The organism is Arthrobacter koreensis, from assembly GCF_009193255.1.
GTDB lineage: Bacteria > Actinomycetota > Actinomycetes > Actinomycetales > Micrococcaceae > Arthrobacter_B > Arthrobacter_B koreensis.
On sequence record NZ_WACG01000006.1, the window covers coordinates 171,909 to 284,731 of the forward strand.

A 112,823-nucleotide genomic window follows, 5' to 3' on the forward strand; every position below is an offset into this window, starting at 1 on the left:
CACATGGTGGACTCCTACTCTGGGAACCGCTTCTGCGGGTAGAAGGTCTCACGGCGGCTGAGCATGTCCACGAAGCGGGCGATGTTCCGCTCCCGGGCTGCCGCCGTCTTGAGCTGCCCCAGCCGGTAGGCCAGGGCGAAGCGGTTCTGCGAACTGAGCACATTGAACATCGCCTGGGCACTCCCGTTGGCGGCAATCGCGTCCAGCAGATCCTGCGGCACCTCAGCCGTCGCCGGGCCGGCGTATGCCGCATCCCAGCGGCCGTCGGCCTTGGCTGACTCCACGGCGTCCCGCCCGGAGGGGTGCAGCCGCCCGGCGGCTTCGAGCCGGGCGATGTGCCCCACGTTGCGCAGCGACCAGGCACTCCGCGGGCCCCGCCGGGTGTAGCGCTGCAGGTAGGTTTCCTCATCCCGCCGTGCCGCCTGGCCGTCAATCCAGCCGAAGCAGAGGGCCTCGTCCAGGGCAGACTGCCGGGTCAGCGCCGTCGTGCTTCCGCCCTGCTTTCCGATCACCAGCCAGACCCCGGCGGAGCGCAGATGGTGCTCGTCCAGCCAGGCCCGCCAGGCGTCCGCGTCCGGGAGCAGCAGCTCCGAAAGCTCGGTCTCCATGCGCCCAATCGTAGGCTTCCGCCGGGCGCCCTGATAGAGCCGGATGCAGTTCAGCCCTTGGCCGAAGCGGAGCGCGCCGTATGACTAGGCGTCCGGCTTTGGGGTAGAACACTGCTATGAACGTTCGCACTCCTGACCCGTATCCCGGCTGGCTTTCGGAAGAGGACCTGCATGAAGCACGGCAGCGTCTTCCCATGGTCTACGTTGAAGCCGTTCCGGTGCGGTGTGACCCGCTGGGGTACGTCACCGAGGTGGGCCTGCTGCTGCAGGCAACTCCCGAGGGCAAGATGGTGCGGACCTTCGTTTCCGGCAGGGTGATGTACCGAGAGACCATCCGTGCCGCCCTGCTGCGCCACCTCGAGAAGGACCTCGGGCCCATGGCGCTGCCGCAGCTGCCGCCCAGCCTCGCGCCGTTCGCCGTCGCGGAGTACTTCCCGTCGCCGTCGCAGACCGGCCTCACTGACGAGCGCCAGCACGCCGTCGCGCTGGCCTACCTGATTCCGGTGACGGGCGAGTGTGATCCGCGGCAGGACGCACTGGAACTCTCCTGGCTCACGCCCGAAGAAGCCCTCAGCCCTGCCATCTATTCCGAATTCTCCGGCGGCCGCGGCGATCTGCTCCGCCAGGCGCTGGCATCAGCAGGCTGGGGCCGGTAGGCGCTAACCTACGTTTGTAAACTGGGGCCGAGGTTCGAGCGCTAAGGAAAAGCCATGTCTATGAGTGTGCCGGATAAGTATGCCTTCCGGGTCAATGCCGAGCTGCTTGTGCCGGGCCAGAAAGTCGTCCTGGACGAGAAGACCCTGGCACCCCTGGCTGCCGTGCACATCGAGGAGGACGACCTGGGGAACCCAGCCCTGGTCATCGCCGACCTGGAGGACGGCCAAACCCTGCGGATTGCCTACGGTGCCGCCGTGCGGGTGGCCGCTCCGGCACCGGAGACAAACGCTGCCGAGGCAGTGCGCAGCATCCCCACAGAGGAAGAGACGTACGCTGCCGTCCTGGCTGCGGCCGAAGCCGCCCACCCGGAGGACCGCGCGGTCAAGGAACTCGTGACCCGGCTCAGCCGGGGCCTGAATGTCAAGGCAGGAAGCAACCTCCAGGATGTTCGCGACCTCGCCCACACGCTCTACGTGGACCTGGGGGACTCGGAGAACGCCCTGGCTGTCTGTTCCCTGATCACCGGGTTGGGCTTCGACGGCAATTACGGCCGCTGGAACTGGATCCAGGGAGCGCTGGCACTGGCCGCGCAGATCACCCATGAGTCCGGAGACATCGAGGCTTCGGCGGCGTTTGCCCAGGCAGTCCGGGCGGGCGACGACGCCGAGTCGGATCCGCTCAAGGCCAAGCTTTCCGCCGAGCTGCTGCAGCGCCAGCTGAACGAACCGAACCTGTATGACCGTGAGGTCCAGCGCGCCGCCGAGGCGGGAGACGAGCTCAGCGAACGGGACTGGCGGATCCTGCGCCTGAACACGCTGCTGTACCTGCGCGCCCACGGCGGGTCCCTCACCTATTCCGACGCCGAACTCCAGCGCCGCATCCGCACCGAACTCAGCGCCGTCCGCGGGCTGAACATGGACCTCTAGGCCGCGTTCCGGCCCTTCCTGTCCGTGGCCCGGTTGGCCCGGACCTGCAGGAGCAGCACGAGTGCCATGCCCACCACGGCTCCGATGACCGTCTCGACTGCCCGGTCCTGGATCAGTGTGGCGGGGTTGCTCGCGTGGGCGAGCTCCGTGCTGAGCAGGGCCAGAGGCGTGATGACAACCTGGGCCAGCGCATAGTTCCGGGCAATGAAGAGTTCAGCACCGCACTGCAGCAGCGCGATGACCAGGACAAGCTGCCAGGCCTGCAGGCCCGCAAAGAGGATCACCGCTGTGACTGCGAGTCCGCCGAACGTTCCCAGGATCCGGTAAACGCCGCGCTGGATGCGGTGGCGGAAAGTTGCTCCCACCAGCGGAACGGTGGCGGCAACCATGGCCCAGTAGTTGTGCCCGATTCCGAGCGTGGTGGCCACGGTTCCGGCAGCGGCAGCCGCAACGGCGTACAGGCCTCCGTCAGCCCAGATCGCTTTCTGCTTGTCCACGCTGAAGCGCGGCCGCAGGGTCTTGTCCCAAGGTGTCCGGTACCTGGCGGTCAGCATTCCGGAAAGCCCGAGGAGGATGGCGAACACAATGGTGGTTCCCGCTGCCAGCATGCCCTGCCACAGGGGAGGATGAGCAGGAACGGAGGCGATGGCCGCGTAGGCGAAGATGTGGAACAGGGACCCGGCTGGACGAAGCCGCCAGTATCCGGTGGCCACGGTTCCCAGCCCGGCTACTAGCGTGGTTCCGAGGACGATTCCCCAGGCATCCAGTCCAAGGCGTGATGAGAATGCACCGGCCAGGATCACCATGAACATCAGGGCTCCCGCACGCGCCTGGTGCCCAAGCCGCTGGCGGTGCGGTTCGTTGCGTCCGTAGATGCTGGTGAAGGCACCGAAGGCCACGAAGATCGCCAGGTCGATCCTGCCGATAGCCAGCAGTACGGCGAGCGGAACACCGATGCCGACGCCGCAGCGGATCGCCACGCGGTGGTCATTTTGGGCAGGAGCAAGGGCGAGCATTTCGCGCAGGTGGTTCAAGGGGAGCTCAGTGGCCTTTCATGCGTTCACGGTCGGCGGGAGCGCTTCACGTGCCGGAGAGTCCGCCTTTCTCACCATACGCCCGGCGCCTCCGGCTGCCGGAGTTATGTGTGCCGGCTCTCTCGGTTCCCTCCCGCGGGGCGCCGGGACGGGGCACTGCTGCCGGCGCCGGAAGGAGCCCGCTGGATGTAGGGCAAAATGGAGGGGTGTCCAGCTCCGGTTTTTCCTTTGCCCTTGGTAAGCGCCTGCGCGAAACCACTCCCGACTCTGCTTCCCGCGTCAAGGAGAACGGCGGTGAGTTCCAAGGCCGTACCGGTGTCATCAGCACCCCGCACGGCGAGATCCAGACTCCCGCGTTCATCGCCGTCGGTACCAAGGCCACGGTCAAGGCCGTGCTGCCTGAGTCGGTAGCCCAGCTCGGGGCCCAGGCCGTACTGGCCAACGCGTACCACCTGTACCTGCAGCCCGGAGCGGACATCCTTGACGAGGCCGGCGGGTTGGGCAAATTCATGAACTGGCCCGGCCCCACTTTCACCGATTCTGGCGGATTCCAGGTCATGAGCCTGGGCGCGGGGTTCAAGAAGGTCATCAACATGAACGCGGACGGCACCACGCACGCCACCGGGGCGGACGACGACGTCGCACCCGGCAAGGAGCGCCTGGCCCACATTGACGACGACGGCGTCTGGTTCAAGTCGCACCTCAACGGGGACAAGCACCGCTTCACCCCGGAAATCTCCATGCAGGTGCAGCACCAGCTGGGAGCGGACATCATGTTCGCCTTCGATGAGCTCACCACCCTGCTGAACTCCCGTGCCTACCAGGAGCGTTCGCTAGAACGGACCCGGCTCTGGGCGGAGCGGTGCCTCGTGGAGCACCGCAGGCTCACCGAGGAACGTTCGCACCGGCCCTACCAGGCGCTCTTCGGAGTGCTGCAGGGCGCGCAGTATGAAGACCTGCGCCGCAAGGCATCCCGCGACCTGGGAGCCATGGGCTTCGACGGGTTTGGCATCGGCGGCGCCCTGGAGAAGGAAAACCTGGGCACGATCGTCCGCTGGTGCACCGAGGAACTCCCCGAGGACAGGCCGCGGCACCTGCTGGGCATCTCCGAACCGGACGACATTTTCACCGCCATCGAGAACGGCGCGGACACCTTCGACTGCGTCTCCCCCACCCGTGTGGCCCGCAACTCCGCGTTCTACACCCCGTACGGGCGCAAGAACCTCTCCAACGCCAAGTTCAAGCGGGACTTCGGCCCGCTGGTGGACGGCTGCGACTGCTATGCCTGCGCCAACTACTCTCGTGCCTACATCCAGCACCTGTTCAAGGCCAATGAGATGGTCAGCCACACGCTGATCTCAATCCACAATGAGCGCTTCACGGTGAAACTGGTCGACGACGCCCGCCTGGCGCTTGAAGACGGCACCTTCTTCGACTTCAAGGACGAGGTCCTGGGCAAGTACTACAGCTAAGTGCCCGCAGGCCGGAGGGTGCCGGCCCGCGGGAGGGTGCCGGGCCGCCGGAGGGTGCCGGGCCGCCGGAGATACCGCCGGCACGGAGGGTGCCGGCCCGCCGGAGATACCGCCGGCACGGAGAGTGCCGGCGTGCCGGAGAAGCGGCCCGGCGCCTTATGCCGCTTCGGTTTCCCGCGGCCCGTAGGAAGGCTCGCGCTTCTTGATCGCCTTGATCACCGCTGAGGTGACCGGGACGAACAGGAACTCGACGGCCGTCTTGTAGAGGAATCCGAAGATCACGTAGTTCACGAACTGCCCGCCATCGGTAATGCCGATTACCGGCGCGGCGATGGCACAGAAGATTAGGGTGTCCGCGAATTCGCCCACGCCGGTTGAGGCCATCAGCCGGCCCACCAGCGCGCGCTCCTTGAACCGCGCCTTCATCCGGGTGAGCACCATGGCGTTGAGCAGCTGCCCGGCCAGGAAACCCAGCAGCGATGCCGCGACGATCTGCCATACCGGCCCCAGCGCCGCTTCCAGTGCGGCCTGCTTCTCCACCCCGTACGCGTCGTCGAAGCCGGGCAGCGCGATGATCACGGCGAAGGACAGCACCGCGAAGGCTGCCATGGAAAAGCCCATGTAGATGGCACGGCGGGCGGCCTTGAAACCGTAGACCTCACTGATGACATCTCCCAGGATGTACGCCAGCGGGAAGAGGAAGAATCCGCCGTCGGTAATGATGCTGAAGTCTCCGAAGACCGGGCCCAGCACCACGCCCTTGGATGCCCCGATGTTGGAAATGATGATCACCACGCACATGAGGGTGAGGATCAGGTCGAAATGCGAGCTGCCCCGGGAGGCGTAGCTGGGGGCCTGGCGTGCCTGGGTGGCAGCGGCCGGGGTTGGTGAAGACATGGCTTTCCCGTTTCGGTGTAGTGGTTCGCCTGGGCTCCCGCCCGGCTGTATTAGCACTTGCCCGCTGTCCCGGGCGGCCCGTGGAGGACCAGCGTCAATTCTGCCACGTTTTCCGCGGCGTCACATTTTTGAACGCGTTCAAAAATGTGCTCTAATAGCGCGGTAGACAACTTGGAACAGGGGACCAATGGCCGCGGGGTCGAAGAGTGAAGCCACCCGGCGGAGGCTGGTTGAAGCCGCCACGAGCCAGTTCCGCACCCTCGGCTTTGAACGGACCACCATGCGCGGCATTGCGGCGGAGGCCGGTGTCTCCGTGGGCAATGCGTACTACTACTTCTCCTCCAAGGACGCGATCGTTGCTGAGCTGTACCGGTCGCTGCAGAACGAGCACCGCTCGGCTGCCCTGCCGCAGCTGCGCGAGGGCCACAACCTCGGCGAGCACCTCCGGGTCATCCTGCAGGCGAACCTTGATGTCTTGGCTCCGTACCACTCCCTGGGCCACCAGTTCCTGAAGACGGCTGCCCTGCCCGTGCCCCCGGGCACACGGACGTCCTCCCTCCCGGCGGATGCGGAGCAGGTAGGCCGCGGCAAATCGATCGCGGTCTACCGCCAGGCGGTGCAGGCCGCCAGGCCGCAGCCGCCGCTGGCGGTTCGCGATGACCTGCCTGAACTGCTGTGGCTGGTCCAGATGGGCGTGACCCTGTTCTGGGTCTACGACTCCTCGCCGGGCCAGGCCCGCTCCCGCCGCCTCGTCACGAATACGGCTCCGCTCGTGGCCAAGCTGGTCATCCTCTCGCGCCTACCCGTGGTGCGCAATATCGTGGAAGATGTGGTGAAGCTGCTGCGAGGAGCGCGATCACATGACTGAAAAAGCGGATGACGACGCCGTCTTCCCGGCCGGTGCCGCCACCTCGCCTTCGGGCGCGGGCGCCCCGCCAATGCTCGCCCCGCGCGTAACGTTCGGCCCCACCGCCTTCGTGACCGGTTACGCGATCGCCTGCCTGCTGGTTGCCGCCATCGCCACCGTCGCCATCGGCTGGGGAACCTCGCGGGATTTCTGGGGCTACCTCTGGATCATCGTCATCGCCGCCTTCTACGCCGCCGGCATCGGCCTGGTGACGGCTGCCCCGGTGGGCCTGGCCCTGGGCCTGCTGCTGCGCGGCGTACCCAACCAGTGGCTGCACGTACTCGCCTTCTTCCTGGTCCCCACGGTGCTGGCCTGGGTGGTCATCGGATTTCTTGCCGGTTCGGTTGGCGTCCCCCTGCTGATGGCCCTGGCAATCGGTGTCTCCTCCGCCGTCGGGCGGCTTGCCGTGTGGCGCCTGATGGACGTGCGCTACTAGCCCGGCAGCCGGCAGCGAAACCGGGTGGCGGGCCACGCCGAATTGGGTGGAAGATGGAGCCATGTCTTCAACAACACATCCTCCCGTCACGCTCACGATCGCCGGCTCCGAAGCCACCGGCGGCGCGGGCGCCCAGGCCGACCTCAAGACCTTCCAGGAACTGGGAACCTACGGCATCACGGCCCTGACCTGCATCGTTTCCTTCGATCCGAAGGACAACTGGAACCACCGCTTTGTTCCGGTTGACCCGCAGGTCATTGCGGACCAGCTGGAAGCCATCCAGACGGCCTATGACCTGGGCACCGTGAAGATCGGCATGCTGGGCACCCCGGCCACCATCGACACCGTGGCCAAGGCACTGCAGAGCCAGGACTGGACGAACATCGTGCTGGACCCGGTGCTGATCTGCAAGGGCCAGGAACCCGGGGCCGCCCTGGACACCGACCAGGCGCTGAAGGCACAGATCCTTCCGCTGGCCACCTTTGTCACCCCGAACCACTTCGAATCCATGTCCCTTGCCGGCATGGATGCGATCGAGTCCGTGGAAGACCTGAAGGAAGCAGCCAGGCGCATCCACGAAGCCTCCGGGGCGGTAGTGCTCGCCAAGGGCGGCGTGCGGCTGGAAGGCGAGGACGCCGTCGACGTTTTCTACGACGGCGAAACCATGGAAGTCCTCCGCGCCCCGAAGGTGGGCGACGTAGCCGTCAGCGGTGCCGGCTGCACCCTGGCCGCTGCCATCACCGCCGAACTGGCCAAGGGCGCGAGCCCGCTCGAGGCTGCCCGCACGGCCAAGGCCTTCGTCACCGAAGGCATCCGTAACCGGGTTTCCTCCAACACCCCGTTCGACGCCCTGTGGCAGGGCGGCGCGGCCAGCGGCCCGGCCCTCTAGGGCGCAGTTCGATCCTCAGCAGCGGGCGGCAGCATCAATTTGGTGCTGCCGCCCGCTTTTGCTGCTCCGGCAACGATTTTCGGCCCTGATAACAATTAGGTCACCAAAAATGGGAAAATTCTGTTTTCCCCATACAATGCTGGATCGCGTTCAGGACAGAAATCGGATCTCTACCGCCTGCCCAAATCTGTTTACACACGATCGCACTGAGGCCTTTAGATTCCCTGCCATGTGCTGAGAAACCGGCGGACTCCTCCCCCACATTGTGGCCGCGAGTCGGAGCGGCTGTGGTCATGCCGCAGCAAGTCCCCGGACATCCCCAGAAATCACCGGATTGGACCCGCAGAATGTGGCCTATTACCAGAATAATCGTGGGCGTAAAGGGCACGGCGCAAACACCAAAAGAATTAGTCTGCACTGTTGACACGAGCAACTCCAGCAACGAGGGTACAGGAAGCACCGCGGTGGATTCTGACCGAAATCGCGGAACCCGCCAAGCTTCGTCTTGGCCGATACTCCATGCCAGGTCTAGGTCGGGGGGACGCAAACCACAAGTTTGCAGTTTCGGACTGCGGCAGCTCTTTCACTAAGGAGAACAATGAACAGTCCAAACCACCGGAGATCGACGAGGGCGGTGCTGGCCTCCATTGCAGGCGTCGCTCTGGTCTCCAGCATGTGGACCCCGGCTTCGGCCGTCGAGGGGAACACCCAGGATAATCCGAGCGCCCAGGGACTGACCCAGGTGACGCCGGATCTCAAAGTCTCATCCGACCTAAAGGACAAGCAGGGACCGGTCTCGGTCTTCGTTCAGTTCACCGGCAAGGGAGCCTTCGAACAGACGCAGCCACGCGAGGTACGTGAAGGCCTGGCCGCTCCGCTAAATAAGGCACCGCAGGTACAACAGATTCGTTCGACTATTGAGGCCCAGGCAGAAGAAGTTGCCGCCGAGGCTTCGTCGAACATTATTTATACGACCACCAACACTGTCCCTGGTGTCGCCATCAACGGGGACGCAGAGGCTATCCGGGCACTCGCTGCACGCGGGGACGTAGCCAAGATTACTGGCATCGTTCCCAAGACTTACGACAATAAGGGTGGGGACATCGACGTCCGCGCCCTAGACTCATGGGTTCAGCGGGACCAGACCGGTGAGGGCGTAACTATCGCCGTCCTCGACACGGGCCTTGGCTACACCCACTCCAACTTTGGCGGCCCCGGCACCCTAGAGGCCTTCGCCGAAGCTCAGGCAATGGACGAGATGCCTGCGCCTGATTCGGGCCTATGGGATCCCGAGAAGTTTGCCGGCGGCTGGGACCTTGTGGGCGACGATTACAACGCCGATCCCTCGGTTCCGGAGCTGTACAGCCCCATCCCCAAGCCTGACGCCAACCCGCTGGACTGCCAGAGCCACGGCTCGCACGTCGCCGGCACGGCTGCCGGCTACGGAACTAACGCAGACGGCACTACCTTCAACGGGGAGTATGGCTCCTTGACAGCGGAAGATGTCAACAGGATGGGCATCGGCCCGGGCACCGCCCCAGAAGCCAAGATCGTGGCCCTGCGAGTCTTCGGCTGCGGAGGTTCCTCCGAGGTTGTTGGCCAGGCCCTCGACTACGTCCTGGACCCCAATGGCGACGGCGATTTCTCCGACCGCGCGCAGGTAGTGAACATGTCTCTGGGCTCGGACTTCCCCGCCTATGACGATCCGGAAAACGACATCGTCAACGCGCTCACGGCGCAGGGCATCCTCTCAGTTGTGTCCTCGGGTAACGACGGCGACATCTACGACATTGGCGGCTCACCCGGCAGTGCCGAGACGGCACTGACTGTCGCCAACAGCGTCGGTTCGCAGACCACCCTCGATGCCGGTGAAATCCTGGCGCCGGAGCCCGGTGTTGCGGCCGGCCAGTACACCGCCAGCTTCAACTACGCTGCAGCCGCGCCTGAAGCACTCACCGGAACCGTCGTGATGGGGCCGGAAGGCGACAACGCTGACGGATGCGCTGCCATGGAGCCCGCCGGAGACGACGCGGGCAAATGGGTCTGGCTCTCCTGGGATGAGAACGCAGCCACCCGCGAGTGTGGTTCCGGCGCCCGCTGGAACAACGCTGCAGCTGCGGGCTACAGCGGTGTGGTCATCGACTCGACCCTGAATGCTTTCGAGGCTGGCATTGCCGGCAACGCCGCAATCCCCGGTATGCAGTTCACCGCGGACACATCCGAGGACCTGCGGGCGGCCGCCGAGGCCGGAACCCTGCAGATCCGCCTGGCACCTGAACTGGTGGGTAGCGTCACCGGCCCGTCCGAGGCACTGGACACCCTGAACGCCAGCTCCTCGCGCGGAGTTCACGGTTCCAACGGCGTCATCAAGCCCGACGTCGCGGCTCCAGGCACACAGATCAAGTCCGCACAGGTAGGCACAGGCACCGGCGCATCGATCAAGAGCGGAACCTCTATGGCTGCCCCGAACGTTGCCGGCATCGCAGCCCTCGTGGTCGCGCAGACCGACTACAACCCGTATGAGGTCAAGTCGATCATCATGAACACTGCCACGCATGATCTGCTGACCGGTGACGGGGTGGCCTACGCTCCCAACCGTGTCGGTTCCGGCCGTGTTGATGCACTGGATGCGCTGAACACCAAGGTCTTTGCCTACGCAACTGATCAGCCGGGCCTAACCTCGGTCAACTTCGGTGTCCTGGAAATCAGCGGGACAACCGAACTTACCCGCTCGGTAACAATCGAGAACAAGGGTGATTCTCCGAAGACCTACACGGCCGAATACCTCGAAGCCACCAGGGTCCCCGGAGTTTCAATCACCGTTGATGGAGGCCCAATAACGGTTCCCGCCAACGGCAAGGCAACGGTTAACGTGACCCTTCGCGTTGAGGACCCCGCTGCCCTGGCCAAGACCATCGATCCGGCTGCTGAGAAGCTGCAGCTGGATGTTGCCCGTCAGTACATTGCAGAGGCCTCCGGCCGCCTGCAGCTGACGAGCGATGACTCCGTGCTTCGAGTACCGGTCTACTCCGCGCCAAAGCCGGTCTCCGATATTAAGGCAGATCCGAAGACCACCTTCACCAACGCCTCCGAGCTGGGCGCCGTAACAACGCTCCGTGGACGCGCACTAAACCAGGGAGAGGGAAGCGAAGCCTACGTTTCGCTGACCACCCCGCTGGTTTTGGGCGCAGAAAGCCCGCGCCGCGAAGGCCTGGCATTGGACTCCCTGTACTCCTTGGACCTGCGTACGGTTGGCGCATCCTCAAGTGCACCGGCCCTGGCAGCAGCTGGAGAGAACCCGGAAGACGGCTACCTGACCATCGGTCTCAGCACCTGGCAGAACTGGGCAACGCTGAACAGCAACAGTCAGGTCCGGGTTGATCTGGACCTCAACGGAGACGGCGAGCCCGAGATGGCCGCCCTCACCACCCGGGCGGACGGCCTGGATCAGACAGTTTTCCAGCTGGTCGTGATCGAGAACGGTGAGATCGTTGGCGCCCTCGAAGGGCTGGGCCTGGCCAACGGCACATTCGGTGACGTGGATACCAACGCCTTCGACACCAACGTCGTAACGCTGCCGATCCCGCTCGCAGCTCTGGGACTGGACCTGAACGCCCCGGCGCCCATCCAGTACCGGGTCTCCACCCGTAACCTCCTGAACGTTGACGAGTCAGGCACCATGGTTCCCGTGGACGCCACTGACTGGATCGGCTTCGACGCCGCCCAGCCGGCCATGTGGTTCGCCGGCGCACCGGGCACCGAAGGTGCTGGCACTTTCGTGGCCGCTGACCAGGCAACTCTGGGCGTGAACCGCCAGGAAGGCGTCAACGGCGGCAAGGCACTGTTCCTGCACCACCACAACGCCGACGGCGTCAAGGACCAGGTGACTACGGTTGAGGTGGGCTCACTGCGCTTCCCCGATGCCACAGGAACCAAGTTCGAGACCGAAATCAACTGGATGGCTGACCGCGGCCTGACCACGGGCTACCCGGACGGCACCTACCGCCCGTACGGCTCGATCAACCGTGATGCCATGGCGGCGTTCCTCTACCGCCTGGCCGGATCGCCGTCGTACAACGCGCCGGTGACCAGCCCGTTCTCGGACGTCGCTACGGACAACCAGTTCTACAAGGAAATCTCTTGGCTGGCGGAGACCGGTATTTCCACTGGTTACCCTGACGGCACCTTCCGGCCGGTGACACCGGTCAAGCGTGACGCCATGGCTGCGTTCATGCATCGGTTCGCCGGCGAACAGTGCTCTGTTGACGGTGCCAGCGGATACGTTTCACCGGAAGCCGCTTCCTTCAACGATGTGGCCATCACCAACGAGTTCCACAAGGAAATCTCGTGGATGAAGGAATCAGGCGTTTCCACCGGCTGGCCCGACAGCACGTTCCGGCCGCTGGAGAACGTCTCCCGTGAGGCCATGGCGGCCTTCATCAACCGCCTGGACACCTACACCACGGACAACGGCGGAAACTGCAAGTAACACCTGCAGGCAGTAAGCAGCCAAAACAGCGGGCCCGGGAGATTCTCCCGGGCCCGCTCCTGTTACATGGCCAGTGCGCTAGACCCAGGCAACGGCGCGTACCGGCGCTCCGTCCGCTGCGGCGAGATGTAGGGGAAAGAACCCCACCCGGCAGCGGGAAGGCAGCGCAGCCGCACCACGGACGTTCTCGACGATCAGCCCGTCGGAGCCAAGGACAAGCTCATGGACCGGCAGGCTGAACTCCTGCCCGGGCTGAAGTGTCCGGTCCGGGTTCAGGGTGTCAACCGCCAGCACCCGCATGCCCCGGCTCCACAGCTCTTCCGCCGCAGCCGGGGATAGAACGGGGTGCGACAGGTACTCCCCCGTGCCAAAGAGGCGGTCCCATCCGGTGGCCAGCAGGACTATCCGCGGCACTGTTCCAGTAACCTGGCCGGCCAGGTGGTGCCAGGCGATCTCCGCATCCGTTTCCAGGTGCGGAAGGTGCAGCACCAGGGCTTCGCCCGTCAGTTCCTCCAGCCCAACCTCGGAGGTGGTGCGGCCGCCTTCAATGCTGTGGCAGGGCGCATCGACATGGGTTCCGGTGTGGCTGCCAAGATGCAGGCGCGCCACCTGTGCTCCGTCCGCGCTGATGCTCAATGCACCGGTGATCTCCACCTCCGGGTCACCGGGGAAGACCTGCATTCCGGAGGAAACCATGTGGGTCAGGTCGACGATGGCCAATTCGGGCCTATTCCGCGGCTGCCGGGGCACGGTACGGCAGTCCGTCCCCCTCGGCGGGCTGCAGCCCCGGACCGGCTGCGGTGCGCGCACGTTTCCTGGCTGACACAGCGAAGTAGAGCACAAAAGTCAGCACGAAGGCCGGGATGGTGGCACCCACCGGGCTGGGCCAGATGTAGGTCAGCACGTAGGAAGCGCCGGCCCCCACCACCCACACCGCGATAGCCGCCCAGTTCACGCCGGCGGTGTACCAGTACGCGCCACCGCTGGGACGAAGAATGTCCCTGCTGTAGCTGCCGCGCCTGATGATGTAGTAGTCCACGATCATGATCGCGAAGACAGGAACAAAGAACGCCCCGATCATGACCAGGAATCCGGTGAACTGGTCCAGGAGCGCCATCCAGGTTGATCCGGCAATGGCGATGGCTCCGACGGCAAGCGAAGTTGGCAGGAAACGGGCCTTCCACCGTACCTGTGCATTCACCACGGAGGTGACCATGCCGTAGACCACCATGGTGTTGGTGGCCATGACGGACATGAAGATCACGATCGCCAGCGGAGTGCCGAAAGCGCTCACAATCACGGTGGGGTCGAAGGACGCAGCCGCATCCCCGGAGAGAATCACGTAGCCGATCGCCGTCGCGCCCAGGACCATGGCCAGCGTCGTCGAGATGGTGTAGCCAACGCCGGATCCAATGATTCCGGCACGGCTGGACCTGGCGAGCCGGTTGAAGTCCGCCGAGAGCACTGTCCAGGAAATGGCCGTGGCAATGACGATGTCCAGCACCATGAAGTTCGTGTACCCCAGCGACTCATCCACCTCGATCCCGCCGAACTCGGCGGGGCTGAAGGTGGTAAAGGCGCTGACGAAGACGTAAACCATGATGGCCAGAATGACTACGGCCAGCCACGGCTCCACTTTGGCAATACCGCCGTGGCCCAGAATGGCAAGGAAAACAACCAGGGTTTGGCAGAGCACTGCGAAGAGCACCGGGCTGGAGAAGCCGGTGAACTGCTCCACTACATAGTTGACCGTCACGCCGGCCAGCATTGCCTGGACCCAGCTCCAGCCCATCAGGATCACTACGTTCGCTGCCACCGGCACCAGGCTTCCCCTGGCACCGAATGCTCCGCGGGTGATGGCCATGGTTGGAAGCCCGGTGCGCGTCCCAATGTTGCCGATCAAGGTCAGGACGACGGCGCCCAGGAGAGTGCCGAGGATAATCATCCACACCGCGGAACCAAAGCTGACACCGGGAACAATCAGGGTGCCCGTGAGCAGGGTCGTCACCACGAAGTTGGCTGCCAGCCAGATCATGCCAATGCGCGGCGCGGACAGGGTGCCGCGCACGGGGCCGGAGCCTTCGTTGCTCTGCTGCAGGTGCCGGTCAAGGCGGCGGTAGAGGTTCATGGGTGTCCTAGGGGTGCGGGGCCGGGCGGGATTCCACCAACAAGGTTCTTGGTTTCTTATGAGCAACATGTGTTGTCTATAAGTTACATGAGCCCCTGGTGGTGGCCGTCACAATTCCGCCACACTTCCGCGCCTGGTCCTGCAGACCCGCACGGCAGACTATTTGAGCAGCCGGGACATCCTGCGGTCAGCGAGCAGCTTTCCCCCGGTCTGGCAGGTGGGACAGTACTGCAGGGACGAATCGGCGAAGGATACTTCCCGTACGGTGTCGCCACAGACGGGGCACGGTTCCCCGGTGCGGGCGTGGACCCGCAGAGCCCGGCGCTTTGAGTCCTTCAGCTCCGCTGCCGGACGCCCCGCGGCGTTGTCGATGGCGGACTCCAGCACCGCGCGCATCGCCTCGTACAGCCGTTTGGTTTCCTCCGGCTTGAGTTTTGACGCGTTCGCGAACGGGGACAGATGCGCCGCGTGAAGGATTTCATCGCTGTAGGCGTTGCCGATCCCCGCTATGACTGACTGGTCCCGCAGCAGGCCCTTGATCTGGCCCCGGTGGCCGGCGACCAGCTCCGCGAACGTGGGCTCATCGACGTCGAACGCTTCCGGACCCAGCCGGGCAATGCCCGGCACCTCGGCCGGATCCCGGACCAGGTAGACAGCCAGGGACTTTTTGGTTCCAGCCTCAGTGAGGTCAAAACCGGGTTCGTCCCCACCGGGTTCCGCTGCTGCGAAGCGGACGCGCAGCGCCATGCGCCCCTTGCCCGGACGCAGTTTGCCGGGCTTCAGCGCATCGGACCAGCGCAGCCAGCCGGCCTTGGCCAGATCCATCACCAGGTGCACTCCCCCGGCCGTAATGATCAGGTATTTTCCGCGGCGCTGCACTGCCGTCACGGGGCCTTCCTGCAACGCCTCCAGCGGCACCCCAGCCGTTTTCAGCACAGCGAAGGAAAGCACTTCGACGTCGGCTACCTGCGCGGGCGAGCCGCCGTCCGGCAGCAGTTTGGTCCGCAGGAAATCGGCGAGTCCCTGCACTTCAGGCATCTCGGGCATGCCTACACCCTAGACGGTCTGCCAGAATGCAGAACAGACGCCAATTCTCCTGCCCCATGAAAGGCACCACATGATCGAGATCCTGAACGCAGCTGAAGTGGCGAAGGCCCGGGTTACCGGCCGGCTCGTCGCAGACATTCTCCAGGCCATGAACTCGCGCGCAACCGTCGGCACCAACCTGCTGGAAATAGACCAGTGGACGGGGCAGATGATCAAGGACGCCGGTGCCGAATCCTGCTACATCGACTACGCGCCCTCATTTGGCCGCGGCCCCTTTGGACACTACATCTGCACAGGTGTGAACGACGCAGTGCTGCACGGCCTTCCGCATGACTACAAGCTGCAGGACGGAGATCTGCTGACCCTTGACCTCGCGGTCTCCAAGGACGGGATTGCCGCTGACTCGGCTATCAGCTTCATCGTCGGGAACAGCCGGCCGGCTGAAAGCGTAAAGCTGATCGGTGCCACCGAACGGGCGCTGGCCGCCGGCATCGCCGCGGCACGTCCGGGGGCGAAGATCGGTGACCTTTCCTACGCGATCGGCACGGTGCTGTCCGGCGCCGGGTACCCGGTGAACACTGAATTCGGCGGACACGGAATCGGCTCCACCATGCACCAGGACCCGCACGTTCCCAACACGGGGCGTCCGGGCCGCGGCTACGTGCTGCAACCGGGGCTAATGCTCGCGCTCGAGCCGTGGGTCATGGAGGACACGGACCAGCTCACGTTCGACGCCGACGGCTGGACACTGCGCAGCGCGACGGGGGCGCTCACCGCGCACAGCGAACACACCATCATCATCACGGACGACGGCGCCGAGATCCTCACCCTGCCCTCGGCTGGATAGCCCGGCGCCCGCCGGGTTCCCGTCTCCCGCTTCCCGTCTCCCGCTTCCCGTCTCCCGCATCGAGATGACAGAAACTGCCCGAATCCGGGCTCTAACGGGCAGTTTCTGTCATCTCGATTCAGGGGCGGGGAACTGATCAGGGAATGATCCGGTCCGCGCGGTACTGGTCGAACAGCTGCAGGAAGCTGTCTTCCGTGCGGCGGTAGCCGGTGAAGCCGGCGAGGCGGCTCTTGCTCATATCCGCGAGGACCTCCATGGTGCGCCCCAGGTCTGCATCCGTGTGCCACCAGGACGCGATTCGGGCAAGGTTTGCCTCGCTGAGCCCCTCCTCGGCAGCGATGTCCGACCACACCTGTTCCATGCCCAGCATCTGCTGTTCGAGGGGACGTGGGGAATCCTTGAACCCTTCGGCTTCCACACCGAAATAGGCAGCCAGTTTTGGCCACATCCAGCGCCAGCGAAAAACATCACCGTTGACCACGTTGTAGGCCTGGTTGCCGGATTCTTCGGTGGTCGCTGCCCACATCATGTGCTCGGCAAGAAGGTTTCCGTCAGTGACATCCGTGAGACCATTCCACTGGGTTTCCGAGCCCGGGAAGATGAAGGGCCTGCCCAGTTTCCTGCAGATGGTGGCCTGCGCGGCCAGGGTCAGCCCCATGTTCATGGCATTGCCGACGGCGTGGCCAACCACGGTGTGCGACCGGTGTACCGACCAGCGGAAGCCCTGCTTTTCAGCGGCCGCCCAGAGTTCGTCTTCCTGCGCGTAGTAGAAGTTGTCGACGGGCAGCCGGGGCTCTTCTTCCCGGAATGGAGTGTCCGGAACCGGCCCCGCTCCGTACGCTTCGAACGGGCCCAGATAGTGCTTGAGGCCGGTCATGAGTGCCACGTGTTCAACCGGGGCGTGTTCGAGGGCCCGGAGCACATTCCTCAGCATCGCTCGGTTGACGCGGATGTTTTCTTCCTCGGTGTCCTGCCGTGCCCAGGCCGTGAAAAACACGTGCGTAGGCGTTTCCCCGCGGAGGGCATCCGCGAGACTGTCTGCTGCCAGCAGGTCGGCAGGGATATGCCGGGAATCCGAGCCGCTCACGGGGTTCCGGGACAGTGAAAGTACCGTCCAGCCGCCCTCCTGGTTCAGCCGTCGAATGATGGACGATCCGGCGATGCCGCTTCCGCCGATGACCAGCGCTGTCTTGTTGGATTCGGTGACCATCAATTCACCCTATCCCCCGGGGCTCCTCCCGGTGATGCGGGGACCGCCGGCCGGTGTCAGTCCCCGCGCCTCGCGATCCGGGGACTGAGCGTCCTTTCGAAGGGCACTCAGTCCCCGGAGTGTGCCTGCAGGAAGCTGTACACCTCGGTCTCGTCCACGCCGGGAAATGCACCGGGAGGCAGCGCGGCGAGCAAATGCGAATGCGCCCGGGCGCTGGGCCAGGCCATGCCGGACCATTCAGTGGCCAGCTCCGCAGGCGGCGTGCGGCAGCAGTCAGGATCCGGGCAGCGGGACTTGGAGCGCTCGGTGGTGTCCCGGCCGCGGAACCACTTCACGTGCGCGTACGGCACGCCGATGCTGAGGGAGAACAGTCCCCCGGAGCTGCGCTCGGTACGTGCAGTACACCAAAACGTTCCGGCCGGTGTATCCGTGTACTGGTTGTACGCACTGAACTTGTCGGGCACTGAAAACACCTCGCGGCTGGTCCAGTACCTGCAGATTGGCTGGCCCTCGATGGCGCCGGTGTGGTCGGAAGGGAACGTCACGCCGTCGTTCTCATAGGCCTTGTAGACAATGCCGCTCTCATGCACTTTCTGGAAGTGCGTGCGGATACCCAGGTGCTCCGTGGCCAGGTTGGTGAAGCGGTGCGCCGCGGTTTCGTAGGAGACGGCAAAAGCGTCACGAATGTCCTCGACGGCGATTTCCTTGGCGGTCTTGGCCCGCTGCAGGAACTCGACCGTGGCTTTCTCCGGCAGCAGCAGTGCGGCGGCGAAATAGTTGGTCGCCACGCGCTGGCTGAGGAACTCGCCGTAGCTGCGCGGCGTCTGGTGATCCAGCACGTAGTGGCCCAGCGCCTGCAGCAGCACCGAGCGCGGATCATGTTCGGAACGCTGGGACTGCGTCAGGTAGATGCGCTTGTTCTTCAGGTCCGTCACGGAGCGCGTGGAATGCGGCAGGTCAGAGACGTGGTGCAGGCTGAATCCAAGGTGGGCGGCGATATCCGCAATGACGTGCTGGGACAGCGGACCGTTGGTATGGCCCACTGAATCCAGCACTCTCTGGGCGGCCTGTTCGTACTCGGGGAAGTAGTTGTTGCGCTCCCGCATCATCGCCCGCAGCTCCCCGTTGGCTCGTCGCGCTTCCTCCGGAGTGGCCACCTGTTCGTTCAGCCGGCGTTCCAGTTCGGCCTGCAGGCCGACGAGGGATTCCAGCACATCAAGGGGCAGACGCGAAGAAATGCGAACCTTCGGCAGGCCCAGGGACTGGTACAGCGGGCCGCGCTGCGCGCGCTCAAGCTCGATTTCGAGTGCGGCCCGGCGGCTGGGCGGCTCCGAGCCGAGCAGCTGGTCGATGCTCACGTCCAGCGCCTTGGCCAGGGCCTGCAGCAGCCCCAGTTTCGGCTCACGCTTGCCGTTTTCGATCAATGAGAGCTGGGAGGCCACGGTCCCGACGGCGGCGCCAAGGTCATCGAGTGTCATGCCCTTGGCCTTGCGCAGGTGCCGCACCCGGCGGCCCAGGGAGATGACGTCCAGCGAGGAGTCGGCCGCGCCGGCGTCGTTCGATGTACCGGTTGAAATGGGCCGGTTCCATGTTGCGCTCGTCACAAATTCACAATAAGCGAAAAAGTGCATTTCTTTCCATAGAAAACCCCTAGAAAGGGGCTTGTTATTGCCCGAGTGTTGATTGCACAGCAAGGAAATGCCGGCTTCACAGCCGGTTCGCACCGCAACCAAGGAGACGTTAGGCATGACGCAGGAAGCCAGCACCGCACGCACCGCAGAGCAGCTCGCCCAGGAATGGGCCAGCGATCCCCGCTGGGACGGCATTGAGCGCGACTACACTGCCGAGGACGTCGTCAAGCTCCGTGGCCGCGTCCAGGAAGAGCACACGCTGGCCCGCCGCGGCGCCGAGAAGCTGTGGGACCAGCTCCGCAATGCCGGGGACGAGGGCTACACCAACGCCCTCGGCGCCCTGACCGGCAACCAGGCCGTGCAGCAGGTCAAGGCCGGCTTGAAGGCCATTTACCTCTCCGGCTGGCAGGTGGCGGCCGACGCCAACAACTCCGGCCACACCTACCCGGACCAGTCGCTCTACCCGGCCAACTCGGTCCCCACCGTTGTCCGCCGCATCAACAACGCCCTGCTCCGCGCAGACCAGATCGAGTTCGCCGAAGGCATCCAGTCCGTGGATGACTACCTGGTGCCGATCGTGGCCGACGCCGAAGCCGGCTTTGGCGGCCCGCTGAACGCCTACGAGCTGATGAAGTCCATGATCCAGGCCGGCGCCTCGGGCGTTCACTGGGAGGACCAGCTCGCCTCGGAGAAGAAGTGCGGCCACCTCGGCGGCAAGGTCCTCATCCCCACCAGCCAGCACATCCGCACCCTGAACGCTGCCCGCCTGGCAGCCGACGTCGCCGGCACGCCCACCGTGGTGATCGCCCGGACCGACGCCGAGGCCGCCACCCTGATCACCTCCGACGTCGACGAGCGGGACCAGGAGTTCATCACCGGCGAGCGCACGGCGGAAGGCTTCTACAAGGTCCGCAACGGCATTGAACCCTGCATCGCCCGGGCCAAGGCCTACGCCCCGTACTCCGACCTCATCTGGATGGAGACCGGCACCCCGGACCTGGAAATGGCCCGCAAGTTCTCCGAAGCTGTCCGCTCCGAGTTCCCGGACCAGATGCTGGCCTACAACTGCTCGCCGTCCTTCAACTGGAAGAAGCACCTGGATGACGACACCATCGCCAAGTTCCAGCGCGAGCTCGGCGCCATGGGCTTCAAGTTCCAGTTCATCACCCTCGCTGGCTTCCACGCCCTGAACTACTCCATGTTCGACCTCGCCCACGGCTACGCCCGTTCCGGCATGAGCGCCTACGTGGAACTGCAGGAGCGCGAGTTCGGCGCCGAAGACCGCGGCTACACCGCCACCCGTCACCAGCGCGAAGTCGGCACCGGCTACTTCGACGCTATTGCCACCGCCCTGAACCCCGAGGGCAGCACCCTGGCACTGGCCGGCTCCACCGAAACCGCCCAGTTCCACTAACCAGCAGCACCCCCGTCCCCCCCCCCCCTCGAGATAGCAGAAACTGCACGTTAGAGCCTCGAAAAGAGCACTTTCTGTCATCTCGATGGAAGGGGGGCGGGGACCCAAACTTTTAGAAACACGCGAAGGAGCACGCCATGAACGATCCCATCACCCTGAACGGCATTTCCCTCACCGCGTCGCCGGTCCGCCGGCAGGAGGAAATCCTCACCCCGCAGGCCCTGGACTTCGTCAAGGCGCTGCACCAGGCGACCCACACCCGCCGGCAGGAACTGCTGCAGCAGCGCCAGGCCCGCCGGCAGAAGATCTCCAACGGCGCAGACCCGTCCTTCCTGGCCGAGACCCGCCACATCCGCGAGGACGACAACTGGCGCGTGGCTCCCACCGCTCCCGGCCTGGAAGACCGCCGCGTGGAGATCACCGGCCCGGTGGACCGCAAGATGACCATCAACGCCCTGAACTCCGGAGCCAAGGTGTGGCTGGCGGACATGGAGGACTCCTCCACGCCGTCGTGGGCCAACGTGATCAACGGCCAGCTGAACCTGCGCGACGCCCTGGACAACCGGCTGGGGTTCACCTCCCCCGAGGGCAAGGAATACAAGGTCAGCGGATCCCGGCTGACCGAGCTGCCCACCATTGTGGTGCGCCCGCGCGGCTGGCACCTGCCGGAAAAGCACATGCTGGTGAACAACACGCCGATCGCCGGCGGAATCGTGGACTTTGGCCTCTACTTCTTCCACAACGCACACCGGCTGATCGCTGAAGGCCGCGGCCCGTACTTCTACCTGCCGAAGATCGAGAACCACCTCGAAGCCCGCCTGTGGAATGACATCTTCATCCTGGCCCAGGACCTGCTCGGCATCCCGCAGGGCACCATCCGCGCCACCGTGCTGATCGAAACCATCACCGCAGCCTTCGAGATGGAAGAGATCCTCTACGAGCTGCGGGACCACGCTGCGGGACTGAACGCCGGCCGCTGGGACTACATCTTCTCCGTGATCAAGAACTTCCGCACCCGCGGCCCCCGGTTCATCCTGCCGGACCGCAACATGGTCACCATGACCGCTCCGTTCATGCGCTCCTACACCGAGCAGCTGGTGCGGGCCTGCCACCGCCGCGGCGCCCATGCAATCGGCGGCATGGCGGCCTTCATTCCCAACCGCCGGGACAAGGCAGCGAACGACGTCGCCATGGAGCGGGTGCGCGCGGACAAGACCCGTGAAGCGAACGACGGCTTCGACGGCTCCTGGGTGGCCCATCCGGACCTGGTGCCTGTGGCCATGGAGGTGTTCGACGGCGTCCTGGGCGAGCGCCCGAACCAGCTGGACCGCTCCCGCGAGGACGTCATCCCCAATGACAAGGAACTGCTGAACATCGCGGCGACTCCGGGCGTCATCACCGAGACCGGCATCCGCAGCAACATCGAGGTGGGCATCCGCTACATCGAGTCCTGGCTGCGGGGCAACGGTGCCGCTGCCATCAACAACCTGATGGAAGACGCCGCCACCGCCGAAATCTCCCGGTCCCAGGTGTGGCAGTGGATCCACTCCTCCGCCGTCACGGACGAGGGCGACGTGGTGACCCCGCACTGGGTCCAGGAACTGATGGAAGAGGAGTTCTCCAAGCTGGAACGCTTCGACGGAGACCGTTTTGACGACGCCCTGGAGCTGTTCGAGGAAGTGGCCTGCGGCGAGCAGTTCCCCACCTTCCTGACCGTCCCGGCCTACGCCCGGTTCCTTCACGAGTCCCGCGAACCGGCGGCAGCTGCCTAGGCTTGGCTATACAGCGGGGCCGGATGCGAAAGCGTCCGGCCCCGCTTCCATGTGCCCGGGGCCGCGCATCTGTGGGGAGCACCACGTATCGACGCCGGTCCCGGCCGGGAGGCGTACCATTGATTGGCCGCTGTTGCGGCTCATCCCCCAGCTCAAGGTGTTTTTCCATGTCTTCCTTCGGCCACGCCCTGGCCCGCGGACTGAACGTCCGGCACATCCGTTTCATGGCCCTCGGCTCCGCAATTGGCACCGGACTCTTCTACGGCTCCGCGGCAGCCATCCAGGCGGCCGGACCGGCCGTGCTCCTCGCCTACATCATTGGCGGCGCGGCAGTCTTCCTGGTGATGCGGGCACTGGGCGAGATGGCCGTCCGGCATCCGGTCTCCGGTTCCTTTGGGCAGTACGCCAGCCGCTACCTCGGCCCCTTCGCCGGGTTCATCACCGGCTGGACGTTCGCCTTCGAAATGGCGATCGTGGCGATCGCGGATGTGACGGCCTTTGGCATCTACATGGGCTTCTGGTTCCCGGACGTGCCGCGCTGGATCTGGATCCTCGCCGTCGTGCTCTTTATTGCCGCGCTGAACCTGATGCGGGTGAAGGTGTTTGGGGAAACCGAGTTCTGGCTCTCCATCATCAAGGTCAGCGCCATCATTGCCATGATTACCGGCGGCGCTGCCATCATCGTCTTCGGCTTCGGCCTGGAGGACGCAGCCAATCCCGGCCTGGAAACCCTGCTGGGCTCCGGCGGCTTCTTCGCCAACGGCTTCTGGGGCCTGCTGGCCTCCTTCGCCGTGGTGATGTTCGCCTTTGGCGGTATTGAAACCATCGGCATCACCGCCGGTGAAGCGGAGAACCCCAAAAAGGCCATCCCCGCGGCGGTGAACACCGTGCCGGTGCGCATCCTGCTCTTCTACGTGGGTGCGCTGTCCGTGCTCATGATGATCTTCCCGTGGGAGCAGATCGACGGCGAAACCAGCCCGTTCGTGCAGATCTTCGACTCGCTGGGCATTCCCGCCGCAGCGCACATCCTCAACGCCGTGGTGATCACGGCGGCCCTCTCAGCGATCAACTCGGACACCTTCGGCGCCGGCCGCATGATGTTCTCCCTCGCCCAGCAGGGCCAGGCACCTGCAGCCTTCGCCAGGATTTCCCGCCGGGGCGTGCCGTGGATGACGGTAGCCGTCATGGCCGCCGTCCTGCTCGTCGGCGTCGTACTGAACGCAGTGCTGCCCGAGTCCCTGTTCCTGCTTATCGCCTCCATCGCCACGTTCGCCACTGTGTGGGTATGGCTGATGATCCTGCTCTCCCACATCGCGATGAAGCGGGAGATTTCGCGCAAGGGCATGCCGGCGTCGGAATTCGGTGTGCCGTTCTGGCCTGTTGCCTCCTACGCGGCGCTGGCCTTCATGATCTTCATTGTGGTGCTGCTGGGCGTCATGCCGGACACCCGCGTGGCGCTGGTGGTGGGCGTCGTCTGGATCGGCTTCCTCTTCGCCGCCTACCGCATCTGGGTCCGCGGCAACGGCAGGGAGCGCGCGGTGCTCGCGGATGAAACCGGAACACCGGAAAGCACGACGGCGGAGGCCGGCGGGCGCAGCTAGCCCTCGCCCCAGCACAGGCAGAACGGGTGTCCTGCCGGATCCGCGTAGACCTGGAAGCCGGTGGGCGCCGTGGTGTCCTCGGAAGCCTGCAGCAGCTCCGCCCCCAGGGACAGCGCTTCGGCATGCGCCGAGGCCAGGTCTTCCACGTGGAGGTCCAGGTGCATCTGCTGCGGCTGGCCGTCCGGCCATTGCGGCCGGACGTGGTCCGGTGCCAGCTGGATGGCGAGGACCTTTTGCCCATCTACCTGAACGCTGTGCCAGTCATCGTCCTGCTCGATGGCCGTTCCACCGAGCAGCGACGCCCAGAACGTGCTTTCAACACTGAGGTCCGGAGCATCGATGACGAGTGTCTGCCTGGTGAGTTTCATGTCCGGGATCATTCCACACGAACCGGCCGCACGGAACGGTGCGTCCGGCCCCCGGGGAATAGAAATCCCCGGGGCAGTTGTTGCCGACGGATGTGTTGGTAGAAATCTGGTCCGATATCGGATGCCCCTGGTGTTTCATTGGCAAGCGGCGGTTTGAGGCTGCCCTGTCCCGCTTCGAGCACGCTCCGGAGGTGGAAGTCCGCTGGCGCAGCTACCAGCTGGACCCCACGCTGCCCGAGCGTTTCGAGGGCACGGAAGTCGAGTACCTCAGCAAGGTCAAGGGCATGGACCCGGCCCAGGTTTCCGGGATGCTGGACCACGTCACCGCCCAGGCTGCCGGTGTTGGCCTGAGCTACCGGTTCGATGAGCTCAAGGTCGCAAACACTTTCACCGCGCACCGCCTCATTCACCTTGCCCATGACCGGCGCGGCGCCGAAGCTGCTGCCGGGGTGAAGGAAGCGCTCCTCGCCGCCCACTTCGAGCAGGGCCGGGACATTTCCAGCCACGATGTGCTGGCCGGGATTGGTGCAGAGGCCGGGCTGGATCCCGAAGCAGTGCGCAGCGTCCTGGCAGGGAGCGAGTACACCGATTCAGTGAACGCGGACATCGCCGAGGCCCGGGCCCTGGGCGTCAGCGGCGTCCCGTTCTTCGTGCTGGACCGAAAGTACGGCATTTCCGGAGCGCAGCCCGAAGAGGTATTCACCCAGGCGCTCTCCCAGGCCTGGGCAGAAAGCAGGCAGCCGCTGCAGCCCATCGCCGCCGAAAGCGGAGCCTGCGCCGTCGACGGCAGCGGCTGCTAGCCAGCTCCCGGCTTCCTCACTTACCCGGTTGGAAGCCGAACTCCAGGGAACCTCCCCAGGTTCCAGGGAGTTCGGCTGCCCGCTGCAGGATAGTCACCGTTCCGGAGTAGGCGTCCACCTCAACGAGGTCACCTGTCCGAATGACCTGTACGGGATCCTCGTCCAGCTCACTGACCGTTGGAACCCTGGTGACGACGGCGCCAAGCACGGCCTTCGTGCTCATCTTGCTGAAAACCATGGCCGCCGGGGCCGCACCAAGAAGCCGGGTGCTTTGAAAGAATCCGGACCATCCGGATGAGCCCTTGGCGCCTGGGAAGACCAGGACCCTGCCCGCGAATGACACCCCGCAGAGGGGATGGCGCCGCTCGATGATGGTGCCTGTAGCCGGGTCGATCCCGCCCCAACCGGAAATAGTGGCAGGCGAAACAAGAGCCAAGCCCCGCGTCTTCCCGGGGACGATTCCACGTCCCCGCAGTACAACGTGGTTTCCGCTTTCCGTCGCCCCGCCGGGTGCTGCCGCAGCCGCCTGCGGTGCCGTGTCCTGATCCGGGATGCTCACTGCAGGACCCCGTTCCACTTGCCTGTCAGGGCCGCCCGGACACAGTCCTCCGTAGTTCCAAACCACGCTTCGATGCCCAGGATTGCCGGCAGGTAGTGCGCCTGTTTTGCGCTGTCCGTAGCGAAGACCCTGGTTCCTTCCGGCGCAACCCGTGACATGGCAGGACACGAATCCGTGAGCAGCCGTCCCCCGGCACGTTCAATCACCGCGGAGTATCCATTCCGGTCGGCCACGGCGCGCAGGGCGCGCGGCGTCATCACCCACAGCTCGGTGTTCGGGTTCAGTTTCCTGCCCTCAAGCAGCGAGGCAATCTGGGCTATCTGCTCAAGGGAGGCATGGGGGCAGCCGAGCAGGATGAAGTCCACGTCTTCGGAGTCGCCCTGGCTGTTCAGCGAAGCGTAGGCGGCCTGCCGGTCGGCCTCCGTATAGGCAACGGCTTCCGGGACAGTGGCATGTCCGAAGGCATCATTGACGGTGGGCGCCTCCGGTGTGACGCCGGGCAGGTGGAAGATCTCCACGCCTCCGCTGGTGGCCAGTGCCGCGCCCAGATGCTTCAAATCGTTCAACGACGGTAATCCCAGGTTCCCGGTCAGGACCGGACGCTCTTCCTGCACCACGTCCCCGGTGAAGTATCCGAACAGGCCCCAGTCCAGGAAGGAATCGATCCTCACATCGGACCTGATGAGGTGAGTGCCCTTCCGGTTCGCGTCGAGGTGGTTTCCCCAGTACGGGATCCGCCCTGTGAGACCGGCTGCGCCGGTGGAGGTCGTCCCTTCGCAGTTGGACTTCGCGCCGATCACCGAGTTGGCGTAGACAACCGCTGAGGACTCCATCCAGGCAATGTGTTCGCCGCGGACCGGCAGGTTGCCCACCTGGTAGGGGGTACAGGTCGCCAGGATGTTGATGCCCCGGTCACTCGCGAAGGATTCCGCGTCTGCCTGCAGTTCCACCAAATGCGGGCTGTAGGGCGTGATGTTGAGTGCGTCGGCGCTGAAGCCGTGCTGTAACTGGCAGGTGGGAACACGCATCTTCGGAATCTCGATGTCCTCATCGCAGTCCAGGTTGATGACGGCATAGGCCTTGTTCCAACCGCCCTCGGCGGCGATTTTGTTCTTGGCCGGAGTGGGCTGGGTGGATGTCCCGGCCACGTTGCGCACGCTGCACAGGCGCTCAGCACCGAGTCCTTCCCCGTAGCGGATCAGCAGGTCCATGGCGGCTGCGACGGCGGAACCGTCCCGGCCGTCACGCATCGCCTTGTCATCATCGGTCAGTTGCAAGAACCTGCTCCCTTCCGGGTTGTCCGCCTGCTGTTTCGTCCTCGCCGATGTTGACCCGAATGCGTTCACGCAGGTCGGCCAGGTTGATCTCGGAAACCGGTCCGCCGTCGGCAAGGTCGAGGGCATGGGCAGCCGCCTCACCCATTGCCGCGCAGGGGCCCATCACCCGCACACTGGACAGGGCCGCAGCATCGCCGTCAACGCAGCGTCCTGCGGCGAGCAGGTTCACCGCACCGCGCGGAGTGATACTGCCCAAGGGCACATAGTGGACGTGCTCGGAATCAAAGACGTCCCACACGTATCCCTCCGGCCGGTCATGCAGCTCGATCGGCCAGGCGGTACGCGCCACCGCATCCTCGAAACGGAAGCCGGTCTTCACCTCATCAGTGGTGAGCTGGTGCTCTCCTGCAATCCACCTGGTCTGCCGGCGCCCCGGGAAGCCATAAAGGCGGACTGTGGCCCGTCCGAACGCGTCGGGGAACTCGGCCCGCAGGAAGTCGACCACCCTGTCCGCCTGTTCCTTGCCGCGCAGCTGGGCAGCGGAAGCTTCGATCACCTGCAGCGGAGCTTCCACGTGGGTCATGTTCATGACGGCGGTATCCCGCCCCGGGAAGAAGAAGGCAAGTCCGTCGCGCCGGAGCAATCCGTACTCGTCTGCCTTCTCGGCTACCCGGTTGGTCAGTTCGTCAGCCGGAGGAGCGTGCACAGGATCCAGGTTTTCCAGCCGGACCTGCTGGGACCCCCAGATGGTCCGTTCAGGTACCCGGCATTCCAAACCTGCTTCCCAGGTCAGCGCCGCGTCACCGCTCGCATCTATGAAAGAGTCCGCACTGACCCGGATCAGCCCGTATCTGGTGGCGAAAACGACGGCGCGCAGGTGACCGCCGTCGTTCTCCACGTCCAGGATGGATGCCCCGGTCACCGGAATGACCCCGGCCCGGTCGATCTGGGTTTCCATCCAGCGTCCGACGGCGTTCTCGTCATAGTTCACGGTGATGGTGTGCCGGTAGTTGTAGGAAATGTCGCCGGTCCGTGCCAGGTCTTCGAACATTGGATCGAAGATGCCGTGGGTGAGCTGCCGGTATTCGGGTCCGTTGCCGAAAACCCCGCAAAACAGCCCGATCAGCGAATTGGCGCACTGGCCGCCGAGAACGGGCAGGGCGTCAACGATCACTACCCTTCGTCCCAGCCTGGCCGCCGTCAGCGCGGCGGAGATGCCGGCAATACCGGCACCGACGACGCACAGGTCCGCGGACAGTTCTTCGGCCGGCGCGTGCGGCGGTTTTGTGAGAGTGCGAATCTTTACTTCAGTCAGTGGGTGAGGCATGAAAATCCTTATCATCTGTGGAAGCCGCACTAGCGGCTTAGGGTGGCCCCGTGTTCCAGCGGCGAGACGTTGCGGGCATAGAGCCCGAGCCAACCCCTCGTCTGCCCGCCGGAGCGGGGAGCCGCGGATTCCGTCCGGCGATGGTCGAGTTCGCCGGCGGGAACGTCGAGGTCCACTGTCCTGGCCGGGATATCGATGGCGACCCGGTCGCCGTCGCGCACAAGCCGCAGCGGGCCGTCCACCCCGCCTTCAGGTTTGACCTCCCCGACGACGATTCCCTGGTTCACGAGGCCGGACAGCTGGCCGTCAGTGAGCACGGCGACCTTGCCGGTCAGTCCCGCGCCATTGAGCGCGAAGACCACGTTGGAGGCCATGCCCATCCCCGGGGTGCCCACCGGACCGACCCCGCGCAGCACCAGGACCTCCCCGGGCAGGACTGCGCCCGTCTCGATCGCGGAGATGGCTGCTGCGGCTTCTTCGAAGACCCGCGCCGGTCCGGCGAACCGGTCATCGCGTTTTTCGGTAGCCGAGAGCTTGACGATTGACCCTTCGGGTGCCAGGGATCCGCGCAGGATCTGAATAGTCGCCTGCACTCCGCGCGGGTTGTCCAGCGGCCTGATCAGCTCCGGGTCGGGGACCTCGAAGCCCTCCAGGGCCTGGTTCAGCGATTCACCGGTGATGGTGGTGGCATGCAGGTCCAGCACTGGCTTCAGCTGCGTGAGCACGGCACGGGCACCGCCGGCACCTTCAAAGTCCTCGATGCTGTCCGGCCCGCTCGGACGGACCGCTGCCAGCGGCCGGACGTGTTCGGCCAGTTCGGTGAAGAGACCATTGATGTCCACGTCCACCCCGGTTTCAACCGCGATCGCCTGGAGGTGCTTGACGCTGTTGATGGAACCGCTGACGGCGAGTACGGCGGCGGCCGCGTTGCGGAAAGCACCCGCCGTCATGATCGAGCGGGGCGTGCGCCCATGCCGGACAGCGTCCAGGATCGCTGTGGCAGAGCGTGCCGCGTTGTCCCACATCTTGGGGCTGTTGGCCGCAACCGGCGCAGCACCGGGCAGGGTCATGCCCAGGGCCTCCGCGACGATGTGCATGGTGTTGGCGGTACCCATGCCCGTGCACACGCCCGGTCCCTTGATCGCGCGGTCGCTGATCGAGCACAGATCCTCGACGGTGATCCCGCCGGTGGCCACGTGCCCGGCTTGAATAAAGACTTCCTCGATGTCTGCCGGCTCGCCGCTGTCGAGTACGCCGCAGGGCTGGTAACCGCAGGGGATAACGATGGTGGGCACATTGATCCGGCCTGCTGCCATGAGCTGCCCCGGCGTGGTCTTGTCGCACGAGGCCAGGCAGATCATGCCGTCCAGCATGGCGCCCTCAACGGCCGCTTCGACGTCGTTGGCCAGCAGGTCCCGGCTGGAGAGCACGTAACCGCCTTTACCCCCGGCCGCCATGATGAAGTCGGTGGGCGCGACCGTCCGGATCTCGAACGCCACGCCGCCTGCTTCTCGAACCGCCTCGCAGACCCGGTCCGCAATGTCATCCAGGTGGCTGAAGCAGGGGGCTAGTTTCGACGACGAGTTGACGACGGCGATCTTGGGTTTGGTCAGGTCCTCATCGGTGAGGCCAAGCACCTTCCACTGGGTGCGCCGGGTGGCCCACCGTGGACTTCCGACCGGAAAGTTGCTGCGCAGTTCCATTTAGCCCTCCGCCTTCCGCCCGTAAACCGACTCGTGCCAGGGGATCGCCAGGCGTTTGAAGGATGTGACGATGAAGTACATGGCCAGGCCGACGGAAGCAAGCATCAGGATGACGGCGAAGAGTGCAGGTGCGTTGAGTTCGTTCAAAGTCCTGACAACCATGTAGCCCAGGCCTTCGTTGCCGCCGAGATATTCGCCAACAATTGTTCCGATCACTGCCAGGACAATCGCCGTTTCCATTCCCGCGAACACGTGGGGCATCATGCTTTTGATTTCCAGGTGGGTGAAGGTCTGCCAGCGGTTGGCGTTGATGGACTGCATGACGTCACGGTGGCCGCGGTCTACGGAGCGGACGCCGAGCAGGACGTTCAGCATCACGGGGAAGAAGGCCAGGAGCGCGGCAATGATGACCTTGGTGGTCATGCCGAATCCGAACCAGATGACGAAGAGCGGAATCAGCGCAACCTTGGGAATGACCTCCAGTGCAATGATCAGGGGACGCACGCTGGCTTCCAGCAGTGGAAGCTTGCCGAGCAGGACGCCGACGATAATGCCGGCGGCAACGCCGACCGAGAACCCGATCACAATCTCGATGACGGTGATCCGGACGTGCTGCCAGGTACTGGCCTGCACCAGGAGGTCGCCGAGGTTTTCGAAGACCTGGCTGGGCGGCGGGAGCACGAGCGGCGAGACGTCCAAGGCCTTGACTGACAGCTCCCAGACCACGAAGAGGACCACCAGCAGCCCGGGTGTCGTGATCCAGGGCAGTACCTTGATGAGTTTGCGGCGGTTCACTGTTCGTCCTCCTGGTTCAGGGAAGCGCGAAGCTCCGCCACTACGGTGTTGAACTCCTTGCCGGTCTGGACTTCCACTGCGCGCGGCCGGGCCAGCGGCACGTCTGCGATGTCCTTGATCCGGCCTGGCCGAGGGGTGAGGTGGACGACGCGGTCGCCGAGGAACACGGCCTCCTCGATGTCATGCGTTACGAAGACCACCGTTGCCTGGGTGGCCAGGGCGATCCGCTGGATCTCGAGGTTCATCTTTTCCCGGGTCAGCGCATCGAGGGCACCGAATGGCTCGTCCATGAGCAGCAGCTCGGGGTTGTCGCTGAGGGCGCGGGCGATCGCGGCACGCTGCCGCATACCGCCGGACAGCTCACGCGGATAACTGCGCAGGAATTTGTCCAGCCCCACCAGTTCAGCCAGTTCCCCGGCCCTTTCCAGCCGTTCCCGCTTCTTGACCCCCCGCAGTTTCAGCGGAAGGGCAATGTTTTCCTCGATGCTGTACCAGGGAAACAGGTTGGCATCCTGGAAAACGACGCCGAGGCGCTTGATCACGCTGGAATCGACCGTTCCGTTGTGCCAGAGGCTCTTGTCCCCTATCTCAACCTGTCCTGCCGTCGGCGCCACCAGTCCCGCCATGATCCGCAGCAGGGTGGTCTTGCCGCAGCCTGAGCGTCCGATCAGTGACACGAACTCCCTGCGGCGGATTTCAAGGTTGATATTGGACAGGGCTTCCACTGAGCCGCGTTCGGTCTTGTATGTCTTATGGAGACCTTCAATGCGGATCTCCACCGGCCGGCCGTCGCCCTCCGCTGCGGGGAGCGAGGCCAGGGTGCTGTCAACGTGCATGGTCATTCCTCAATCCCGGCGTTACTTGCTGGCCGGGAGGTAGCTGTTGTCCATCCACTGCTTCGGGTCGCTGCCGGCTGGGATCATCCCCGCGTCGACAAGCTCTTCATAGCCCTCGACCCAGTACTCCTCCACCGTTTGCAGGAGCGGCTGGGTACCCTTGGCTGTCCAGAGGCTGCGGCTCTGGCGGAGCGATTCCTTGGCAACCGTGTCGTCGTCGAGCGAGGCGAAGGAGTACTTGGATCGCATCGTTTCCAGCACGCCGTCGAGCTCTTCGTCGTCCACGATCGCCTGCGTGGCGTCGTGTATGGCTGCCAGGTACTTCCGGATATCGTCCCCGTGCTCTTCGAGGCCTTCCTTGGTGGCCGTATAGACCTGGGCATCTGCACGGACGGAGTCCCCGGCGTCGAACACCGCGGCCTCACCCTCAAACTGCTGGCTGGCCACAATCGACTGGTCAATGCTGACCATGTAGCCGACGATGTCTCCGCGCTTGACCAGTTCGAATGTTCCCGGACCGAGGCCAACCACCTGCCTCTTGACCTCACTGGGATCGAAGCCGGCCTTATGCAGCATCAGTGACAGTGACTTGTCACTGGTGCCGCCTTCCGAGGGGACACCCATGGTGGTGCCGAGAAAATCCTCCGGCTTCTCCAACGGGTGGTCTTTGCTGTACAGGGTTCGGATGGAGGAACCGCGAACGATGCTGCCCACGTTGACCAGCGGCTGTCCGTCAGCAGCTGCGGTCATGAGGTCGATTGCTCCGACGCGCGTCAGGGGAGCAACTCCGGAGATCAACGTCTGAAGGGCCTGGGGAGACCCTTTGGTCGTTTGGAATGTCACTTTGAGACCCTGCTCAGCGAAATACCCTCCCGCATCCGCAAGCAGTTCGGGCGCTACGGAAAGCGTCTCCATGGGGAGGTAGCTCAGGTATGTGAAGTCCTTTAGTCCGCCGGTGGCGGCGGGTGCCGTTGAGCTGCCGCAGCTGACGATCGTGCTGCTGAAGGCCCCGAGCGTGGCCACGCCCAGCGCGCCTGTCAGGAAGCCCCGGCGGTTGATGGGCGGACGTTGGGTCTGTGCATTCGTGGGGAACATCGTTGTCTCCTCTTTCGGTGGAAAACCGTTGGAGACACTCTCTCAACCCCTGGCAGACGCCCCTAGTCACTTCCCGCTGAATGAGATCTGCGTCACTATTCGTTCGTTCATGACGAACTGACGGACTGCTGCCAGGACCGGGTGATGCCGAGCGCCGCTGTCTGGACCGCGTGCGCCGCGGACTGCTCATGCAGCCGCCCCAGCGGGGTGTTCACGGAGATGGCGGCCACAACGGTACCGGTCCAGTCACGGATGGGCGCCGCGACTGAGATGGCATCCAGGACGACCTGCCGGTCACTGACCGCAAATCCCTGGGTGCGGATCCCGGCGAGTCTTTTCCTGAGCCTGACCGGGTCCGTCTCAGTCAACGGCGTATACGTCCGCAGCGAGCCGCTGAGGAAACCGTCCTGGACGGCAGCCGGCGCGTTGGCAAGCAGAACAAGCCCAACGGACGTGACGTGGAGCGGGTACCGGCTTCCTACCCGAGGCCGGTCAAACGGAGAATCTGCCGGCGCGAGCCTTTCGATGAATACACTCTCCGACCCTTCCCGGACTGCAAGATGGACGGGGTATTGGGTGATCGTTGACAGGTCACGCATGAAGGGCAGGGCCAAACGCTGCACGCCGACTGACCGCGGCGCGTACGACGCCATTTCCCACAGGACGAGCCCAACGTGGTAGCGCCCCTCCGGGCTCTTTTCCAGCAAACGCTGCTCCACCAGTGCAGAGAGTATTCGATGGCACGTCGACATGGGGAGCCCTGCCAGGCGGCTGATTTCACTCGCACTGAGGGCTTCGTTTCCTTCTCCAAAAGATCGCAGAATCCCCACCACACGGGAAAGGACGCTGCGTCCGTCGTCGCTTCGCAACAGACCTCCCGGGCTCGGCAGGACACTCAACCCCCACTCTAGACGCGGGTCATGCAGAGCCACCGGTTTTTGACACGCAGGCAGTCACATAGATTCGGGCTCAGCCACGAACCGATTACCTCAGCCGGCTAGCTCCCGGCTTCCGCGCCTTCGGACGGCTGGCCGCTCTTCCACGGGCAGCTGATCGGCCCGGGTGCGGCGGCCTCGGCTTTCTCCACCGGAACCAGGTTGTTGTAGCCCGAGCCGATGACAACGTCCACGGACGCATCGTCCCGGTCGTCCTGGATGTACTGGGTATCCGGGATCTGCTGCTGCAGCGTGAATGCACCCGGCTCGCCGTCGGGCCCGGACAGGATGATGGCCGTCATTCCTTCACGGTTCACCGTACTGTTGCCCACCACTCCGATGGAGAATCCGCGGTTCTTGAGGGCCTCCGCCACTTCGCCTGCCAGGCCGGGGGTGGCGGTTGTGTTGTAGACGTTTACCGTCACCGTCTCCGGCGACTGGTACAGGTACGGTCCCGCCGGGCACCCGGTTTCCACTGCCGGACGGGCATCCGACCGGGGAAGGTTGATCCACCCGGCGCTGATGCCCTGGGCAACCACAGCCGCAAGGACCAGCAGCCCAATCAGCGCGCCCAGCACCACGCCATGGAATTTGCGCTTGCGCCTGGCCCGGAGTTCGGCCGCCGGATCGCCGTCTTCATCGAAGACGGCTCCCAGGTCCTGCTCCGTCACAATCCGGTGGCCGTGCCACTCGGTGGGGTCGCTCCCGGCGTCCCTGCGCTGCCCTCGAGGGGGCTCGTTAGTCATCGATGACCAGCACGCGGGCGTGCAGTATGGTCCGCTGGTGCAAAGCTGTCCTGACCGCTCGGTGCAGTCCGTCTTCCAGGTACATGGTGCCCCTCCATTGCACTACGTGCGGGAAAAGGTCTCCAAAGAAGGTCGAGTCCTCGGCCAGCAGAGCGCCGAGGTCCAGGGTGGCCTTTGTGGTCACCAGTTCGTCCAGCCGGACCTGCCGGGGAGGTACCGCTGCCCAGTCCTTGGGTGTTACGTATCCGTGGTCGGGGTAGGGGCGCACATCGCCAACAGCTTTGAAGATCACTCAACCAGACTAGAGAAGTTCCGCATCCAAGGAAACAGGACTCCCCGGCAGCAGCCGCATAGTTACGCCGATCGGGGCCGGATATGGTCTCCGCGCTGGTCCGGGGATACTTAAGCATGACTTCTGCGCGTTTTGGCCTGCTGCTCGACGTCGACGGACCGGTGGCGTCCCCGCTGACCCGGACCGTCTCTCCCGCGGTGATCGGCCACCTGGTTGCCCTTGCCGCGGCGGGCTGGCCGGTGGTGTTCAACACCGGCCGTTCGGACGAATTCATCCGCACCCAGGTCATGGAACCCATGATTGCCGCCGGGCTGCCTGCGGACGTGACCCTGCATGCGGTCTGCGAGAAGGGCGGCGTCTGGTTTTCCTTTTCCGGGTCCGGTGCCGGCGAGGTGAGCGTGGACGGGGAACTGGCCCTGCCGGCGTCGTACGCCTCCGCGATCCGGGACCTGGTGGCGGAGAAGTACACCGGGCACATGTTCTTCGATGAGACCAAGCGCTCCATGGTCTCCGTGGAGCAGAACGTGGACGTGGCCAATGCGGACTACCTGGCCGAGCAGAAGGAGTTCGACGCCGATGCGCTGGAGCTGATGTCCCGGTTCGACATGGGCGTGTGCCGCCTTGACCACCACGCACCCGGCTCCGACGATTCGGTCGACTACCGGATCGACCCCACCATCATCTCCACTGATATCGAAGCCCTCGGCGCCGGCAAGGACCTCGGCGCCCGGCGCGCACTGACACTTCTCCAGGACGCCGGGACTCCCGTCCCGCGGACCTGGCGGACGGTGGGTGATTCCCGGACCGACTACGCGATGGCCGATGAGCTCCATGCCCTGGGCTACGACGTCGCGCATGTGGATGTCCGCCCGGCCGACGGCGTGCCGGCCAAGCCGTATCCGGTGCTCACCGCCGGAGAACTCATCCACGACGACGCCGGAGAGGCGTTCCTGTGCCGGTGGACGCAGATGGCCGCCGGGGAGGCCGTGGACGACTCGGCCGTGGTGTAGGACCCGCAGGCAACGGGAAACCGCGTTTATTACGCTCTGCCCCACCAGCAACACGGCAAAACACCTAGTCAGAGACGAATGACGCTATGTTGCGTAACATTTGGTTCCCGGTTGACAGGCCCCGGTGCTACGTTTCCGGAATGAGCGATAACCCCACATCGATCCCTGTCCTGGACCTCAGCACGGCCCGCAACGCGGACGGCACCTTCAACACCGAATTCATCGACAAACTGCGGAAAGCCACCCACAAGATCGGGTTCTTCCAGCTGGTCGGCTACGGTGCAGGCGAGGAACGCGTCAAGGACCTCTTCGATGTCACCAAGCGCTTCTTCGACCTCCCGCTCGAAGACCGCCTGGAGCTGGACAACCGCAAGTCACCGCACTTCCGCGGCTACACCCGCCTGGGAACCGAGCTGACCCAGGGCCGTCCCGACGCCCGCGAGCAGGTCGACTTCGGCCCCGAGCGTGAACCCGTGACGGATTACCCCGCAGACCAGCCGTACTGGCTGGTGCAGGGACCCAACCTCTTCCCGGACACCGTGCTGCCGGAACTGCGTGAGACGTCCATGGAGTGGGCCGCACTCATGAGCGAGGTAGGCGCCGAACTCCTCGCCGCGATCTCCGTGTCCCTGGAGCTGCCGGAGGACCACTTCGCCGAGCCGTTCGAAGGCACCCCCGCCTGGATGGCCAAGCTCATCCACTACGTGGGCGGCGTCGTGAAGGAAGCCGGCACCCAGGGTGTTGGCTCCCACGCCGACTACGGTTTTGTCACCCTGCTGCTGCAGGACGAGGTGGGCGGCCTGGAGGTCAAGCCGCACGAGTCCGACGAATGGCTCCCGGTTGAGCCGATCCCCGGCGCACTGGTGGTCAACCTGGGCGAGATGCTCGAAGTTGCCACCCAGGGCTACCTCTCCGCAACCATCCACCGGGTGCAGGCTCCGCCGCCCGGCGTGGACCGCTACGCCATCCCGTTCTTCTGGTCCCCGCGCCTGGATTCGGTCATCGATCCGGTGCAGCTTCCTCCGGCCCTGGCCGCTGAGTCCCGCGGCATCTCCGATGATCCGCAGAACCCGATGCTGGCCTCCTACGGCGCCAACGTCCTGAAGGGCTGGCTCCGCGCCCACCCGCAGGTCGCAGCCATCCACCACCCGGAACTGGTTCCGGCGAAGAAGTAGCAAAACGTACGACGGCGGCCCGGCAGGCTGGTGCTTTAGGCACCCCTCCGGGCCGCCGGCGTTAACCCGGCACACCGTTCCTCTCCATCCCCGAAACGGATAGGGTGAACGGACCGGCAGCGACGCCGGCCCTGAACAGGAGATCACGCATGGCGACAGTCCCGGGCCCGCTAGACCACACCTTCACCGCCCCGATTGGGGTGAAGGTCAAAGGTGATGTCTGGTCCTGTGTTGAAATGCCGGGATCCGCGGAGTTCTTCGGGACCGGAAAGACCGTGAAGGTGGCAGCGACCGTGGATGAGGAACCGATCCGCGGCGGGCTGATGCCCACCGGCCAGGGCGGTCACATGCTTTCCATCAGCGCCAAGCTGCGCAAGAAGCTGGGCAAGGACATCGGAGACACGGTCACCGTCCGCCTCACCGAACGGCTGAGCTAGCCGCCCGGGAAGGCACGGCAGCTAAAGCCAGCTGCCCCGGCGCATCACCCGGACAGGCACCAGGGCCTCGTCCAGCACCAGGAGATCAGCGAAGGCTCCGGGAAGCAGTGAGCCCAGCTCCTGCCCGCGGCCCAGCACTCCGGCCGGCACGGCCGATGCGGAGGTCACGGCATCAGCCAGGGAAACCCCGGCCCCCACGGCATTCCGGACAAGGTCCGCCATGGCCGCGGTGCCGCCGGCAATCGATCCGGTGGTCATCAGGCGGGCGATCCCGCCCTGGACGAGGACTTCGGCAGGCCCCAGCCGGTACTGGCCGTCAGCCAGACCCGCCGCAGCCATCGAATCGGTGACTAGGGCAATGTTTCCGGCTCCGAGCAGATCGAACATGGTTGCCACCATGTAGGCGTCCAGGTGCGCGTTATCGGCAATGAGCTCGACGGCGGCATGGCCCGCCTCCGCGGCGCGCAGGCAGGCCGAAGCAGCTCCCGGCGCACGGTGGTGGATCGGATCCATGCCGTTGAACAGATGGGTGACGGTGGGCCGGCCACCGGATGGCCCGGCTGCCGCCATCAGTTGCCTCGCCCTGCCCAAAGATTCGTGCGCCTGTTCCGCTGTGCACGCGGTATGCCCCAGGGAGGGGGTCACCCCGTTCCCGGCCAGCAGCTCCACCAGCGCGGCAGCTCCCGGAAGCTCCGGTGCATAGGTCATGGTGCGCAGCCAGCCGCGTCCGGCGTCGATGAGCTCCTGCGCGAGTTCCAGGTCCGGCGCCAGCAGCCAGCGCGGGTCCTGGGCCCCGCAGCGGACTTCGGAGAGGAACGGACCTTCCAGGTGGATGCCCGCTATGTGGCCGTCCTCGGCCAGCCCGGCCAGCACCGACATCTGCCGCAGCAGGACTTCCGGTTCGTCGGTGACCAGGCTCGCCATGACGGTGGTGCTCCCGGCACGATGCAGTCCGGCTACAGCCTCGCGGATCGAGGAGGCATCAGCACGGGAAAAGTCGACGCCGTAGGCTCCGTGGCAGTGCAGGTCCACCAGTCCCGGAACCATCACCTCTCCGGCGGCGAGGTCAACGACGCCGTCATCAGGTGTGGGTGTCAGGCCGCTGAACGGACCGGCGTATGTGACCACGCCGCCGTCGACCACCACTGCCGCGTCAGGCAGCAGCGTCTCGAGGACGGCGGCACCGCGCAGGACGAGGCGCGGACGTCCGGTGGAGGACGGGGCAGGACTCGTGTCCGTCATGGGGATGGCCTTTTGCTAGAGGAGGGACGCGGCTGCGGGGTCGGCCAGGACAGTGACCCGGCCATGCAGCTGCAGGACGGACGCGGGGCACTCCGGGCTCACGGGTCCCCGCAGTGCTGCGCGCAGGGCCTCGGCCTTGTCTTGGCCCCGGGCGATAAGCAGCAGCTGCCCCGCGTCAAGGATGGTGCCCAGTCCCTGCGTCAGGCAGCGGGTCGGCACGCTGTCCAGGGAGTCGAAGAACCGCTGGTTGGCACGGCGGGTGTCCTCGGTAAGAATCTCGACCCGGGTGCGCGAGTCCAGTGCCCCGCCGGGTTCATTGAACGCGAGGTGTCCGTTGCGGCCAATGCCCAGGATCTGCAGGTCGATTCCCCCGGCTGCCGCAATGCTGCGCTCGTACTCGTCACAGGCCTTCTGGAGGTCCTTCCGGTGCGGATCCGGAAGATGCACGGCCTGCGGGTCCAGCCTGAGCGGTTCGATGATCTCGCGGCGCAGTACCTCGGCATAGCTCTGCGGATGGCCGACGGGCAGGCCCACGTACTCATCCAGGGCAAACCAGGCGGCACGGCTAAAGTCTGCGCCGCTGGCGGACAGCGCGGCGTAGAGCGGAGAGGGCGATGAGCCGGTGGCTACGCCAATGACCGGATCCCGGCGCGCGGCCAGCGCATCCAGCACCAGTCCTGCGGCGGCCGGGCCGATTTCCCCGGGCTGCAGTTCCCGTACCAGCGGAGCGGCGGAACGGTTCATGGTGCCGGCCCTCATGCCTCACGCAGCTTTGCCAGCTGTGCCCGGATGCCGTCAAAGTGCCGGCGGAGACGCTCGGAAGCCAGTTCCTTGTCCCCCGACTTGACCGCTTCCAGGATGCCGCGGTGCACTGCGGCATTCTCCTCCAGGTTGACCAGCGGATCTCCGCCCAGCTCCAGGTGGATCTTGCGGTAGACCTGCCAGAAGACAGACATCAGGTTGGAGAGCAGTTCGTTGCCCAGGGGTTCGAAGAGCTGGTAGTGGAAACGCTCATCCACCTCGGTGAACGTGTTTCCGCCGGCTGCCGCGGTTTCCATTTCCCGGACGGTGGCTTCGATTTCCGCCAGGTGCTCAGGGGTCCAGAGATCCATGGCTTCGCCGATGAGGCCCGCTTCCAGGGCCTGCCGCACGTCCACGAGCTGGAGTGCTTCCTTGCCCTCATGCCGCAGGGACAGCCGCCCCCGGAAGGTCAGGCCGTCCGCCAGTGCGTCAAAGTTGGCCGGTGCAACGAACATTCCAAATCCGTGCCGGATCTCCACAACACCCAGTGCCTGCAGCACCTTGAGTGCTTCGCGGAGGGTGTTGCGTCCGATCCCCAGGGCTGCGGCCAGCTCGGCCTCCGTGGGGAGCGCGTCTCCGGCCTTCAGGTCACGCTCGAGGATGAGCTCCATGATTTCAGCCTGCAGGGCCCGGGATCGGTTCTGGGCACTGAACCGCGCCGGCGGCAGTGAAGCATGGGGCAGGCTCATTAGTCCTCCTCGGACGGCGAATGGACGGGCTATGGGATACAACTTAGCCGATAGCACCACAGGTTATAGGATGTCCTATCTTTAGGACATCCCTTCGGAATGAGTGTCAGGTATTCGCTTGACGTTCCCATGTGAGGAACCTTACAGTTCTCGCAACAAGCATCGGACATCCTACGTCCGATAAGTGACATGGATGGCGAGGCAACAGATGAACAATTCTCTTGAAACCAGCGGCCTGCTGAACGATTCAAGCCGCCGCAATTTCCTCAAGCTGGCTGGCGTCATGGGTGCCGCTGCCGCTTTCGCAGGCTCGATTTCCGCCTGCAGTCCCGGCGGCAGCCCCGCCCCGGCCGGCAGCGCTGCCGCAGCCGAGGGCACAGGCTCCATCGAGGCAGGTATCTCCTACCAGCTCTCCACCGGCTTCGACCCGATGATTTCAACGGGCGCAACGCCGCAGGCGGCAAACCTGCACATCTTCGAGGGCCTGACCGAGCTCCACCCCGCTACCCGCGAACCGTACCTCGCGCTGGCCGCGGCGGAGCCCTCGAAGATCGATGACACCACCTGGGAAGTGAAGCTCCGCGACGGCGCGAAGTTCCACAACGGGAATCCGGTCACGACCGAAGACGTGGTGTTCTCCTTCGAGCGTGTGCTGGATCCGGCGAACAAGTCCCTGTTCGCCGGCTTCATCCCCTTCATCGACTCCGTCACCGCCAAGGACGAGTCAACCGTGGAGTTCAAGCTCAAGTACCCCTTCCCCGGCTTCAGTCCGCGCATCTCCGTCATCAAGATTGTGCCGAAGTCCGTGGTCACGGCAGATCCCGCCGGCTTCGACCTGAAGCCCGTCGGTTCCGGCCCCTACAGCCTGGTCTCTGCCGTGAAGGAAGACCGCATCGTCTTCAAGAAGTTCGATGACTACAACGGCAAGTACCCGGCACGGGTCGCGGACATGACCTGGCTGCTGCTGGCCGACCCGGCCGCCCGCGTTGCCGCGGTTCCGTCCCGCGCCCAGGCCATCGAGGACGTGCCCTACCTGGACGTGGACCAGCTGGCCACCAAGGTTGAGGTTGAATCCGTCCAGTCCTTCGGCCTGCTGTTCCTGATGTTCAACTGCGCCAAGTTCACGGACAAGCGCGTCCGCCAGGCCCTGCACTACGCAATCGACACCGATGCCGTAATCACCAAGGCGCTGCTGGGCAACGCCACCGCGGCCACCTCCTACTTCCAGAAGGGCCACCCGTCCTACAGCGAAGCCGCCGCCGTTTACGGCTACGACGCCGAGAAGGCCAAGTCGCTGCTGAAGGAAGCCGGGATGGCGAACATCACCGTCACCCTCACCTCTACCGACACCGGCTGGGTGACCCGCGTGGTCCCGCTGATCAAGGAGTACTGGGACGCAATCGGCGTCACCACCACGCTGGAGATCCTGCAGTCCGCAGCCGTCTATGCTCCGGAAAAGGTGGGCGGCAAGAACTTCGACGTCCTCTGCGCCCCGGGCGATCCCTCGGTCTTCGGCAATGACGGTGACATCCTGCTCAGCTGGTTCTACCGCGGAGCCACCTGGATGGAAAACCGCGCCGGCTGGAACACCACATCGGAGTACGCAGACGTGCAGGCCAAGCTGGACGAGGCCGTAAAGCTGGACGAGGACAAGGCCAAGGCCATCCACGCCGACGTGGTGGACATCGTCTCCGAAGAAGTCCCGCTCTACCCGCTGTTCCACCGCAAGCTGCCCACCGCATGGGATGCCAATACACTGGACGGCTTCGCGCCGCTGCCCACCACCGGCGTCTCCTTCGTCGGCGTCGGCCGCAAGTAACTGCTGGAAACAGCTCGCACTCGGCGGGGCGCTCCCGGGCGCCCCGCCTGCTTTATTCCCCCGCATTGGAGTACTTGAGTGACAATGTTTATCCGCCTGCTAGGGCGCCGGCTTGCTGTCCTGCCGATCATGCTCCTGGGCGTCACCGTCATGGTCTTCCTGGTGCTGTCCGTGATTCCCGCAGACCGCGCCACCGCCGTCCTGGGCGAGAACGCCAGCGAAGATGCCAAGGAGGCCTGGCGTGAGGAACGCGGCCTGAATGACTCCCTGCTGGTCCAGTTCTTCCGCTATCTCAGCGGTGTTCTCCGGCTGGACTTCGGCGTGACCAACCCGCCTGAGGAATCCGTGGCCACCAAGATTGCCACCGCGTTCCCGGTCACCCTGCAGCTGACCTTCCTGGGCATCCTGCTCGCCGTGGTGCTGGCCCTGACGCTCGGCATCACCGCGGCCCTGTACCGCGACCGCTGGCCGGACCAGGTTATCCGCATCTTCTCCATCGCCGCGATCGCCACCCCCTCCTTCTGGCTGGCCATCCTGCTGATCCAGTGGTTTGCCCTTCCCGAAGGCTCGATCTTCCCCACCGGCGGCCTCGCCTGGGCAGACCAGTACGGCTTCGTCGGCTGGCTCTATTCAATGGCCCTGCCGGCCCTGGCCCTGGGCATCCCGGTCTCCGCGTCCCTGATCCGCGTGGTGCGCACCTCCATGGTGGAGGAACTGGACCGTGACTACGTCCGTACCGCCATCGGCAACGGCGTCCCCTACCGCACCGTGGTAGCCCGAAACGTGCTGCGCAACGCGCTCGTCACCCCCGTCACCGTGCTGGGGCTCCGCGTGGGCTACCTGCTCGGCGGCGCCGTCGTCATCGAAAAAATCTTCAGCCTCAACGGCATGGGAGACCTCATTGTGGTGGGCCTGACGACGTCGGACACCAACCTCGTGCAGGGCGCGGTGCTCACCATCGCCGTCGCCTTTGTCCTCGTCAACATCGTTGTTGACCTGCTCTACCTGGCCATCAACCCCCGAATCCGGACGGTGTAACCATGCGCAACTCCCTGGCCGAACGGCTCAGCAATACCGGAGCCCGCTTCACTGCGCTGAACCTCAGCTCCAAACTCGCGCTGGGCTTCCTGGCGTTCATTGTCCTGGTGGCCGTTTTCGGCCCCTTCTTCGCCCCGTTCGGAGAGAACGAATCCAGCGCCCCGGTGCTCCCGCCCGGCGGCGAACACCTCTTCGGCACGGACGGGTCCAGCTATGACGTGTTCTCCCGCATGCTTTACGGCGCCCGCGTCTCCATCTCGATCGGCCTCGGCGCCGTCGCCCTGGCCCTGATCCTCGGTTCCATCCTGGGCGCCATCGCCGCCACCTCCCGCAAGGCCGTCAGTGAGACGGTCATGCGCATCCTGGACATCCTGATGGCCTTCCCGGGCATCGCCCTGGCCGCTGCGCTGCTGTTCGCGCTGCGGGACCACTCGCTGAACCTGTTCGGTTCCACCGTCCCGGTGCTCATCCTCGCGATCGCCATTGTCTACACCCCGCAGCTGGCCCGCGTGGTCCGCGCGAACGTGCTGGCCCAGTACGGCGAAGACTACGTCCGCGCCGAACGTGTGATCGGCGCCGGCCGCACCTACATCCTGCTCAAGCACATTGCCCGGAACTGCGCCGCCCCGGTGCTGGTCTTCGCTACCGTCATGGTTGCCGACGCGATCATCCTTGAGGCATCGCTCTCCTTCCTGGGAGCCGGCGTGCAGCAGCCCGCGGCCTCCTGGGGCAACGTCATGGCGGACGGGCGCAACGTGGTCTTCAGCGGCGCCTGGTGGCCCACCACGTTCGGCGGCATCACCATCCTGCTGACCGTGCTGGCCCTGAACATCCTGGCCGAAGGGCTCACGGATGCCATGGTCAACCCGCGCAGCCGCAAGCCGCGCCGGCAGGCCCCCGCCGCCGTCGGTGCCGTGGCCACCGCCGCGCAGCCGTCCGCCCTGGACGCTGCAGGCACGTCTCTGACCGAGCACGACGGCGGTGCACCGGAGACCGCCGAGGCCCCCTCCGTGGGCGCGAACGTCCACAAACCCGGCTCGCTCGAGGCCCTGGCAATGGAGCTGGACCGGCTTGCCGCCGTCGAGGCTACCCGCACCGACCGCCTGCCGGCCGTCGCTGCCGATGCCCCGGTGATCCTGGAAGTGAAGGATCTGTCCATCCGCTTCCCGGAACGCTACGGGGACACGGCCATCGTGGACCGGGTGAGCTTCACCGTCCGTGAGGGCGAAACCATGGGCCTGGTCGGTGAATCCGGCTGCGGCAAATCCATCACCTCCCTGGCCATCATGGGACTGCTCCCGCGTACCGCGCAGCTGACCGGGTCCATCCGGTTCAACGGCAAGGAACTGCTCACCAATGATCCGAAGGAACGCGACCGGCTCTACAAGGGGCTGCGCGGCGAGCAGATCGCCATGGTCTACCAGGACGCGCTCAGCTCGCTGAACCCGTCCATGCTGATCAAGGACCAGATGGCCCAGCTGACCCGGCGCGGCGGCCGCAAGAGCCCGCGCGAGTTGCTGGAACTGGTGAAGCTGGATCCGGACCGCACGCTCAAGAGCTACCCCCACGAGCTCTCCGGCGGCCAGCGCCAGCGGGTGCTGATCGCCATGGCGCTCTCCCGCTCACCGAAGATCGTGGTGGCGGACGAACCGACGACGGCGCTGGACGTGACCGTGCAGAAACAGGTGGTGGACCTGCTGAACGAGCTGCGCGAACAGCTCGGCTTCGCCATGGTGTTCGTCAGCCACGACCTGGCCCTGGTGGCGTCGCTGGCGCACCGCGTCACGGTGATGTACGCCGGGCAGGTGGTTGAATCCGGCGACGTTCCGGACCTGCTGCAGGATCCCCGGCACGAATACACCCGCGGCCTCCTCGGCGCGGTGCTCTCCATCGAGGCCGGCGCGGACCGCCTGCACCAGATCCAGGGCACCGTCCCCTCTCCCCGGGACTTCGCGCCCGGAGACCGGTTCGCCGAGCGGTCCCTGCGGCCCGACGCCGATCCCAACCAGGTCCTCAAGTTCGTCCAGGTTGGGGACAGCACGCACTACTGGGCCAGCCACGAGACGGGCGCAGACCTCGTTGAAACCGGCGCAAGCACAAGGCAGGAAGCATGAGCACGGAAACCAGCACCACCCCCGTCCTGGAACTGAGGGGCATCAAGGTCCACCACCGGGCCCGCACCGGCTCCCTGTTCCGGCCCAATATCGTCAAGGCCGTGGACGGCGTGGACTTCACCGTCCGCCGCGGCGAAACCGTGGGAATCGTCGGCGAATCCGGCTGCGGCAAGTCCACGCTGGCCTCCGTGCTGGTGGGACTGCAGGAACCCACCGCCGGTGAGGTGCTCTTCCACGGGAAGAAGGTCAGCACACGGGCCTCCTCCTCGAAGAAAACCTTCGGCCGCGCCGTCGGCGTCGTCTTCCAGGACCCGGCCACCGCACTGAACCCGCGCATGACCATCCAGGACATCCTCACCGATCCGCTGCAGGTCCACGGCATCGGCACCCAGGCCTCCCGCGCGGCCCGGGTAAAGGAGCTGCTCAGCCTGGTCGGGCTGCCGCAGTCCGCCGCGGAGGTTACCCCGCACCAGGTGTCCGGCGGGCAGCGGCAGCGCGTCGCGATCGCCCGGGCCCTGGCCCTGGATCCGTCCGTGATCGTGGCCGATGAACCGACGTCGGCGCTGGACGTTTCAGTCCGCGCGCAGGTCCTGAACCTGCTCTCGGACCTCAAGCGGGAACTGAACCTGGGCATGGTTTTCATCTCCCATGACATCCAGACCGTCCGCTACGTCTCCGACCGCATCTGCGTCATGTACTACGGACGGATCGTCGAAGAGGGCCCGGCCGCCGAGGTCTTCGACCGGCCCACCAATGACTACACCAAGAGCCTGCTCGGCGCGGCTCCCAGCCTATTGCACGTCTAGAACCAAGCACTGGAGAACCACTTGTCACACGCATCAAAGCCCAGCTTCCACGGCGTCATCCCGCCCGTCGTCACGCCCCGCACGGCGGACGGTGCCGTTGACACGGCGTCGCTGGAGAAGCTCACCAAATACCTGCTCGACGGCGGTGTCACCGGGCTTTTCATCCTCGGGTCCTCCGGTGAGGTCCCCTACCTGACCAACGCCGAGCGGGACACGGTGATCCGCACGGTCGCCGGCGTCAACGCCGGCGAGGTGCCCATCATCGCCGGCGCCTGCGAACAGACCACTGCACGCACCGTCGAGGAGGCCCGCCGCCTGGTGGGCCTCGGCGCGGATGCCATCGTGGCGACGTCGCAGTTCTACGCCATCTCGGACATCGCCGAGACGGACACCCACTTCCGGTCCCTGCACGCCGCGCTGGACGTTCCGCTGTTCGCGTACGACGTGCCCGTCCGCACCCACTTCAAGCTTCCGCTGCCGCTGCTGGTCCAGCTGGCCCAGGACGGCGTGCTGGCCGGCGTGAAGGACTCCTCCGGCGACGACGTGTCCTTCCGCCAGCTGCTGCTGGCCACCCGCGGCCTGCCGGACTTCGCCGTGTTTACCGGGCATGAGGTTGTGGTGGACGGCGCGCTGCTGGGCGGCGCCGCCGGTGTGGTGCCGGGCCTGGGCAACGTGGATCCGGCCGGCTACGCCGCACTGTACTCCGCGGCAAAGGCCGGCGACTTCGCCGAAGCCGCCCGCGTCCAGGACCGGCTCGCCGGCCTCTTCGACATCGTCTACACACCCACCCCCGGCCGGGTCTCCCCCGGCGCGGCCGGCCTGGGCGCGTTCAAGACCGCGCTGATGCTGCTCGGCGTCATCGACACCAACGTGATGTCCGCACCGATGACCGCCCTGAACGAGGCCGAGACCGCCGCCATCCGCGGCATCCTCGAACGCAGCGGACTGCTCTGATTCCCATGCGGCATGTTCTCGGCATCGATCTGGGCGGCACCAAGACGGCGGGCGGGATTGTCGACGCCGGCGGGAACGTGGTGTTCTCCGCCGCGGTCCCGACTCCGGCGCAGGCCGGTGCGGACAGCGTCCTGCGGGCCGCCGCCACGCTGGCCGCATCACTGCTGGCCGAGGCCGAAAGCCGGGGCCTGCAGGTGGACGCCCTGGGCATCGGCTCGGCCGGCGTGATCGACTCCGCCCGCGGCGTCGTACTGTCAGCCACGGACTCGATCCGCGGCTGGGCCGGAACCGCGCTGACCGCAGAACTCTCGGCCCGCACCGGGCTGCGCTGCACGGCACTGAACGACGTCCACGCGCATGCCCTGGGCGAAAGCTGGCTCGGCGCCGGTGCCGGTGTTCCGAGTGTCCTCTTCCTGGGCATGGGCACCGGCGTTGGCGGCAGCTACGTGCTGAACGGACAGCCGCTGGAAGGCGCATCCTTCGCCGCCGGACACACCGGGCACCTCGCCTCGCCGTTCGCCGTCGAGTCCGGGCAGCCGGTGCCCTGCAGCTGCGGCGGCGCAGGGCATGTGGAGGCCGTCGCTTCCGGGCCGGGCATCTTCGCGCTCTACACCCGGTTGGGCGGCAGCACGGCGGCGGATACCCGCGGCGTCTATGCGCTGGCAGCCGACGGCGACCCCGTAGCCGCGAAGGCACTGCACCGCGGTGCCGCAGCGGCCGGCTCGGCGATCGGCGGACTGGCCAACGTCCTTGATCCGCACATTGTGGTGGTGGGCGGCGGCCTGGCCTTCGCCGGTCCGCTCTGGTGGAACACGATGGAAGCCCAGGCCCGCGCCGAGCTGCTGCCTCCACTCGCGGACCTGCTGATAGTGCCCGCCCAGCTGGGCGAGACGGCGGCCATCCGCGGCGCCGCCCGCCGGGCCCTGACGCTCATTCCCGCTACCGAAGGCTCCCATGCTTAATCTCCAAACCCTCCGTTCCTCCCTGATCGTTTCCTGCCAGGCCTACCCCGGCGAGCCGATGCGGGATCCGCAGACCACCGCACAGGTGGCCCAGTCCGCCGTGATTGGCGGTGCCGCTGCCGTCCGGGTGCAGGGACTCAGCGACATCGCCCGGGTGCGTTCCGCCGTCGAGGTTCCCGTCATTGGCCTCTGGAAGGACGGGCACGACGGCGTCTTCATCACCCCTACGCTGCACCACGCCCTTGCCTGCGCCGGAGCCGGGGCCCACATCGTGGCTCTGGACGGTACCCGCCGTGAACGTCCGGACGGACTGTCCCTGGCCCAGACCATCGCCGGCGTCCACGAAGGCTCCAACGCGCTGGTCATGGCGGACTGCGGATCAGCCGCCGACGCCGTTGCTGCCGCCACGGCGGGTGCGGACATTATCGGCACCACACTCGCCGGCTACACGGGCGAGCGGCCGAAGACCGACGGTCCGGATCTTGAACTCCTGGCGGAGATTGCTGCCCTTGACCTCGGCCTGCCGCTGATCGCCGAGGGCCGCATCCACACCCCCGCACAAGGCCGGGCCGCGCTGGACGCCGGAGCGTTCGCCGTCGTGGTGGGCACGGCCATTACGCATCCGGCGACCATCACCGGCTGGTTCGCGGACGCGCTGGCACCGTGACGTCCTTCCGGGCCGTAGGGTCCTTCCGGGAGCGGGTGGATCCGGAGCTGCTGGCCGGGCTCGCGTTTTCCGAGGAACATCCACCCCCGGTGTCCCTGGCCGAACTGGCAGGCTTCCGGGAGCAGGCAGAGGCGCCGGCCGCCGCCGTCGTTGATCCGGGAGTGCGGATCCGGGACTATGCAGCCAACGGCGTGCCGCTCCGCGTCTTTACGCCCTCCGGTCCCGGCCCGCACCCTGCCGTTTACTGGATCCACGGCGGCGGGATGATCGCCGGCAGCGCCGAGCTGGATACGGCCTACTGCGCGGAGCTGAGCGTGCGCGTCGGGGCTGTGGTCGTGGCGGCGGATTACCGGCTTGCCCCGGAGCATCCGTATCCGGCGCCGCTGCAGGACGTGCTCGCCGGACTGCGCTGGCTGTTCACCGCCGCCGGGGAGCTGAACGTTGACCCCGGGCGCATCGCCGTCGGCGGTTCCAGCGCGGGCGGCGGACTGGCCGCCGGTCTGGCGCTGCTCAACCGGGACCAGGACCGGCTGCCCCTGGCGTTCCTCTACCTGATGTACCCCATGCTGGATCCCACGCACAGCTCCGCGTCCGCCCGGGAATTTCGCAGCATTCCCACCTGGAACCGCGCCCACAGTGAGTTCGCGTGGAGCTGCTACCTGGCCGGTGCTGCTCCGGTGCCGCCTCACGCGGCGCCCGCGCTGGCCGAAGATGTTGGGGGGCTGCCCCCGGTGCTGCTCCAGACCGCGGAGCTGGATCTGTTCCGTGACGAGGACATCGCGTTCGCGGCGAAGCTGATGCAGGCCGGCGTTCCCACGGAACTGCATGTCTATCCCGGGGCCTATCACGGCTTCGAACTGAACTGCCCGGAATCTTTTGTGGGCGCCCGGTGCCTGCTGGACCGGAACCGCGCCCTGGCCCGGGCGCTGCACGGCACAACCACCGATACTCCGCTGACCACCGCTACGAAAGGCACCTGCTCATGAGGCTTGAAGGCTGGCACATTGTCATCATCATCGTCATTGCGATTCTTCTCTTCGGCGCTCCCAAGCTCCCCGGCCTGGCGCGCAGCGTCGGCCAGTCCCTGCGGATCTTCAAGTCCGAGGTCCGGCAGCTGAAGGAGGACGACGTTCCTTCCGCGAAGACGGATCCCGGAACCGGCGCCGTCGTGCCCCCGGCCGCTCCGGCTCCCGCTCCCGCCTCCCGTCGAGAGGCCAGTTACGGCTCGTATGAGGCGCCAAAGGAGCCCTAATTGACCTCTCGATGAGGGGGATTCCGTTCGGCAAGGGGGCCGGGACGTGCTCTTCGGAAGGCCATGGGCCGCCGGTTCCGCAGCTGCGGAACCGGCGGCCCGTGGTTTTTCCGTGCCTTACTTCAGGCGCACGGCTTCGCCCAGCACCCGGCCCGCGGCGCTGGACGCACCGGAGACGTTCCAGGCTGTGTCCGGGACGAAGTATCCCCTGGCGACGTCGACGGCAGTGACCGTGTAACGCGGCGTGGTGCAGTTGTAACCGGCCCCTGCCGGGAGCGCCGAGTAGCGGCAGTTACCCGTTCCCGGAGGAACAAACGGACTGAAGTTGCCGGAAGTGGGGACCACCGCTGCGGTGGCCGGCCCGGTGTTACTGACGTCGAACCGGTACGAGACCGTCTCGCCCGCGGAGTAGGGGTCCGAAACGACGTTGCGCGCGGCGTCGTCCCGGCTGCCGGTGATGCTGACTCCGGCGAGGGAGCCCGCAGGAGCCTGGATGCCGCTCTTCAGGGCTACCGGATAGCCGAAGACCTTATCGGTGCCCGAAGCCGCTCCGGAGATCGCCCACGTGGTGTCCGGAACGAAGTACCCCTGCGCCGCTTCCTCGGCGGTAACCGTGTGCGCCGGAGTAGTGCACACGTAGGAAGCGCCCGGGGCCAGGGAGAGGTAACGGCAGTTGCCCGTTCCCGGGGCGGTAAGCGGTGCGAAGTTACCCGCCGTCGGCGTCACGGTAACCGTCCCTGCATTGTTGTTCCTGACAGTGAAGCTGTAGCTGACGCTCTGGCCCGCGGTGTAGGGATTGGCGGCAAGGTCGCGCGAGGTGTCCGTGCGGGTACCGGAAATGCTCACACCGGCAATGGTGGTGGTGCTGGGCGCCGGGGGCGGCGTGCAGCTGTTCAGCCAGCTGTCGCTGAACTTCGCGAACATGATGCCGTTGCTGTAGCTGGATTCGTACAGCACGCCGATCTGCCCGCTTTCCAGCCGGGTGACTGTCGAATATGCGGAGAAACCGGATCGGATGGTCCGCGGCACTCCCCAGGTGGCGCCGTCGTCACAGGAAACCCGGGCGGAAACGTTTTGCCTGCTGTCCGGATTGTTGGCGTTGGTGAAGATCAGCTTCTTCGCGTCGGCGCTGCCGGCAGGAGCATCCGGGAAGAGCCGGGCGATCGCCGCGTTGTTGGCAGGATCAGTCAGCGCCGTGTCCAGGGTGACGGGCCCGTACGAGGCGCCGCCGTCGGTGGATATCGCCACCTTGCGGGCGTTGTCCGCGGCGTTGTTGGAGCGGGAGTTGAGCATCACCCGGCCGTCGGAGAGTTCCACTGTCTTGTTCTCGTCCATCCGGGTGCCCCCGTTGGCGCCCTTGACCCAGGTGGCTCCGTGATCATCGGAGTACACGCTGTAGGCCTGGATGGCGTTGGTTCCGTCCGCCTGCCGCACGTCGCCGGCGAATTGCTGGATGAGCCGTCCGGCGTAGGGCCCGTAGCGCAGCTGGATGCCCTCTCCCGAACTGGCGAACATGCTGCGAACGTCTCCGGGCTGCGGGTTCGTGGTGCTGCTTCCGGGTTTGACGATGCTGGTGATCAGCCGTGGAGCACCCCAGGAGAGTCCGCCGTCGCTGGATTCGGAGACTTGCGCGCTGATGATGTTCCGGTTCGCGTCATCGTTGCCGAAGGTGCTGCTGGCATACCCCGCGTTCTTGGAATAGACGGAGAACAGGAACAGCTTTCCGGTCTCGGCGTCGTACACGAAGCTGGGATCGCTGTAGCCGAACTTGCCTGCTCCGTTGTTGGCCGTGTCCAGGTTCCCGGCCAGGATGGTGCGCTGTGCGCCCCAGGTGGCTCCGCCGTCGGTGCTGCGGCGCATGACGATCGAGTTTGGGTTGGGCGAATCAGCGGCGTTGTTGGGCCGGCCGTCCCAGGCGGCAACAACGACGCCGTTGCCGAGGTAGCTCAGGGCCGGAATGCGGTAGGCGGCGAACGGGCTCACCACTGTGGCACCGAGGTTCTGCTCGCTAAAGGTTCCGGGTGGATCGGTAGGCGCGGCGGCTGCCGGACCGGCAACCAGAAGGCTGGACAGCGCGACGCCGGCGGCGAGCGCAGCAGCGGCTAGGCGGCCGGGCCTTCGAAGCAGGGGTGATCGGGACATCTCGGTCCTTTCAAGAGCCGGCAGTGGACCCGCCGGCGGCCGGCCCGCTGCCGGGCGGCGGCGGGACCAGTCCGCCACCGGATCCGCCCCGGGTCACTCCATGGCATGAAATCCAACGTTGGACATCCTATGACTGTAGAGAGGAGCGTGGCTGTGGACAATGGTTCGCGTTCAAACGCGTGTGACCGGTGGGGACATTGGGTCGAGTGGGGCGCGGGGGCGTTGGGGTTGGGCGTCGCGGGGGCGTCGCAGGCGCGGCGGGGCGGAGCAGGCTCGGCAGACGCGGGGGCCTCGCAGGCGCGGCAGGCGGAGACGCCGGGGCTGGGCAGGCACGGCGGGCACTGCACCCCGTGCGGCGCATGCATCGGTGAGTTCGGGTCGCTGAGAGATACCCTGCCGCATCTCTCGGGGACTTCGGGTCGCTTAGAGACACCCTCCTGAATCCTTCGGGGAGATAACCCCCTTCGACGCGCCCAAAGCAGCGCCATCCGAACGAAGGATGTGGCAGCGGGCCCCAAAAGAGCGTTATCTCCCCGAAGGATGCGCCGCCCGCGTGACTTCCACCCCACATCGAACTTCGGGGCCGGCGGACGCCGAGGCTAGCGGCAGGCTACGACGCCGAGGCTAGCGGCGGCCCAGAACGGCAACCAGGAAGTCCGACTCGACGTCAAACGGGCGCAGGTCCCAGGTGGAGAACTTCTGCTCGACAGTCAGCCCCACGGAGGAGGCATCCTCAAAGAAGGTCCCGAAATCGTAACCGCGGCCTGCGCCGAAGCCGACGACGATTCGCCCGCCCGGCGCCAGATGCTGCTTCATCCTTTCCAGGGCATCCGGCGCGGTTCCGGGAGCCAGGAACGCCATCACGTTGCCGGCGCTGACAATCAGGTCGAACGGCTCGGCAATACCCTCGGCGGGCAGGTCCAGTTCGGTCAGGTCCATAGTGAACCAGGGAAGGTCCGGGAAGTCCTTCTGCGCGGCCGCAATCAGTTCCGGGTCAACATCAACGCCGACGACGCTGTGCCCGCGGCGGGCAAGCTCGCCACCCACACGTCCCGGACCGCAGCCTGCATCGAGGATCCGTGAGCCACGAGGAAGCATTGCGTCCACCAGCCGCGCTTCGCCGGCCAGGTCGGCTCCGTCTTCCCGCATCTGCTCGAAGCGCTGGATGTACCAGGCTGAGTGGTCGGGGTTCTGCCGCTTCTTTGCTTCCCACAGGGTTTCTTTACGCACCCCTCCAGCCTACGCGGGGCGGGGCGCTCGGCCGCCGCACGGGTTCCCACTACCCGTAACGCCAGTTACCTCAATGAACCCCATCAGCACCATGGGCACCCAGGAGTGGGAGCACAGGCGCCGAGCTGCCGGGCGACTAAGACAACCGGGCACCAAAACCCCGGGCTGCCCACCCCACGCCACAGGACTGCAGGAGCGCCGAGTCACTGAGACGTCGGGCCGGCGCGGCGCCAGAGACCGACAGGTCCGCGCGGCGCCAGGTCCCAGGGCCGGGCCGAGCGCCCCCGGCCCCCGAGCCCTACGGCCTCGGAGCCCCCATCACCACGCCCTAGAACCTCCACACCACCCCTTGACGCCCCGCGTCCGTCAACTTAGATTGACACTCATGGAAGAAAGTTCCCGGCTGGCCGCCGCAGCCGCCAGCCCTGACCCGGCAACCGGCCTGGCCGCCGTCGTGGCACTGGGCAAACTGCGTGACCAGCTCGAAGCCGTCCAGGTGGCCAACGCCCGGGCGCAGGGCTGGTCCTGGCAGGCCATTGCGGACCAGCTCGGCGTCAGCAAGCAGGCAGTCCACCAGAAGTACAACCGGAAACCGAGGTAACACCATGTTTGAGCGCTTCACCCAACAAGCCCGATCCAGCGTTGTCGCAGCTCAGGAAGGAGCGCACACCCTCCAAGCGACACAAATCCTCCCGGCACACGTGCTGCTGGGCGCCGTTGCTTCAGCCGAGGCGTCGAACTCTCCGCTGGCCGGGATCCTGGCGGAAGCAGGAATCACCTCCGCCGCCCTGCAGCCGGAGTTGCTGGCCCTCGGTTCGGCCACCGTTCTCAACGAACAGGATGCCGAAGCGCTTCAGTCCATCGGCATCGACCTGCAGGCGGTGCGGCGGGCGGTCGAGGAGCAGTTTGGCCCCGGTGCGCTCGACGCCGACGCGTTGGCGCCGGCGTCGGTCGAGGCGTCAGCGTCGGCCTCCGCACCGCGAAACCGGTTCGGCCGCCTCAAGGGCGGCGGCACCAAGCGCGGCGGCACCAAGGGCAGCGGAGTCAGAGGCAGGGGGATACCGTTCAGCAGGGGCGCAAAGTCGGTGTTGGAAAACAGCCTCCGCGAAGCTGCCGCCCACAGGGACGGCTACATCGGAGCCGAACACATTGTGCTGGGGGTGATCCGCACAGCAGACCCCACGGCAACGGCGCTGATCAGCAGCCATACGAACCCTGCCGAACTGGCTACCCGGATCCGCAACACCCTGAACCGCGCCGCCTAAACCGCGTGTCCAAGCACGGCTCAGAGAGCGGATGACGGCGAACCCGGCCGGGACGGGCCTGCGGCATGTGGTCCGGGCGGGGAAGACACAGCACGCTGCGACTCCCCGGCGGCTGGGAGGTGGGCCGATGCCAGCAGCGCCAGCTTCCCGGCGTCGTCCGTCCCCTGTTCCGGGTGGAAGACCACCAGCGTGATTCCGTCCGCCCCGCCCACCTCCAGCCGTTCCCGGTTCAGAGTCAGCTCTCCAACCTGCGGGTGGTTCAAGCGGAGGGAACCGCCCGTCCTGCCCTTTACGTCGTGTTTGGCCCAGAGCTTCACGAACCTCGGGCTTGCCAGCGAAAGCTCGCCGGTCAACTCGATGAACCGCGGATCGTCAATGTCCTTGCCCACGGCCTGCCGCAGGCTTGCCACCAGGCATTCAGCGACCTCCTCCCAGTCCGGGTACAGGTCCTGTTCCGTCGGATCCAGGAACAGGTCCCGGAGGTGGTTACGGCCGGCGGACAGCCTCGGTGACAGCGCGCTGGCCAGCGGATTCGCAGCCAGGACGTCGAAGTAGCGCCCCTCGAGGAACGCCGGCTGCGTCATGGAATTCAACAGGTTCAGCGCGCCGGGCGGAGGGACCTCGGCACGGGCCTTCCGTCTGCGGGGACTGGGGGCCTCACAGACCAGGGCCACCAGATGGGCCAGGTGGTCCTGGTCCAGGCGCAGCACCCGGGCGAGTGACTCGACCACCTGCAGGGACGGATTCCGGTCCCGTCCGCGCTCAAGCCTCAGGTAGTAGTCGGCGCTGATTCCAGCCAGCATCGCCACCTCCTCCCGCCGCAGTCCGGGCACGCGCCGCACTCCGCCGTCGGGAATTCCCGCCTGCTCGGGAGTCACAAGGGCACGCCGGGCCCGGAGATAGGCTCCGAGTGCGTTGGTCGTCTCAGTCATGGGATTACAGTACGACGCCGCGGACCGGCGGAAGAGGGCCCTGTCACACCCCTGGATAAAGGGGACACTGGTTGCCGCCAAGTGCCGCTCCTAGCTTGGTAGCAGGCCCGGACCGGGCCGGCAGCTTTCAACCCAAGGAGTCCCATGACCGTCACATTGATCACCGGCGCCAACCGCGGCATCGGCTACGAAACCGCCCGGCAGCTCATCAGGCTTGGCCACACCGTCTGGATCGGCGCCCGGGATGCCGAACGCGGGGGAAAAGCCGCGGCAGAGCTCGGTGCCCGGTTTGTGCCGCTTGATGTCACCGACGATGCTTCCGTAAGCGAAGCACTGGACACCATCGGCCGGGCCGAGGGAGCCCTGGACGTGCTGGTGAACAACGCCGGAGTGATGGCCACCGGTGTCCCGGACGGACCCTCGGCGCTGCGCTCCTTCGATACCAACGCCGTCGCTATTGTCCGCGTCACTGAGGCTGCGCTCCCCTGGCTGCGCCGGTCCCCGAACCCAGTGGTCGTGAACGTCACTTCCAGCATGGGGTCCTTCTGGGCGGTGACCAACCCGGAACGTCCGGAGTCCACCATCAGCGCCGCACCGCTGTACGCAGCCTCCAAGGCAGCCGCAACCATGCTCACGGTCCAGTACGCCAAGGCGCACCCGGACGTGAAGTTCAACGCGGTGGAGCCCGGCTTTACCGCCACGGACATGACTGCGGACATGGAGGGCGGGCGTCCGGTGGAGGACAGCGCGGCCGTGGTGGCGCGGCTGGCAGCGCTTGGCCCGGAGGGACCCACCGGAACCTTCACCGACGAGACCGGCGTGCTGCCCTGGTAGCTACACGCCGTTGATGCGGATCTGGTTGCCGGCCGGGTCGCGGAAAGCGCAGTCGCGGATGCCGTAGGGCTGGTCGGTCGGCTCCTGGATGACTTCCGCGCCGGCCGACTGGACGGCGTCGAACGCCGCATCCACATCTGTGGAGGAGAGCACCAGGGTGGCGAACGTCCCCTTGGCCATCATCTCGGCAATCATCCGCGTCTCTTCCTCGGTGATGGAGGGATCAGCGGACGGCGGATACAGCACCACGGAGACCTCCGGCTGGCCCGCCGGGCCCACGGTGATCCACCGCATTCCCTCGTAGCCGACGTCGTTCCGCACCTCGAAGCCCAGGGCGTCACGATAGAACGCGAGGGACTCGTCGGGGTCGGTCTGGGGCAGGAAACTGTTGGATATGTTCAGGTTCATGCCGGCAACGATAGTTAGCGGCCGGCGGGCTGCGCTTCTTGATTCCTGACCGGTTTGGAAACGTTCTTCGCGACACAGGACGGCATGCCTTTGGTCGCATCCGCGTGCTCGCGCCGGTAGGTGCTCGGCGGGATGCCCACCAGTTCCGTAAAGCGGGTGCTGAAAGTGCCCAGTGAGGAACAGCCGACGGCGAAGCACACCTCGGTCACGGACAGGTCGCCGCGGCGGAGCAGGGCCATGGCCCGTTCGATGCGCCGGGTCATGAGATACGAATACGGCGCCTCGCCGAAGGCCCGTTTGAACTCCCTGCTCAGGTGCCCGGAAGACATGTGCGCGTCGCGGGCGAGCGCATCAACGTTGAGGGGCTGGGCGTACTCCCGATCGATCCGGTCCCGGACGCGGCGGAGCACCACCAGATCCCGCAGCCGCTGGTTCTGGGCTGTACTGCTGGACATGGGGATACGGTAACCCCTGTGTGCGGGGCAGGCTAGGGAGCTGCGCTTCGTGCGCGCATTTCGCGGTGCCGGTTCACGAATCGCAGCACCCACACCAGGAGGGCATTCCCGGCGAGGGTTCCGCCAGCCACCAGGATGGCGCCCACGGCCCACAGTCCGGAGTCATCGCCGAGGGCAGCGGTCAGCATCCAGGCAGCTGTGAACCCAACGGGGAGCGCAGGAATCAGCAGCAGCGGACGGAGAACCTTCACGCCCATCCAGGCCAGCACCATCCAGGTCACTGCGCAGCCGGCAACCTGCCACGACTCGTACGGGCCGGAGCTCTCACTTCCGGAACCGTCCCGGACGGTATCCCAGGCAAACCATCCCCACCACAGGCCTGCGCCCAGCACGGTGAAGGCGATGGCCGCACCGGGCTGCAGCGTCCGGGCTATGCCAGGAGCCAGGACAGGGCGGGTTTCAGCGGAACCGGGTGCGGTGGAGGTCATGCCTCAACCCTGCCACCCGGACGGCGCACGGCAAAGGAACCGCCCGGGGGCTGTTTAACCAGCGTGGTTCCTTCGGGCAGCCTCTTCACGGCGTACCCGGATCCACTGATACAGGCCGAAGGCGCACAGGCAACGGTCCCAGCACCCGCCACCACCTCCCCACACCCCCCCGCTGTGCGCACAGCGGTCCAGAGGCCTACGGTGGGAAGTGAGGAGCGCAGTGCACTGTGCTTTTCCCAGAAGTCCAGAAGAATGTCCGGAAGAATGGAGTAGTCATGAAAGCCGCCCGCTACTACGACCGCGGTGATATCCGCGTGGACGAGCTGCCGGAGCCGGAGGTTCTGCCGGGAACCGTGGGGATCGACGTCGCCTGGTGCGGCATCTGCGGTACCGACCTCCACGAGTATCTCGAGGGGCCCATCTTCGCGCCGGGCCACGGACATACCCACCCCATCTCCGGCGAGGGACTGCCGGTCACGCTGGGCCATGAGTTCTCCGGCGTGGTGTACGCCGTAGGCGAGGGTGTTGAGGACCTCGAAGTCGGCCAGCACGTGGTCGTTGAGCCCTACATCATCCGGGACGACGTCGACACCGGTCCGGATAGCCGGGACTACCACCTCTCCCCAGACATGAACTTCATCGGCCTCGCCGGCCGCGGGGGTGGGCTGGGTGAGAAGGTGGTGGTGCAGCGGCGCTGGGTGCATCCCATCGACAACTCGGTTCCCCTGGACCAGGCTGCCCTGATCGAACCCCTGTCAGTTGGGTATCACGCCGTGGAGCGGTCCGGTGCGAAAGCAGGAGACGTGGCACTGGTCGGCGGCGCGGGGCCTATTGGCCTGCTGACCGCTGCTGTCCTCAAAGCCCAGGGCGTCACCGTTGCCATCTCCGAGCTCAGCCCGCTGCGCCGCGAGAAGGCCCTGGAAGCCGGCGTCGCCGACTACGCCCTGGACCCGTCCCAGGTGGACGTGGCGGAAGAGGTACGGAAGATAACGGATGGCAAGGGCGCGGACGTCGCATTTGAATGCAGCAGTGTCCAGGCGGTGCTGGACACGCTGATGGATGCCCTGCGACCCACCGGAGTGCTGGTGGTCGTATCCATCTGGGGCAAACGCTCGGATTTCGACATCCACAAACTGGTGATGAAGGAAATCGACATGCGCGGCACCATCGCCTATGTGAATTCCCACCCCGCCACCATCGAACTGGTGGAGTCCGGCAAGATCGACCTCTCACCGTTCATCACCGGGAAGATCGGCCTGGAGGGGCTGGTGGACGAGGGTTTCGACACCCTCATCAACCGCAATGAAACAGCGGTGAAGATCCTGGTCTCCCCCTCCGGCGAAGGTCTCTGAGTCCTCTGACTAAAGACTGAGGTGCCGGTGCGCGGGACGGATCCCACGCACCGGCACCGCCTTTTTTAACCGGCTCTAGGAGTCGCCGGATACGCGGATCAGGACCTTGCCCGTCACACCTCTTTCGACGGCGTCGTGCGCGGCAGCGGTCTCCTCCAGCGGGAACCAGGTCAGCGGCAGGCCTGCTTCTTCGCCAACCGGGAGGACGCCGTCGCGCAGTGCTTCCGTAATGTCCTTCACGGCGGCCTGGTGCGCGGCTTCGCCCTCGGTATAGACAAGGACACCCTGCCAGCGGACGTTCTTGGCGAAGCTCGCAACAATCGGCGCGGTGAACTCTTCACCGTTGTTGTTCGCGTAATAGGCGATGCTGCCGTGGTTGGCGATGACCTCGACGTCCAGCGCCGCGTTCTGCGCCGGGGACACCTCGACAATGTGGTCCACGCCCTCCGGAGCGATCTCGCGGATCCGGCGGGCTTCGGCGAGATCGGGGTAACGCACAATGTGATGCGCGCCGGCCGCGCGGGCGAGCTGTGCCTTGGCGTCGCTGCTCACCGTGGCGATCACGGTGGCTCCCGCCCAGGCAGCCAGCTGGATCGCTGCGTGGCCCACTGCTCCGGCTCCGCCCTGCACCAGCACGGTGCGGCCGTCCAGGGATCCGGGGGCAAGGCGGCCGGGACCGAATTCGTGGACCGTCAGGGCGCGGTGCGCGGTCATCGCCGGGACGCCGAGGCTGGCTGCGACGTCGAATCCGATGCCTTCGGGGAGCACGACGGCGCGGTCCGCGGGCAGCACGGTGTATTCCTGTGCGGTGCCGGTCGGCCGCCCGTGCGCCGCGAGGTAGATCCACACCCGGTCCCCCACGGCCAGGCCGGAGACACCTTCACCGACTGCATCCACCACGCCGGCCCCGTCCTGGTTGGGCACCACCTCATCGAACGGGACGCCGCCCATCCGGGCCTTCCAGTCCGTGGGGTTCACGCCGGACACGGTGACGCGGACCCGCACTTCGCCGGGACCGGGATCGGCAACCTCACGCTCGGCGAGGGAGAGGACAGAGGACGCTCCGGACTCGGAGTAGACGATTGCTTTCATAGAGGATTCCAAGGAGTAAAGGCATTCATCTATTCCCCGCCGGGCACCGCTTTTCCGGCCGAATGCGGACCTTCCGCACGGCCCGGCACGGCAAACAACGGGTGAACACGGCATGAGCACTGGTTGAACGAGAAGCGAAACCGCACTAAAATGCCATGGACCCGAGAACGGGTAATTGTCAAGAGGTTTGTACAAAACCCAAATCCTGGATTGTGAGGTGCTTCCGTGGCCGGACGGTTTTCTTCCGCTGCCCGCCGCGGCGGCGCCATCGCGGGGCAGGTTCTGATCTATCTCCTGCTCTGGGCCGGGCTGGTGATGCTCGGCGCTGCCGGCGTCATCCACTTCAACTGGGGCCGCATTTCCGTGGGCCAGATGCTCCTGAACCTGATGTCCGTGGAGCCCGACGGCGGCGGCGGCTCAATTGTCTGGACCGCCATCCTGTGGATCGGCGTCGTACCCGTGCTCCTCACCGTTGCCGCAGTGCTCTGGCACCAGCACCGGCGGCGCCGCCGCCGCGTTTCCGGCGGGCATCTGCGCACCCCGCGCCCGCACTGGGTGATGCGCGTCCTCGCCACGTTCGTGGTCTCGGCCGTCGTCGTGGGCGGCACCACCGCGTTCGCCACCACCGTCAGCCTTCCGCAGTACATCAAGGCTGCGATGTCCCAGTACGACATCGGCGATTACTACTCCGCGCCGTCCGTCAGCGCCGGTGCTGAAAAGCGCAACCTGGTGATGATCTACCTGGAATCCGGCGAACAGACCCTCGCGGACGACGAACTGTTCGAAAAGGACGCGTTTGTCCCCCTGAAGGACGCCACCAGCGCGGACAAGGGCTGGCAAAGCATTGAAGACTTCCAGCAGTACAAGGGCGGCGGCTGGACCATGGCCGGCCTGGTTTCCACGCAGTGCGGCATTCCGCTCAAGGGCAGCGGCCTGGGCGGAGGCGGCAGCAGCAGCTCCGGCAAGGACGCCCGCAACGTGGCCGACGGCGATGTGGACACCTATCTGAGCGGCACCACCTGCCTGGGCGACGTGCTGCAGGACAACGGCTACACCAGCGTGTTCATGGGCGGGGCCAGCTCCACGTTCGCGGCCAAGAAGACATTCCTCACCGGCCACGGCTATGACCAGGTGCTGGGCCTGGCCGACTGGCGGGAAGCCGGGGAAGCCGAGGAGGACTTCCGTCCCGACTGGGGCCTCAGCGACGAGCGACTGATGGCCAACGCCAAGGACAAGGTGGATGAGCTGCACGCCGGCGCGGAGCAGACCGGCAAGCCGTTCAACCTCTCCGTCCTCACCCTGGACACGCACGAACCCGTGCACATTTATGACTACTGCACCGTGGACACCGAAAACGTGGTCACCTCCGCGTTCCACTGCTCCATGGTCCAGGTGGCGGATTTCGTGAACCATCTGGAAGCCCAGGGCTACCTCGAAGACACCGCTGTGGTCATCATGGGCGACCACCTCAAGCACATGAGTGCCGGCGATGCCTTCCATGAACAGCTGGACTACCACCCGAACCGCACCATCTTCAACCGAATCTGGGTTCCCGGCGGCGCCGGCGCAGAGCTGCGGCCCGGGGTGGACCAGCTGAGCATGTTCCCCACCATTCTCGAAGCAGCGGGCCTCACCGTGAAGGACCATGAAGCCGGCCTCGGCGTCTCGGCCTTCACCCGGCAGATCCCCCCGGGTTCGGCGCAGTTCCTGGCCCCGGAAATGTATGCCGAGCTGCTGGATTCAAACTCCAGCCGGTTCTACGCCGGTGCCTGGGCCGGCGAAGCGCTGGCCCGCTAACCGACGCGCGCACCTATCCGCGCCCGGACCTCCTGCGCGTTCGACCCTCCCCGCCGGTGCCATTTAAAGGAATCTCCGGCACACTGGGTCCCGTGAGCTCAATCCCCTGGGTGCTGCACGTGGATCTCGACCAGTTCATCGCAGCGGTCGAGGTGCTTCGCCGCCCTGAACTGGCGGGAAAACCGGTGATCGTGGGCGGACGCGGGGACCCGACCGAGCGTGCCGTTGTGTCCACGGCGTCCTACGAAGCCCGCGCCTTCGGTGTCGGGTCCGGGATGCCGCTGCGGGTCGCCGCGCGGAAAGTGCCCGACGCCGTGTTCCTCCCCGTGGATGCGGAGGCCTACCTCGCCGCCTCGGAATCCGTGATGTCCACACTGCGGGCCCAGCCAGGCGCCGTCGTGCAGGTCCTTGGCTGGGACGAAGCGTTCGTGGGGATCGACGCCGGGGATCCGGAAGCCTACGCGCGGACCCTGCAGGCCGCCGTCCTGGCCGAGACCCGGCTGCACTGCAGCGTCGGCATCGGAGATACCCTGATCCGGGCCAAGAACGCCACCGATTTTGGCAAGCCTGCCGGAACGTTCCGGCTGACGGAGGAGAACTGGCTGGACGTCATGGGCGCCAAGCCCACCAAGGACCTCTGGGGCGTGGGCAACAAGATCTCTGCGCGGCTGGCGAAGCTGGACATCCATACCGTGGCCGAGCTTGCCGCAGCCGATCCGCAGGACCTGGTTCCGGAGTTCGGACCCAAGATGGGTCCCTGGTACGCCACGCTCGGACGCGGCGACGGAAGCCGGGAAGTGGATGACACTCCGTGGGTGGCGCGCGGGCACAGCCGGGAGACCACCTTCCAGACCAACCTCACCGATCCGGAGCAGGTGCGGGGCGCCGTCGAACAGCTGACCGCGGAGGTTCTTCGGGATGTGGCGGCGGAGGGACGGCCGGTTATCGGGCTGACGCTGAAAGTCCGGTACGCCCCGTTCACCACCAAGACCCACGCCCGGAAAATTCCGGAGACCTTCGACCGGGATGAGGTCCTGGCCAGGGCGCTGGACCTTGCGGGGGCGATCGAAGACGGCCGTCCCATCCGGCTGCTCGGGCTGCGGGCGGAAATGACCATGCCCAACGACGCGCGGAAGGGACACACGCCCACGCGCGGCGGCTGGTAAATCCGTGACCGCAAAGGGGTGGTACGGTCTGCCCCGGCGGGTGCACGATGGGTCTTACCGGCCGGGCGGACGGATCCCGGGTCCTCGAAGGAAGGTGCAGTCCCATGGCAGATCTCGGAGGAATGGCGGACAAGGCCAAAGAAGCAGCCCAGGACAACCCGGAGAAGGTTGACCAGGCCAAGGACAAGATCAAGGACGCCGTCGACGGAAACAAGGACGACGAACAGAACTGACCCCGCAAACATCAACGGCCGGGCCGCCCGTCACCGGGCGGCCCGGCCGTTTCGGTGTGTCAGGAAGCGGCTGTTCGCCGGGCTCCCGGGCTGGCGTTACGCGGCCCGGACCTGTGGAAGTTCCTCGAACGCAGGCTTGGCGAACCAGTAGCCCTGGAAGAGCCGGATACCGGATTCCTTCAGAACCTCGAACTCCTGCTCGGTCTCGATCCCTTCGGCCAGCACGGTGATGTCCAGGTCCCCTGCGATCGCGAGGATTCCGTCCACGACTGCCCTGCGGGCCGGACTGGTGTCGATTCCGCGGATCAGCTTCATGTCGATCTTGATCAGGTCCGGCTGGAAATCAGCCAGCAGCCCCAGCCCCGCGTAGCCGGCACCGAAGTCATCCAGGGCAGTGGTGAACCCGTGCCTGCGGTATTCAGTGATGATGTTCGTGAGGTGGCCGGTGTCCCGGACTTCTTCGTTTTCGGTGAACTCGAACATGATCGAGGACATCGGAAAGCTGAACCGGCGGGCAGCATTCAGCGTGGCGCGCAGGCAGGCCGCCGGTTCGTAGACCGCTTTCGGCAGGAAGTTGATGGACAACTTCAACTCTTCCTCCGCGGGAAACAACCGGGCTGCCAGTTCGATCGCCTTGGTCCGGCAGTCCTGGTCGAACCGGTACATCTGGTCCGGGGACACCTTGGACAGGACCTCGAAAGCGCCCTCGCCGCCCATTCCGCGGACCAGTGCCTCATAGCCCCACACACGCTGTTCGACGGCGTCGTAAATCGGCTGGAAAGCCATGCTGAAATCGAAATCGAGCTTTGAAGCCGTACTGCAGCCGTCACATGGCATGGAAGTCCCCCGGAGATTGATGTACCTGAAGATTACAGCGGGCTGTCCCTCTCCCGGAGCGCCCGGTAACGGCACGACTTCGTTGCCTAGGTGAGTGCCGTTTCGCCCGTCGCCCGCTAGGGTGGGACGACTGTCCGCTCTGTCCGGGGGAACCATGAAGAAAGCCATCTCGATCCCTGCCCTTTCGCTGCTGCTCCTGACCGGGTGCGCGGCAGCTGACGCAGCGCCGGAAGCCGTGGTTCCGCCGCCGTCCGCGACGCCGTCTGCACCGGTATCCCCCGCGGCGCAGGACACGGAGGAACAGGCCTGCACAAAGCTCATGGGCACCGACGGCAGCGGCCCGCTCTACGAAAGCATTCGCCTGGTGCGGATCAGTGACGGAACGTTCGGCTTCCAGCCTTCGACGCCGGAAAAGACGGAAAGACTGCACCAGACGGTCCTCGCCGCTGCCGATGCAGCTCCTGAGGATCTGGGCGCGCTGCTGACTGACCTGTCCTCTGGCACGGCGGGCGCCCTGCAGGTGGCGGAGAGCAGCGAGGGGTGGTCGGTTTACTTCAGTCCCGAAGGCTGGAGCGCCGCCGCCGGTCAGCTGCTGAGCCGCTGCGCACCATACGAGCCTGCTGCTGCCAGTGTCCCGGCCGGGGCGGATCTCGGATCCCCGGACGCTGTGGGCGCCCGGTTCCCGGGCTACCCGCTGGTGGTGGATGCTTCGTCCATCGATTACCGTGCGGGTGCCTGGCTCGCCGGCAAGCTGGCGGACGGACGGGTAGTGGCGCTCGCCCCCAGTCTCTATGCCCCGTATGACCCGGCTGTCCCAGACCTGGGCTCCTACTATGCCGGATCCGGGGAAGTCTCCGGGGACAGCGCCGTCAAGCAGACGGTCTTTCCAGGCTCCAGCGCGGCCGGGGCATTCACCGGGGTAACGGCCGGAACCCAGGAGCCCTGACCACTTCCATATTGTCCTGCCTCTGCACCAGTGCAATATTGGGACGCATGCGGTGGACACGGCGTCTGACAGGTCTGGCGGCGGCCGCCGCGTGTGCTGCCGCCGCGGTACTGGCGCTGCGCCGCACATCCCTTCGGTGGGGCGCCACCGAGGCAGAGCGTGCCATGGACCTGCCGGGGGACGAACTGCTTCCCGTGCCTGATCTCACGGCGACCCGCGCCATCTCCATCGTCGCGCCGGCGTCGGCGGTGTGGCCCTGGCTGACGCAGCTCGGGCAAAACCGCGGCGGCTTTTACAGCCATGACTGGCTGGAGAACCTGATTGGCCTGGGTATTCACAGCGCGGAAACCATTCGGCCGGAGCTGCAGGTTCAGGAACTCGGAGAGACTGTTGATCTTGCGCCGGGTGCCGGGCTCGCGGTGGTCAGGCTCGACGGCGAACGAGCCCTCGTGCTGGGCGGCGGAGTCGGGCCGGGTGTTTCCCCAAGCCCCCAGAGCGGCGGCGTTCCCTACGATTTCACCTGGGCCTTCGTTCTCCTGCCCCGGCCCGGCGGATCTACCCGGCTCGTGGTCCGTGAACGCTACGCCTACCGGACCGGATGGGCCGCAGCACTGGTAGAACCCGTGGAAATGCTCAGCTTCCTCATGTCCGAACGGATGCTGCGCGGCATCCGGGACCGCGCAGAGCGGACTTAGAGCGCCGTCGTCAGCACGCCGCGGAGAAACCCTGGAACTTCTGAGTTACCAATGGTAAGTTACGGATAGTAACTTACTTGCAACGGGAGTCCAATGACCACCACTAATCCATCGACCCGAGCACCCCGGCGCCGCCTGTCCAAACCGGAGCGCCGGGTCCAGCTGCTGGAAATGGCCCGGGAGCTCATCCGGGACGCGGGGACTGACGGGTTCACGCTCGGACGGCTCGCAGACCGGGCCGGGGTGACCAAACCGCTGGTGTATGACCATTTCGGCGACCGCGCGGGGGTCTTCGCGGAGCTGTACCGCGAGTTCGAGGCACGGCAGCGGAGCACCCTTTCCGCCGCCCTCGCAGAGGCCGAACCCCGGCTGCCCGTCATAGCGGAACTGGTCTCCGGCGCCTATATCGACTGCTGCCTCGCCGAAGGACGGGAACTGGCCGACGTCGTTGCCGCCCTCTCCGGTTTCGCAGCGCTGGAGGGAGTCCGGCAGGAGGCTGAGGACGCCTACCTCGCCATGTGCCGGACTGCCCTGGAGCCGTTCGCCGGCTCCCTCGGACTTGCCCAGCTGCAGGCGATCGTCGGCGCCGGGGATGCTCTGGCCCGCTCGGCGCTCTCCTCCCGCATCTCTGCCGACCAAGCCCGCAGCACCCTGACTTCCGTGGTGCTTGCCGTCGCCGGCACCACCGGCTCCACCCAGGAGGACTGAATGCCCATCTCCCATCCCCCCACCGCGGGACGCGCCCTGTGGGTGACCGCCCACCCCCGCGCAGAGTCCCTGAACGGACGCCTTTTCCGCGAAGGCGTCGAGGCCTTGTCCACCCGCTTCGAGGTAGCCACCTCGGACCTGTACGCGCAGGGCTTCGACCCCGTGCTGGGCGATGGCGACCTCGGTGATCTGGCAGGCGTGCCAGGCAACCTGGCCGCACAGGCCGGGGAATCCTATGCGGCCGGCCAGCTGCCGCCCGAGGTGCAGGCAGAGCAGGCCAAACTCGCCGCAGCCGAGCTGCTGATCCTGCAGTTCCCGCTCTGGTGGTACGGCCCGCCCGCCATCCTCAAGGGCTGGTTCGACCGCGTTCTCACCGACCGGTTTGCCTACGGTGACCTGGATCCTGAGCTCGGCGTCCCCCGGCGATACGGCGACGGCGGGCTGACGGGGCGCCGGGCGCTCGTCGTCGTCACGGCCGGAGAAGACGAACGTTCAATCGGGCCCCGCGGCATCAGCGGCGACCTGGAGTCACTGCTTTTCCCGCTGACCCACGGCGTGCTCTGGTACACCGGCATTGAAACCCTGGACCTCCACGTGGTGTACGACGCCGATGACATGGACCCTGCCCGCGCGGAGCTGGAGGTCAAACGGCTCCGGGAGCGGCTGCTGCTCCTGGAGGACGAGAAGCCCAGGCGCTTCCGGGCCCTGCGCGACGGCGACTACCGCGGCACGCGCGCCCTCCGCGCGGACATTGCACCCGGCAGGATGGATTTGGGCATCCATTTCGCGGACAGCCCGTAGCCGCCCCCGCCCCGTCCTCACGCAACGGGCCGCCAAGCGATCCCGAGCCTGCTCAGCCTGCAGAGGGCGCTTCGACGTCGAGCACCCAGGTGACACCGAAGCGGTCCGTGAGCATGCCGAAGCCGGGGCTCCAGGCGGAGGCGGCCAGCGGTTCAATGATCTCGCCGCCGTCGGCCAGGCCGTCCCAGAGCGTGCGCACTTCCTCCAGGTTCTGCCCGCGCAGGGACTGGAAGAACGTGCGGTCCGTGATGGTGGTGCCGTTTTCGCGCCGGGTGGTCCCTGCGGTCCGGGTAACGTCGGAGTCGTCCTGCCCCGGAATGTCATACGCCATGAGGCGGAAGCCGTCAGCCGTCTCGAGCTGGCCGAACACAATCTTGCCGGCACCGGGAGCCTCCTGGGGCATGCCGAAGTCGCCGTACGTCGCTGCCGTCACGGCGCCGCCGAAGACCGACCGGTAAAACTCCAGGGCCTTGCCGGCGGTGCCACGGAAATTCAGGTGGGTTGTAGTGGAAATACTCATGGGATTTGTTCCTCTCAGTCGGCACCCTTTGTGCCGTAAATCCACACTGGACCTGGTAGCGGACAGGATGTGTCCTCTTCTTCCGGGATACTCAATTCATGCCCGGAACGTCCGCACGAATGCTAGCCCTGCTCTCGCTGCTGCAGTCCCGGCGGGATTGGCCGGGGCAGGTCCTGGCCGAACGGCTGGACGTCACGGTCCGAACCGTCCGGCGGGACGTGGACCGGCTCCGCGAACTCGGCTACACCATCGCGGCAGTCAAAGGCCCCGACGGCGGTTACCGCCTGGCAGCGGGAACTGACCTTCCGCCGCTGCTGTTCGACGACGAGCAGGCGGTGGCCATCGCCGTCGCACTCCAGAGCGCGCCCTCCAGCGGCGTGGCTCTGGATGAGGCCGCTGCCCGGGCACTGACAACGGTGAAACAGGTCATGCCCTCACGTCTGCGGCACCGGGTGGAGGGGATCCAGTTCACGGATGCCGGGACCTCCGCCCGCGTGGATCCGGTAGTCCTCGAAGCGGTCAGCACGGCGGCCAGGGACCAGAGAATCCTTCGGTTCAGCTACGGCGAGGACTGGGCGCTGCCGCCCAAAAGGGTTGAACCGCATGCCGTAATTGCCCGCCGCAGCCGTTGGTACCTGGTGGCCTGGGACCTGGATAAGGCGGACTGGCGCATTTACCGGCTGGACCGGATGGGGCCCAAGTCCCCCGCGGGAGCGCGTTTTGTGCCGCGGCCAATCCCCGGCGGCAGCGCGGGTTCTTTTCTCTCGGCGCGGCTGAAGGGATCGGAGGACGGCGATGCGTGGCCGTGCCGGGGTGAACTGCTCATCGAACTGCCTGCGTCCGCCGTAGCGCCGTGGATCGGCGACGGCGACCTGGAGGAAGTCTCCGCGACATCCTGCCGGGTGCGGGTGGGGTCATGGTCCTGGGCGGGGTTGCTGTCCTGGGCGGTGCGCTTCGACGCGCCGTTTACCGTTCTTGGCCCGGAGGCGTTCACCGCTTCGCTGCCAGGGTTTGCGGACAGGATTTCCGCGGCATACCGGGGGCCGGGTGGCTGAGCCCTGCTCGGAACCGGCTGCCCCCGGGCCGGAGAACGACGCCGGGCGCGCCGGGAATGCCGTCCGTCCCGCCTATGTTGCCCCGGGTATGACCAGCCTGCATCCAGTCCGTCAGTTCACCGCCCCAACGGGCGTCCCGGATACCGGGGCCAGGTCCGGGTCCGGGGGCTCGTGATGCGCGTTTCACTGCTCGACCGGTCCCGCAGCCGCGCGGGTGCGTCAGATGCCGAGACCATCGCCGGCACCGTGGAGCGGGCCGTGCGGGCTGAGGCGCTGGGATTCCGGCGGTTCTGGACCGCAGAGCACCATGGAGTACCGGGCATCGCCTCCTCTGCTCCAGCAGTGCTGCTGGCTGCGATCGGTGCGCGCACCCGGCACATTCGGCTCGGCAGCGGCGGGATCATGCTGCCTAATCACCGCCCGCTCGTCGTAGCGGAGCAGGCACTGCTGCTCGAATCCCTGTATCCGGGCCGGATCGATCTGGGGCTGGGCGGGTCCCTGGGTTTCACCCCCGCGGTGCGCGCGGCGCTGGGGCGCCCTCTCCTGCGGGACGGCGAATACGCTGCCGAACTCAGCGAGGTGCGGAACTATTTGACGGGCCGGGCAGCGATCACCGCCCGGCCGCAGACCGCTCCCCCGCCAATGTTCCTGCTGGCCATCAAGGACGGCCTGTCCCTGGCGGCCCGGCTGGGCCTGCCGGCCGTCGTGGGCGGTCCGCTGCTCCGCGACGCCGCAGCCATTGAGGGCTACTTCCGCGACTATCAGCCAACACCCGAGACGCCGGAACCGTATCTGATCGCCTCGGCGGAGGTTCTGGTGGCGGAAAGCGCCGAACGGGCCCGGGAACTGCTGCTCCCTGAAGCATGGGCGCACGCCGACTCGCGGGAGGTGGGCGAGTTCCGGCCGCTGCGCCCTGTGCAGGACGTGCAGCGCCTGCTGGAGACTGCCAGCCCGCGCAAGGCCGCCTCTGTGCGGAACTGGGCGGAATCCGCCGTCGTTGGCACTCCCGCACAGGCAGCCGAACGGCTGGCAGTGCTGCTGGAACGGACCGGCGCTTCGGAGCTAATGGCCAGCGTGAGCGCCTTCGACCCCGCTGACGTCGCCGCGACGGATACCTTCCTGGCTTCCCTGCAGGACTGACGCCTGCGGCGGCCACACCACGGTGAACCGTTCAAAGACGATGTCTTCGGCTTCAGACCACTGCCGCCCCTGGGCCGCCGATACGCGTGTCCAGTAGCGGCGGTGCTCACGCTGCCAGCTCTCCAGGCTGAGATCGTCTTCGCCCTCGTCCCGGGCAAACGCTGCATCGGCGCTGGTGAAGGGGCCAAGCCGCAGTTCGGTGGTACGCAGGACGATCCGGGGCGCTCCGGTTCCGTCACACGCGATCCAGTGCGACCCGATCCTGGGCAGCGAATCTCCCCGGCCCAGGAAATCGGCCGCGAGTTCCGACGTCGCGCGTTTCCGTCCGCTGAGCACGTGCCCAAGGAGCTCGTCCGCCAGCCTGCGAGTATCCCCAAAATGCTCCACGGTGTACTCGGGGCACGCGGCCACCGCTTCCGGGTGGGCGGCGGTGTATTCGTGCCACATTCGGACGGCGGCGGGATGGTCGGGCTGGCTTACCGGCTGGGATTCCACCTGCCCATGATGTCAGGTGCGGCGGTGTGCCGACGTGCCGGCAGGTAGGGTGTGCCGATGGATACCGGAGCGGAAGTGCTGCTGGAGGGACCGTGCGGCCGGCGGCTGTGCCTGGAACTGGCAATGATGCTGGACCCCACGGTCGCCTCTGCGGTGTTTTACCTCGGCTACGAACTGGATCCGGGCCGCGGAACGTCCGTCAAGCTGTTGAGCGTCTCCGGCGACGACGGCGGTGCGCCGCCGGTCCCGTCGCTGGAGGACATCACCGATGCACTTGAAGCCCTTGATCCCGGTTCCGCTGGGGCTGACCAGATTGACGGCGCCCTGGTCCGGGCGGTGGACAGCTCACGTCCATGGCAGGAACCGGACGGAGAGGACGCCCTCGCCGCGCTGCCGGAGGTGCAGGCCGCACTCGTCCCGCTGGCCTCGCGCGTGCTGGATACACCGTCGGCGCAGTGGTGGAACCAATTCCGGCCGGCCGAACAATCGGCCCTCGACTGGAGTCCGATCGGGAACCCGGCTCCTCCGCGGCACACCGCCGCCGAAACACTGTCCGCATGGGCGGCCGGGGCCCGCAGGGAAGAAGCCAGTGCGGCCCGGGACAGGCCCGCCGATCCGCACGCCAACTGGACCGGCACATGGTGGTCCTTCCCCGAAGGGGCGCTCCGCACCGTGGCACAACTGCCCCTGGGCCTGGACCTCATCGAAGACTCCTTCGGGGAGACATCCGTCTCGGTGACCGGTGTTCGCGGGGCCGGACGTACGTACGAGGTGCGCTCCGGGTCCGATTGGGCGGCGCTGTGCCGCGAGTATCCATTTCCGGTCACGGCGTCCCGGCGCCATGACTGGTTCCGCTGCACCGGGCGTCACGGCGAATGGGTCATCCCGGACTGGGAGAAGGCCGCGGAAAAGTGGGATGCAGTCCATGTGACGGCGCTGGCATACCTCAGCTGCGCCAACCGGGCGCTGGACGTTGATGCCGGCCGGTCAACGGTCATGGCCGGATGGAATCCGGACACGACCATCTGGCTGACGGACGCCGCCGGCGAAGACGGCCCTCCGGAACGCTGGTACCGCACGGCAACCGGTGAACCGTGGGTCAGGGAAGCGTAATCCGCGCTCTATGGGCAGCCGACGGCGCCACAGTCCGGAATCGGGTGCTGTTCACACCGCGGGATGCCGTCTAGTCTCAGACCAGAAAATCAATGGGGGGGATACCGACACATGGGGAAGCAATTCGCGGGCGCCGCCGCGGCACTGATGGCCGGCGTGCTGCTGGCAGGCTGCGGGCCAACCGACGCCGAAGTCAACGAAGCCCAGGCTGTTGCGGCGGCCAAGGCCAGCCCGGAGCCGACGCCGTGGGAGCCGAGGCCCTGCCACAGCGGCGAGGTCCAGCAGACGGATGCAGTGAGCGGCATGCAGAGTCTTCGGCCGGACTGCCTCGACCAAGCCCTGGTGGAAGCCATCGAGGAGTTCCCGGAACCACTGCCTCCCGGTATTGACTGGTATTTCCGCACCATCGATTACTTTGATCCGAAGGAAAATCCGTCGCGTGAAGTACCCGTGATGATGGACGGCGGCCAGGACATGATGGTGGCCAGCTTCTGGCTTTGTGCGTGGATGGACACTTACCTGCAGGCGGTGGACGGCGATGACGCACCGGGGCAGGAAAACAGCATGGCTTATCTGTCCAGGTACACCGGCCTGCCGGCGATCCAGACGTTTTTCGTCGACCGGGAGGTCTTTGATTCACGCGTCATCGCGACGGCCCAGGCCAGCGATCCCACAAACCTTCGCAAGGAATTCCAGAGCTGCGGCGCCTACCGCGGCTAAGCCCGGGGGCCGTAGGCAACCAGAGTTTCTCGGCAAGCGAGCTCCGCTTCCGGCTGGAACCACTCCCGCGGCGAAAGCACCTGACTTACCGTTGCAGGAGGGTGTGGGGCCGGGTTGAGGAAGGACGAGGCGATGGACGACGCCGCGAAGACCGGGAGCCGGGCAGGAGGGGTGCTTGCAGCTACCTGCATTTCCACCCTGGTAGTGAACGCGAATACGTCGGCCGTGAGCATCCTGTTACCGGCCATCTCTGCGGATACCGGCACGTCAGTGGACATCCTGCAGTGGGCAGTGACCGGCTATTCGCTGGTCGGCGCGGCGGTGATCGTCACGTCCGGTTCGCTCGGCGACGTCTTCGGACGCCGCCGGGTCTTCCAGATGGGACTGCTGCTGTTCGTCCTCTCCTGCGTCATCATCGCGCTGGCTGGTACGGGCGGAATGGTCATTGCCGGCCGACTCATTCAGGGTGCGGCTGGAGCGACAATCCTGGCCTGCGGAATGAGCCTGCTTTCAGTGGCCAACTCCGGCGACGCGCAGCTGAAGGCAGTGTCCCTTTGGGGTGCCGCAGCAGCCGTCGGGGCCGCTGCGGGACCGCTGGCGGGCGGGTTGCTGGTTGATGCCACGGGCTGGCAGGGACTGTTTTGGATCGACGCCGGAATCGCCGTCGTGTGCATTGTGCTCACTGCGGCCACCGTTGGTGAATCCCGGGATCCGAACCGGGCGCAGACCATCGACTACGCGGGCACTGTGCTGATCGCGCTGACGCTGACACCCCTCATTCTCGGCGTCTCCATGAGCGGTGCATGGGGCTGGTTCTCGGTCGCCACGCTCGGCTGCTTCGCGGTCATGATTGTTGCCGGCTACGCTTTCATCGCCGTCGAACGCCGGGTGGCGGTTCCGCTGCTGGACCTTTCACTGCTCCGAAACCGTGTCCTCGTTGGTTCGACAGTCGCCATCCTGATTGGCGCAGGAACCATCAACGCACTCATGTACCTGCTGAGCCTTTACTTCCAGGACCCGGCCACCCTGGGATTCAGTCCGCTGCAGGCAGGCCTCGCAACCCTTCCCGCCACCGCGGGGCTGGTGATCGTGGCTCCGCTGGTGCCCCGGCTGGCAGCGCAAGTGGGTGGCAGGCAAACGGTTGGCATCGGCTTCGCGCTGACCACGGCCGGCTTCGTCATTGTCGGTTTCGCTGAGTCGACGTGGGCCTATCCCCTGTTCCTGCTGCCGCTCGTTGCCATCGCCGTGGGAATGGGCCTCTCGAACGGCCCGGCGTCGTCGGCGGCCACCGCGGCAGTGCCGGGAAACCAGGTGGGCGGCGCGTCGGGGATCTCCAACATGGCCCGCTACGTCGGGGCGGCAGTTGCCACGGCACTGGCCGCCACCATCTACGGCAACGTCATCAGTGCCCAGACCGCGAACGGCGCTTCGAGCGGTGATGCCCTGGCCTCCGGCCTGACAGCAGCCGCGTGGGTGATGGCGGTATTCAGCTTCCTCGGCGTGCTGATGGCCTTCGTGATGGGGCGGCACCGGCGGGTCAAGGGCACCCTGCAGGATGCAGCCGCGTCAGCCGCAGCCACCACTTTCACTTTGCCAACAACTGCTACCGCCCGACCCAGCAGTATCACGTAACCATCTCTTTCCATCTCTGCCGGTCTCTTTCGGTTGACAAGGCTGGCCGCCCTCCGAGGCCGGTTTCATACTGAACTCATCATTAGGCTGGCCTACCTGATTCGGAGGCATTCTCATGACTGCGCACGCGATACCAAGTGAGTCACCATGAGCACCGCCGACATTCCGATAGACGGCTCAGGGTCGACGGCGGCGGCCCGGACCCGCCCCACCAGCACCCAGTGGATTTCCTGGATTGCACTGGCAATGATGACCACCAGTTCGGTGGCCAGCCTGCGGGCAGCACCCACAATGGCCGTCTACGGCCTGGCCTGCGTTTTCCTGTACCTGCTGCCTGCCCTGGTATTCCTGCTGCCCACCTCGCTTGTCTCCGCGGAGCTCGCTTCGGGCTGGACGGGCGGCGTCTACAAATGGGTTTCGGAGGGAATCTCAAAGCCCATGGGCTTCCTGGCCGTGTGGTGCCAGTTCGCCATGACCATCTTCTACTACCCCAGCCTGCTGGGGTTCGTCGCGAGTACGCTCGCCTATGTCATTAATCCCCAGCTCGCGAGCAGCGGGGTGTGGACGGCCTGCGTAATCATCGTCGTCTACTGGTCCGGTGTGTGGGTGTCCTCGCGCGGCACCAAAGGCGTGGCGGGGCTGGCCAGCGGCGGGCTGATCATCGGGACACTGGTTCCGGGCGTTGTCCTGGTGACCCTCGGCGTCGTCTTCCTGGGACAGGGCAATGAATCTGCGGCGCCAATGACCGCCGAAAATCTGTTCCCGGTCTGGGCCGGGCTCTCCAGTCTGGTGCTGATCGTCAATAATTTCCTCTCCTACTCCGGGATGGAAATGAACGCCGTGCATGTATCCTCGCTGAAGAATCCGGCGAAGGAATATCCCAAGGCGATGTTCCTGGCCATGGGACTGGTGCTCGCGATCTTTATCCTGCCCGCCCTGGCTATCGCTTGGATCGTTCCGGCAGAGGAGCTCTCCCTCACCGCCGGTGTCATGCAGGCGTTCGACGCCGTCTTCGCGAATTTTGGCTGGCAGTGGCTGACGCCGATCGTCGGGATCATGCTGGTGACGGCGTCCCTGGGCGGCATGCTCACCTGGCTGGCCGGGCCATCCAAGGGGCTGCTGCTGATATCGAGGCAGGAAGGTTACCTTCCGCCGTTCCTGCAGAAGCTCAACAAGAACGGTGTCCAGCAGAACATCCTGGTGGTCCAGGGAATCGTCACCACGGTGATCGGCCTGGCCTACGCGCTGCTGCCAAACGTTTCGAGTGCGTACTGGATTTTCTCCGTCATCACCACCCAGGTGTACCTGATCATGTACCTGCTGATGTTCGTGGCTGCGGTCCGTCTGCGGCAGAAGCACCCGGACCATCCGCGCGGGTTCCGCGCCCCCATGCTCCTGGGGCTGTGCGGTGTGGGCTTCGCGGCCTCCCTGGCGGCGCTGCTGGTCGGGTTCGTGCCGCCGTCGCAGTTCGCGTCCGGCAATCCGGGGATCTACGTCCTGATTGTTGGCGGCGGCGCCCTGGGCCTGGGCCTTCTGGTGCCGTTCCTGTTCTACCGGTTCCGTAAGCCTTCCTGGAAACAGGACGCACTGCCGGAGGTGGAGTCATGAGCACGCCGGTGGAGCAGCAGCCAAAGCGCGAGCGCACCTGGATCTACATCGTTGCGGTGGTACTGCTCATCGGCCTGGGGCTGTGGGCCGTGCTCGCTTTCGGGGCCGCCCGGCAATCTCGTGAAGCGGAGGAGAAGGCGGACAGATTCATCACGCTGGTCGAGGCCGCCGGCGTCCGCACCCCGGACAAGGACCAGGTGATCCGCATCCTGGGCGATGACGGAGGTGCGGCCTGCGCCAACCCGAATGCGGCACTCAGCCGGGCGACCCTGAACTCAATGCTGGCCAACGGCGCCACGGGCCCCGGCGCCAGGCCCGTGATTTCGGACCGCCGGGCGGTCCTGGGACAGCTGCTGATCATCGAGGTCTACTGCCCCGCCGAACTGGATGAATTCAAGGCGTCAATCGATGACCTGAAGACCGACGACGTGACGGGAACCTGACCATGGATCCACGGGAACGCGTGGCACAGCTGATGCCGCAGGCACATTCGGAACTGGCTGAACTCGTTGCGATCAAATCCGTAGCCGACCCCCGGCAGTTTCCGCCGGAAGAGTGCCAGCGGGCTGCTCAGTGGGTCAGGGACAGGTTCGCGCAGACCGGGTTCACCGATGCGCGGTTGGAAGAGACGCCGGACGGCAGCATGGTGGTTCTCGGGACCCGACCCTGTGCCGATCCGCAGGCACCCACTGTGCTGCTGTATGCCCACTACGACGTCCAGCCTCCGCTGGATGACAAGGCCTGGCGGACTCCCCCGTTCGAGCTGACGGAGGTGGACGGCCGCTGGTACGGCCGGGGCGCGGCGGACTGCAAGGGCAATATCGTGATGCACCTGGCCGCCCTGCGCGCGCTGGGCGAGAACATTCCGGTTAACCTCAAACTCGTCGTCGAGGGTTCCGAGGAGCAGGGCACCGGCGGGTTGGAGGCGTTCGTCGCATCCCATCCGGACCTGTTCCGTGCTGACGCGATCCTGGTCTGCGATACGGGCAACGCGGCAGTGGGTTCCCCGGCGGCCACGGTGAGCCTGCGCGGGATGGTCAATGTTGTGGTGACGGTTGAGGCGCTCACCTCGGAGATACATTCCGGGATGTTCGGCGGACCGGCACCGGATGCCCTCGCTGCGCTGGTCACGATCCTCGGCAGCCTCCGCGATGCGCACGGCAACACGACGGTGACCGGGCTGGAGAACAGCCGCCGCTGGGCCGGCGCCGCCTATGATCCGGAGCAGTTCCGCCGGGATGCGGGGGTGCTCGACGGCGTTTCGCTGCTTGGGGACGGCAGCGTCTCGGACATGCTGTGGTCACGGCCGGCCCTCACGATTCTCGGCATCGACTGTCCGCCCGTGGTCGGGTCCGCGGCGGCGATCGTCCCCCGGGCGGCGGCGCGGCTGAACCTGCGGATCCCGCCGGGCACGACGCCCGCTGCTGCGCAGGAAGCCCTTACCGCGCACGTGCAAAAGGCGGCACCGTGGGGCGTGCACGTCGCCGTGGATGTTGAGGCAACCGGGTCGCCCTTCGAGGCTTCGACGAACGGGCCGGCGTTCCAGGCCCTGGCTGCGTCCGCCCAGGAGGCCTACGGCCGCCCGATGACGAGCCTCGGCCAGGGCGGTTCGATCCCGCTGTGCAACGTATTCCAGGAGACCTATCCCAATGCGGAAATCATCCTGATGGGCGTGGAGGAGCCACAGGCCCTGATCCACGCTCCCAATGAAAGCGTGGCACCCAGCGAAATCGAGAACATGGCGCTCACCGAGGCGTTGTTCCTGGCACGCTACGGCGCTTCCACGGTTTGATCAGACCGCAGCGACGGCCGGAGCGGCGGGCTCAAACGGGTACTGTTCCTGCTCGCCGCCCCGGACGACGACGCACGTTGCCTCGGGCACTTCCTGCCACGCACCATAGAGGTCGCCCAGCGGCTCGCTGACCACCAGGCGGGAATCGTCCGAAAGCTTGCCGAGCAGTTCATGCTCCGGGTACTGCGCCTGCAGCGCGGCGACGTCGCTGCTGACGAAGAGTGAACGCGAGTTCCGCTCACTGGAGTACCGGAACGCCCAGGTCGTCTCTCCGTCGGTGGCCGCTACGGTCATTTGGACCGGATGCTCCACGCCGCGGCGCTGCCCGGCATCCTCAATGAAGCCCACGGCCTCGGCGACGGCCGCGCGCGGATCCTGCTCCAAGCCAAAGGTCAGGGCGAGGTAGAAGAACATTTCCGAGTCGGTGGATCCTTCTATCTCCGGATAGAGGCCAGGATCCACCGCCATGGCCAGGTCACGCTTGACCTGGGGAAAACCGCCGAGCACGCCGTTGTGCATCCAGAGCCACTTGCCGTGCCGGAAGGGATGGCAGTTCGTTTGCTGGATTGCGGTTCCGGTGGTGGCCCGGATGTGCGCGAAGACGCGGCGGGACGAGGCCTGCGCTGCCAGCTCCCGCAGGTTGCGGTCATGCCACGCGGGTTCGGTGCTGTGGAAGACGCCGGGAGTCGGTTCGGTGCCGTACCAGCCGACACCGAACCCGTCTCCGTTGGTGGTTTCAACGCCCAGGCGGGAGTGCTTGCTCTGCATCACCAAAGAGTTGACTGGTTTATACAGAAGGTCATCCAGCCGTACGGGTGAACCTGAATACGCTAACCAACGACACATGACGACTCCTTTGGATCGGGCCGTGACGGCGAGTCTGTGGTCCGAATGGCGGGCTTCACTCCGTCGCCGTGCTCGGGCCGCAGGGTTAGTGGACCACAGATGGTTCATCGGGTCCATACGCCCCCGAAACTTCCCGCCGGTTATGTCACCGCATCGATGCTCATCCGCCTTCCTGCCGCCTAGGGTCGGAGTAGCGAACCACCGAGGAGAACAATGAGACTTCTGCTGACCTCTGGAGGAGTGACGAATCCCAGCATCCGCTCGGCGCTGGAGGACCTGCTCGGAAAGCCGATCGCCGAGTCACGCGCACTCCTGATTCCGACGGCGCAGTGGGGGCATCCGCTGTGCGGTCCGGAGTCAGTCTCACGCTCAGTAGCAGCCGGTCCCGGATCCCAGAGCTTTGCCGGACTCGGCTGGGGTTCCCTCGGCGTCCTCGAGCTAACGGCACTGCCATCGGTCGGTGCGGACCGCTGGGTGCCGTGGGTCCGGGAAGCCGATGTCCTCCTGGTAGACGGCGGCGATGCAGCGTACTTGTGCCACTGGATGCGAGAGTCCGGACTGGCCGGAGTGCTGCCGTCCCTGGAGGATACTGTCTGGGTCGGGGTCAGTGCCGGGAGCATGGTACTGACCCCGCGGGTTGGGGATTCTTTTGTTGAGTGGCCGTCCGCAACGGATGACCGAACCTTGGGCGTGGTGGGGTTTTCGGTCTTTCCGCATCTGAACGCTTTTCCGGAAAACACCATGGCCCAGGCGGAGCGGTGGGCCGAGGGCCTCGGAGTCCCCTCCTATGCCATTGATGAGCAGACGGCCATCCGGGTGGTCGGAGGCGCCGTCGAGGTGGTTTCCGAAGGCGAGTGGCGGAGGTTCGGGGTGTAGCCGGACCATCTCGGCTTAGGCTGTCTGGATGACCGCTCGGGTGCACAAGGCCAACGCCGTCGCTTCGGCTCTCGCCGGGCTGGATGACTCCGGTGTACGGACGCTCGTTGAGAGGGCCAACCCGGTAGGCATAGGCATTGGCGGCACCACGAAGACGGCGCGCTTGGGCGGCACCACCGTCTTTATCAAGCTGCTGCCGCTGACCGGCGCCGAAGAAGCCGATCCCTGCTCTACCGAAAGCCGGCTCCGGCTTCCCTTCGTTTCGCACTACGGCATCGGAAGCCCTGCCAACGCCGCGGGCCGGGAGCTCGCAGCCCATCAGGCCACCACCGGGTGGGTTCAGGCCGGCCTGGTGGATTTCTTTCCGCTCCTGCTCGGCTGGCGGGTCCTGGATGCGCCGTGCGAGGCGGATCTCAGCGAGTTCGACGGCGATGCTCCACGCCGCCAGTGGGGACCGCACTGGCCGGAGGTCCAGCGCAAGATCTCCGCCATGAAAGCCGCGTCCAAAAGCATGGTGCTCTTCCTGGAGTACGTGCCCGGCACGCTCGGCGATCTGATCCGCCGAAGCGTAACGGAAGGCTTTGGGGCCGAGGTCTTTCCGGGGATTGTGGACCAGCTCCTGGAAGCCACTGCCTGGATGAACGCCCAGGGGTTTCAGCATTTTGACGTTCATCCCGGGAACATCCTTGTGCAGGACGGCAGGCTGCTCTACACCGACTTCGGCCTGGCACTTCACCGGGACTTCGAGCTCACCCCGGAGGAAGACTTCGGCATGCGGACCCACGACGGATTCGACCGCGACTCGGCCCTCATGCACCTGTTCCACTGGGTGTTGTTCGAACTTGGCTACATCTCCGGGGAAGCGCGGCTCGGACTGCTGCAGGCCGCTTCCACCGGCCCGAACTCCCCCGCGCTGGCCCCGGTCCGGGACGCCCTCGGGAGCGGGGCGGACCTGATTGCGCAGCATGCGGACACCGCCATCTACATCACCGAGATGTTCGCAGCCCTCGCGCAGGACGTGCAGGCGGGACGATACCGGCACTTGGCCTAAAGCGTGGCCGGAATTTCGCGGCCGGGAAAGAGCGTCGAATACTGCCGCCGGTACATCCGCCGTCCAACCACACGGTAGGCAAGCCGGACGGGCGCGGGAATCTCCTTGAACAGTTCCCTGCGGTCCTGGGGAGGATTCGTGGCCAGCACCATGCCGAGATAGCTCACGAGGAACCGCTCATCGAACTGGTCGATCCCGTGCTGGCCCACAGCGTTCATTTCCTTTTCGCTCAGCACCCGGTCCACCACGGGCATCACTTCGGTGACCTCACGGCGCAGGTGTACTTTCAGCAGCGTGGACAGCTCCTCATAACGTTCAGCGAGTTCTTCCCGGGTCGCGGCGTCTGCCGTCTCCATCCACCGCCGCCGAACCGGCTCGATCAGGTTGATGCGCTCAGTCACCTGCCGGTGGTGCTCCAGCATCTGGGCGATGTGCAGGGCACACCCCGGCGCCCGGCCGGCGAGCTGGGGATACATCAGCAGATCCTCGCCCTCGTGGTGAATGTGGAGGGTCCGGTCAAAGTTGCCCAGCACGTCCCCCACGTAGGCGGCGCGGGTGGCATCTCCGGAGGCGGTGGACCGCACCAGGCCGGGTGCTTCGTCGTAGGCCCACAGGAAAAACCGGTGAATGCGGCGCATGCCCGCCGTTCCGGTACACAGGACGGGCCCCGGAGGCAGCGGCGCCGCGGTTTCGCCGGGTTCAGCCGTGAAGAAGTCGGTCATGTGGATCATCCCCTAGAAAGTTCAGGCATGACCGGGCCGCCCCGGAAAATTTTAGATGTCCTGCGTTACTCCGCTCAACGGTTCTCAAAAACGAACTGCGCGAATTCCCCTGCGTTAGCCAAGGTCGCTGTCCTGAATGCGCCGGGAATCTTCGTTGTCGGGGGAAAGGAGTGCTGCCATGCGCCTACCCTAGCCAGCCGGCAGGGGCGGAGCCAGAGGCCGCGCAGCCGCGCCGCCTACCGGGACAACCCGTCTACCCGTTGCACCCGAACAGGAGCTGATTGGCCGGTGAAGACGAAATTCATTCCGGAAAGGCGCAAACCCCTCTTGTGCGGGGGCGGCAAAAGATCTCCAATAGCCCAATGACAAAGGACGCGGATAAAGCCACGGCAGAACCGCAAACCGGGTTGAAGCGGGCGGTTGGCACGCCGCTGCTGTTCGCGTTTATCGTCGGGGACACCCTCGGCGCCGGCATCTACACCCTGGTGGGGACCATGGCCGCGGACGTTGGCGGCGCAATCTGGCTGCCGCTGCTGATCGCCCTCGTGGTCGCGATGCTCACTGCGGCCACCTACGCGGAACTGATCACCAAGTATCCGCACGCCGGCGGCGCCGCGCGCTACGTTGACCGGGCCTTCGGGATCCCCTATCTATCCTTCATTGTCGGCTTCCTCATGATGGCGTCCGGAATCACCACGGCCGCCGCCCTCGCGAACGCCTTCGCGGGTGACTACCTGACGGCGCTCATCGATGTGCCTGCGGCTCCCGCAGCGGTCGCCTTCATCATCGTGCTCACCCTGATCAACCTGCGTGGCGTGCGGGAGTCGCTCACCGCCAACCTCATTGCGTCGATCATCGAAGTCAGCGGCCTGATCATCGTCATTTTCGTCGCCGGCGTCGTCTTCACCTCCGGCAACGGGGAGCCCTCCCGGCTCCTGGAGTTCGCGCCGGACATATCGCCCCTTGAAGGAGCGTTCGCCGCCTCCATCGTGGCGTTCTTCTCGTTCCTGGGCTTTGAGGCGGCGGCGAACATGGCCGAGGAAGTGCGCAAACCGTCCAAGTCATACCCCCGCGCACTGTTCGGCGCCATCGGCACGGCAGGCCTGGTGTACCTCCTCATCGCCATCGGCGCCGTGATCGTGGTGCCTCCGGCTGATCTGGCCGAGTCCACCGGCCCGCTGCTCGACGTCGTTGCCGCCAGCGGCGTCGGAATTCCGCCCTGGCTGTTCAGCCTGATCGCCCTGATTGCCATCGCCAACGGGGCACTGCTGTTCATGGTCATGGCCAGCCGCGTGGGCTACGGACTGGCTGAAGCTGAACTGCTCCCCCGCGCCTTTAGCCGCGTGCTGCCGGGCCGCCTCACCCCGTGGGTTTCGATTGTGGTCATAGCCGGCCTGACGATCATCCTCACCCTGACCGGGAACGTCGCCTCGCTGGCGGAAACCACCGTGCTGCTCCTGCTGCTGGTGTTCCTGTCCGCCAATGTCAGCGTGCTCGTCCTGAAGAAGGACAAGGTGGACCACGATCATTTCTCGGCACCGAGGTTCGTGCCGGTGCTGGCGATCATCGCGAGCATCGTGCTGCTCACCCAGCAGACCGGACCTATCTGGCTTGGCTCGGCAGCCTACGTGGTGGTCGGTTCGCTGCTCTTCGTCGCGGCACGGGCCCGGCGCAGGCGCGAGGAACGGGTGAGCACGGGCTGAGGTACGACGCCGGAACCCGGGTCAGAGCAGCTGGCGTGCGTTCGCCTTGGCGAGGTCGATGAGCTCGCGCCCGTTTCCGGCGATCACGGTCCGCAGCGCGTAGAGCGCAAAGCCCGTGGCCTGCTTCGCGTCGATCTTCGGCGGCATGGACAGCTCCTGCCGGTCTACCGCAACCGAAACGAGCGCAGGCCCGTCGTGCGCGAAGGCGCGGCGCAGTGCTCCCTCCAGGTCCTCCGGGCGGCTCACGCTTTCCCCGTGCATCCCCACGGCCTGCGCCACTGCACCAAAGTCCGGGTTCTCGAGTCCGGTGCCGAAGTTGACGATGCCCGCCGCTTTCATCTCCACCTCCACAAAACTGAGCGCAGCGTTGTTGAACACCACGATCTTGAGAGGCAGCTTGTGCTGGACTGCCGTCAGGAGCTCACCGAGCATCATCGCGAGGCCGCCGTCGCCGGCGAGGACCACCACCTGCCGCTTCCGGTCCACCGCCTGCGCGCCAAGGCCCAGCGGGGTGGCCGCGGCCATGGTGCCGTGCCAGAAGGAGCCGATCAGCCGCCGTCGGGGTCCAATGTGCAGGTGGCGGCTGGCCCAGATAACCGGAGTGCCGACGTCGGGCAGGAAGACCGCGTCCTCATCCGCCAGCTCGTCGATCAGGTGCGTGAGGTGCTGCGGGTGGATGGGGCCCGGCCCCTGCTTCTCCAGGTCATCGAGCTGGGCGCGGGTGCGCCGGTAGTGGTCCAGCGACTTCTCCAGGTGGGTGCGGTCCTGCTTCCGTTCGAGCAGCGGAAGCAGCGCCGCCGCCGTCTCCCGCACTCCGCCCACCATGCCCTGGGTCAGCGGTGCCCGGCGGCCAAGCTGCTCGCCGCGGATGTCGATCTGCAGGATCTTCGCTTTCTCCGGATAGAACTGCTGGTACGGGAAATCCGTGCCGAGCATGAGCAACGCGTCGCAGCTTTCCATCGCCCGGTATCCGGAGGCGAACCCGAGCAGGCCGGTCATGCCGACGTCGAACGGGTTGTCCCATTCGATGAATTCCTTGCCCCGCAGGGCGTGCACGATCGGCGCCCCGAGTGCGTCCGCGAGCGCGAGGACTTCCTCCCGGGCGCCCTCCACTCCGCCGCCGGCAAGGATCGTCACGTTTCCACAGGAGTTGAGCGTGTCCGCTGCTTCCTGGAGCTCGGCCGGCGAGGGAACGGTCACCGGGGTGGAGCGCCGGACCTCGGGCACCCGGTCGCTGACGGCGTCCTGCGACGCCGTGTCCCCGGTGAGCACGAGGACGGCGACGCCCTGTTTTTCGATGGCGGTGCGCATGGCGATCTCCAGCAGCCGCGGCATCTGCTCCGGGCTCAGCACCATTTCGCAGAAGACGGCACAGTCGCGGAAGAGTTCCGTGGGCCGGGTCTCCTGGAAGTACTGGCTGCCAATCTCCTCGGTGGGAATGTGCGCAGCGATCGCGAGGACGGGGACGCGGCTCCGGTGCGCGTCGTAAAGGCCGTTGATCAGGTGCATGTTGCCGGGCCCGCAGCTGCCGGCGCACACCGCAAGTTCCCCGGTCAGCGCGGCCTCCCCGGCGGCGGCGAACGCGGCTTCCTCCTCGTGCCGGGTGAGCATCCATTCGATGTCCTTCTGCCGGCGGACGGCATCGGTCACCGCGTTCAGGGAGTCCCCCGGGACACCCCAGATCCGCTGGATCCCGTTAGCTGCGAGGGTCTGGACGATGTTCTCGGCGATGGTGGCCATGGTGCTCCTCCGGTCGGCTCGGTTCACGCGTGGCCAGTCTAGGACCCCGCGCTCCGGCAGGGCCATCGTGGTGCGGCCGGCAGTCGGCGTTCCCGGTATGGCACCCGGTGAGACGTGCCCGTGGGACCGTTTGGCCAGCGCTTGCCACTGTGGCTAATGTTGAAATCTAAGTCTACTTATAGTCGAACCAGAGGATGCATTGTGACCGACAGGAATTCGAAGGGCTCCGAAGCCGAACCCAGGAATGCACTCGAGGACGCCGCCGCGAATCTCATGGAGAACCTCGGCGAGGACGTTCCGGACGGCAGCAGCAGCCAGGACCATTCCGATCCGCGCACCATGGGCTATTCGAACTTCGCGGAGGGCCTGAATGGGAGCAACGAGGGGTTCAAGGCCCAGCACTAGGGGGCGTAGCCGCCGAACAGGGCAACTAGGCTGGGGGGCATGGCGACAGTAATCCTCGTGCGGCACGGCCGCACCACAGCGAATGCCTCCGGTTTGCTGGCCGGCCGCACCCCCGGTGTCAGCCTCGACGAGACCGGCCGGGCGCAGGCGGCAGCGGCGGGCGAGCGGCTCGCCGTCGTTCCCCTGGTGGGCGTGGTCTCCAGTCCGCTGGAGCGCTGCCGGGAAACCGCCCAGTTCATCCTGGACCGCCAAAAGGGCACTCCGCACGCGCCGGTCGACGCCGGCCTCACCGAATGCGACTACGGCCAGTGGCAGGGCCAAACCCTCGCCGACCTCGCCAAGGAAGACCTGTGGAAGGTGGTGCAGTCGCAGCCGTCAGCGGTCACATTTCCGGGCGGTGAGTCCATGGCCGCAATGCAGGCCCGCTCGGTTGCTGCCATCCGGCGCCACGACGCCGCCTTCGAAGCCGAGCACGGTCCGGGAGCAGTGTGGGCGGCGGTGAGCCACGGGGACATCATCAAGTCTGTCCTCGCGGACGCGCTTGGGATGCACCTGGACATGTTCCAGCGCATCGACGTCGGGCCGGCGTCCATTTCGATCGTGCGCTACGGCACCGGACGTCCCACCGTGCATGCGTCCAACACCGACGCAGGGGACCTTTCCTGGCTCGCCGCCGTCCAGGCCCACGGCGATGCTCCGGTGGGTGGTGGCGCGGGACACGCGGCACCACCGGCGCAAGAAGCCTAGAGTAGACCTATGCCTACTACCGTTCACGATTTCGACTGGCCTGACCGCGTAGTCGTCGGCACCGTCGGCGTCCCGGGGCAGCGCACGTTCTACCTCCAGGTGCGGACTGGAAAACAGATCCTCAGCATCGCCATGGAAAAACTGCAGGCGGCCCAGCTGGCGGAGAAGATCGACGAGATCCTCGACCAGCTCATGACCGTTGACGGCAACCCCTTCCACGTTCCCGCGAACACTCCGCTCGAACTGGTGGACAATGACGATCTCGACGCCGTGGAGGAACAGTTCCGCGCCGGCGTCATGAGCTTGGGCTGGGACCCGACCACCTCACAGGTGGTCATCGAGGCGTACCCGATCGAGGAAGTTGATGAGGACGAGGACGGGCTGCTCGAAGACCCGGACGACGCCGATGCTTCCGAGGTGCTGCGCGTGCGGATGCCGGTGGGCACCGCCCGCGCCTTCGCCAAGCGCACCCGGGAAGTGGTGGGTGCCGGACGCCCCATCTGCGTGATCTGCGGCGAGCCGATCGACGCAGACGGACACACCTGCGCCCTGCCCGAAAACTAATGCCGGAGCCGGACCTGCTCACTGATGAGCTGACGCTCACCGGGCGGATTACGACGGCGTCCAACGCCACGTTCCTGGGCAGCATCGGCGACGCGGCCGTTGTGTATAAACCCATTGGGGGCGAGAAACCGCTGTGGGACTTCCCCGACGGGTGCCTGGCGTACCGCGAAGCCGCGGCCTACCTGGTCTCCGAAGCGCTGGGCTGGAACATCGTCCCGCGCACCTGGCTGCGGAACGGCCCCCTCGGCGAAGGCATGGTCCAGCTCTGGCAGGAAACCGACCCGGAGCAGGACGCGGTGGACCTGGTGCCCCTGGATGCCGTCCCGGCGTCCGGGTTCAAGCTCGTGCTGGAGGGCGAGGACCAGGCCGGGCAGATCGTCGCCCTCGTTCATGAAGACACCGCTGCGCTGCGTCGGATGGCGGTGTTCGACGTCGTCGTCAACAATGCCGACCGCAAAGGCAACCACGTCCTGGCCATGCACGGCGGGCACCGGTACGGCGTGGACCACGGAGTCACCCTCCATACCGAGCACAAGCTGCGGACCGTGCTTTGGGGCTGGACCGGCGAGAAGCTGACCGAGGAAGAACTCGCCGGCATCGACCGGGTTCTCACCGCCCTCGATGGTGAGCTCGGCGGGAAGCTGGCGGAACTGCTGACTCCTGAGGAGATTGAGGCGCTTTCCGCGCGCTGCTCCCGGCTGCGAACGACGGCGGTGTTCCCCGGCCCGAGCGGCGGGATGCCTGCGGTTCCCTGGCCGCTGTTCTAAGCCCCGTCTCTCTGTTCCATCGCCGCATATTCGGGTTTAATCCACCCGCATGGATCCTAAAAATCATCCCACGGTGCGGCGAGGAACCAGCTGGTGGCGGCGCCAGTCCTGGACACTGGCGATTCTCCTCACTGGCTTTGGGATGCTGCTGTTGCGGGACCCCACCGGGTGGCACATCGCCGGCGCCGTCGCATGCACGGCCGGGGCCGGTCTCTCCATCTACCTTGGAGAGATCTTCGTGAAAAAGCTCCGGCATGAGTACCGGTACAAGGTTGAGGAGCCGCTCCCCTGAATGATGACGCGTGAAGACCGAAGAGGGGCCGAATCAATCGACCGGCCAGCAGATCTGGGTCCGGGCGTGGTCGGGGCTTTGCTCGGTTCGACGCCAGGACCGCCATGATGTCCACGCTAGCCACACGTTCCTCGGTGGGATACGCCCGGCGCTGCCGATCGGCGTCGGGCGTTCCCATCTGCTGAGTGGCCCTAGCTAGTGTTCCGGCACCGGGTGAGCGGCCAGGAACCTGTTCCGGGTTTCGATAAGGTTCCGGAGGTAGCGGGCCAGCACCAGTTTCTCAGCCAGCCGGCCGAGCGGGCCGAACGGTGCCTCGAATTCGATGCGGTCCACCATGACGGTTCCCACCGCATCCTCGGTGAACTCGTGACGGTGCCGGAAGCGCCGGAACGGTCCTCTAACCTGCTCGTCGACGAAGAAGTCAGGGACTTCCATTGCGGTGATGCGGCTCGTCATCCTGAGCGGGACGCCAAAGTGCCAGGCCCGCCAGGTGACGTCCTCGCCCAGGGATATGAGACCCGTCCTCACACCTGCAACCGCCTGTTCGCGGGAGCGCGCCATCGAGTCTTTGTGGGCGTCGATGCTCCGCGCACGGTCGAACAACTCACCCTTGGGCAGAGTGGTCCGGGTGATGCACTCGAAGGAAACGGTCATTTCCCGGAGTCCGGGTTAGCCCAGGCTCTCGAAGATCATGGTCGCCTGGATCCGGTCCCCGCCACCGAATCCCTTGCTGCCGCTGCTTGCTGTGGTCACGGTGTGCAGCCGGTACCCCTTCGCGGCCTGGTCGTTAATGGCCTGCTCCAGGGACGTCAGGTTCCCGGACCCGGTTCCCATGAACTTTTCCTTCAGAATGACCTGCAGAACTACGTAGTGCGGCATGACAGAGGTCCCCTTTATTCGTCTCTTAGAGCGCAATGGTACGGGACGGACATTTACCTGCACGCTGTTCCATTGACGCGTCCCGGCATCTCATGCTGCTCAGCCACGCCAGGCGCTGACTTCAGCGGATTCACGGCGTCGCTGCCTGATTCCGCGGATCAATCCCAAGCTTTGCGAGACGCCGGTAGATGGTGGCACGGCTGATGCCCAGCTCTGAGGCGGCATCGGCAACAGAGGTGCCCGGCCGTGCCAGGACCCTGCAGATCTCGTCACGTTCGAACGTTTCCATCCTGCTCAGTTTCCTGCCGGACCCTCCCAGCAGTTCCGGCGGCAGATGCCGGATGTCGATGGTTTCCGTCACCAGAGCGGCAGCGTGGACTACCTGGATCAGTTCATCCACGTTGCCCGGCCAGTCATGGCCGGTGAGCGCGCGTTCAGCTGCCGGGGTGAAGTCCAGCTCCCGCAGCCTCGTCTGGCGGGCCGCGAACCGCGCCAGCGGCATCACGTCCACGCTCCGGTCCCGGAGTGCCGGAACGGGCACAACGTGGGCGGCAAGGTGCGTAAGGTCCGGCGGGATGTTCCCCAGGTCCACGGCGGTGAATGCCCAAAGCAGTGAAGGCGCTGCGCCTGAGGCAGACTGATGGTCCGGCTTCCGGGACCGCAGGATGTTGCGCACCTGTCCGGCGAGCTCACCCGCCGCCCACTCAGGGAGGAAGTCCGCGTTCTCCAGAATGATGGCGGTGTCCGGTTTCGAAAGCTCCGGTGTCCAAAGCGCCAGCCAGTCCTCGACCAGGTCAGGTGCAGGCACGGAAGCGCACAGGATACGGCTGGTCGGCCGGGCTTGGCGGAGCGCTTGTCCAAGCAGTGTGGCCCGGCCGCTTCCCGGCTCGCCCACGGCGGAGACAACGTTCCCTGCTGCGAGGGCGGACGTGGCCTCCTCGAGTGCGCTGAGCCAGGCGACGGACATCGCGCGCATTGTCCCTGAGGCGGGTTCCAGCCGGGGACGCTGCACACGGAACACCCCGCCCTGCTGCCGTAGCGGTTGCCCACCGTGGTGAGACCTGCTGGACATCAGATTGGAAGTGTTCGCTGCGGCTGACTGGGCCAAGGCCACCAGCAATCCGGGTGAGGCCTTAGACCACGTGGTGATGTTGACGCTGCCTTCGAGAGCGCCGGTGACAGGGTCCAGTACCGGCGCCGCCGCGCAGGTGTAGGTCCGCAGGCTGGCGCTGTAGTGCTCGTCGGCACGGACCAAGGTGGGAACGCGGTCGGCCAGGGCCAGTCCCAGACCGTTTGTTCCGGCCTCCCGTTCGGAGAACGCAAAGCCGGGAGCCAGGTACACGCGGTCTAGGGCCCTCAGGAGGGAAGGATCGCCGCTGAACCGGTTGAGGACGAGTCCGTCCGCGTCCGTCAGCATGAGGCTTAGGGGCTCATCTGCCAGGGACTGGTGGAGCCCGGCCAGTACTTCCTGTCCGCACTGGTAGAACAGGGAGTCGTCCGGTATGTCACCGGCCCAGGCCGGATCCACGCTCTCGGCCGAGACACCGTATTCCTGGCTTCGTTTCCAAGACGCCAGCAACCGCCGCGCGCCGGAGGAGTCCTGCCTGCCCCCGCCTCCACCCGGGGGTGGAACAAGAGTGTTGCTGTGGTCCGGCCTCATTGCCGCCCTCCTTGAACATCGTCTCTCGAGACTAACCCGTAGGACTGACCCGTGGGAGGCAGCGCCGTCTCAAATTGAGACTCCCGTCACATCCCGGCGGGGCAAAAAGCCCGTACGGTCATCCGCATCGCGACTATGGCAGACGCGAGGAGACGGAGATCTGACATGTATTCAAAAGACGGCGAAAACTATTTCATCGTTGACGCTCATATCGCCCTCTGGGACGCGCGGCCGGAGAACCAGCTGAATATCCACGGAAAGCAGTTCATTGACTGCTTCTACGACTATCACCGCAACCTCTCCCCCGCCGAAGAACTGTGGCCGTATGAGGATTACCTGTACCAGGGCAGCGAGCGCCTGATGAAGGACCTCTTCCAGGACGGCTACGTAGACCACGCCATTTTCCAGCCGGCCTATCTGGGCGAGTTCTACCGGAACGGGTTCGGGCAAACCCAGGAGGCTTACAGCCTCGCTGCCGCCAATCCCGAACGCCTCACCTACAACCACTGCTTTGATCCGCGCAACGGCGAGGCCGGGCTGGACCAGCTGCGGGCGGACCATGAGCGCATGGGCTTTAAAGGCGTAAAGCTCTACACGGCCGAGTGGCACGGGGATTCCCGCGGCTACAAGCTGAACGATCCGTGGACCTACAGGTACTTCGAGGAGTGCCGGAAACTGGGCATCAAGAACGTCCATGTCCACAAGGGGCCAACCATCCGCCCGCTGGACCGGGACGCATTCGACGTCTCCGACGTGGACCACGCCGCTACGGACTTCACGGACCTGAACTTCGTCGTGGAGCACGTGGGACTGCCCCGGTTGGAAGACTTCTGCTGGATCGCCACACAGGAACCGAACGTCCACGGCGGACTCGCCGTTGCCATGCCGTTTATGCACACCCGCCCGAGGTACTTCGCGCAGATCATCGGCGAACTCATTTACTGGATTGGCGAGGACCGGATCCAGTTCTCCAGCGATTACGCGCTCTGGACACCGCGCTGGCTGATCGAGGCGTTCGTCGACTTCCAGATTCCAGAGGACATGACCGAATATGCGCCGCTGACCATCGAGCAGAAAAAGAAAATCCTGGGCCTTAATGCGGCGAAGATGTATGACATTCCGGTTCCCGAAGAGCTTCGGATTCCGGACGCACCGGAGACCGCAACCGGGCCCCGGCAGCCGGAGCGCGCAGATCTGGGGGCCGCGTGATGACGCAGGTGCAAACCAGGCCCGCGCCGCAGGCCGGTCTCCCGGGGAGGGACGACATCCGCCGGGCACTCGGTGCCGTTCAGGACCCGGAGCTGGACGAACCCATCACGGACCTGGGCTTCGTCCGGTCCATTGATGTGGCCCCCGCGGCCCGCGGCGCGGCGGTCAGCGTGCACCTGCGCCTGCCGACGTCGTTCTGCTCTCCCAATTTCGCCTACCTGATGGCGTCTGACAGCAAGGACGCCATAGCCGTCCTGCCCGGGGTGGACACGGTGACCGTGGAACTCGATGACCACCACGATTCGGACCTCATCAACGCCGGCCTGGCCGCCGACGCCGGCTACCGGGGCACCTTCGGTCATGAAGCGGAGGAGAGCCTGGAGGAGCTGCGCTGGACCTTCCGCCGCAAAGCCCACACAGCCGCGATGGAACGCTGCCTCACCGAACTGCTCCGGGCGGACCGCGGCCTGGCGGAGTCCGACGTCGGGCAGGTCCGGCTCGCGGACCTGCCGGCCGGGCGCACCAAGGATGCATTCCTGCGGCGGCGCGAAGCCCTTGGACTGCCACTGGATTCCGCGGCTGCGGTGCTGGTTGACCATCTGGGGAACTCCTACCCGGCGGATGCCGTCCCCATGGCGCTGCGCCGCGCTCGGTCCACCCGCATCTCCATTGACGGCAATGCCCATTTCTGCCGCGGCCTGCTGCGCACGCGCTACGAAGGGTCCGGCGCGGACCAGACCGCCCGCCCCGAAGGCGCCGAACCGGGCGAGAGCCACACCCTGCTTCCCATCACTGTTAAGGAGAACGCGTGAACACCATGCGAGCTGTCCAGGTTGTCGGCTACGGCCAGGGCCTGAAAATGGCCGAAGTCCCCCGGCCGGAAGTCACCGGCCCGTTCGACGTCCTCGTCCGGATTGGCGGAGCAGGCGTGTGCCGCACCGATTTGCACATACTCGAGGGCCAATGGGCAGAGAAATCCCAGGTTCAGCTGCCGTACACGATCGGCCATGAGAACGCCGGCTGGGTGGAGGCCGTCGGCAGCGCCGTGACCAATGTGGGCGAAGGGGACAAGGTGATCCTTCATCCACTCGTGACCTGCGGCCTCTGCCGCGCCTGCCGGTCCGGGGATGACGTGCACTGCGAGAACAACAAGTTCCCGGGAATCGACACCAACGGCGGCTATGCCGACTATCTGCTGACCACCGCCCGTTCGGTGGTGAAGATCGACGATTCGCTGGAACCGGCCGACGTCGCTGCCCTCGCCGACGCCGGCCTCACCGCCTACCACGCGGCGGCGAAGGCAGCCCGGCTGCTCACCCCTCGGGACACCTGCGTGGCCATCGGCGCCGGTGGTCTCGGGCACATCGGCATCCAGGTGCTGAAGGCCCTGACGCCCGCACGGATCGTCGTCGTCGACCGCAACCCGGCCGCCCTGGACCTGGCCACTAACATCGGCGCGGATGAAACCGTCACCGCGGACGGCACCCAGGTTCAGCAGGTCCTTGACCTCACCGGAGGCAACGGCGCCGAAGTGGTGATCGATTTCGTCGGCGAGGGCGGGGCGACGTCGGAGGGCATCGCGATGACCCGGCAGGGCGGGGACTATCTGGTGGTGGGCTACGGCGAGAACGTCAACGTCCCCACCATTGACCTCGTGTCTGCGGAGATCAACATCATCGGCAACCTGGTGGGCAGCTATAACGACCTGCAGGATCTCATGGCGCTCACCGCCCGCGGCGCCGTCACGCTGCACACCCAGAAGTACCCGCTGGATGACTTCCAGCAGGCCATCAGCGACCTCGAAGCCGGAAAAGTCCGCGGCCGCGCCATCCTCATCCCCTGACCAGTTCCGTGAATCGCACGCCACCAAAGGAGAACCACATGTCAGAAAATGAAACCCGCGTTGCCCTGATCACCGGAGCCGGCCGCGGAATCGGCCGGGCAATCGCTGAACGGCTCGCAGACGACGGCCTGGACATCATTGTCGCGGATATACCGGAGGCGCAGGCGAACATCGACGACGTCGTTGGTGCCGTCGAGTCCCGCGGACGCCGGGCCGTAGGGGTCACCGGAGACGTGTCCAATCCTGAAGACGTGACCCGGATGGTCGCGGAGGGCACCAACGCCCTGGGGAACCTCAGCGTCCTGATAGCCAATGCGGGGATCGCGCAGGTGGACGAGATCCTGGACGTGAAGCCTGAAGCCCTGGACCGCATGCTGGACGTGAACATCAAGGGTGTTTACTACTCCTACCAGGCAGCTGCCCGGCAGTTCATCTCTCAGGGCACGGGCGGGAAGATCATTGGAGCGGCGTCGATCGTGGCCTTCCGCCCCTTCCCGGTGCTTGCGTCCTACTCGGCTACCAAGTGGGCGGTGCGCGGCCTGACCCAAGCCGCGGCCATGGAGTTCGCCAAGTACAACATCACGGTCAATGCCTACGCCCCCGGTGTGGTGGGAACTGCCATGTGGGACCTCATCGATGAGCGGCTCACGGAGCGGGACGGCACCCCTCGCGGCAGCGCCCTCCAGGCACAGGTGGACAGCATACTCGCCGGCCGGGTCTCGGAGCCGGAGGACGTAGCCAAGCTGGTGTCCTTCCTCTCCGGACCCGATTCTGACCACATGACCGGACAGACGGTGCTGATCGACGGCGGAATCAACTTCTCCTAACGGTTCCCTCTGCTGACGGACGGCGGCGGTGCGCTTCCCAAAGGGCGTGCCGCCGCCGTCCGTTGTTCTGCCGGCACCAAGCACATTTCTAATCCGCTGCCCCACCTGGCAAAACCGCGGAAACTCGGAGGCCGCCGTCGGGCCGTGCCGTGACAGTCAGGGTTCCGCTGTGGGCCTGCACGATGCTCTTGACGATCGCCAGTCCCAGGCCGGCGCCTGCGTGGTCCGAGCGCACGCGGTCCGTGCCGCGCTGGAACGGCTCGGTGAGCGTGGAGACCAGTTCCGGAGCCAGTTTCTCGCCGGTGTTCTCCACGATGAATTCAACATTCCCCGGGGTAGATTCGGTCCTCGCCCAGACCAAACCGTTCTCGGGCAGGTTATGGATAACCGCGTTGTGCAGCAGGTTGGTGGTCAACTGCAGCAGCAGGGCACGGGAACCGACGGCGCCGGCCACCCTGCCGTAGGTGCGGACAGTAACGCCCCGCTTTTCCGCAAGCGGCAGCAGGGTTTCGGCGGCTTCATCCAGGAGCAGGGACAGGTCAACCGGCTCGCTGGTGAAGGACTTCTGCTCGGCACGGCTGAGCATCAGCAGGGCTTCGGTGAGGTCGATGGCGCGGACGTTGACGGTGTGGAGCCGGTCAAGGAGATCATCCACGTTCCGGTCCGGATCATTCCGGCCCACTTCCAGGAGGGTCTGCGAAATCGCCAGCGGGGTGCGCAGCTCGTGGGAGGCATTCGCGGCGAAGCGCCGCTGTTCGGCCACGTGGGCTTCCAGCCGTTCGAGCATCTCGTCGAAGCTGTCGGCCAGGTCGCGGAACTCGTCCCGCCGGCCCTTCAGCGAAACGCGGTGTGACAGGGTGCCGTCCATGGCTGTGTGGGTGGCGGCCTGGATCTGCCGGAGCGGGGTCAGCATCCGGCCGGCAAGCAGCCAGCCGCCCGCCAGGCCAAGGATCAGCAGGAAAACCAGGGCCCCGCCCGCCCGGGGCGCGAATGCATCCCAGAGATCGTCCCGGCCGGGAATGAAGAGGTTGTTCACGGAAGGATCCCCGCTCGGGATGATCGCCGCTCGCATCGGCACGTAACGCAGCAGGAAGTACCAGACGACCGCGAGGAGCAGCGCCCCGGACACCAGGACCAGACCGGCATAGCTGAGCGCGAGCTTCATCCGGACGCTCAGCCCCCACTTCCTACGCATGCCCGGCCGCCTCCGCGGCGTCCTGCGGTACGGCAATCCGGTAGCCGACGCCGGGAACGGTCTCGATGAGTCCCGGCTCGCCGAGGCGTTTGCGCAGCGCGGAAATCGTGATGCGCACGGCGTTGGTGAAGGGGTCGGCGTTCTCGTCCCACGCCTTGGCGAGCAGTTCCTCGGCGCTGACCACTCCCCCGTTCGCCGCCACCAGGATTTCCAGCACGGCGAACTGCTTCCGGGTCAGCGCCACGTAGTGGCCGTCGCGGAAGACTTCCCGGCGGAACGGGTCCAGCCGGAGTCCGGCGATCTCACTGACCGGAGGGCGGACCTGGGCCCGGCGGCGGTACAGGGCCCGGATCCGGAGCACCAGTTCGCGGAATTCGAAGGGTTTGGTGAGGTAGTCGTCGGCACCGAGTTCGAAGCCGGCGGCTTTGTCATCTATCCGGTCCGCAGCGGTGAGCATTAGGATCGGCAGGCCGCTGCCGGAGCGGACAATCCGGTGCGCGATCTCGTCCCCGTTGGGACCGGGAATATCCCGGTCCAGGATCGCCAGGTCATACGCGTTGATGCTGAGCAGCTCCAGGGCGGTGTTCCCGTCACCGGCAATGTCCGCGGCGATGGCCTCCAGGCGCAGCCCGTTCCGGACCGCTTCCGCCAGCAGGGGTTCGTCCTCGACAATCAGCACACGCATAGGCCCGATCCTACGAGACGCCATATATCGTCCGCGTATCAAAAACCTCATACGCCCCGGCAACATCCGCTCATCTTGAGTGGACACCATGGCTCTCACACTCGAACTCGCCACCCGGAAACGCCGCAGCCAGCGCATTCGGAATGCTGCTGTCCTCGCGCTGTTCGCGGCGCTCATCAGCGCGTACCTGCTCACCTTCGGCGCTCCCCAGGGGCTTACGGCACGCCTGGGTGCGCTGCCGCCCGGGCAGCACGTCACCCTCGGCCCGCCGGGCGCCCCGGCGGACGACGGCGACGTGGGAGACGGCGTCTCGGCGTTCGATGATGGGCACGCAGCAGTCACCAACCTGGACCCCGCACTTCTCGGTGCGCTCCGCACGGCAGCTGCGGACGCCTCGGCTGCCGGCGTCGGCATCATGGTGACCAGCGGATGGCGGTCGCCGGAGTACCAGCAGCGGCTGCTGCAGGACGCCGTCACCCAGTACGGCTCGGAGGCGGAGGCGGCACGGTGGGTCGCCACCGCCGAAACGTCCGCCCATGTGCGGGGGGACGCCGTCGACGTCGGGCCCTATGCCGCCATTGACTGGCTGACCATCAACGGTGCCGGGTACGGGCTCTGCCAGGTGTACGCCAACGAACCCTGGCATTTTGAATACCTGCCCGACGCCGCGGCCTCCGGCTGTCCCGCGATGTACCCGGATCCCACCTGGGACCCGCGGCTGAACCCGGCCTGACGGCCCGTGGCCTCTGGGCCGTGGGGCTGATGGGCTGGTGGCTTGCCGTGATGCGGGCAGGAACCAGGGGCAACCTCCCGCCGGTGCCGCCGTCACGGAACAAATTACTTCGTGATTAATATCAAGCAGCATGATATTCTCCTCGAAAGTTTGATCCGTGATGCAGCTCACACTCAGGAGATCGCCATGAAGCTCAACCGTTTCAGCACCGTCGCCGTTGCCGGCGCTGTCCTCCTCGCACTGACGTCATGTTCGGCGTCGGACAGCGAGGCGGAACCCGCGGGCGGCCAGGGAAGCCAGGCCGCGTCCGGCGGGGTCAACACCGAAGCGCCGGTGTATGACCAGCTGCCGGAGGCCATCAAGTCCGCCGGGGTCATCAACATTGCCGGTGACACCCATCCGCCGTACCGCACGCTTGAGCAGAATGGGGACATCACCGGCATTGACCCGGACATCCAGGCAGCTCTGTCCGAACAGCTGGGCGTCCCGTTCGCCATCCAGACGGCCTCCGGCCTGGACGCCATGCTCACCGGAATGCTCTCCGGCCGCTACGACGCGTTCAACGGTCCGGTCCGCACCACGGCTGAACGGGAAGCCGACTTCGACGCCGTCGTCTGGATGACCACCCGCACCTCCTACCTTTACCTCGCGGAGCGGAAGGATGATCTCGGTGCCCCCGAGGATCTCTGCGGCGCCCGCGTGGCCGGCGTCACCGGATCAGTCACCGAGTCCCAGCTGGAGCGCTACACCGAATGGTGCGCTGAAAAGGGCCTTGAGGCGCCGGAGTTCGTCGGCCTCAAGGACACCAACTCCACCATCCTCGCCGTGCAGTCGGACCGCGCGGACTATGCCGGCACCACGCAGACCGCGGCACTCGACATCCAGGCGCAGGACGAGGGCACCTTCGAGTTCCTGGTGCAGAGCGACGAGCAGGGCGCCGGCGTGGACCAGCTGGCCATGTTCCTGCCGAAGAGCAACGAACTCGCTCCCGCCATGCTCGCCGCCTTCGAGGGCATCTTCGAGAACGGCGAATATGACCGGATCATGTCCGAGTGGAAGCTGGATGACGTCACGGTGGAGAGCCCCACACTGAACCCCATGACAGCTGGTGAATCAGGCAAATGAGCATAACGGACACCCCCATGTCCTCCGGACCCGCAGTACGCGCCAACGCCGTGGACGTGGCCCAGGCCCGTCCACGGATCAGGCCGCTGCGGATTCTGGGCACCGCATTGCTGCTGCTGATAGCCGGCAGCATCCTCTACTTCCTCATCTCCAACAAGCGCTTCGAATGGCCCGTCGTCGCCGAGTACCTCTTCGCACCCAGCGTGCTCCTCGGCCTGATGACCAGCGTCCTGCTCATGGTGGTCACCATGGTGCTCGGCACCATCCTGGGAACCGTGCTCGCCGCCGGCCAGCTCAGCGACTACTGGCCCGTGCGCGTGGCATGCATGGCCTTTGTGGGCTTATTCCGGGGCGTCCCGCCGCTGGTCCAGCTGATCTTCTGGTTCAACCTGGCCTACCTGGTCCCCCGCATCGCCGTCGGCGTGCCGTTCGGCCCGGAGTTCTTCAGCTGGTCCACCAATGACCTCATCACCCCGCTGACCGCCGCCATCATCGGCCTCTCACTGCATGAGGCCGCCTACATGGCGGAGATCATCCGCGCGGGCATCCTCTCCGTGGACCAGGGACAGCACGACGCCGCGTCCGCCATGGGATTCAGCCGCTGGCACTCCTTCACCCGGATTGTGATGCCGCAGGCCATGCGCGTGATCATTCCGCCCACCGGCTCCCAGATCATCGCCACCCTGAAGGGCACATCGCTGGTGAGCGTGATCGCCATGGGAGACCTGCTGCACGCCGTCCAGGTCATCTACAACCGCACCTATGACGTGGTGCCCATGCTGATCGTGGCGGTGATCTGGTACCTCGTGGCCGTCACCATCCTGACCTTCTTCCAGCGCCGCGTCGAGGAATACTACGGGCGTGGTGCCACCCGCTCCGCGCCCAAGGCAACCACCAGTTCCAAGCCCGACGCCGGTACCACCGCCGCGGCCCGGACCCAGGAGAACCAATAATGAACACCGCACAGATCCCGGCCGGGGCCGCGGGCACCGCCACGGCAACCCGCCCCGTCCTGGAGGTAGTGGGCCTCCGCAAGCGCTTCGGGGACCACACCGCCCTGGACGGCATTGACCTGACCGTTAACGAGGGCGAGGTCGTCGCCATCCTCGGCCCCTCGGGCTCCGGCAAGTCGACCCTGGTCCGGTGCCTGGACCAGCTTGAAACCATCGACGGCGGCGCCATGTACCTGGACGGGGAACTACTCGGGTTCGAACAGGGAAAGGTCCTTCGCCCGCTGACCGACGCCGGCGTCCGGGCCCAGCGCCGACGGATGAGCATGGTGTTCCAGCAGTTCAACCTGTTCCCGCACTGGACCGTACTGCGCAACGTCACCGAGGCGCCCGTCGCCGTCCACGGCGTCGCCCCGGCCGAGGCCAAGGCGAAAGCCCTGGACCTGCTGGAGAAGGTCGGTCTCTCGGACAAGGCGTTCGCCTACCCGCGGCAGCTTTCCGGCGGCCAGCAGCAGCGCGTCGCCATCGCCCGTGCGGTCGCCGTCGAACCCCGTGTGCTGCTCTTCGACGAACCCACCAGCGCCCTGGACCCCGAACTGATCGACGAAGTACTGCAGACCATGCAGGCCCTCGCCGCCTCGGGACGCACCATGGTGGTGGTCACGCATGAAATGGAGTTCGCCCGCGAAGTCGCGGACCGCTGCGTGTTCATGGCGGACGGCAAGGTGGTCGAAGACCAGCCGGCCGAGGCGTTCTTCCGCAACCCGCAGACGAACCGGCTGCGCTCCTTCCTCGCCCGCTCGATGCGCCGGAACGACGAGCAGCAGTGACAGCTACCACCCTGATGGCCACCGGGGACCTGGTCCTGGAGCGCGACGACGCCACGTCCCTCTTCAGCGCCGCCGCCCCCGTGCTGGCCGAAGCGGACCTCGTCATCGGCCACCTCGAAGTCCCGCACACCACGTCCACCGCCACGGCCTCCTCGGACGTTCCCGCGCTGCCGGCTCCTCCGTCGGCCCTCGACGCCGTAGCGGCAGCCGGATTCGACGTCCTCACCCTGGCCGGAAACCACGTGTACGACTTCGGCGCGGAAGGAATCGAGGACACCCGGCGTCATTGCCGCGAGCGCGGCCTGGCCACCACCGGCGCGGGACGCAACCTCGAAGAGGCGTGGGAACCGGCGGTTGTTGAACACGGCGGCCGGCAGATCATCGTGCTCAGCGTCAACTGCGTGGGGCCCAAGGAGTCCTGGGCCGGCAGCTCGAAGGCGGGCTGCGCCTGGGTGGAGGTCGTCACGCACTACGAGCCGCGGGGCGCCAATCCCGGCGGCCCGCCGCGCATCTACACATTCGCCGAACCGCGGTCCCTGGCCGCTTTCACCGAACAGGTGGCGGGCCATGCCCGCCGGGGTGCCGCCGTCGTCGTCGCCCTGCATCAGGGGCTGGTGCACCAGCCGGTGGAGATCGCGCAGTACCAGTACCAGATTGCCCATGCGGCCATCGACGCCGGAGCTGTGGCGGTGCTCGCCCACCACGCCCACATCCTCAAGGGTGTGGAGGCCTACCGCGGCCGCCCGATCTTCCACGGACTCGGCAACTTCGCCACCGTGACGCGGGCACTGGGCGGCGCACCGGATGATTCGCCCGAGCGCCGGGCCTGGGCCCGCGCAAGGACCCGGCTGTTCGGCTTCCAGCCGGATCCGGCCATGCCCGAGTACCCGTTCCATCCGGAGAGCCGGAACACCCTCATCGCCGTTCTCACCCTCGGCCCGGACGGCAGCGTTGCGGCGGAGGTTCTTCCCTGCTGGATCGACGACGACGCCCGGCCGGTCCCGCTGACCCGCGCCAACGGCGGGGAACAGGTGGGCGACTACTTACAGCGCATTACCCGGGAAGCCGGCCTGGACACTGTCCTGGACTGGGCAGGAGACCGGCTGACCGTTCACTTGAAGGAGACACCTCATGAGCATTGAGACCAAGCCCCTGGCGGGCAAGACAGTCATCGACCTGACGACGGCGCTGGCAGGCCCTTATGCGACCCTGCTGCTGGCGGGGCTCGGTGCCCGGGTCATCAAGGTGGAGAACCCCACCCGCGGCGGGGACTCCTCGCGCAACAACTCCCCCTATGTCACGTCCCAGGGACTCAACGTCCGGCGCACGTCGGAGGATGACATGTCCGTCTCCATGATGCTCCGCGGCCGCGGCAAGGAATCCGTGACGTTGAACCTGAAGCACCCGGAGAGCAAGCAGGTGCTGTTCGACCTCATTGCCGAAGCGGACATCGTCGTGGAGAACTACAGCGCCGGCGTCACCAAACGCCTCGGCATCGACTACGCGAGTGTGAAATACCTCAACGACAAACTCGTCTACACCTCCATCAGCGGTTTCGGCGCCGGCACGGAGAACGGGGACCGGAAGGCCATGGACACCATCGTCCAGGCGCTCAGCGGCGTCATGATGACGGCCGGTGAGCCCGGCCAGCCGCCGGTCCGCTTCGGCCTGCCGATTGGCGACCTGTCGGCTCCGCTCTTCGCAGTCATCGGCACGCTCAGTGCCCTGCTCCAGGCCGAACACACCGGCCAGGGACAGCACGTGGACGTGTCCATGCTCGGGGCACTGACCTCCATGGTGGCCTGCGAACCCTTTGACGCCCTTGAATCCGTGGGCTTCCCGCTGCGCACCGGCGCCTACGTTCCCCGCCTCGCCCCGTTCGGCACGTTCCGCGCGGCCGACGGGTATTTTGCCATCTGCGCCCCCACGGACCAGTTCGCGGCGGGCGTCCTTCGCGCCATCGAGCGTCCCGACCTGCTGGACTCCGAGGACTTCGGTACCCGTGACGCCCGCGTCTTCAACGCCGACCGCCTGCACGGGCTGATCGCCGGGTGGGCCGCCGAGAAGCCCTTGGATGAGGTGCTGGAAGCCCTCACTTCCCACGGTGCCCCCGCGGCACCGGTCCGGACCACGGCCGAAGCAGTGCGGGATCCGCTGGTGCTGTCCCGCGGCGAAGTGGTGCCGCTGTCCCACCCCAAGTTCGGGCACTTTGACGGTCTCTTCGGATCGGGGCTGCCCATGGTCCTCTCCGGCAGCCGCACCACGCTGGACGCGCCGGCCCCGTACCTGGGCGAGCACACGGACGTGGTCCTGAAGGCCCTGGGCTATGACTCCGACCGGATCGAGAACCTGCGCACCGCGGGTGTGTTGTGACTGATCCCGCACCTCAGATCGGGATCATCGGAGCCGATGCGCCCCGGCAGATTCTCCTGGCCGCGGGCGCGACGCCGGTACGGCTGTTCGGTGCCTGGACCGGGGTGGTCTCGCAGGAAGCGGCTGAGCTCCTGGGAGCGGCCGACGCCGTTGCCGCCCGGGTGCTCGACGGCGTTCTGTCCGGCATGCATAACGATCTGGCCGGGCTGGTGGTCTGCAATGACTCCGCTGCGAATCTGCGGGTGTACTACGTGCTGCGGCTGTTGGCCGAACGCGGGTGCATCCCGTACCCGGTCCAGTTGCTGGATACGCCCCGCGGCGGCGGCCCGCACCGGAACCTCTTCGTCGCGCGGCAGTATGAGCGGCTGGCTGGATTCGCTTCAGCGTGCACAGGGCAGGCGCTCGATGCTGAGACCTTGGCTGCCGCTGCCGCCCGGGAGAACTCGCTGGGTAAGGCCCTCGGGTGCGTGCGGGAGCGGCGGGTCTCGGGTTCTCTTTCCGGAAGCTCCGCCCTGCGGTGTTACGCGGCCGCGGCGAAGCTGGCGCCTGAGGAGGCGCTGGCCGCCATCGACGTGATCCAGCAGGATGACGTCCCGGGAACTCTCCTGCCGGTGTTTATGACCGGCAGCTCGCACCCGGACACCACTGTCTATGAGGCGCTCGAGCAGTCCGGCATCGGGATCGTGGGAGAAGACCACGACGCCGGGGACGCCGCCTGGATTGGGCAGACCGTGGACGCCGCTTCGTCCGGCGAAGCTTTCCGCGCCCTGGCCGAGCTGCACGCCCAGCGTCCGCCGTCGGCGTCGCGGTCCCTGACCTCCGAACGCACCGAACATCTGCTCACCGAAGTCCGCCGGACCGGCGCCGCCGGGGTGGTGGCCCTGGTCCGGGACCTCGACGACGGCCCGGTCTGGGACCTGCCCGCCCAGCGCGAGGCGCTGGCTGCCCGCGGAACCTGGCTCGCCGGCGTCGTCCGCGTTCCCGCCGACGGCGCCGCAGCTGCCGCCGCCGAATTGATTGCCAGCGTCCAGTTGTCCGGGGAGATTGCCTCATGACCGACCATCGACTCCGTTCAGCCGTCGCGGCTACCCGCTACCAGAAGGAATGGTTCCAGTCGGTGCGCGAGCGGGCCGCGGCGGGCGAACCCATTGCGCTGTTGAACGCCGATGCCCCGCACGAGGTCTTCCGTGCCCTGGACATCCCGTACGTGGTGACGCAGTGGTGGTCTTCCATCATTGCGGCCAAGCGCGCCGGACCTGCTTCGATGGAGCGGCTGGCGGCCCGCGGGCTGCCGGACTTCAGCCAGCAGTACGACGCGATGCCGCTGGGCGAGCAGCTGCTCGACGCCGAGGACCGCCCGTGGGGCGGTTTGCCGGCTCCGCGGTTCGCTGTCGCCGAGCGCAGCGGTGACGTCACTGCCAAGATTTTCGAGCAGTGGGGCAGGCTTCCGGGCACGGAAACGTTCCTCCTCTCCCGCACGGGCGCGGACCCGCTGCCGGACCGCTGGTGGGAGCTGGTGCCGCACGACTGGGAGACGGCTTTCGGCTCGGACCGGCTGGACCTGCTGCAGGGTGAAATCGAGGACCTGATTGGCTGGCTGGAGGAGCGAACCGGACGGACGCTGGACCGGGGCCGGCTGGCGGAGATCATGGATCTGGGCAACCAGCAGGCCGAATGGAACCGGAAGACACGGGACCTCATCGCTTCGGCGCCGTTCGCCCCCGTCCTGGTGAATGACACGATGCCCGCCGTTATGGCACCGCAGTGGCAGCGCGGCACACCGTGGGCGGTGGACGCCGCCCGGTCCCTGTATGAGGAGACCGCCGAGCGGGTGGCCGACGGCGTTGCGGTGTGCCCGGGCGAGAAGCGGCGGCTGATGTGGGTGGGCCGCGGGCTGTGGTCCGACCTGGGCCTGTACACCCGGTTCCAGGAGGAGTTCGGCGCCGTGTTCGTCTGGTCGATGTACCTGGCGATCGCCGCCGACGGGTACCTGCGCTACGGCGATGACCCGGTCCGGGCGCTGGCCGCGCGCTTCGTCGGGATCACGGACCAGCTCTATGTGCCGCCGTGGTCCGCCCAGTGGTACGTGAAGGAGGCGCTGAGCCATCGGGTGGACGGAGTGGTGCATCTAGTGGCGGACGATACCCCTGGCTGTGGCTTCATTACCGAGGCCCTGGAAGCTGAGGGGATTCCGGTGCTGGAAATCCGGGCCAACAACGCCGACCAGCGGTCCAGCGACGCCGCCCGCATCCCTGAGCGGATGGCCGAGTTTATCCGCGACCGTGTCTGATTCCGTCTGCCGGTTCCGCGGCCTCTGCTGCTCGCGCCGGGCCCGCCGTGGGTAGGGCCGCGGGGCCGGCAGGCCCGTTCCGGACTCCGAACTTCTCCTGGTACTTCACCGGGCAGGTTCTCTCCAATACGGGTGTCTGGTTCCAGAACCTCGCCCTGCAGCTGGTGGTCCTGGGGGCAACCGGCAGTGCCCAGGCCCTGAGCGGCATCACTATCGCCCAGTTCCTGCCGATCTTCCTGCTGGGAATACCCGCGGGGCGGCTGCTGGACCGGGTGGCACCGCGCACTGTTCTGCTGGTGACGTCGCTGGCGTCCGCGGTGGTCACCGCCAGCCTGGTCTTTGTGGTGACCCGGGATCCGGATCTATGGCTGCTCTATGCCATGGTGGGGGTGCTGGGTTCGGTCCAGGCCTTTGAGCGGGTGGCGGCGCAGACCATCATCTTCGAGCTTGTGGGTCCGGACGGTCTGTCCCGGGCTGCGTCCATCAGCACGATTTCGCTGGCCGCTGCCCGGTCTGTGGGTCCGGCACTGGCCGGGCTCGCTTTCCAGGGGCTCGGACCGAGCGCGTGCATCCTGATCAATGCTGCCGCCTACCTGCTGGTGTTTGCGTCGCGGCTGCGGATCCGTCCGGCGGAGCTGCACCGGCGGTCGTCCCAGGTCCGGAAGCGGGAGGGGGATGGCATCAAGGCCCCGGGCGGGCCCGGAGCTAAGGCCCTGGACGGCTCGGCGTCGGGCGCCTTCCGGCGAAGCCGGGACGTGAACACCCTGCTGATCGTGAACGTGGTGATTGCCCTTCTGGCCATGAACTTCGGGCTGGTTCTCACCTCTACCGTGAATCTCTCCTACGGCGGTGATGCCGGCGCGGTGGGAGCTGTCCACACCCTTAACGCCGTGGGCGCGATCCTCGGAGGCATCCTGGCTGCCCGGAGGCCTCGAGTGTCGGTGCGGTCCATGATTGCGGCAACAAGTGTTTTCGGTGCTGCGCTGGCGCTGAATGCTGCGGCTCCCACGCTCCTGCTGTTTCTGACGGCTGCTCCGGTGCTGGGCATTGCGGTGGGCTATTACCAGGGGATCGTGAACGCTGCTGCCCAAGAATCGGTGCGGCCGCAGTTCATTGGGCGCATGATGTCGCTGATGACTATGGGGAGTTACGGCATGGTGCCGTTTGGGGCGCTGCTGATGGGCTGGGTGATCGATGCCAGCTCCGGCCGGGTGGCCCTGGCCGTTTCCGCGGCAAGCGCGTTCGTCTGTCTGCTGGTGGTGCTGGTCCGGACTCGGCCCGCGTCGAGATAGGACTGCTCAGCTGTCCGGGTTGCCGCCGTCGGCTTCGCGGTTGAGGCCCTTTAGGCGGCTGGCCGCCAGCCGGGACGGCACGTGCCGCGGGCGGCTGGTGATCTGGCGGCGGGAGACTGCTTCTGCCTCGGCTTCGTCATCGCCGAAGTATCCGCCGGCAAGGACCTGGGCCGCATGGTCCAGGACGCCGACGATTGAGTTGCCGAGGTCTTCTCCGATATGGCTGGTTAGGCGTTGTTCGTGGTCGCGCAGTTCCTGTGTGCAGGCCTGCACTACATCCCAGCCGGCTTCGGTCAGCTGGACGAGCCGGACCCGCCGGTTGGTCGGGTGGCTTCCGCGTTCCACGAGTCCGAGTTCGAGGAGTTCGTTCGCCACGAGGTGGGCGGCCTGGGCGCTGACGAAGGTCCTGCGTCCCAGCTGGGCGTTGGAGAGGGGCAGTCCCTCCCCCAGAACCTGGAGCACGAGGAACTGGGACAGCGTCACGCCGTGGGCCAAAGCCAGGTTCTCGGTGAACCGGTCGAGTGCCCTGCCGAGACGATAGGCCGTGTAGTTCAGGCGTTTGGTTGCGGGCTCGCCGCGCTCGTCTCGTTCAAGCTCCATCCGCTGAGAATATCAAGTTATTTGCGATGTTCTGGCCTGTCGGGCGTGCAGCAGACATGAGCTCGGCCGGATGTGGGGTTGCAGGAAGGCACAGCCCGTTCCCCACTATCAGTGGGCGCTCTAGCTGCTGCGGGGTGACGGTTCCGGCCGTAACGGACTGGGAGCCGACGGCGCACCTAGTGGCGGACTCTCTGGGTGAAACTACGCACCGCGCAACGATTGGAAGGAAGACCTGCTGGACCGGGAGAAACGGGCAACGGCCGCGCTCAATGACCAGGACTCCGTGGCGCTGCACCGGAATGGCATTGTTCGCCGGTCGCCAGCAACGCCGACCGCTCCCTTCCCCTGACCGACGAGCTTCGGTACGGCATGAACCACAGGCTCACCTCCTGTCGAGCACAGGCTATGTACCCCACCCACCCCCGGCCGAACGGAGGGTGCCGACGGTGTCCTGGCCACCATTTTTGGATGTCGGCCAGCACCGCCCACCTGTTGGGAACTTATTCCCAACCACTGTCACTCGAATGCTACCTATAGGTTGACTTGGATTGAGATGATGCGGACCGGGCTCAATCCTGCATTGACGATCTTCAGCTACGGCCAGACAGGCAGCGGTTGTCTTAGCTTGCCGCCAACTCCAGTGATTGTGGGAAGCGGCCGAAGACAGCGCCCGTTTCCAGCAGCGACTCACCACCGCAGGCTCGAACCATCATGTCAAAGTGCGCACCGTGTCCCTGCTGGTCAAAAAAGAGGTGAAGCAGCTGTAAGAAATCTTTGGCATCCCCGATGTAGTGGGACTGAGCAAAATCATCGATGATCGTGTGTGATCCCGAGTTCGCCCAGGTGATGAACATCGACATCAATCGCTCGTCTGCCACAGAGAGTGGTTGCTGGCGCTCATGACTTAGCGTCGAACCCACCGTCTTGAAATAACCTTCGATGATTCGCCTAACGATGTTGAACACACCGACCTGCGCGATAGGAGATTCCTCATCGCCGTCCGCGATATCTACGACCGACTGCCATAACAGCTCATAGCTGCCTCGGATCTTGCTGCGCTGACCGTCGTCCTTCAATGTTGTGAGCTTGTCGAGGCCCTTTCGCAGGCGATAGTGACGGCGGTCGCCGGTCTTTCCAATGTCCGTCGCGTACGCCGCTTCGTGGTGGAACTGGGTGTTGTGCGTTAGTACGATGAGTTGCTCGATGTTCGTCTCACCAGCGATGACCTGCTTTGCAATATCACGAATGTAAGCTGCGACGATGAACAGAGTGTCGCTGTCGAGGCTAGAGATTGGATCATCGATGACCGCAATAACGGGCTCGACAATGCCGCCCGGGACGGCACTTCCGGTCAAAGACTCCACGAAGTATGCGAAGCAGAGGAAGGATTTCTCACCTTCGGATAGTGAATCAAATGCCGGCGAACCGTCGTCTCGAATGATCCGGTAACCGCCCGCCACCGCATCCGTGATTTCCAAATGGAACCGATGGAACCCCAGCGCCTCAAGAAGCTTGTTGATGCGCTCAGCGACAGCAGCGGTATTTGAGATCGAGTCGCGGAGCGTCTCGATCTCATCCTCACTGTCTTCATCGGCTTGCAGGCTTGAAGCAATGTTGGTACGGAGTTCTTCGATCTTCGCCCGTTTTCTGGCACTGATTCCAGTGTATCGCTTCAACTGATTCAATATTTCTGGACGTGTGAGAAACAGCGCCCAGCCGTCGTCGACCAGCTTCTGCAACTCCAGGCTAGAATCATCGATCAGTTTATTGTGTCGAATGATGTCCTTGTTTGCATCCTCGATCAATTCACGAAGATGCCTAGTCAGTGAGTCAATGTCGTTAACATCGATTCGATTTGTGGGGTGGCGGCGCTTGTCACTCACTTTGGACAAGACGAGTTCAGTCGCGGTTTGAATAGCGTCGATCGCATCAATGAAGCGCCGTGCACCGATGGCAGTGTCAGCCTCGATAGCGGCCTTTAGCCTGACGAGCTCCGCGCGGAGGGTCACTGATCGCGATTCCACCTGAGTTGTTATGCTCTCTGCGAGCGAGAGCGCCTCGTCGTAGCCGGCCGCGAAGTAGGCAGTAAGTCTAGACCCAAACCCTTCTGGCAGGTCTTCCTGACAAAACGGGCACTTGTTATTGGCGTTCTCAAGATGCTGGCGGCCTTGACTAACCCAGTCCCCATTCGCGAGGTGTTGGATTAGAGCGGCGAGGTCCCCGCTTCCCGTCGTGACATCATCAACACGGAGTTGCTTGATTTGCTCCTCAGAGAGGAGGGAATTCACAGAAAGACCGGGTAGCTGGGAGCGCCGATGAAGGTCGCCTGTCAGCGATGCGTTTCGCGCCTCGAGTGTGTCCCAAGTAAGGGAATCCTCGACGACCAAGTCGGGCTCATATCGAGATTCAGCCTCCTTGAAGAACTTCTCCCTGCTTGCCCTGAAGCCCCGAAAAACGGTTTCGCGGACCGCCTCGGGTACATCCTTGTGCCCCTCGAAGAGGGTTTGACTGGCGGCAAGGCGCTCATCCTCAATCTCGCCGAGCAATCCACTCATTGCGTGACGATCGCGGTCAGAGCCTACGGCCTTTGTCCACCCCTCTCGATCGATGCGGCGAGCGGCACGCTCCTGATCTAAGAGGGCGATTCTGGAATTCACATCATCCGACTCGGAACCAATTGTAAAAATACCATCGACGTGTTCATTGAGCACCGTCGAGCGGTATGACTCATTGAATACACGAATTGACGACGCAGTTTCCGCGACCTGCCATGTCGAACGTGAGTCTGGTTCGAGCGGCTGTCGGGACAGTGCGTTCGAAATGGTCGTCTTACCAGAGCCGTTGGGCGCGTGGACGAAGTTAACCTTTGCCAGGTTGGCGAGCACCATCGGGCTGCCCCCAAAGCAGTACTCCGCAGTAACCCTAATTTCAGACAAGCTCATTTTTCCCCCGTATATTCCAGCCAAGTGGTCGTCGCCATGCACTCTCGCGGCTTCCCAGCGGCAGCCGGCACCTATCAAGCCCCAGCGCTGGTGCGGCGCATGTTCCGGACCTGTTTTTCAATAAACCGGCTGCTGACTAAGTCCCTTCATCATTGTAGGTGCCGAAGGTGAACGTTTATCGGCAATTACTGCCGCGTCTCGCAAAACGGTTAGTTCTGGGATGCACCGACGTAGAGACCGCGTGATCACTGGGCGAAGGTCAACCGTTCCACTACCACTCCTATCGAGCATGTGATGGAGGAGCTCACGGCACGGAGTCCGCGTCGAATCTTGTCACCAACGAACGCTGGATATCTGGCCTACCCACGCGCATAGCTCAGTTAACGAGGAATTGTCTTTTAGGTCTACCATTCGAAGGGTGCGAAAAGACATGGGGAAAAAGTTACGTGCCGGGGTCACCGCCCGACTGGAATTCGATTTTGCGTGCGAGCGCGGACACTCTTTTGGCGAGTATCACCTGCATGGAGTGATCAACGAGATCATCTCAGCGATTATTGACCCTGGCCTCTTCAAGCTCCATGGAGGTCACGCCCATCCAGCACTAAACCCATCGGGCACCCCTACACGAGGGCGGCCCCGCGAAATCGACTTTTTCATTGATCACCGCGACACTTTGGCCCCAAGAACATGCGTAGAAGCAAAATGGGCGGGATCAAGCCATTGCACATGGAACAGAGTTCTCCTCGACCTCTGCCGGCTAACACTGGTAAAGCAGCATTCGCCTGGCGCTGAATGTTTGTTCGTTCTAGCCGGTACGACACATCAGGTCAACGCTCTGGTGCAGAGCATGCCCCTTGTACGGCAGACCGGGTCAGGCCGGATGAGGCATGCCCTCCAGATACCCGAAGACAATACGGTCTCACGACAGCGGGTCTTCGAGCCCATGAAGTGGACCGTCCCCAAGCTCATCCAGGATGGGTTGCCGACCGTCCCTCGAAAAATTCGCAGCACCCTGATCCAAGACTCTGACATAAATACATCTAAGTGGAAGACTATTGTTTGGCGAATAGACGGACCTTAGGGCACGAATTCACAGCGATAAATTCTATAACATACCAACCTCCGTGATGTCCACGATGGAGGCTGCTGTTGTCTCGGTACTACTAGAACTGACCTGCAGCACCTTTTAGGATGGCCGGGATCCCGAAGAAGCGCCGGTATGTTCATGAGAATCCGTGTCGGCTGAAGAGGGTTCCACAGAGCCATAACTGCAGAGGCGCTCGCAGTCAGCTTCAGGACACTGGCAACTTATAGTGCGAAGATTATGCTCATGGCATTCACTCCTCTGCACCGCGCCCTAGGTCTGCATCCTTCCCCCTTGGAATATTCGATGTTGGTCCAAGCCATTCGTGACGGGGTCCAAGAGCGTGATGATTTGGACTGGAAGAAGGAGCTCCCCAACCCTCAGAACCCGAACGCTAGGGTGGAGTTTGCCAAGGATGTAGCCGCCTTCGTGAACAACGGAGGGGGGCTGATCGTCTACGGTGTTGCGGAGTCTAATTCCGTTGCTGCAAGTATCGAAACTGTAAATAACTGGAGCGATTCGGTCGAACAACGCCTTCGCAGCTGGGCTTACTCCTTAATTCAACCCCCCGTACACGGGCTGGAATTCGTACAACTCACCGGGAGTAGCAGTGAGCAGGCAATCGTGCTGTCCGTGCCCGCCAGCCCTGACACCCCTCATTTCGTCTTTCAAAACGGAACAATCCGCGCCCCGCGCCGGTACGGTTCCCACACCGTTGATATGGGCGAGCGTGATATCGAGCAAGCCTACCGCCGCCGATTTGAAGATCGCCGCAACAATGATCGGTTGCTAGAAGACTTGCTGGAGCAGGCGACGCTTGGCATCAACACCGGCGCTGGCCTCTGGATGGCTGCAGCGGCCCGCCCCACACGGCCACGTCCCAGTCACACAGGCAGGGTCGATCGGGCAGATGCTCAGGCCATTCTAGGTGCCTTCATCAGCCAAAACCCCTTCCTGACGCCCGGTTCCGGCTCGATAGAAGCAGACGTAAACCCACGGCCTGGCTACCGCAAATGGCGTTCTGAGGAAATCAGATTCTCGAACAAGACAGTCGTGGACATCTATGACGACGGCAGCGTAGCTCTGGCAGTAAAGGCCAAAGATGCGGCGTTGGAAGGCTTCGACCCAACCAGAGACATCCACGTGATGGATGCCCAGTCTCTGCCCGCACACATATGCCACCTGGCCCGCACCACAGCCGAGCAACTATCAGTATTAGGGGAGTTCGAAATCAGCATCACCATGTCTTCTCCCCCGGGCAACCCAATCTTCATTCGCACCTTCGAGCCAGTCATTAATTTTATGCGTAACAGGGAAGAACTAGCTCCGATACATAGATTCGTTCCGGTTACGGGCATCCTCGAGTCCACAGGTCCTGAGCAAGAGGCTCTCGAAACTGTCCGTGGACTTGCATTAGACATCATGAACCAGGGCGGAGCGATGGCGCTCGGCAACGTATATCTCAAGGACTCCGTCTAGCGGCTCGTACTGGCAGCAGTTAGGTCTATAGGCGTTGTTCTCCTAGGCCAGCGTCCATCAGTGAGGCCCTTGGACCGGCAACAGCGTATATGACATACAGTCGGGCATCCTCGTCTCCCGTAAGCGATTGCCTCGCGTCGCCTCCGCCTCCGTGACCGCTAAGCAGGTTACTCTCCCCCGCTCAGCTAAAATCAGACAGGCCCGTTTTACCCCTTCGTTCCGGGCGGAAAGCGCAGCATGTCCTTCATAGAAAACGCCGTAGCCCGCTGGGCGGAGCTGCAGCGGCTACAGGCCTCGCCCGGATGGAAACTCACCAACGCGAACCCCTGGGTCCTTGCCCTGTTCCGCGAGGCCTTCACCCGTACCCGCCCGCGCATCCCCCTGGACGAATTCCACTCCCTCACCGACTCCTTCCTGCACCAGCTCAGGCTCAACGGGCAGAGCCTGCGCGAAGACTGGACCGGGAAGAACTACGCCGATGACTGGGTGGCCCGCCGGTTCCTGGCCCGCCCCCGCGCCGACGGACGCTTCGTCTACGAACTCACCGAACCCGCCGTCCGGTTCCTCTCCTACCTGGACGGCTTCACCGGCGACACCACCAGCCTGAACTCCTCCCGCTTGAACACCCTGCTCTCCAGCGTGGAAACCCTGGCGCACGAATCCAACCCGGACCCCGAAGCACGCATCGCCGTCCTCGAAGAAGAGATCGCCCGCCGCGAAGACCTCATCCGGTCCCTCCGCGCCGGAGACGCACCCCCGCCCCTGGACGACGACACCGCCGTCGAAGCCGCCCGCGACATCCTTGACCTCGCCGCCGCCCTGCCCGCCGACTTCAAGCGCATGCGCGACGGCCTCGAGAAGATGCTGCACACCCTGCGCCAGGAAATGGTCGAATCGCAGGCATCCAAGGGCCTGACCATGGGCGAAATCCTGGAAGCGGACAAGCGCCTGCGCAGCACCAGCGAAGGCCGCACCTATGAAGGCTTCACCGCCTTCCTGAACGACGCCGACCAGCAGGGACGCTTCCGGCACGCCATCGCCCAGGTCCTGGAACGCGACTTCGCCGACGCCATGACCCCCGGCGACCGGCAGGCCCTGTACCGGATGATCAGCGACATGCGCGAGCAGGCCGCCGAAATCCAGCGCATCTACGGCCGGCTCTCCGAATCCCTGCACACCTACGTCCAAAGCGACGAGTACCGGGAATCGGTCCAGCTGCGCAAACTCATCCGCGCCGCCGAAACCGCCATCCACAAGGCACCCCGCGGACGCCGCCGCGCCGCCGTCGTCCCCGCACCGAAGCTCTACGCGTCCGCGTTCGAATCGCTCAGCATGGTCCGCACGTACGACCCGGCCGAGCACGCCGCACCGCGGAAGCTGCCCGCACCGCCGTCGTTCACCGAAGCGGACATCCACCGCGCCGCCCGCACACCCAAGGCCGACCGCCGCGTCCTGCGCGACGCAATCACCCGGGCCGGCAGCCGCCGCGGCCGCGCCACCGTCGCGGAGATCTTCGCCGAACTGCCCGCCGAACACCGCCACCTCAACAGCATCCGCGCGCTCCTCGCCTCCGCCGCCCCCTCCGGGGACAGCAACGGAACAACGACGATGCCGGCCAGCGAAACTATCCCCTTCCTCCAGATCGACGGCAGTTCCCGCACCGCAGTGCTGCCCGTCCTCACCGTCGCCGAAAGCCCCCAGCCATGATCGAAAACCCCACCACCGAAACCGCAGAGTACGACGAGCTGGACGAGGACTACCCGTTCGACCAAGACACCCAGCCCGCCCGCGACGTCCTGATCGACGGCCCGGAGCTGTTCCCCGGCGACACCGGCACCCTGCCGCTGAAACTGCGCCAGGCCCTGATCCGACTGCTGCGCGGCCCCTACCTGGACGCCAGCTCCTCGGACAACGTCTACAACACCGTGGTGGATAACCAGGAGCAGCTGCGCGTCCGGCTGAGCGAACTGTTCCTGGAACTGGTGGTGGACGAG

General features: G+C 65.7%; 110 protein-coding genes (2 of these 110 cut by a window edge). 67 read left to right on the plus strand and 43 right to left on the minus strand.

All coding sequences use genetic code 11. From position 1 onward, the window contains the following. On the minus strand, positions 1–5 hold the 5' portion of the coding sequence (locus GD628_RS13395) for a class II glutamine amidotransferase (RefSeq protein WP_152275056.1). It extends 874 nt beyond the left edge of the window; the window shows 5 of its 879 coding nt (coding positions 1–5); the start codon lies at positions 3–5; its stop codon lies off the left edge, out of view. A gap of 9 nt (positions 6–14) precedes the next feature. Further along, positions 15–608 (minus strand): YdeI/OmpD-associated family protein, encoded by a 594-nt coding sequence (locus tag GD628_RS13400; RefSeq protein ID WP_152275057.1) that lies wholly within the window; start codon positions 606–608, stop codon positions 15–17. A 116-nt stretch (positions 609–724) separates the two neighbouring features. Between GD628_RS13400 and GD628_RS13405 the strand changes: the two genes are divergently transcribed. Both GD628_RS13405 and GD628_RS13410 read left to right on the plus strand, forming a co-directional pair. Then, positions 725–1,264, plus strand: a complete 540-nt coding sequence (locus tag GD628_RS13405; protein WP_055239793.1) for an NUDIX hydrolase family protein — start codon at positions 725–727, stop codon at positions 1,262–1,264. Between the two features lie 54 nt (positions 1,265–1,318). Next, positions 1,319–2,191, plus strand: a complete 873-nt coding sequence (locus tag GD628_RS13410) for a DUF6707 family protein (RefSeq protein ID WP_152275058.1) — start codon at positions 1,319–1,321, stop codon at positions 2,189–2,191. Here GD628_RS13410 and GD628_RS13415 read toward each other — a convergent pair. Then, positions 2,188–3,225 (minus strand): FUSC family protein, encoded by a 1,038-nt coding sequence (locus GD628_RS13415; protein WP_226802551.1) that lies wholly within the window; start codon positions 3,223–3,225, stop codon positions 2,188–2,190. The genes GD628_RS13410 and GD628_RS13415 overlap by 4 nt on opposite strands. A 206-nt stretch (positions 3,226–3,431) precedes the next feature. Between GD628_RS13415 and tgt the strand changes: the two genes are divergently transcribed. Beyond that, a complete protein-coding gene (gene tgt, locus GD628_RS13420; RefSeq protein ID WP_226802552.1) occupies positions 3,432–4,697 on the plus strand; it encodes a tRNA guanosine(34) transglycosylase Tgt in 1,266 nt (421 codons plus the stop codon). 156 nt (positions 4,698–4,853) lie between these two features. Here tgt and GD628_RS13425 read toward each other — a convergent pair whose 3' ends face one another. Further along, positions 4,854–5,594 (minus strand): queuosine precursor transporter, encoded by a 741-nt coding sequence (locus GD628_RS13425; RefSeq protein ID WP_091608335.1) that lies wholly within the window; start codon positions 5,592–5,594, stop codon positions 4,854–4,856. 187 nt (positions 5,595–5,781) lie between these two features. Between GD628_RS13425 and GD628_RS13430 the strand changes: the two genes are divergently transcribed. From GD628_RS13430 to GD628_RS13445, 4 genes are all read left to right on the plus strand, one after another. Next, a complete protein-coding gene (locus GD628_RS13430) occupies positions 5,782–6,462 on the plus strand; it encodes a TetR/AcrR family transcriptional regulator (RefSeq protein WP_152275059.1) in 681 nt (226 codons plus the stop codon). Next, positions 6,455–6,937 (plus strand): hypothetical protein, encoded by a 483-nt coding sequence (locus GD628_RS13435; RefSeq protein ID WP_152275060.1) that lies wholly within the window; start codon positions 6,455–6,457, stop codon positions 6,935–6,937. The genes GD628_RS13430 and GD628_RS13435 overlap by 8 nt, the downstream gene beginning before the upstream one ends. 61 nt (positions 6,938–6,998) lie before the next feature. Beyond that, positions 6,999–7,826: a bifunctional hydroxymethylpyrimidine kinase/phosphomethylpyrimidine kinase gene (thiD, locus tag GD628_RS13440; RefSeq protein WP_152275061.1), complete on the plus strand. Its 828-nt coding sequence runs from the start codon at positions 6,999–7,001 to the stop codon at positions 7,824–7,826. Between the two features lie 598 nt (positions 7,827–8,424). Continuing rightward, entirely contained in the window at positions 8,425–12,315 is a 3,891-nt protein-coding gene (locus GD628_RS13445) for a S8 family serine peptidase (protein ID WP_152275062.1), read from the plus strand. A gap of 78 nt (positions 12,316–12,393) precedes the next feature. On the opposite strand, the gene GD628_RS13450 is transcribed toward GD628_RS13445, so the two are convergent. The 3 genes from GD628_RS13450 to GD628_RS13460 all read right to left on the minus strand — a co-directional run bounded on the left by GD628_RS13450 (position 12,394) and on the right by GD628_RS13460 (position 15,490). Further along, a complete protein-coding gene (locus GD628_RS13450; protein ID WP_226802553.1) occupies positions 12,394–13,035 on the minus strand; it encodes a cyclase family protein in 642 nt (213 codons plus the stop codon). A gap of 7 nt (positions 13,036–13,042) precedes the next feature. Beyond that, positions 13,043–14,443 (minus strand): purine-cytosine permease family protein, encoded by a 1,401-nt coding sequence (locus GD628_RS13455; protein ID WP_152275063.1) that lies wholly within the window; start codon positions 14,441–14,443, stop codon positions 13,043–13,045. A gap of 159 nt (positions 14,444–14,602) precedes the next feature. Then, positions 14,603–15,490, minus strand: a complete 888-nt coding sequence (locus GD628_RS13460) for a DNA-formamidopyrimidine glycosylase family protein (protein WP_152275064.1) — start codon at positions 15,488–15,490, stop codon at positions 14,603–14,605. 70 nt (positions 15,491–15,560) lie between these two features. On the opposite strand from GD628_RS13460, the gene map reads away from it, so the two are divergent. Then, complete coding sequence (map, locus tag GD628_RS13465; protein ID WP_152275065.1) at positions 15,561–16,337, plus strand: type I methionyl aminopeptidase; 777 nt, start codon at positions 15,561–15,563, stop codon at positions 16,335–16,337. A gap of 136 nt (positions 16,338–16,473) precedes the next feature. On the opposite strand, the gene GD628_RS13470 is transcribed toward map, so the two are convergent. After that, positions 16,474–17,547 (minus strand): SDR family oxidoreductase, encoded by a 1,074-nt coding sequence (locus tag GD628_RS13470; protein WP_152275066.1) that lies wholly within the window; start codon positions 17,545–17,547, stop codon positions 16,474–16,476. Positions 17,548–17,654: 107 nt separating this feature from the next. After that, positions 17,655–19,178: a helix-turn-helix transcriptional regulator gene (locus GD628_RS13475; protein ID WP_152275067.1), complete on the minus strand. Its 1,524-nt coding sequence runs from the start codon at positions 19,176–19,178 to the stop codon at positions 17,655–17,657. Between the two features lie 115 nt (positions 19,179–19,293). Here GD628_RS13475 and aceA point away from each other — a divergent pair, with 115 nt between their 5' ends. The 3 genes from aceA to GD628_RS13490 all read left to right on the plus strand — a co-directional run bounded on the left by aceA (position 19,294) and on the right by GD628_RS13490 (position 23,965). Then, entirely contained in the window at positions 19,294–20,592 is a 1,299-nt protein-coding gene (gene aceA / locus GD628_RS13480) for an isocitrate lyase (RefSeq protein WP_091608363.1), read from the plus strand. 137 nt (positions 20,593–20,729) lie between these two features. Continuing rightward, on the plus strand, positions 20,730–22,364 hold the full coding sequence (aceB, locus tag GD628_RS13485; protein WP_152275068.1) for a malate synthase A: 1,635 nt from the start codon (positions 20,730–20,732) through the stop codon (positions 22,362–22,364). Between the two features lie 167 nt (positions 22,365–22,531). Then, the gene (locus tag GD628_RS13490) at positions 22,532–23,965 is read left to right on the plus strand and encodes an amino acid permease (RefSeq protein ID WP_152275069.1); all 1,434 of its coding nucleotides are present in this window, start codon (positions 22,532–22,534) and stop codon (positions 23,963–23,965) included. Here the strand turns inward: GD628_RS13490 and GD628_RS13495 are convergent. Beyond that, on the minus strand, positions 23,962–24,333 hold the full coding sequence (locus GD628_RS13495; protein ID WP_152275070.1) for a VOC family protein: 372 nt from the start codon (positions 24,331–24,333) through the stop codon (positions 23,962–23,964). The two genes, GD628_RS13490 and GD628_RS13495, sit on opposite strands and share 4 nt — an antisense overlap. Before the next feature lie 92 nt (positions 24,334–24,425). Here GD628_RS13495 and GD628_RS13500 point away from each other — a divergent pair, with 92 nt between their 5' ends. Then, positions 24,426–25,133, plus strand: coding sequence for a DsbA family oxidoreductase (locus GD628_RS13500; RefSeq protein ID WP_152275071.1), 708 nt, complete (start codon positions 24,426–24,428; stop codon positions 25,131–25,133). A 16-nt stretch (positions 25,134–25,149) separates the two neighbouring features. Here the strand turns inward: GD628_RS13500 and GD628_RS13505 are convergent, their stop codons facing one another. From GD628_RS13505 to GD628_RS13550, 10 genes are all read right to left on the minus strand, one after another. Further along, on the minus strand, positions 25,150–25,758 hold the full coding sequence (locus GD628_RS13505; protein WP_338083425.1) for an aconitase X swivel domain-containing protein: 609 nt from the start codon (positions 25,756–25,758) through the stop codon (positions 25,150–25,152). Beyond that, positions 25,689–26,969 carry an aconitase X gene (locus GD628_RS13510; protein ID WP_152275072.1) on the minus strand — a complete coding sequence of 427 codons (1,281 nt, stop codon included), beginning with the start codon at positions 26,967–26,969 and terminating at the stop codon, positions 25,689–25,691. The genes GD628_RS13505 and GD628_RS13510 overlap by 70 nt, the downstream gene beginning before the upstream one ends. Then, entirely contained in the window at positions 26,953–28,296 is a 1,344-nt protein-coding gene (locus tag GD628_RS13515) for an FAD-dependent oxidoreductase (protein ID WP_152275073.1), read from the minus strand. Before GD628_RS13515 ends, GD628_RS13510 begins: the two co-directional genes overlap by 17 nt. A gap of 29 nt (positions 28,297–28,325) precedes the next feature. Further along, positions 28,326–29,999, minus strand: a complete 1,674-nt coding sequence (locus GD628_RS13520; RefSeq protein WP_152275074.1) for a dihydroxy-acid dehydratase domain-containing protein — start codon at positions 29,997–29,999, stop codon at positions 28,326–28,328. Next, positions 30,000–30,794 carry an ABC transporter permease gene (locus tag GD628_RS13525; protein ID WP_091608383.1) on the minus strand — a complete coding sequence of 265 codons (795 nt, stop codon included), beginning with the start codon at positions 30,792–30,794 and terminating at the stop codon, positions 30,000–30,002. Then, entirely contained in the window at positions 30,791–31,630 is an 840-nt protein-coding gene (locus GD628_RS13530; RefSeq protein WP_091608386.1) for an ABC transporter ATP-binding protein, read from the minus strand. Before GD628_RS13530 ends, GD628_RS13525 begins: the two co-directional genes overlap by 4 nt. A 21-nt stretch (positions 31,631–31,651) precedes the next feature. Further along, positions 31,652–32,725, minus strand: a complete 1,074-nt coding sequence (locus tag GD628_RS13535) for an ABC transporter substrate-binding protein (RefSeq protein ID WP_152275075.1) — start codon at positions 32,723–32,725, stop codon at positions 31,652–31,654. Positions 32,726–32,832: 107 nt separating this feature from the next. Next, a complete protein-coding gene (locus GD628_RS13540; RefSeq protein ID WP_226802555.1) occupies positions 32,833–33,657 on the minus strand; it encodes an IclR family transcriptional regulator in 825 nt (274 codons plus the stop codon). A 65-nt stretch (positions 33,658–33,722) separates the two neighbouring features. Next, positions 33,723–34,406 (minus strand): LytR C-terminal domain-containing protein, encoded by a 684-nt coding sequence (locus GD628_RS13545; protein WP_091608392.1) that lies wholly within the window; start codon positions 34,404–34,406, stop codon positions 33,723–33,725. Further along, positions 34,399–34,698 (minus strand): type II toxin-antitoxin system VapB family antitoxin, encoded by a 300-nt coding sequence (locus GD628_RS13550; RefSeq protein WP_066299736.1) that lies wholly within the window; start codon positions 34,696–34,698, stop codon positions 34,399–34,401. Before GD628_RS13550 ends, GD628_RS13545 begins: the two co-directional genes overlap by 8 nt. A 116-nt stretch (positions 34,699–34,814) precedes the next feature. Here GD628_RS13550 and GD628_RS13555 point away from each other — a divergent pair, with 116 nt between their 5' ends. The 3 genes from GD628_RS13555 (at position 34,815) to GD628_RS13565 (ending at position 37,320) form a co-directional block, all read left to right on the plus strand. Then, positions 34,815–35,708 (plus strand): Cof-type HAD-IIB family hydrolase, encoded by an 894-nt coding sequence (locus GD628_RS13555; RefSeq protein ID WP_226802556.1) that lies wholly within the window; start codon positions 34,815–34,817, stop codon positions 35,706–35,708. 140 nt (positions 35,709–35,848) lie between these two features. Further along, complete coding sequence (locus GD628_RS13560) at positions 35,849–36,883, plus strand: isopenicillin N synthase family dioxygenase (RefSeq protein WP_152275077.1); 1,035 nt, start codon at positions 35,849–35,851, stop codon at positions 36,881–36,883. A 149-nt stretch (positions 36,884–37,032) separates the two neighbouring features. Beyond that, on the plus strand, positions 37,033–37,320 hold the full coding sequence (locus GD628_RS13565; RefSeq protein WP_091608401.1) for a DUF1905 domain-containing protein: 288 nt from the start codon (positions 37,033–37,035) through the stop codon (positions 37,318–37,320). Between the two features lie 21 nt (positions 37,321–37,341). Here GD628_RS13565 and GD628_RS13570 read toward each other — a convergent pair whose 3' ends face one another. The 3 genes from GD628_RS13570 to GD628_RS13580 are packed head-to-tail and all read right to left on the minus strand — an operon-like array spanning position 37,342 to position 40,052. Further along, complete coding sequence (locus GD628_RS13570; protein ID WP_152275078.1) at positions 37,342–38,562, minus strand: N-acetylglucosamine-6-phosphate deacetylase; 1,221 nt, start codon at positions 38,560–38,562, stop codon at positions 37,342–37,344. Positions 38,563–38,577: 15 nt separating this feature from the next. Continuing rightward, positions 38,578–39,306, minus strand: a complete 729-nt coding sequence (locus GD628_RS13575; protein ID WP_152275079.1) for a glucosamine-6-phosphate deaminase — start codon at positions 39,304–39,306, stop codon at positions 38,578–38,580. Between the two features lie 11 nt (positions 39,307–39,317). Next, positions 39,318–40,052: a FadR/GntR family transcriptional regulator gene (locus GD628_RS13580; protein WP_152275080.1), complete on the minus strand. Its 735-nt coding sequence runs from the start codon at positions 40,050–40,052 to the stop codon at positions 39,318–39,320. Between the two features lie 208 nt (positions 40,053–40,260). On the opposite strand from GD628_RS13580, the gene GD628_RS13585 reads away from it, so the two are divergent. The 9 genes from GD628_RS13585 to tatA all read left to right on the plus strand — a co-directional run bounded on the left by GD628_RS13585 (position 40,261) and on the right by tatA (position 49,664). Next, positions 40,261–41,871 carry an ABC transporter substrate-binding protein gene (locus tag GD628_RS13585; protein ID WP_193313281.1) on the plus strand — a complete coding sequence of 537 codons (1,611 nt, stop codon included), beginning with the start codon at positions 40,261–40,263 and terminating at the stop codon, positions 41,869–41,871. Between the two features lie 84 nt (positions 41,872–41,955). Next, complete coding sequence (locus GD628_RS13590; RefSeq protein WP_400504985.1) at positions 41,956–42,909, plus strand: ABC transporter permease; 954 nt, start codon at positions 41,956–41,958, stop codon at positions 42,907–42,909. 2 nt (positions 42,910–42,911) lie between these two features. Beyond that, positions 42,912–45,023: a dipeptide/oligopeptide/nickel ABC transporter permease/ATP-binding protein gene (locus tag GD628_RS13595; RefSeq protein WP_152275083.1), complete on the plus strand. Its 2,112-nt coding sequence runs from the start codon at positions 42,912–42,914 to the stop codon at positions 45,021–45,023. After that, the gene (locus GD628_RS13600) at positions 45,020–45,829 is read left to right on the plus strand and encodes an ATP-binding cassette domain-containing protein (RefSeq protein ID WP_152275084.1); all 810 of its coding nucleotides are present in this window, start codon (positions 45,020–45,022) and stop codon (positions 45,827–45,829) included. The genes GD628_RS13595 and GD628_RS13600 overlap by 4 nt, the downstream gene beginning before the upstream one ends. A gap of 21 nt (positions 45,830–45,850) precedes the next feature. After that, on the plus strand, positions 45,851–46,783 hold the full coding sequence (locus GD628_RS13605; protein ID WP_091608420.1) for a dihydrodipicolinate synthase family protein: 933 nt from the start codon (positions 45,851–45,853) through the stop codon (positions 46,781–46,783). Between the two features lie 5 nt (positions 46,784–46,788). Further along, complete coding sequence (locus tag GD628_RS13610; protein ID WP_091608423.1) at positions 46,789–47,745, plus strand: ROK family protein; 957 nt, start codon at positions 46,789–46,791, stop codon at positions 47,743–47,745. Beyond that, entirely contained in the window at positions 47,738–48,412 is a 675-nt protein-coding gene (locus GD628_RS13615) for an N-acetylmannosamine-6-phosphate 2-epimerase (RefSeq protein WP_091608425.1), read from the plus strand. The genes GD628_RS13610 and GD628_RS13615 overlap by 8 nt, the downstream gene beginning before the upstream one ends. Continuing rightward, positions 48,409–49,398 carry an alpha/beta hydrolase gene (locus GD628_RS13620; protein WP_193313282.1) on the plus strand — a complete coding sequence of 330 codons (990 nt, stop codon included), beginning with the start codon at positions 48,409–48,411 and terminating at the stop codon, positions 49,396–49,398. The genes GD628_RS13615 and GD628_RS13620 overlap by 4 nt, the downstream gene beginning before the upstream one ends. Beyond that, positions 49,395–49,664: a Sec-independent protein translocase subunit TatA gene (gene tatA / locus GD628_RS13625; protein ID WP_091608431.1), complete on the plus strand. Its 270-nt coding sequence runs from the start codon at positions 49,395–49,397 to the stop codon at positions 49,662–49,664. Before GD628_RS13620 ends, tatA begins: the two co-directional genes overlap by 4 nt. Before the next feature lie 117 nt (positions 49,665–49,781). Here tatA and GD628_RS13630 read toward each other — a convergent pair whose 3' ends face one another. Both GD628_RS13630 and GD628_RS13635 read right to left on the minus strand, forming a co-directional pair. Continuing rightward, positions 49,782–51,806 carry a sialidase family protein gene (locus GD628_RS13630; protein ID WP_152275086.1) on the minus strand — a complete coding sequence of 675 codons (2,025 nt, stop codon included), beginning with the start codon at positions 51,804–51,806 and terminating at the stop codon, positions 49,782–49,784. Positions 51,807–52,430: 624 nt separating this feature from the next. Next, positions 52,431–53,036, minus strand: coding sequence for a class I SAM-dependent methyltransferase (locus GD628_RS13635; RefSeq protein ID WP_091608435.1), 606 nt, complete (start codon positions 53,034–53,036; stop codon positions 52,431–52,433). A gap of 385 nt (positions 53,037–53,421) precedes the next feature. Between GD628_RS13635 and GD628_RS13640 the strand changes: the two genes are divergently transcribed. Next, positions 53,422–53,637: a helix-turn-helix domain-containing protein gene (locus GD628_RS13640; RefSeq protein ID WP_152275087.1), complete on the plus strand. Its 216-nt coding sequence runs from the start codon at positions 53,422–53,424 to the stop codon at positions 53,635–53,637. Positions 53,638–53,641: 4 nt separating this feature from the next. Further along, complete coding sequence (locus GD628_RS16890; protein WP_152275088.1) at positions 53,642–54,301, plus strand: Clp protease N-terminal domain-containing protein; 660 nt, start codon at positions 53,642–53,644, stop codon at positions 54,299–54,301. Between the two features lie 20 nt (positions 54,302–54,321). Here GD628_RS16890 and GD628_RS13650 read toward each other — a convergent pair whose 3' ends face one another. Next, positions 54,322–55,233, minus strand: coding sequence for a helix-turn-helix domain-containing protein (locus GD628_RS13650; RefSeq protein ID WP_152275089.1), 912 nt, complete (start codon positions 55,231–55,233; stop codon positions 54,322–54,324). Between the two features lie 144 nt (positions 55,234–55,377). Here GD628_RS13650 and GD628_RS13655 point away from each other — a divergent pair, with 144 nt between their 5' ends. Then, positions 55,378–56,067, plus strand: a complete 690-nt coding sequence (locus tag GD628_RS13655; RefSeq protein ID WP_152275090.1) for an SDR family NAD(P)-dependent oxidoreductase — start codon at positions 55,378–55,380, stop codon at positions 56,065–56,067. Here GD628_RS13655 and GD628_RS13660 read toward each other — a convergent pair whose 3' ends face one another. The 3 genes from GD628_RS13660 to GD628_RS13670 are packed head-to-tail and all read right to left on the minus strand — an operon-like array spanning position 56,068 to position 57,418. After that, the gene (locus GD628_RS13660; protein ID WP_091608446.1) at positions 56,068–56,475 is read right to left on the minus strand and encodes a VOC family protein; all 408 of its coding nucleotides are present in this window, start codon (positions 56,473–56,475) and stop codon (positions 56,068–56,070) included. A 14-nt stretch (positions 56,476–56,489) separates the two neighbouring features. Further along, the gene (locus GD628_RS13665) at positions 56,490–56,930 is read right to left on the minus strand and encodes a helix-turn-helix transcriptional regulator (RefSeq protein ID WP_091608449.1); all 441 of its coding nucleotides are present in this window, start codon (positions 56,928–56,930) and stop codon (positions 56,490–56,492) included. A gap of 32 nt (positions 56,931–56,962) precedes the next feature. After that, a complete protein-coding gene (locus tag GD628_RS13670) occupies positions 56,963–57,418 on the minus strand; it encodes a hypothetical protein (RefSeq protein ID WP_091608452.1) in 456 nt (151 codons plus the stop codon). Between the two features lie 275 nt (positions 57,419–57,693). Here GD628_RS13670 and GD628_RS13675 point away from each other — a divergent pair, with 275 nt between their 5' ends. Then, on the plus strand, positions 57,694–58,770 hold the full coding sequence (locus GD628_RS13675) for a 2,3-butanediol dehydrogenase (protein WP_091608455.1): 1,077 nt from the start codon (positions 57,694–57,696) through the stop codon (positions 58,768–58,770). Between the two features lie 75 nt (positions 58,771–58,845). Here the strand turns inward: GD628_RS13675 and GD628_RS13680 are convergent, their stop codons facing one another. After that, complete coding sequence (locus GD628_RS13680; protein ID WP_152275091.1) at positions 58,846–59,862, minus strand: NADPH:quinone reductase; 1,017 nt, start codon at positions 59,860–59,862, stop codon at positions 58,846–58,848. Positions 59,863–60,087: 225 nt separating this feature from the next. Between GD628_RS13680 and GD628_RS13685 the strand changes: the two genes are divergently transcribed. The 3 genes from GD628_RS13685 to GD628_RS16860 all read left to right on the plus strand — a co-directional run bounded on the left by GD628_RS13685 (position 60,088) and on the right by GD628_RS16860 (position 63,058). Next, the gene (locus GD628_RS13685) at positions 60,088–61,659 is read left to right on the plus strand and encodes an LTA synthase family protein (RefSeq protein ID WP_226802557.1); all 1,572 of its coding nucleotides are present in this window, start codon (positions 60,088–60,090) and stop codon (positions 61,657–61,659) included. Between the two features lie 92 nt (positions 61,660–61,751). Beyond that, the gene (locus tag GD628_RS13690; protein ID WP_476726884.1) at positions 61,752–62,825 is read left to right on the plus strand and encodes a DNA polymerase IV; all 1,074 of its coding nucleotides are present in this window, start codon (positions 61,752–61,754) and stop codon (positions 62,823–62,825) included. 104 nt (positions 62,826–62,929) lie between these two features. Then, positions 62,930–63,058, plus strand: coding sequence for a hypothetical protein (locus GD628_RS16860; RefSeq protein ID WP_255300613.1), 129 nt, complete (start codon positions 62,930–62,932; stop codon positions 63,056–63,058). A 96-nt stretch (positions 63,059–63,154) separates the two neighbouring features. Here the strand turns inward: GD628_RS16860 and GD628_RS13695 are convergent, their stop codons facing one another. Next, positions 63,155–63,844, minus strand: coding sequence for an EAL domain-containing protein (locus GD628_RS13695; RefSeq protein ID WP_263128095.1), 690 nt, complete (start codon positions 63,842–63,844; stop codon positions 63,155–63,157). A 205-nt stretch (positions 63,845–64,049) separates the two neighbouring features. Here GD628_RS13695 and GD628_RS13700 point away from each other — a divergent pair, with 205 nt between their 5' ends. From GD628_RS13700 to GD628_RS13715, 4 genes are all read left to right on the plus strand, one after another. Beyond that, a complete protein-coding gene (locus tag GD628_RS13700) occupies positions 64,050–64,841 on the plus strand; it encodes a hypothetical protein (RefSeq protein WP_152275093.1) in 792 nt (263 codons plus the stop codon). A gap of 47 nt (positions 64,842–64,888) precedes the next feature. Further along, entirely contained in the window at positions 64,889–65,536 is a 648-nt protein-coding gene (locus GD628_RS13705; RefSeq protein ID WP_152275094.1) for an SRPBCC family protein, read from the plus strand. Between the two features lie 93 nt (positions 65,537–65,629). Continuing rightward, entirely contained in the window at positions 65,630–66,244 is a 615-nt protein-coding gene (locus tag GD628_RS13710) for a TetR/AcrR family transcriptional regulator (protein ID WP_193313283.1), read from the plus strand. Then, positions 66,245–67,045, plus strand: a complete 801-nt coding sequence (locus tag GD628_RS13715) for an NAD(P)H-dependent oxidoreductase (protein WP_091608468.1) — start codon at positions 66,245–66,247, stop codon at positions 67,043–67,045. A 52-nt stretch (positions 67,046–67,097) separates the two neighbouring features. On the opposite strand, the gene GD628_RS13720 is transcribed toward GD628_RS13715, so the two are convergent. Next, positions 67,098–67,565: a VOC family protein gene (locus GD628_RS13720; protein WP_152275095.1), complete on the minus strand. Its 468-nt coding sequence runs from the start codon at positions 67,563–67,565 to the stop codon at positions 67,098–67,100. 98 nt (positions 67,566–67,663) lie between these two features. Here GD628_RS13720 and GD628_RS13725 point away from each other — a divergent pair, with 98 nt between their 5' ends. Then, on the plus strand, positions 67,664–68,620 hold the full coding sequence (locus GD628_RS13725; protein ID WP_091608473.1) for a helix-turn-helix transcriptional regulator: 957 nt from the start codon (positions 67,664–67,666) through the stop codon (positions 68,618–68,620). A 174-nt stretch (positions 68,621–68,794) separates the two neighbouring features. Next, on the plus strand, positions 68,795–69,760 hold the full coding sequence (locus GD628_RS13730) for an MsnO8 family LLM class oxidoreductase (RefSeq protein ID WP_152275096.1): 966 nt from the start codon (positions 68,795–68,797) through the stop codon (positions 69,758–69,760). Here GD628_RS13730 and GD628_RS13735 read toward each other — a convergent pair. Continuing rightward, entirely contained in the window at positions 69,683–70,207 is a 525-nt protein-coding gene (locus GD628_RS13735; RefSeq protein WP_152275163.1) for an ASCH domain-containing protein, read from the minus strand. The two genes, GD628_RS13730 and GD628_RS13735, sit on opposite strands and share 78 nt — an antisense overlap. Positions 70,208–70,312: 105 nt before the next feature. Here GD628_RS13735 and GD628_RS13740 point away from each other — a divergent pair, with 105 nt between their 5' ends. The 6 genes from GD628_RS13740 (at position 70,313) to GD628_RS13765 (ending at position 77,120) form a co-directional block, all read left to right on the plus strand. Next, complete coding sequence (locus tag GD628_RS13740; protein WP_152275097.1) at positions 70,313–71,368, plus strand: hypothetical protein; 1,056 nt, start codon at positions 70,313–70,315, stop codon at positions 71,366–71,368. Between the two features lie 111 nt (positions 71,369–71,479). Next, positions 71,480–72,088 carry a hypothetical protein gene (locus tag GD628_RS13745; RefSeq protein WP_152275098.1) on the plus strand — a complete coding sequence of 203 codons (609 nt, stop codon included), beginning with the start codon at positions 71,480–71,482 and terminating at the stop codon, positions 72,086–72,088. A 132-nt stretch (positions 72,089–72,220) separates the two neighbouring features. Further along, a complete protein-coding gene (locus GD628_RS13750; RefSeq protein ID WP_152275099.1) occupies positions 72,221–73,720 on the plus strand; it encodes an MFS transporter in 1,500 nt (499 codons plus the stop codon). Between the two features lie 147 nt (positions 73,721–73,867). Further along, positions 73,868–75,328: a glutamate/gamma-aminobutyrate antiporter GadC gene (gene gadC / locus GD628_RS13755; protein WP_091608490.1), complete on the plus strand. Its 1,461-nt coding sequence runs from the start codon at positions 73,868–73,870 to the stop codon at positions 75,326–75,328. Then, positions 75,325–75,771 (plus strand): hypothetical protein, encoded by a 447-nt coding sequence (locus GD628_RS13760; RefSeq protein ID WP_091608492.1) that lies wholly within the window; start codon positions 75,325–75,327, stop codon positions 75,769–75,771. Before gadC ends, GD628_RS13760 begins: the two co-directional genes overlap by 4 nt. 2 nt (positions 75,772–75,773) lie before the next feature. Beyond that, complete coding sequence (locus tag GD628_RS13765) at positions 75,774–77,120, plus strand: dipeptidase (RefSeq protein WP_091608495.1); 1,347 nt, start codon at positions 75,774–75,776, stop codon at positions 77,118–77,120. Here GD628_RS13765 and GD628_RS13770 read toward each other — a convergent pair whose 3' ends face one another. Next, a complete protein-coding gene (locus GD628_RS13770; protein WP_152275100.1) occupies positions 77,121–77,966 on the minus strand; it encodes a class II glutamine amidotransferase in 846 nt (281 codons plus the stop codon). A gap of 213 nt (positions 77,967–78,179) precedes the next feature. Here GD628_RS13770 and GD628_RS13775 point away from each other — a divergent pair, with 213 nt between their 5' ends. Together GD628_RS13775 and GD628_RS13780 are read left to right on the plus strand one after the other, a co-directional pair. Further along, positions 78,180–78,842 carry a Type 1 glutamine amidotransferase-like domain-containing protein gene (locus GD628_RS13775; protein ID WP_091608500.1) on the plus strand — a complete coding sequence of 221 codons (663 nt, stop codon included), beginning with the start codon at positions 78,180–78,182 and terminating at the stop codon, positions 78,840–78,842. 28 nt (positions 78,843–78,870) lie between these two features. Beyond that, positions 78,871–79,893, plus strand: a complete 1,023-nt coding sequence (locus GD628_RS13780; protein WP_152275101.1) for a protein kinase domain-containing protein — start codon at positions 78,871–78,873, stop codon at positions 79,891–79,893. On the opposite strand, the gene GD628_RS13785 is transcribed toward GD628_RS13780, so the two are convergent. Next, positions 79,890–80,615 (minus strand): hemerythrin domain-containing protein, encoded by a 726-nt coding sequence (locus GD628_RS13785; RefSeq protein ID WP_152275102.1) that lies wholly within the window; start codon positions 80,613–80,615, stop codon positions 79,890–79,892. The genes GD628_RS13780 and GD628_RS13785 overlap by 4 nt on opposite strands. A gap of 362 nt (positions 80,616–80,977) precedes the next feature. Between GD628_RS13785 and GD628_RS13790 the strand changes: the two genes are divergently transcribed. Continuing rightward, positions 80,978–82,318 carry an APC family permease gene (locus tag GD628_RS13790; protein ID WP_152275103.1) on the plus strand — a complete coding sequence of 447 codons (1,341 nt, stop codon included), beginning with the start codon at positions 80,978–80,980 and terminating at the stop codon, positions 82,316–82,318. A 21-nt stretch (positions 82,319–82,339) separates the two neighbouring features. On the opposite strand, the gene poxB is transcribed toward GD628_RS13790, so the two are convergent. After that, positions 82,340–84,058 (minus strand): ubiquinone-dependent pyruvate dehydrogenase, encoded by a 1,719-nt coding sequence (poxB, locus tag GD628_RS13795; protein WP_091608507.1) that lies wholly within the window; start codon positions 84,056–84,058, stop codon positions 82,340–82,342. Between the two features lie 201 nt (positions 84,059–84,259). On the opposite strand from poxB, the gene GD628_RS13800 reads away from it, so the two are divergent. Genes GD628_RS13800 through GD628_RS13820 form a run of 5 tightly spaced genes read left to right on the plus strand, consistent with a single transcriptional unit; the run spans position 84,260 to position 86,833 of the window. Beyond that, the gene (locus tag GD628_RS13800; protein WP_152275104.1) at positions 84,260–84,463 is read left to right on the plus strand and encodes a hypothetical protein; all 204 of its coding nucleotides are present in this window, start codon (positions 84,260–84,262) and stop codon (positions 84,461–84,463) included. Positions 84,464–84,502: 39 nt separating this feature from the next. Beyond that, positions 84,503–85,210, plus strand: a complete 708-nt coding sequence (locus GD628_RS13805; protein WP_152275105.1) for a histidine phosphatase family protein — start codon at positions 84,503–84,505, stop codon at positions 85,208–85,210. A 9-nt stretch (positions 85,211–85,219) separates the two neighbouring features. Continuing rightward, the gene (locus GD628_RS13810; RefSeq protein WP_152275106.1) at positions 85,220–85,774 is read left to right on the plus strand and encodes a DUF3090 family protein; all 555 of its coding nucleotides are present in this window, start codon (positions 85,220–85,222) and stop codon (positions 85,772–85,774) included. Beyond that, positions 85,774–86,541, plus strand: a complete 768-nt coding sequence (locus GD628_RS13815; protein WP_152275107.1) for an SCO1664 family protein — start codon at positions 85,774–85,776, stop codon at positions 86,539–86,541. Before GD628_RS13810 ends, GD628_RS13815 begins: the two co-directional genes overlap by 1 nt. Positions 86,542–86,590: 49 nt before the next feature. Continuing rightward, positions 86,591–86,833, plus strand: a complete 243-nt coding sequence (locus tag GD628_RS13820) for a hypothetical protein (RefSeq protein ID WP_152275108.1) — start codon at positions 86,591–86,593, stop codon at positions 86,831–86,833. 195 nt (positions 86,834–87,028) lie between these two features. On the opposite strand, the gene GD628_RS13825 is transcribed toward GD628_RS13820, so the two are convergent. The 3 genes from GD628_RS13825 to GD628_RS13835 all read right to left on the minus strand — a co-directional run bounded on the left by GD628_RS13825 (position 87,029) and on the right by GD628_RS13835 (position 89,372). After that, on the minus strand, positions 87,029–87,487 hold the full coding sequence (locus tag GD628_RS13825) for an SRPBCC family protein (protein WP_152275109.1): 459 nt from the start codon (positions 87,485–87,487) through the stop codon (positions 87,029–87,031). A 15-nt stretch (positions 87,488–87,502) separates the two neighbouring features. After that, positions 87,503–87,712, minus strand: coding sequence for a DUF4177 domain-containing protein (locus GD628_RS13830; RefSeq protein ID WP_091608522.1), 210 nt, complete (start codon positions 87,710–87,712; stop codon positions 87,503–87,505). Between the two features lie 130 nt (positions 87,713–87,842). Further along, the gene (locus GD628_RS13835; RefSeq protein ID WP_152275110.1) at positions 87,843–89,372 is read right to left on the minus strand and encodes an AAA-type ATPase lid domain-containing protein; all 1,530 of its coding nucleotides are present in this window, start codon (positions 89,370–89,372) and stop codon (positions 87,843–87,845) included. A gap of 165 nt (positions 89,373–89,537) precedes the next feature. On the opposite strand from GD628_RS13835, the gene GD628_RS13840 reads away from it, so the two are divergent. Genes GD628_RS13840 through GD628_RS13855 form a run of 4 tightly spaced genes read left to right on the plus strand, consistent with a single transcriptional unit; the run spans position 89,538 to position 93,251 of the window. Beyond that, on the plus strand, positions 89,538–90,581 hold the full coding sequence (locus tag GD628_RS13840; RefSeq protein WP_091608527.1) for an amidohydrolase family protein: 1,044 nt from the start codon (positions 89,538–89,540) through the stop codon (positions 90,579–90,581). Continuing rightward, the gene (locus tag GD628_RS13845; protein WP_152275111.1) at positions 90,581–91,393 is read left to right on the plus strand and encodes an iron-sulfur cluster assembly protein; all 813 of its coding nucleotides are present in this window, start codon (positions 90,581–90,583) and stop codon (positions 91,391–91,393) included. Before GD628_RS13840 ends, GD628_RS13845 begins: the two co-directional genes overlap by 1 nt. A gap of 5 nt (positions 91,394–91,398) precedes the next feature. Beyond that, a complete protein-coding gene (locus tag GD628_RS13850; protein WP_152275164.1) occupies positions 91,399–92,424 on the plus strand; it encodes an NAD(P)-dependent alcohol dehydrogenase in 1,026 nt (341 codons plus the stop codon). A gap of 38 nt (positions 92,425–92,462) precedes the next feature. Next, positions 92,463–93,251: an acetoin reductase gene (locus tag GD628_RS13855; RefSeq protein ID WP_091608534.1), complete on the plus strand. Its 789-nt coding sequence runs from the start codon at positions 92,463–92,465 to the stop codon at positions 93,249–93,251. An 88-nt stretch (positions 93,252–93,339) separates the two neighbouring features. Here the strand turns inward: GD628_RS13855 and GD628_RS13860 are convergent, their stop codons facing one another. Together GD628_RS13860 and GD628_RS13865 are read right to left on the minus strand one after the other, a co-directional pair. Further along, complete coding sequence (locus GD628_RS13860) at positions 93,340–94,446, minus strand: sensor histidine kinase (protein WP_152275112.1); 1,107 nt, start codon at positions 94,444–94,446, stop codon at positions 93,340–93,342. After that, positions 94,439–95,131: a response regulator transcription factor gene (locus tag GD628_RS13865; protein WP_152275113.1), complete on the minus strand. Its 693-nt coding sequence runs from the start codon at positions 95,129–95,131 to the stop codon at positions 94,439–94,441. The genes GD628_RS13860 and GD628_RS13865 overlap by 8 nt, the downstream gene beginning before the upstream one ends. Before the next feature lie 88 nt (positions 95,132–95,219). On the opposite strand from GD628_RS13865, the gene GD628_RS13870 reads away from it, so the two are divergent. The 9 genes from GD628_RS13870 (at position 95,220) to GD628_RS13910 (ending at position 104,724) form a co-directional block, all read left to right on the plus strand. Beyond that, positions 95,220–95,864 (plus strand): M15 family metallopeptidase, encoded by a 645-nt coding sequence (locus tag GD628_RS13870; protein ID WP_152275114.1) that lies wholly within the window; start codon positions 95,220–95,222, stop codon positions 95,862–95,864. A 186-nt stretch (positions 95,865–96,050) separates the two neighbouring features. Then, the gene (locus tag GD628_RS13875; RefSeq protein WP_152275115.1) at positions 96,051–96,989 is read left to right on the plus strand and encodes a transporter substrate-binding domain-containing protein; all 939 of its coding nucleotides are present in this window, start codon (positions 96,051–96,053) and stop codon (positions 96,987–96,989) included. Continuing rightward, positions 96,986–97,942 (plus strand): amino acid ABC transporter permease, encoded by a 957-nt coding sequence (locus GD628_RS13880; RefSeq protein WP_226802558.1) that lies wholly within the window; start codon positions 96,986–96,988, stop codon positions 97,940–97,942. The genes GD628_RS13875 and GD628_RS13880 overlap by 4 nt, the downstream gene beginning before the upstream one ends. Continuing rightward, positions 97,942–98,769: an amino acid ABC transporter ATP-binding protein gene (locus GD628_RS13885; RefSeq protein ID WP_152275116.1), complete on the plus strand. Its 828-nt coding sequence runs from the start codon at positions 97,942–97,944 to the stop codon at positions 98,767–98,769. The genes GD628_RS13880 and GD628_RS13885 overlap by 1 nt, the downstream gene beginning before the upstream one ends. Further along, positions 98,766–99,911, plus strand: coding sequence for a CapA family protein (locus GD628_RS13890; protein ID WP_226802559.1), 1,146 nt, complete (start codon positions 98,766–98,768; stop codon positions 99,909–99,911). Before GD628_RS13885 ends, GD628_RS13890 begins: the two co-directional genes overlap by 4 nt. Next, positions 99,901–101,142, plus strand: coding sequence for a CaiB/BaiF CoA transferase family protein (locus GD628_RS13895; RefSeq protein ID WP_226802560.1), 1,242 nt, complete (start codon positions 99,901–99,903; stop codon positions 101,140–101,142). The genes GD628_RS13890 and GD628_RS13895 overlap by 11 nt, the downstream gene beginning before the upstream one ends. After that, a complete protein-coding gene (locus GD628_RS13900; RefSeq protein WP_152275117.1) occupies positions 101,139–102,197 on the plus strand; it encodes a 2-hydroxyacyl-CoA dehydratase family protein in 1,059 nt (352 codons plus the stop codon). The genes GD628_RS13895 and GD628_RS13900 overlap by 4 nt, the downstream gene beginning before the upstream one ends. Next, positions 102,194–103,432 (plus strand): 2-hydroxyacyl-CoA dehydratase family protein, encoded by a 1,239-nt coding sequence (locus GD628_RS13905; RefSeq protein WP_152275118.1) that lies wholly within the window; start codon positions 102,194–102,196, stop codon positions 103,430–103,432. Before GD628_RS13900 ends, GD628_RS13905 begins: the two co-directional genes overlap by 4 nt. 47 nt (positions 103,433–103,479) lie before the next feature. Then, on the plus strand, positions 103,480–104,724 hold the full coding sequence (locus GD628_RS13910) for an MFS transporter (RefSeq protein WP_152275119.1): 1,245 nt from the start codon (positions 103,480–103,482) through the stop codon (positions 104,722–104,724). 6 nt (positions 104,725–104,730) lie between these two features. On the opposite strand, the gene GD628_RS13915 is transcribed toward GD628_RS13910, so the two are convergent. Together GD628_RS13915 and GD628_RS13920 are read right to left on the minus strand one after the other, a co-directional pair. Continuing rightward, positions 104,731–105,324, minus strand: a complete 594-nt coding sequence (locus GD628_RS13915) for a MarR family winged helix-turn-helix transcriptional regulator (protein ID WP_152275120.1) — start codon at positions 105,322–105,324, stop codon at positions 104,731–104,733. A gap of 620 nt (positions 105,325–105,944) precedes the next feature. Then, positions 105,945–108,266 carry an AAA family ATPase gene (locus GD628_RS13920; protein WP_152275121.1) on the minus strand — a complete coding sequence of 774 codons (2,322 nt, stop codon included), beginning with the start codon at positions 108,264–108,266 and terminating at the stop codon, positions 105,945–105,947. Positions 108,267–109,590: 1,324 nt separating this feature from the next. On the opposite strand from GD628_RS13920, the gene GD628_RS13925 reads away from it, so the two are divergent. The 3 genes from GD628_RS13925 to GD628_RS13935 all read left to right on the plus strand — a co-directional run. After that, on the plus strand, positions 109,591–110,829 hold the full coding sequence (locus GD628_RS13925; RefSeq protein WP_152275122.1) for an AlbA family DNA-binding domain-containing protein: 1,239 nt from the start codon (positions 109,591–109,593) through the stop codon (positions 110,827–110,829). 237 nt (positions 110,830–111,066) lie between these two features. Next, complete coding sequence (locus GD628_RS13930) at positions 111,067–112,536, plus strand: DUF3375 domain-containing protein (RefSeq protein WP_152275123.1); 1,470 nt, start codon at positions 111,067–111,069, stop codon at positions 112,534–112,536. Beyond that, positions 112,533–112,823: the 5' end (the start) of a DUF4194 domain-containing protein gene (locus GD628_RS13935; RefSeq protein ID WP_152275124.1), read on the plus strand. 477 nt of this gene lie beyond the right edge of the window; only the first 291 of its 768 coding nucleotides appear in the window; the start codon lies at positions 112,533–112,535; the stop codon falls past the right edge of the window. Before GD628_RS13930 ends, GD628_RS13935 begins: the two co-directional genes overlap by 4 nt.

Bases quoted from the DNA above. Each gene is read 5' to 3' on its own strand.
- GD628_RS13400 (WP_152275057.1), bottom strand. From the start codon at position 608: ATGGAGACCGAGCTTTCGGAGCTGCTGCTCCCGGACGCGGACGCCTGG.
- GD628_RS13405 (WP_055239793.1), top strand. From the start codon at position 725: ATGAACGTTCGCACTCCTGACCCGTATCCCGGCTGGCTTTCGGAAGAG.
- GD628_RS13410 (WP_152275058.1), top strand. From the start codon at position 1,319: ATGTCTATGAGTGTGCCGGATAAGTATGCCTTCCGGGTCAATGCCGAG.
- GD628_RS13425 (WP_091608335.1), bottom strand. From the start codon at position 5,594: ATGTCTTCACCAACCCCGGCCGCTGCCACCCAGGCACGCCAGGCCCCC.
- GD628_RS13430 (WP_152275059.1), top strand. From the start codon at position 5,782: ATGGCCGCGGGGTCGAAGAGTGAAGCCACCCGGCGGAGGCTGGTTGAA.
- GD628_RS13435 (WP_152275060.1), top strand. From the start codon at position 6,455: ATGACTGAAAAAGCGGATGACGACGCCGTCTTCCCGGCCGGTGCCGCC.
- thiD (WP_152275061.1), top strand. From the start codon at position 6,999: ATGTCTTCAACAACACATCCTCCCGTCACGCTCACGATCGCCGGCTCC.
- GD628_RS13445 (WP_152275062.1), top strand. From the start codon at position 8,425: ATGAACAGTCCAAACCACCGGAGATCGACGAGGGCGGTGCTGGCCTCC.
- GD628_RS13455 (WP_152275063.1), bottom strand. From the start codon at position 14,443: ATGAACCTCTACCGCCGCCTTGACCGGCACCTGCAGCAGAGCAACGAA.
- GD628_RS13460 (WP_152275064.1), bottom strand. From the start codon at position 15,490: ATGCCCGAGATGCCTGAAGTGCAGGGACTCGCCGATTTCCTGCGGACC.
- map (WP_152275065.1), top strand. From the start codon at position 15,561: ATGATCGAGATCCTGAACGCAGCTGAAGTGGCGAAGGCCCGGGTTACC.
- GD628_RS13470 (WP_152275066.1), bottom strand. From the start codon at position 17,547: ATGGTCACCGAATCCAACAAGACAGCGCTGGTCATCGGCGGAAGCGGC.
- GD628_RS13475 (WP_152275067.1), bottom strand. From the start codon at position 19,178: ATGCACTTTTTCGCTTATTGTGAATTTGTGACGAGCGCAACATGGAAC.
- aceA (WP_091608363.1), top strand. From the start codon at position 19,294: ATGACGCAGGAAGCCAGCACCGCACGCACCGCAGAGCAGCTCGCCCAG.
- aceB (WP_152275068.1), top strand. From the start codon at position 20,730: ATGAACGATCCCATCACCCTGAACGGCATTTCCCTCACCGCGTCGCCG.
- GD628_RS13490 (WP_152275069.1), top strand. From the start codon at position 22,532: ATGTCTTCCTTCGGCCACGCCCTGGCCCGCGGACTGAACGTCCGGCAC.
- GD628_RS13495 (WP_152275070.1), bottom strand. From the start codon at position 24,333: ATGAAACTCACCAGGCAGACACTCGTCATCGATGCTCCGGACCTCAGT.
- GD628_RS13515 (WP_152275073.1), bottom strand. From the start codon at position 28,296: ATGCCTCACCCACTGACTGAAGTAAAGATTCGCACTCTCACAAAACCG.
- GD628_RS13520 (WP_152275074.1), bottom strand. From the start codon at position 29,999: ATGGAACTGCGCAGCAACTTTCCGGTCGGAAGTCCACGGTGGGCCACC.
- GD628_RS13530 (WP_091608386.1), bottom strand. From the start codon at position 31,630: ATGCACGTTGACAGCACCCTGGCCTCGCTCCCCGCAGCGGAGGGCGAC.
- GD628_RS13535 (WP_152275075.1), bottom strand. From the start codon at position 32,725: ATGTTCCCCACGAATGCACAGACCCAACGTCCGCCCATCAACCGCCGG.
- GD628_RS13545 (WP_091608392.1), bottom strand. From the start codon at position 34,406: ATGACTAACGAGCCCCCTCGAGGGCAGCGCAGGGACGCCGGGAGCGAC.
- GD628_RS13555 (WP_226802556.1), top strand. From the start codon at position 34,815: ATGACTTCTGCGCGTTTTGGCCTGCTGCTCGACGTCGACGGACCGGTG.
- GD628_RS13560 (WP_152275077.1), top strand. From the start codon at position 35,849: ATGAGCGATAACCCCACATCGATCCCTGTCCTGGACCTCAGCACGGCC.
- GD628_RS13565 (WP_091608401.1), top strand. From the start codon at position 37,033: ATGGCGACAGTCCCGGGCCCGCTAGACCACACCTTCACCGCCCCGATT.
- GD628_RS13570 (WP_152275078.1), bottom strand. From the start codon at position 38,562: ATGACGGACACGAGTCCTGCCCCGTCCTCCACCGGACGTCCGCGCCTC.
- GD628_RS13575 (WP_152275079.1), bottom strand. From the start codon at position 39,306: ATGAACCGTTCCGCCGCTCCGCTGGTACGGGAACTGCAGCCCGGGGAA.
- GD628_RS13580 (WP_152275080.1), bottom strand. From the start codon at position 40,052: ATGAGCCTGCCCCATGCTTCACTGCCGCCGGCGCGGTTCAGTGCCCAG.
- GD628_RS13585 (WP_193313281.1), top strand. From the start codon at position 40,261: ATGAACAATTCTCTTGAAACCAGCGGCCTGCTGAACGATTCAAGCCGC.
- GD628_RS13590 (WP_400504985.1), top strand. From the start codon at position 41,956: ATGTTTATCCGCCTGCTAGGGCGCCGGCTTGCTGTCCTGCCGATCATG.
- GD628_RS13595 (WP_152275083.1), top strand. From the start codon at position 42,912: ATGCGCAACTCCCTGGCCGAACGGCTCAGCAATACCGGAGCCCGCTTC.
- GD628_RS13600 (WP_152275084.1), top strand. From the start codon at position 45,020: ATGAGCACGGAAACCAGCACCACCCCCGTCCTGGAACTGAGGGGCATC.
- GD628_RS13610 (WP_091608423.1), top strand. From the start codon at position 46,789: ATGCGGCATGTTCTCGGCATCGATCTGGGCGGCACCAAGACGGCGGGC.
- GD628_RS13615 (WP_091608425.1), top strand. From the start codon at position 47,738: ATGCTTAATCTCCAAACCCTCCGTTCCTCCCTGATCGTTTCCTGCCAG.
- tatA (WP_091608431.1), top strand. From the start codon at position 49,395: ATGAGGCTTGAAGGCTGGCACATTGTCATCATCATCGTCATTGCGATT.
- GD628_RS13630 (WP_152275086.1), bottom strand. From the start codon at position 51,806: ATGTCCCGATCACCCCTGCTTCGAAGGCCCGGCCGCCTAGCCGCTGCT.
- GD628_RS13640 (WP_152275087.1), top strand. From the start codon at position 53,422: ATGGAAGAAAGTTCCCGGCTGGCCGCCGCAGCCGCCAGCCCTGACCCG.
- GD628_RS16890 (WP_152275088.1), top strand. From the start codon at position 53,642: ATGTTTGAGCGCTTCACCCAACAAGCCCGATCCAGCGTTGTCGCAGCT.
- GD628_RS13650 (WP_152275089.1), bottom strand. From the start codon at position 55,233: ATGACTGAGACGACCAACGCACTCGGAGCCTATCTCCGGGCCCGGCGT.
- GD628_RS13655 (WP_152275090.1), top strand. From the start codon at position 55,378: ATGACCGTCACATTGATCACCGGCGCCAACCGCGGCATCGGCTACGAA.
- GD628_RS13660 (WP_091608446.1), bottom strand. From the start codon at position 56,475: ATGAACCTGAACATATCCAACAGTTTCCTGCCCCAGACCGACCCCGAC.
- GD628_RS13665 (WP_091608449.1), bottom strand. From the start codon at position 56,930: ATGTCCAGCAGTACAGCCCAGAACCAGCGGCTGCGGGATCTGGTGGTG.
- GD628_RS13670 (WP_091608452.1), bottom strand. From the start codon at position 57,418: ATGACCTCCACCGCACCCGGTTCCGCTGAAACCCGCCCTGTCCTGGCT.
- GD628_RS13675 (WP_091608455.1), top strand. From the start codon at position 57,694: ATGAAAGCCGCCCGCTACTACGACCGCGGTGATATCCGCGTGGACGAG.
- GD628_RS13680 (WP_152275091.1), bottom strand. From the start codon at position 59,862: ATGAAAGCAATCGTCTACTCCGAGTCCGGAGCGTCCTCTGTCCTCTCC.
- GD628_RS16860 (WP_255300613.1), top strand. From the start codon at position 62,930: ATGGCAGATCTCGGAGGAATGGCGGACAAGGCCAAAGAAGCAGCCCAG.
- GD628_RS13695 (WP_263128095.1), bottom strand. From the start codon at position 63,844: ATGGCTTTCCAGCCGATTTACGACGCCGTCGAACAGCGTGTGTGGGGC.
- GD628_RS13700 (WP_152275093.1), top strand. From the start codon at position 64,050: ATGAAGAAAGCCATCTCGATCCCTGCCCTTTCGCTGCTGCTCCTGACC.
- GD628_RS13705 (WP_152275094.1), top strand. From the start codon at position 64,889: ATGCGGTGGACACGGCGTCTGACAGGTCTGGCGGCGGCCGCCGCGTGT.
- GD628_RS13710 (WP_193313283.1), top strand. From the start codon at position 65,630: ATGACCACCACTAATCCATCGACCCGAGCACCCCGGCGCCGCCTGTCC.
- GD628_RS13715 (WP_091608468.1), top strand. From the start codon at position 66,245: ATGCCCATCTCCCATCCCCCCACCGCGGGACGCGCCCTGTGGGTGACC.
- GD628_RS13720 (WP_152275095.1), bottom strand. From the start codon at position 67,565: ATGAGTATTTCCACTACAACCCACCTGAATTTCCGTGGCACCGCCGGC.
- GD628_RS13725 (WP_091608473.1), top strand. From the start codon at position 67,664: ATGCCCGGAACGTCCGCACGAATGCTAGCCCTGCTCTCGCTGCTGCAG.
- GD628_RS13730 (WP_152275096.1), top strand. From the start codon at position 68,795: ATGCGCGTTTCACTGCTCGACCGGTCCCGCAGCCGCGCGGGTGCGTCA.
- GD628_RS13735 (WP_152275163.1), bottom strand. From the start codon at position 70,207: ATGTGGCACGAATACACCGCCGCCCACCCGGAAGCGGTGGCCGCGTGC.
- GD628_RS13740 (WP_152275097.1), top strand. From the start codon at position 70,313: ATGGATACCGGAGCGGAAGTGCTGCTGGAGGGACCGTGCGGCCGGCGG.
- GD628_RS13745 (WP_152275098.1), top strand. From the start codon at position 71,480: ATGGGGAAGCAATTCGCGGGCGCCGCCGCGGCACTGATGGCCGGCGTG.
- GD628_RS13750 (WP_152275099.1), top strand. From the start codon at position 72,221: ATGGACGACGCCGCGAAGACCGGGAGCCGGGCAGGAGGGGTGCTTGCA.
- gadC (WP_091608490.1), top strand. From the start codon at position 73,868: ATGAGCACCGCCGACATTCCGATAGACGGCTCAGGGTCGACGGCGGCG.
- GD628_RS13760 (WP_091608492.1), top strand. From the start codon at position 75,325: ATGAGCACGCCGGTGGAGCAGCAGCCAAAGCGCGAGCGCACCTGGATC.
- GD628_RS13765 (WP_091608495.1), top strand. From the start codon at position 75,774: ATGGATCCACGGGAACGCGTGGCACAGCTGATGCCGCAGGCACATTCG.
- GD628_RS13770 (WP_152275100.1), bottom strand. From the start codon at position 77,966: ATGTGTCGTTGGTTAGCGTATTCAGGTTCACCCGTACGGCTGGATGAC.
- GD628_RS13775 (WP_091608500.1), top strand. From the start codon at position 78,180: ATGAGACTTCTGCTGACCTCTGGAGGAGTGACGAATCCCAGCATCCGC.
- GD628_RS13780 (WP_152275101.1), top strand. From the start codon at position 78,871: ATGACCGCTCGGGTGCACAAGGCCAACGCCGTCGCTTCGGCTCTCGCC.
- GD628_RS13785 (WP_152275102.1), bottom strand. From the start codon at position 80,615: ATGACCGACTTCTTCACGGCTGAACCCGGCGAAACCGCGGCGCCGCTG.
- GD628_RS13790 (WP_152275103.1), top strand. From the start codon at position 80,978: ATGACAAAGGACGCGGATAAAGCCACGGCAGAACCGCAAACCGGGTTG.
- poxB (WP_091608507.1), bottom strand. From the start codon at position 84,058: ATGGCCACCATCGCCGAGAACATCGTCCAGACCCTCGCAGCTAACGGG.
- GD628_RS13805 (WP_152275105.1), top strand. From the start codon at position 84,503: ATGGCGACAGTAATCCTCGTGCGGCACGGCCGCACCACAGCGAATGCC.
- GD628_RS13810 (WP_152275106.1), top strand. From the start codon at position 85,220: ATGCCTACTACCGTTCACGATTTCGACTGGCCTGACCGCGTAGTCGTC.
- GD628_RS13815 (WP_152275107.1), top strand. From the start codon at position 85,774: ATGCCGGAGCCGGACCTGCTCACTGATGAGCTGACGCTCACCGGGCGG.
- GD628_RS13820 (WP_152275108.1), top strand. From the start codon at position 86,591: ATGGATCCTAAAAATCATCCCACGGTGCGGCGAGGAACCAGCTGGTGG.
- GD628_RS13825 (WP_152275109.1), bottom strand. From the start codon at position 87,487: ATGACCGTTTCCTTCGAGTGCATCACCCGGACCACTCTGCCCAAGGGT.
- GD628_RS13830 (WP_091608522.1), bottom strand. From the start codon at position 87,712: ATGCCGCACTACGTAGTTCTGCAGGTCATTCTGAAGGAAAAGTTCATG.
- GD628_RS13835 (WP_152275110.1), bottom strand. From the start codon at position 89,372: ATGAGGCCGGACCACAGCAACACTCTTGTTCCACCCCCGGGTGGAGGC.
- GD628_RS13840 (WP_091608527.1), top strand. From the start codon at position 89,538: ATGTATTCAAAAGACGGCGAAAACTATTTCATCGTTGACGCTCATATC.
- GD628_RS13845 (WP_152275111.1), top strand. From the start codon at position 90,581: ATGACGCAGGTGCAAACCAGGCCCGCGCCGCAGGCCGGTCTCCCGGGG.
- GD628_RS13850 (WP_152275164.1), top strand. From the start codon at position 91,399: ATGCGAGCTGTCCAGGTTGTCGGCTACGGCCAGGGCCTGAAAATGGCC.
- GD628_RS13855 (WP_091608534.1), top strand. From the start codon at position 92,463: ATGTCAGAAAATGAAACCCGCGTTGCCCTGATCACCGGAGCCGGCCGC.
- GD628_RS13860 (WP_152275112.1), bottom strand. From the start codon at position 94,446: ATGCGTAGGAAGTGGGGGCTGAGCGTCCGGATGAAGCTCGCGCTCAGC.
- GD628_RS13865 (WP_152275113.1), bottom strand. From the start codon at position 95,131: ATGCGTGTGCTGATTGTCGAGGACGAACCCCTGCTGGCGGAAGCGGTC.
- GD628_RS13870 (WP_152275114.1), top strand. From the start codon at position 95,220: ATGGCTCTCACACTCGAACTCGCCACCCGGAAACGCCGCAGCCAGCGC.
- GD628_RS13875 (WP_152275115.1), top strand. From the start codon at position 96,051: ATGAAGCTCAACCGTTTCAGCACCGTCGCCGTTGCCGGCGCTGTCCTC.
- GD628_RS13880 (WP_226802558.1), top strand. From the start codon at position 96,986: ATGAGCATAACGGACACCCCCATGTCCTCCGGACCCGCAGTACGCGCC.
- GD628_RS13885 (WP_152275116.1), top strand. From the start codon at position 97,942: ATGAACACCGCACAGATCCCGGCCGGGGCCGCGGGCACCGCCACGGCA.
- GD628_RS13895 (WP_226802560.1), top strand. From the start codon at position 99,901: ATGAGCATTGAGACCAAGCCCCTGGCGGGCAAGACAGTCATCGACCTG.
- GD628_RS13905 (WP_152275118.1), top strand. From the start codon at position 102,194: ATGACCGACCATCGACTCCGTTCAGCCGTCGCGGCTACCCGCTACCAG.
- GD628_RS13915 (WP_152275120.1), bottom strand. From the start codon at position 105,324: ATGGAGCTTGAACGAGACGAGCGCGGCGAGCCCGCAACCAAACGCCTG.
- GD628_RS13920 (WP_152275121.1), bottom strand. From the start codon at position 108,266: ATGAGCTTGTCTGAAATTAGGGTTACTGCGGAGTACTGCTTTGGGGGC.
- GD628_RS13925 (WP_152275122.1), top strand. From the start codon at position 109,591: ATGCTCATGGCATTCACTCCTCTGCACCGCGCCCTAGGTCTGCATCCT.
- GD628_RS13930 (WP_152275123.1), top strand. From the start codon at position 111,067: ATGTCCTTCATAGAAAACGCCGTAGCCCGCTGGGCGGAGCTGCAGCGG.